We start from the raw sequence: 109,929 nt of genomic DNA, 5'->3' as shown, positions 1-109,929 counted from the left end.
TCCGAGTTCCTGAACTTCGAGCTGAAGCGAATCTGCCGCACGCTCAAGCACGCGCCGGGATTCGATCAGGCTCTTGTAGGTCACGGTTGGGCTTATCGAGGAGCTTGAATAAGGCGAGCTCGCCGAGGTCGAGGCCTGGCCGATGTCCGACAGATTGACGGAGCTGGACGAGCCGGCGCCCGGCATGATCATCGCTGCCTCGGACTGAAAGCGCAGAGGTGCGGTCGAGATGTAGAGGATGACTGGAGCCCAGATCGCGGCAAGGCCGGCGAAAACGACCAGCGCGTAGCGGGGCAGGCGTTGGAAGTCGCCGACGCGACCGCCGCGCAGCAGGCGCACCGGCGACAGCGCGGTGATGCGCGTGCGGGTCAGGCGGGGCATGAAACGAGAAATGCCGCCTGCCGCAGCGCCAAGGCGCGCAAACAGGCGCCGGCCGCCGGTGCGTGCCTTATCGGCCGCAGCCTCCTCGTCGTGAGGGACGTATGGGGCTTCCAGTAGATTGGTATGAACATTCATCACTGCACTCCTCGTCGTGACAAATGCTTAGCGGAAGGCGTTCCTCTTCGCGTGCGTGCAATGGTGCACTTCGGGTCTATTTCGGCGCGGGACCTATCCTTTGGAATAGGCCAATCCACCCGAAGGTCTTGAGAGAGAGATCCCCTCAGAACATCCCCGCATCCTTGGCGATCATGGCAGCGTGTGTGCGGTTGCGTGCCTGAAGCTTGCGACAGAGCGTTTTGACGTGAAGTTTCACCGTGACCTCCTGCAAATCGAGCTCGCGCGCGATTTCCTTATTGGATGCGCCACGGACGAGACCGCCCAGGACTTCCGTCTCACGCTTGCTCAATTTGGCGGCCAGAGGATTTTCAGTTTCTTCGCTCGGTGCTCGCATGAAATCGAGCGGAGCATATTGCTCGCCCGCCACCATGAAGCGGACGGCGTGGATAAGCGATTTGGCGGCGATCGTCTTCGGCAGGAAGCCGGCGGCGCCGGCCGCCAGCGCTTCTTCCGCCACGCTGCGGTTGGCCGTGCCGGAAATGATGCCGACGGGGTTGCCCTTATTATGCTCCTTGGCGCGGGCGAGGCCTTCGAGGCCGTCCATGCCGGGCATGTTGTAATCAAGGATGACGAGATCGAACGGGCCCTGCGCATCGATACGGTCGATCGCTTCGGTAAAATCGCTGGCGGTGACGACGCGCACATCCGGTTCGCGCTCAAGAAACGCGCAGATCGTGTCTCGGACGAGTTCATGATCGTCAGCGATCAGAATATCCATCAACATTACCTTTCAGGCGAGACCGCACGTTCCTAACGCGTGCACTTCCGTCTTCTCGGCGTTGCGTTCTCCGCAGCTTGGCAAAGGACGCCTGGCGGCTCCACCATTTCAACCACTAGTGGACCTAGCGCATAGCACCCAATGAACGGTTAATCGAGGGCGTCGCCCGCAGGCACCCGCCCGATCGCGGCGTGGTTGGAGAGGATTCGCCTATCCTAAAGGGTAGAACTTGTCTCGATCGAGACTATACATGCACTTCCGTGTATTTTTGATATTCTACGGATGCTGTAACTGTTCCCTTGCTCGAGTTATTTTTTCGTCGAGCTGAGTATTGTTTGGCCAACGGATTTCTGGAGGCCACAATGACTTCTCTCGATAAGATCTCTCTCTTCTCGCTCGACATCGTCAACGCAAAGACGGAAGAGGCTCTTGGAGCGCTTCTGAAGGGCCGTGCCCGTCGCACCGCCGCGTTCCTCAATGCCCATTGCATGAATGTTGCCGCCAAGACGCCGATCTACCAGTGGGCGTTGAAGAAGGCGGATTACCTGCTGCCCGACGGCTCGGGTTTGCAGCTTGCTGCGAAACTGCAAGGCAAGCGCTTCGTCGAGAACCTGAATGGTACCGACCTGTTCGTTCCGCTGTGCCGCAAGGCTGCCGCTCTCGGCCTGTCCATCTATTTTCTCGGAAGTGCGCAGGGCGTTGCGCGGAAAGCGTCGGAGGCTGCCCGTAAGATCGCCCCGGCCCTCAAGGTCGCCGGCACCCGCCATGGTTACTTCTATGCGGAAGAAGAAGATCGCATCATCGACGAGATCAATGCTTCTGGCGCTGATATCGTGCTGGTCGCGCTGGGTGTGCCGCGTCAGGATGTGTGGATCGCCCGTAATCGCCATCGCCTCAACGCACGGCTGGTTATGGGTGTCGGCGCGCAGTTCGATTTCTGGGCCGGCCGCGTGTCGCGGGCTCCTCGCATGCTGCGCAGCGCCGGGCTGGAATGGATTTGGCGATTTGCGATCGAGCCCCGCCGTATGTTCCGCCGCTACATCATCGGCAACCCGGAGTTCATGATGCGGGCATGGCAGGATGCCCGCGCCAAGAGGGCGGTGCCGACGGCTGACGAGCGGGCCAAGCGTGCCCTCGATCTTTTCGGATCCAGTATGGGCCTCCTTTTCTTCGCTCCGCTGATGCTGATGATCGCAACGGCCATCAAGCTTGAGTCCCGCGGCCCGGTCTTCTTCCGGCAGACGCGCATCGGGCAGGGCGGTCAGGCTTTCACCGTGTTGAAGTTCCGCTCCATGTATCGCGACGCCGAAGCCCGTCGGGCGGCGCTCCTTGAGCAAAGCGATCGTGCCGGCATCTGCTTCAAGTCGAAGAACGATCCGCGCGTCACCAAGATCGGCCGTCTCCTGCGGCGCTTCTCTCTCGACGAGCTGCCCCAGCTCTTCAACATCTGGAACGGCGATATGAGCATCGTCGGCCCGCGTCCGGCTCTGCCGCAGGAAGTCGAAGCCTATCCGCCTCAGGCTCTCGAGCGGCTGATGGGCAAGCCCGGCCTGACGGGGCTCTGGCAGGTTTCGGGTCGTGCGGAGATCGGCTTCAACAAGATGATCCACATGGACAGTGCCTATGTCCGCTCCCGCTCGGTTTTCCTCGATATTGCTCTCATCGCACTGACTTTCCGCGCCGTCTTCACCGGACGGGGCGCCTACTGAGACCACAACGAAGGGAGGGTTATAACAAAGCGAACACTTCTAAGACTGCGATTCCCCATCACAGTTCCGACCGGCCGCGGTTGCTTAGGCACCGCGGCCATTTTTTCGTTTCAGGTCGCCCGCCCCATCTGCACGAGCTGCCGATCATGTGCCTTCGAATGGCGTTATCTCTGGGCATGGGCCTGATTGATCCCGGCTGGATCAGCTCGTTTCCTTTCTCACGGACCGCCTCTGCTCCAGGCAAGTCTGGCGAAATCCGTGAAGCGGCGGTCCGCCGCTTAGTCGATTGTTCCTGTGTGATATTTGCCGGTCTGGTGCGTGGTCGATCTGGCTCTCGCGACGTCGTCGTTCGGCCCTTTTTGGACAGGCCGTGTCGAAAGCCGGAGCTTCATATTTCCCGCGGCGATCGCAGCCCCGCGCAGACCGATACTACTCTCGGTTTTAAGGTGGCAAGCGTCCCGCAAGCTTTGTGAGGCTTCCTTATGCCGAATTGACTTGCGCGGAAGATCGATCGCGAGGCTGCTGCGAAAGTCGAGAAGAGTTTAACAGGAGATTGGGCGCGCTTCGGAACTCCGAAAAGGACAATGAAGTCCATCCGCGCATGTTCTCTTGAGTTTTCTCGGTTCACCGAGATAGAGGCAACCCGAAAGGCCGAGGCGTAATGGAAACGCGGGCTCAGAACATGCAGGATCTCATGAGATTGCCAGTCTTCCTTCTGATTCTCGGCGCGGATGCATGGGCCTTGATGCTGGCCGTCATTCCGGGCGTGAATCTTGGCCATCATGGCGATATTGTGCTGCATGCCGTCGGGACGTTCGTCAACGCGGCGGGCTTCGCCTTCGTCTTCGGCAATCCGTTCGGGGCGGCCATCGCGACACTCGCCTTTTCCGGCTGGATCGAGCTTTTGCAGATGTGCATTCCGTGGCGGACCGCCTCGATGACGGATTTCTATGCGAACGTCATCGGCGCGCTCGGCGGCGCGACCGTCGCCGCGCTCTTCCAGTTCGGCAAGATGCGGGTGCGCTCGCTGTAGGCGTAACTCCCGAAGAATAGTTTCCGGCAGAAAAGTTCGCTCAGAAAGACATTCGCCGATCGAGCCGGAGGACTGGGACGTGAGCGATCGCCTTCTGGCGCCGGCCGGCTCTGACAAGAGGTTCGAGAGGAACGACAAGACCCGTGCAAGCTGAAGCTTCCGCGGGTCTTTTTGTCGGGTGCGGTGGGTGCTGGCCTGGTCAGGCCGCGCCGGCTTCCTTTTCCTCTTTGCTCAAAACCCGTTCGACGAGGCCGCCCCAGGCCTTTGCGAAACGTTCACCTGCCTCGGCCGCGTGAGTGCGGGTCTTTGCATTCGGCTCGCGCAGTTCCTCGACGTCGAGCCGTTCGATCGCGGCCGCCCAGCCGGTCACGGAATTCTCGCCAATATCGCGAGCCCCGGCCGCAATGTGGCCGACGAGGCCGTCATGACGCGGGCAGAGCACGGGCCGGTCGGCCGCCATCGCCTCGATAGCGACGAGACCATAAGGCTCCCAGCGCGAGGGGAGGGCGATGGCATCGCACGCCGCCATGGCTTCAGGAACGTCGGACGTGTAGCCCTTGAAGACGATCTTCGGGTTGTTCTTGGCGCGTGCCTTCAAGTCGTTGAGGTCCGGCCCGTCGCCGTAGAGATGCAGCTCCACGTCGGTGCGCTCGAGCACCTGGAAGGCGTCGATGAGAATGTCGAAGCCTTTTTGCAGGTCGAAGCGGCCGATCGCGCCGATGACGATATCCGGTCCTTCGCGATGTCCTTCGACCGCGAGGAAGGGCGCAAGCTCGACGCAGGGCTCAATGACTTTGAGGCCGCCTTCCGGGCAGAAGCCGCGGCGCAGCATCCAGGCGCCTTGCGTCTCGCTGACGGCGACAACTTCGTCGAAAAGCGCATAGGCGGTGCGCAGGAGCGCCGTGAAGCGGTCGCGCTTTTCGACATGCAGCGCCACGAAACGCTCCGAGTAGCTGTGTTCGACATGGATGATCGGCGTCGTCGGATAGGCGGCCCGTAGCGCCGTCAGCATGGGCAGGTTCGCCCAGTTGATCGACAGATGGGAGACGATCAGGTCGGCTCCGAGCGGCGGTGCGGTAAGCTGACCGCGGCGCACCCGCACGATCCGATGATCTGCGATTTTCGCAAGATCCGGCGACGCTTCCATGTATTCGAGCATCCGGTTGATGCCGCCGAAAGAGGCATCGTCGATGAGATGGGCGATGGCGTGGATCATGGACTTGCTCCCCCGGTTGAAAAATCAGCCTGCCTTGGACGAAAGAAGGCGCGCCTCGACGCGGTTGTAGATGCCGCGCCCGAAAAGGCTCAGAAGCTCTGCGGCGCTCCACGTCACCATCGTTTTGATCGGCTCTTCCCGCAGAGGGCGGCGAGACGCCCAGATCGAGCGGCGCATGAACCTGGCGGCACGCTTTCCGTCTCGGGAGGAGACAGCGCGACGGGCGAGGTAGCGCAGCTGGTAGGCGGTCGCCGCAGCGCCATGGCGACGCACGAGCATCGGCGAGATGGCGGCGATTTTGTCCTTCATCCGGCACCAGGTGTCGTATTGCGCTTCGACATTGGCGGAGAGGGCGCCGGTGTGGATGCGGTAGAGTGTGAGGTCGCCCGGAATGCCTTCGATCAGCCAGTCGGAGGAGAGGATGAAGCGCAGCCACCCCTCGATGTCGTCCGACTGACGGAAATTTTCGTCGAACCACCAGTCGCGCTCTTCTTCACCGGCGGGACGGAAGGCGATCGCATCGAGAGCCGTGCGGCGCATGACCGGCGTGCTGCCATTGCCGATCGGGTTGCGCTTGAAGACGTCGGCGGCGGTGATGCCGCGGAGCTTCGGCTTTTGGCTGATACCAAGGCGGCGGCCATGCTGGTCGATCATGGCGGAAGCGGAGAAGCTGATGCCGACATCCGGGTTCGTTTCCAGATGGGCGACGTGCAGCTCCAGCTTTTCCGGCAACCACAGGTCGTCGGCATCGCAGAAGCCGATGTAGCGGCCGCGCGCATGGTGGATGCCGGTGTTGTGAGCGCCGGCGAGGCCGCGGTTCTTCTGACTGATGAGCCGGATGCGTTCGTCGGTAAAGCCATTGACGATCTCGACCGTAGAGTCGGTCGAACCGTCGTCCACGACGATCAGCTCAAGATCGGAGAAGGTCTGGTTGAGGATCGAGCGCAGGGTCTCGGCGATCGTCGCCTCGCAATTATACGCGGGCACGACGACGCTGGCGATGGGGGGCGGGGTCATGTTCATGGTCGTTGCTCCTCGGAAGCCGGTGTCGTGATCTACTGAAAGCAGGCCGGCCGTCCGGCCGATTGCGGGAAGAAGGGAAGGGCGCAGGCAGCCGCGAGTGTCAGGAGGCCGCGCCGGGGATTGTTGAAGAAGGAAACCGGGCTCGTCCAAACGCCGCGCAGCGCGAAGCGCATGGGGGTGAAGCGCGATCCTTCGGAACGCAGGGCCCGGCGGGCGAGGTAGCGCAGATGCTGCGCCTCGGCGGCGCGGAGGTCCTTTTCGGCAAGCCCGATCTGCATCTTGCGAAGCGTCGCAAGACGTGACTGCCAGGCGGTGGCCATGGCCTCGATGTTGGAAGACAGGCTCCCCGGCGTGTTGCGGTAATAGACGAGCGTCTGGTCGACGCCTTCGATGACGCCGGACATGGCGACGAAGCGCACCAGCCATTCCAGGTCCTCGCCATAAACGATGGTTTCGTCGAAGCCGCCGGTCGCCGCAAAGGCCTTGCGCTCAACGACCAGGTTGGATGTCGTGCAGAAGGGGTTTTCGGCGAGCACATCCCTCAGGAAGAGCTGATCCCGCCGCACATTTGTGCGGGACTGGGCGTCTTCCGGCACGTTCGTGAAGAAGGCGACGTCGGCATAGAGGGCCTGCACCGCGATATCTTCCGCGAACCGCGCTGCCATGATTTCGAGCTTGTCGGCCGCCCAGAGATCGTCGGCGTCGAGGAAAGCAATGTAACGGCCCTTGGCGAGCTCGATGGCACCGAGATTGCGGGCGCGGCTCGGGCCGCCGTTCTCAACCGTGCGGTAGGTGATGCGCCGATCTCGGGCGGCAAAGTTGGCCAGGATCTCGGCCGAGCCGTCGGTGGAGCCGTCGTCGATGACGATCATTTCCCAGTCGGCAAGCGTCTGATCAAGGACCGAGCGGAGCGTCGCGGCGATGGTCTTTTCAGCGTTCCAGCAGGGGATGATCACGGAAAACAACGGAGCGGTCATGTCAGCACCTCTGAGCAGAAAGGGTTGGGACGAAGCCGATGCTGGCGCGCAGGGCCGCCAGGATTGCCGGGACAGATGCGACGACCTGTGAGGCCGTCATCGCCGCGAGCACGGTCCAGGCGACCGCGGTGAGGCCGAAAGAAGCGGCGACGGCGGTGGAGACGAGGACGGTTGCGCCAATCGCCAGCGAATAGGTGAACTCGGTGCCGGCACGGCCGCCGGTCCGCAGCCATTGGGCCGAGGCCGACCACAGAACGGTCGGGATCGCCGCCAGGCAGAGGATTGCAACGAGTGGCGCCATATCCGCCCATTCGGCGCCGAAGAGGACCGGGACGTAATAGGGGGCGAGGAGTGACTGGGCGATTGCAACCGGAACGATGATGGCCATGGACAGTGCGAAGGCGTGGCCGAGGGCGCGGTCGCGGTTCTCGCTGCGGCAGATATAGGGGAAGAGGACGGTCGACAGCGCCGTGCTGAACGAGGTGGTGATGCCGAGGCCGGCATTGACGGCGAAGAAGTAGATGCCAAGCGCATCGGCGCCGAGAAGGCCGCCGACGATCAGCTTGTCGCCCTGCATGCGCACGGCCTTGAGGAACTCGATGCCGATGACGGCGCTGCCGAAGCGAACGAACGGACGCAGCGGAGCCGCCGCCACGTCGGCAGGACGCCAGGGGCGCAGGCGGCGCATGGCGATCAGCCAGATCGGTGCGGTCAACAGGCGCGGCAGCACGATCGCCAGCGGATGCGGCCAGACAAGGACGAGAAGAACGGTGAGGATGTTGCCGGCGACGACCTGGCCGCCGGCTATGGCGGCCGTCTGTTTAAACTTGCCTTCGCGCATGGCGAGGGCGCACTGGGTCAGTCCGCCCGGCATGAACAGGTATTCACCGGCGATGACCGCGATGAGCGCGAAGCCGAGCCAGTTGCCGGACACCCCGCTGACGGCACCAGCGAGTGCGAGCTGCAGAGCGAAGAGCCCGAGGCACCAGACCCAGAAGATCCTGTGGGCCGTGCGGCAGGTTGATTCCAGCTCGTCTTGACGGGCGGCGATGATGCGCTGGCCGACGCCGTTCTCCGTCAGGCTCTTGAGAATATCGGAGGTGGCGATCGCGCCCGCCGCCAGACCAATGCTGAGCGGGTCCATGTAGCGGGCGAGAACAACGACCACACCGAGGCGCGAGAGCTTCGACACCACTTCGGACGCACCATAGGCCGCCAGGCCACCCGTCAGTGACGAGCCTGTGATCCGTCCCATCAATGCTTTGATCGCAAGTGCCATGATGCTTGAGTGCCTTTGTTCCGCTCGTCGAGAACGGCTGTTGTCCTGGCGCTGCTTGTACGCGAGGCGCAGCGTTTCGTATCGCGTGCGCTAGCGTAGGAGCGCGCTCAGACGATGAGGCGACCTATCCTTTTGAGTAGCTCGCGGAGCCACTGAATGGGTTCAAAAGATTCACCAAAAATGGAAGATTGACCACCATTATGCAGCCAGTCGTTGAATTATGGGATAACCGTTGATGAACTGTCCGGCAAAGATAAAGCGCCTGCATACCTTGGTTCAGGCGCTTGCCGCCTTGGGCTGGGCGTTTGTTATTGCCGGCTGCGATCAGATGCATTCCATCAGCAACCGCGAAGCGGTTGCGGAGGGGCTGAGCTATCAAGCGCAGTATCGCGCTGCTCCCACTTCTCAGCAGTTGCCGCGCTCGGCTTCCGCATATCTCAACCAGAAGAAATGTACTCTCGGGAGCGTGTCTCCTGTCAGCCATCAGGTGTCGACCGTCCTACGCGATGACGAGAGGCTTTCTCCCGGGGATCTCGTCAACGTGCATGTCGCCGAAGATGAGACCTTCACCGGTTCATATGAGGTGTCGCAGGACGGGACCCTAAAGCTTCCTTATCTAAAACCGATACCGGCGATCGGCCGAAGCGTGGAGAGCGTCGAGGCAAGCCTTGCGCGCGCCCTTGTGACGGAAGATTTCTACAAGGAAGCGCCGCGGGTTTCGGTGCGGCTGGCGGACGTGGCCTCGGCGCGCGTCTATGTGGCCGGTGCCGTTTTCGACCCGATGGCCGTGACCATCGGTGGCGTGAGTGGCGATGACGTGGACACTGCCCGCCAGGCGGCGCTCGGAGCGGTGGCACGGGGCCGCCGTCTGTCCAGCGCTTTGCAGGCGGCGGGAGGCGTGCGGCCGGATGCCGATCTTTCCAACGTCAAGATCCAACGAGCAGGCAAGACCATTTCGGCGGATGTGCGCGGCGCGGTCTTGGGGTTCGCGTATTCCGACGTGCTGCTACTTGAAGGCGACCAGATCTATGTGCCGAGCCGAGGCTGTTTCCAGGAAGAGCTCATGGTGCCGTCCTCCATCACCGCGCCCGGTGTGACGGTCTTCATGTCGAATCTCTCGCAGCCGGCGAACGCGAATGCACTCTCGGCAATTGGCAAGGATGCGCGGGAATTGCGCTACGGGACGCGCTTCATTCAGGCGGTTGCCGGCATGAACTGCATCGGCGGCGCGAGATGGACGAACGCCCACCGCACGGCGATCCTATTCACCCGCAATCCGATGACGGGCGAATCGATCGTCATCGAGCGCAGCCTGGAGGATATGCTGCAGCGTGCCGATCGCGACGAATACGATCCCTACATCATGCCGGGCGACGCGCTTGCTTGCTATGACAGCAATCTGACCAACGTGATCGAGCTCGCGAAAGGCTTCGGCACCGTCTCGACCTCTGCAGCGCTTTTGCTCAATTGATTCCGATACGAGCGACGGTGGTGATTGGCGGTGTGCCCGCTGAAGCGGCCTTGCCAGATCAGGCAGCAGTGCGGTGCGGTTTGAGCGCCGCTGCTGTCTGCCGACCGAGTACTTCGGCCTCGTCAATGAGATCTGATAGAGGCTCCGCGTTCTTCTGAAAGCCCACTTCTTCGATTTCGAGCAGCACCTCGCGCAGCTTGAGGGCACCAAAGAGCGCCGCTGAGCCCGCTAGCTGGTGAGCGACCTGGCGAATTTGCATGAAGGTTTCGTCCTGGCGCGCGCCCTCCAGGCTCGATCTGATAACGGCAAGCTCGTGGCAGAACTTGTCCATGTGATGTGCCAGCTTCTGCTGAGGCAGGACATCTTTCAGATCCTGCACGACGGTTTCGTCGAGCAGTTCCGGTTCCTCCGACATCCCGTCAGAATCCGTATTTAGGATCGCCTTCGCCCGTTCTCGGCTCGACAGCTCCCTCGCGACCGGCCGTTCCTTCAGGAGGGGGGCGAGGGCGGCGTTGAGCTGTTGCAGGCGAAGCGGTTTGATGAGCGTGTCCTGCATCCCGGCCTTGCGGAGTTTCCCCTGTTCTTCGGGAAAGACATGCGCGGTCAGGCCGATGATCGGCGTGTCGCTGGATGGCCCGTCCCCCGAGCGAATGCGGCGCGTCGCACCAAGGCCATCGAGCACTGGCATGCTGATATCCATCAATATGACGTCGAAGGCCTCTTCGTTGGCCACGGCGACACCGACTTCGCCGTTCTCCGCTTCCCGGACCCGGCAGCCGGCCTTGACGAGCATCTCGCGCGCCACGAAGCGGTTGGTGGGATTGTCTTCCACCACGAGGACATTGAGACCAGCTTTGCCGTCGAAGTCATACTCCCTCACGTCTTCCACCGGGCTCGCCTCGAGCTCTTCGCTGCTTGCCGGCAACATCGGAAGGTGAACCCAGAAACGGCTGCCCTGGCCCAGTGTGCTTTCAACGCCGATCTCACCACCCATTGCTCCGGCCATGCGTCGGCAGATCGCCAGGCCGAGACCCGTTCCGCCAGTCGTTCGCTTGAACGAGGGGTCGAGAGTTACGAAGTCTTCGAAGATCCGATCGATGTTGGCGGGGGCTATGCCGCTGCCGGTATCTGACACTGTCAGTTCGACAAGAACCTGTCCGTCGGCCTGGGAGATTTCGCGGGCTTCGAGCGTGATGATGCCATTCTTGGTGAATTTGACGGCATTTGATACGAGGTTGATGAGGATCTGGCGGATGCGGCGGCGATCGGCCTTCACGCCGAGCGTTTCGAAGGCGAGGCTGACTACGAGATGATTGCCGCGCGTTTCCGCGGCCAGTGCATGCAGATCGACGATCTCGTGCAAGAGGTGGCCAAGCTCGAAGGCAACCGGTCTCAGCTCGAAGCCGCCGGCTTCCAGGCTCGAAAGGTCGAGGACGTCGTCGATCTGGTCGCGTAAAAGCTCACCCGATGCGATCGCCGTTTCCACGTACTGGCTCTGTTTGTCGGTAAGGTCGGTCCCGTGGATGAGATCAAGCACACCGAGGATACCGTTGAGCGGCGTGCGCATTTCATGGCTCATCACGGCAAGGAATTGCGATTTTGCTTCAGCCGCCGCCAGAGCGCGGTCGCGGGCGTACAAAAGCTCCTGGCGGGTGCGGTGCCGATCGGAGATGTCGCGCATATAGGCGATAAAGGTCGGGTTTTCGCTCTCGCTCGCGATACCCAGAGATAGCTCGGCCGGAAATTTGTCGCCATTGGCGCGGATCGCCTGGATCTCGATGCGGTCCTGTCCGAGCGGTTTCTTGGCGGACGAGCGCAAATGGCGTTTGATGAAGGTGTCACCGGTGCCATAAGGCTCGCCCGGTGCGATCAGGCTCGAAATGTTGCGGCCAAGTGCGGCGTGTCGTGAATAGCCGAACGCACGCTCCGCCGCAGGATTGAAGTCGAGAATGGTCCCCGAGGCGTCGGCGACGATGATGGCGTCGAGAGAGGCGTTGATGGTGTTTGCGTAACGCTGGCTGCTGCGCGCGAGCTCGCCTGCGCGCGACATCGAGATACCGTATTGCCGCCAGAGCACCAGGAGCGTTCCCGCAAGGGCGATGATGAGAAGCCCTGCGACGACGGCCGTCTGAATAAGAAGGAGCGTAAAGGCCTGGCGGCGCTCGTCAGACAGGCGGGCGAATAGATCGACACTCTTAAGGGAGAGCGTGCGTACGGTGGAACGCAGCTGCGCCAGGGGGGCGACCAGTTCGGCGCGACGTTCGCGGAGAATTTCATCCGGCCCGTCTATGACGGGAACGAGGTCGTCCAGCGTCGTTTGTATACGGAGAAGAGCGGCATCGGCGTTTTCCGCCGTGCGCAACTCGGAGAACATGTTGCTGGTCTCGATCGTCGAGACGCGGCTGTAGAAAACGTCGAAACGCTTTCGGAGTTCATCGATGTCGCCGGCCCCGCTGCCACCCTCGATGGACCGCAGGAGCCTTAGTAGTTCGACTTCGAGCTGCGCGACCGTCCATTGCACGTTGTCGCGTGGAGCGTTGCGTAACTCTTTTAGTTCCTGCGATACCTGCAAACCCAGAAAGACGAGAAGCGCAGCGGCCGCAATCAGGACGGTCGCTGCGAGTCCGTTTCGAAGTGCTCCGCCATGCCTGGCGGGTTTTCCATTGCTTTTATTCATGGGTCACATTGGGCAACTCAGTCGATCACCTCAATGCGGTCAAGCTGCCATATGCTGCGTGAATATATTGTTTCGGATTGAAAGTGCGAATTCTGATCAAATGGGTAGATGATCCACAAGGGGCCTTTGCCACGGCGCGACATCGGCTTGCCGTTCATTTCATAGGCGACCATGGGACCAGACGACGTGGCATCCGACACCGGCAGCTGAACCGCGTAATCGTTGATAGCCGTTGCGCGAAGTGTTCCACCCTGCGCCTCGACCGCGTCTAGAAGGTCTTCAAGGCTTACGCCGGTGAAGCTGTTCACGCCTTCTGTCCAGATCGTGCTGGTTTTGAATGTCGTCGCAGGCATCTCTTTCAGCATGTCGAGGTCGAAGTGCGCCTCATCGCCGACATTGGTCGCGTTGATTTTGCCATAGATCCGCAGAATGACGTCCCCTGTGGGCGTGGTCCCCAGCCGGGCAGCCCTGGCGGGGTCCGGCTCCAGCCCAACCGACCATACGGTCGCCAATCCGGCGAGGATCGCAAGGCCGGCCATGAACAGTTTCAGCTTCGTCATAATGGTGCCGATCGACATGTCCTGTCCCTCGTCGAGTTTGCTTGGTTGTCTTTTTTTATCGAAGCCTCGCTTATTTCGCCACAAAGCAAGAGATCAGGTCCGCCTATGCGGAAGGATAGGTGACCGGATGTGACGCTTCTGATCAAACAGAAATACGCCAACTGAATATGTTCCGTTGAAGCACTGCGATAGCTTGCAGAGGCGTCGCTCAGGAAGTCTGGAGACTTCGGCCAATTTCAAAGGGGACCTTCGTGCAAGACGATCCGTTGCTGCCTCTCAAGAAGCGTTTCGCCGAGCGTTGTGGGAGTGATCTCGCGCGCCTCAGGCAGCTCAGTCCGCATGCCATCGAGGATATTCCGCAGATTATTTCGCTCGCCCATGGTTTAGCCGGGGCCGGCGGCACCTTTGGTTTTCCTGCCGTCAGCGATCGGGCATCAGCGCTCGAAGATTTGCTTGGCCTGGAAGCCGCCGAGCGACAAGACGTCTCCGACGCCTATGACGACCTGTGTGAAGAACTTGCAAAGACGAGGCATCCTGCCGATTGATGCAGGCCCAGTCTGTTGGGCGGCGTCAACTCGGCTTCCAGTGAGCGTCTCAAGGGGAGCGTGACTGAAAGCCGATGCGGGTCATTTCACCCCAGCTGTTGTCGGATCGTAGATACTGCCACAGTCCCTTCAGCCGCCAGTAATTATTGATCTGACGATAGCCGAAATTCTCAATTATGGCTGCCATCGCCAGGATGAAGAGGCTCCGGGGTGTCGGAAAGCGTTTCAGCTCGATTTCTTCCAACACCAGCGATCCGACGCTGATGAAAACCCCGAAGACGAAAACGAGGGCCGTATAGGCAAGGAGGTATTCGAGCGACAAACCCCCGAGGAAATAGAAGGTCGGCATGAGAATATAGCCGAGCACTTCGACCACAGGGCCCAAGACGTCGACGATAAACATCTGGCCGAAACCCAGAAATCCGATCCGACCATAGCGCGGATTGAAGGCCATGTGGCGATAGCGGAAGAAGCACTCCAGCGCACCGCGCTGCCAGCGCGCACGTTGCCGCCCGAGCACCGACAAGGTTTCGGGAGCTTCTGTCCAGCATACGGGCTCGGGAACGAAAGTGATGCGGTACTTCCGTTTCTTCTCGATCATGCTGCGGTGCAGCTTGATGACGAGATCGAGATCTTCCCCCATCGAGCCCGGCGTATAGCCGCCGACGTCGATCACCTCGCGGCGTCGAAAGACTCCAAAGGCGCCGGAGACCAGCATCAGCGTGTTGATACGGCTCCAGGCAACGCGTGCCATCAGGAAGGCGCGGATATACTCTACGACCTGGAAGAGCGGCAGAAGACGTTTGGGCAGACGCACGTCAGTGATCCGCCCGGCATCGACGAGGGAGTTGTTGGCGATGCGGATCGTCCCGCCGACGCCGATCGTGCGGTTCGGATCGTCGATGAAGGGTTGTGCCACCCGCATCAGCGCATCAGGTTCGACGATGGAATCGCCATCAACGACACAAAACAGCGGCGCACGGCAGAGATTGATGCCGGCATTCTGGGCATCTGCCTTCCCGCCATTCTCCTTGTCGATGACGAAAAGCCTGTCGCTGTTGCGTGAGCTGTAAATGTTGCGGATGGGTGCGTGGGGGAGGGCGTCGTCGTGTGGGCGCTCGAACTCCCTCATGTCGAAGGTCTCACGCAGACGTGACAGGGTTTCGTCCTTGGAGCCATCGTTGACGACGATGACCTCGTAGCTTGGATATTCGATCGAGAGCAGTGAATAGACGGTCGAGACGATGTTGAGCTGCTCGTTGTAGGCGGGCACGATGAGGGCGATCGGCGGGGCCACATCGCTGTATCGATGCCAGAGGAGCGAAGAGCGCGCGACGGGTGGCCGCTGGTAAAAGGTCGCGCCAGCGACGACGAGCTGGAACAGATAGACGGCGGACTGGGCGAGGCCCGAGGCGATGACGAACCAGGCGATGACGCGCGTCGCCTGCAGGAGGACATCGGCGAGGACGAAGTCGCTCATGCCCGGCTTCCCTCTTGGAGCACCATGGAGGCGGTGCGTTGGCCACGCGAGGCCGTTCCCGTGGCGAAGGCGAGAAGCCTGTCGCGCCCAGCCGCGCCGAGATTCTTCAGCCCCTTTGCTGCGGCATAGCGAACGGACCATTCCGCATCGCTGAGCAGCGCAGCCAGAGGCTCGATCATCTCCTGCGACGGGAAGGCGGCCGCCACTTCGGCCGCTTCGTAGCGCACCTGCCAGTCACCATTCTTTGTCGCTGCGAGCACTGTGGGCAGGACCGAAGGGTGGCCGAAGCGGCCAAGTCCGCGGACCGCCGCGGCGGCGACTTCCGGTTTCGCGTCGGCGGCGAGGCGCGAGAAGAAGGGCATGAATTGCGGATCGCCGATATGGGAGAGCGCCTCGATCGCCGCGGCGCGGGAGAAGGAGGAGGCGTCCTCGCGCGCCGCGAATTCGACGAGCTCTGGGGCTTTTTCCAGTGGGAAGGTGCGCAGCAATTCAACGAGACGGCGGGAGCGCTGGCCACGTTCGCCGATTGTGGCCATCAGCTCGGCAAGCGACGGTGTTCTGCCCAGGCGATTGAGAGAGATCGCCGCGGCGAGCCGCACCTCTCGTGCCCGATCTCCGAGCGACCGGTTGAGCGCTGCGATCGTCGCCTCGCTTGGAAAGGCTGCCAGAGTTTCGGCGGCAAAGATACGCTCTGCCTCGTTGGCACGCCGCAGGCGGCGGCGAATGTAATCCGGCACGCCTGCCTCGGCGAAGACCTCTTCGATGCGGGCGCGCTCATCGCCGCGGAGCATTGCGAGGAACTCGAAGCCCGCATCGACTAAGATGCGCTTCGGAGTTTCCGCTATGACCTGCCTTAGCGAGGCTTCGTCTTCGTCCGCGGAAAAGCGGATCAAGGCGCCGACGAAGCGCTTGCGTTGTGCGGCACGACGCGCGGCAAGACGCATATCGGCGATACGCAGAACGATCAGGCCCAGCAAGATTAAAATCGATGCGAGTGCAAGCGCGATGGAGAGGTTCCAGATTCCGTAAAGCATCGCCTAGAACCGGGTCGAGAAGTTAAGGGCGAGGCTGTTGCGCTCGAATGCGTCACGCCGCTCGTGTGCGATGGCGGCGTTGATCGTTACCCAATCCACCGGATCGAAGGAGACGCCGCCGAACAATGTGCGGGTGTCAAACAAACTGCCTTCCGAAATTTCAGGGGCGTCGGCATAGCCGGCGAAGAGCCGAAACCTGTCTGTGGCAGCAAGATCGGTGCGCAGGATGTAGCCGTTCGAGACGGTGCTGTCGTCGTCGCGGGCATGCACCCACGTGACCTTGAAGGTGAGACGTTCGTCGACGATAGCTGCCTTGATCGCGGGGAAGAGGGAGGTGACTTCGCTGTCGGCGAAGAATTCGTGCCGCGTCTGCATTTCCAGAAAGAGCGGGCCGCCGTTCGGGCCATTTTCGGCAATGCGCCAGGCCATGCCGGCGCCCAGCGAGACGCGCGCCAGAAAATCGGCGCACGGCGTTGCAGCGACCGAGGCATTGGCTGCGAAGGCGTCGGAAAAGGCGTAATCGATGCGCGCGCCGATCTGTAGGTCGGTCGAATTGTTGCGGGTGGCGAGCCGGGTCTCTCCTGTCACCGTCGCGGCGGGAGAGAGGCGGTAGGAGAGCGCCGCGACGCTGTCGGTCCAGTGCGGCCGGTTCTCGGTGAGGGCGCTGTATTCACTTCCCGCCGTGAAGCGCCAGCGCTTCGGTGGCTCGCGCTCAAGTCGGCCCGCCGTTACAGGATCGCCGGGTGCGATCTCGTGCGCCCGCTCATAGGCGGCCCGTGCCTCGTCGAAGCGCCATTGCCGAAATCGTGTATCGCCGAGGCCGACCATAACCTCGGCGTTGTCGTCGGTGCGCCGGGCGAGCGCCTCGTAGCGCGCATCCGCCGACATGAGATCGCCTTCCGCGATATCGATGCGGGCGAGGAGAAGCTCCGTCTCGATGCTCTCCGGCTCGCGCGCTTTTGCCTCCTCGGCAAGGCGCCGTGCTTCGGCGGTGTCGTCAGCGCGCAGGGCAAGCCGAGAGAGACCGAGCCTGGCATCTGTATAGGAGGGCGCGAGTCTGAGCGCGCGTTCGAAGAACTCACGCGCCTCCGTCAGCTTGTCCTGGTTCGCGGTCACGAGCCCGAGCGCCACCAGGATGTCGGCATCCTCGGGCGCGAGCGACAGGGCCTTGCGATAGCGTGTTTCGGCGGCAGCGAAACGGCCATCGAGTCGAAGCCGCGTGCCTTCGGCGATGAGACCGGCGAGGCGTTCGCGCTTTGCCTGTGCGATCTCTTCGGGGGGCGGTTTTGCGGGAGTGGGTTCGGGAGGCGCGGGTACTGTAGGCACAGCCTCTGGGGGCGATGTGGCGCTGGTCTTTTGCGCCTCGCGGGCGCGTGCGACGTTGTCGGCGAGCGCCTGCGCGTCGGCATTTTCCGGCTGCGCCGCCAGAACCTGGTTTGTGAGGTTTTCCGCGTCGTCGAGGTTGCCGTTTCGGAAGGCGAGCTGGGCGAGACCGTAGCGTGCGTCCTCGTAATTCGGCGACAGAACGAGCACGCGTTCGAACGTCCCCCGCGCATCCTCGTTCTTTCCCTGGGCGAGTTGAACGAATCCGAGCTGCACCAGCGCGTCGACATTTTCGGGCTGTTCGCTCAAGGCCTCCTGGAGCATGCGTTCCGCGTCGTCGAAGCGGCCTTCGAGCCGGTAGCGGACGCCTTCCTCGTAAAGCGTTTCAGGGGCTTGCGCCCTGGCCGGTGCCACGCTGCAAAAGGCCAGCAGGAGGCCAAGCAGCATGGCATGGGGCGGGGCGACGACCGGCATCAGGCCCTCGGGGGCTGCCTGGCGATCAGCTTCGACAAACGCGCCATCAATTCGTCGGGAATGAAGGGCTTCACGAGATAGTCTTCGGCGCCACGCTCCAGCGCAGAGACGATGTCGCGCTCGTTCTTGCGCGCAGTGAGCATCACGACGGGGATGTCCTTCAGCTCCGGATCCTGCTTGATGCGGTTGAGGACATCGAAGCCATCGAGCTTGGGCATCATTGCGTCGAGTACGACGATCGATGGCCGTTCGGAGGACACTTTCGCGAAGGCTTCTTCGCCATCGGTGGCGGTTGTGACGGCATAACCCTTGGCGCGAAGACGGAACTCCATGAGCTCGATGAGGAGCGGGTCGTCGTCGCAGATGAGGATGAGTGGCGGGGAGCTCATTGCTCGGGAATCCTTGCCTGTTCCGGTCCCTCGCGTCGCGCTTGTTGCAAGTCGTGGATCGCGAGACCGGCAAAGGCCGGCCAGGCAGAAAAAAGATGCTTCAGATGCGCACGTGCGGACGTAAGTTTGTTTGTGTCGTTGAGGAAGCTGATGCGCGCCATGTCCACCCGAACCTCGTGGCTGAAACGGTAGACGGGGGCATCGGACCTCTCCGGTACGGGTGCAGTAAGCAGCTCTGCCGAAGCGTGGTTCCCGTCAGACGCGAGTCGCAGCGTCCCCTCTTTCGCCCTCAGGTAGACCTTGTGGATCTCCTGCTCAAGGGGGCCGTTTTCCACGGCAATTCGGATCGGCACGCCGGAGCGGCCACCCCAGGCCAGCCAAGGCTCGCTGATCGCGACGATTTCATTGATGTCGGTGCGGTAGGCCATGACCGTGACAGCGGCGAGGGAAGCCGCGGCATGATCGAGAGCCTTCAGCCCGTCTTTCGACTCCAGCATCCAGAACGGCAGAACCACGCCCACAGGGCCATCCCAGGCCTGCGAGAGGGCAAGGACCGTCTCCGTCCACGCGGCCCAGGCCGAAGGGAGATCGCGCCCCAAAGCAGGCAGGAGGTAGGGCTCGATGTCATATTGCAGGGTGGTCAGCGGGATCTTCGGCTCGATCTCGCGGAGCGCCTGAAGGCGCGCAAGCGCATTCTGTCTGCCGGAAGGAAGGACCATCTCCGGATCGCCTTCTACGGCGATGACCGCGATGCCTTCCGCGGTCAGGGTGTCGTGCAGCCGCTCCAATGCCGCCATCTGCGACTGAGATTCGATGGGAAGCGGCAGCTGAAGATAGAGCTCGCTCAGTTGCTCGTTGCGCGCGAAAGCAAGCAGCGCATCCGGATCCTGGAGAAAGGGGTCGATGTCCCAGATCCATGTGCCGACGTGACCTGCGGCAACCGCAGTGGCCGTCTCGGCTTGTGGCACAAGGGCGAATTCCTGAAGCGTCGCGGTCGCTGCGCTTTCAGGGCAGGTGATCACGACATCGGGCTGATTGGGCTCCGCTGCGGATTGCTGCAAGGGAATGGGCAGCCGAGTCTTGCCGGTGTGCAACTTCGCCTGCGGTATTGCCGGCGCATCCTCTCCCTTGGGCACAAGCGACAATCCGAAGCCCTTCCCGCCGGAAATCTTGGCGACGGCGGCAAGGCGGAGGCCGCGCGGCAGGCGGGAATTTGGCGCAGACAGGACGAAGCCCGCTGGGCTTTGTCCTGCCTTGCAGTGCAGCTCTAGCTGAACTCCGCTCTTCCGCGACGCGGCGCGTTCCTCCTCGCCGAAAGGGCGAATATTCATTTGTCGAAGGAGGTTTCTATCAAGTGCGAGCATGCGCGGCGGGGCCGACGATGCGGGCTTCGGAGTTTCGATGAGACGCGCCAGCCGCGGCTCGAAGCCGTTTTCCTCTTCGACCCCTTCGATGACGACGCGGGCAGGCGCTTCGGCGAACGGCGTGACGTTTTCGCGCCAGAGGATCGATGCGTCCGGCCCGTCTCCGGGCCGTCCTTCATCGGCCATGGCGATGCCCGCTGTCATGCATGCGAAGGAAAATCCGCAAACTGCCGCCCTCAGCCCTAGCGCCCTCTCAGCTTTCCAGAGCCTAGGCATCCACATTCTGCAGGTATTGTTGGACAACGCCCGCAAGACTCATCGGGTCGAAGGGTTTGGCGATGACGCCTATGGCCCCGAGACTGATGAAGTGCTCGATCTCGGATGTCTGCGTACGGGCGGTGATGAACACGACCGAGATGCCGCTCGTGTCGGCTTTTTCCTTTAGGGCTGCCAACGTCTGCGGCCCGTCCATTCCCGGCATCATCGCATCAAGCAAAATGAGATCGGGCTGCCACGCGCGTGCAGCCTCGAGCGCTTCCTGGCCACAGGAACACGTGCGCACGTCCAACTGGGGGTCGAGTTCCAGGGACATGCTCGCGATTTCCCGGATGTCGGGCTCGTCGTCAACGTAGAGTATCCGCGCCGTTTTCAGCATATGCCTCTATCTGTTCAGGTCGCTCACGCTTCACAGCTAGGTCTCAATAGCCGCGATCCTCTTTAGGGCGCAGCAGATGTCCAGGATCGCCACGAATTCAAAAGGAAAGTCATCCGCACGCTCTCTTCGAATTTAATTTAATATCTCGTAAAAACGTCCGATCCGAATCGAGAAGTGTTACTCTATCTCATTTTGGGTTTCAGTCATGTATTTTCAAAGAGGGTTCGCGCGGGTGGCCATGGAAGGTGTCTTGCCGACGCGGCCCGGAAGCTCTTCTTTTCTTCTGGGCAATAGGGCCGGTGCGTTCCGTCCGATCGATCAACAGTACGGAGCCCAGGCGCTTGAATTGTGATCTCGTGCTTTCGGCGATCGGGAACCAAAAGGGGGATGCCAGCCCATCGTTAGGGATGATGAAGTCCCGTCTTACCGATGCATTCCCTATTATCGCCTTTGAGTTGTATGGTCTGCGGCGCGCAAGCTGCGCATGCTAAATCTGCGACTTATGTCTCGAACCGACTTTTATCGCGCGGCTGCTACGGCCGTCCTTTATGGGCTTTTTGGCTGGCTCGGCCTGCGTCTGGCCGTACCGCCAGGCTATGCGACGTTGATCTGGCCGGCATCGGGAATCGCGGTTTCTGCTCTTTTATTTTATGGTCACCGGCTATGGCCCGGCGTGTTTCTGGGGGCATTTGCGGTTAATGCCGTCATCGGAAACGCTTTCGGTGCCCAGGGGCCCGACTGGTCAGCTCTGGGGGTTGCTGCTTGCATCGCCACGGGGTCGACGGTGCAGTCGCTTCTCGCTGTCCAACTTCTTCGGCGGCGCTTCGGGATGCCGGTCGCCTTGGATGGGATGCGAGATTTCATTCCGTTTATCCTGCGCGCGGCACTTTTGCCGTGTCTCATTGGTGCGAGCGTCGGCGTAGCGAGCCTTATGGGGGCCGGTATCACCGAGGGATCGGCGGCCCTTTCCAATTGGATCACATGGTGGATCGGGGATGTTGCGGGCATCCTGCTTGTCCTACCCCTGGCTATGATCAGCCCTTTGCGCCCGTGGAGCGCCCGATACCGCGGACGCCCACTCGCCCGGGTCAGCAGGCTGGGCCTTGTGGCGCTGCTGGTTCCCCTCGGATTGACGTTCTACGCATGGAAGTTCACCAACGAAGCGGCGTTCGAACAGGGGCTGACCTCGTTCAAGGCGCTGGCGGGAGATAGCGAACAAGCACTTCTGCACCGGCTGGACGCTTACAAGCAGGCGCTGGACGCTGGAGCGGGTCTTTTCAGCGGCTCCAGCTACGTTTCGCAGACGGAATGGAGGGCTTTCGTCAGCGAGTTCGGTCTCGAGGCGAATCTACCCGGGATCAACGGCGTCGGGTTCATCGAGCCGGTCATGCCTGACGAGCTGCAAAGGTTTTTAATCGAGCACACAACGCCCGGCGAAACCAATCTGACGATCAAGCCCGCGCCTTCCACGGATCGCGAGATGTTCGTGATCACCTTTATCGAGCCTCTTGCGACGAACGCGAAGGCGTTCGGGCTCGATATCGCGTTTGAGCAGAACCGTCGTACCGCGGCCGTCCATGCGCGCGACACCGGGCGTGCGACGATCACGGGTCGGATCTTCCTTGTGCAAGACGAAACGAAAAGCGCCGGTTTCTTGTTGCTTCGCCCCCTTTATGAGGCCTCCGCCCCACTTGAGACCATGGCGCAGAGGCGGGATGCGTTCCGTGGCTGGGTTTATGCGCCTTTTATCGCGCCGCGTTTCATGGACAGTCTGACGGCCAGCCAGGGCACGCGGTTGAACCTCAGTGTCTATGATGGCGGGACCGCCGATCCTGACCAGTTGATCTATTCAAGCTCCGAAGGCAACGCACACAATCCCGCGTTCCAGGTCAGCAAAGTGCTGTCCGTGATGGAGAAGACATGGACCGTCGTCTGGGAGAGCACGCCCGCCTTTGAAGCGACGGCGGCATCGAAAGAGCCGGCGATCGTCCTGGCAGCGGGACTTGCCCTGTCCCTCCTCTTCGGCGTGCTCTTGTTGTCTTATGCGCGCCGCGAAGAGGCGATCCAGCAGACGGTCGAATTGAAGACGCGGGAGATTGCCGCGCGCGAGCAGCAGAACCGTTCGATCGTCGATACGGCTCTTGCCGGTGTGATCGTGCTCGACGAAGGCGGCATCATTCGTTCCGTCAATCCGGCAACGGAGCTGATCTTCGGCTATCGGGCGGACGAATTGGACGGGCAGACGATCGCCACGCTGTTTCCCGGGTCGAAAGAGGACGCGGCAAGTGCGCAGAAGCAGGGAGAAGTCAGCCGGCTTGTCGAGACGCGGAACCGCAACGGCGAGGAGCTTTTCCTGACGCTGCAAAAGAACGAGTGGCGCACAGAGGCAGGCGACCTGCGCCATACACTGATCATCAGCGATGTGACACTGCAGCAAAAGGTGGCGCGCGAACTGGCAATCAGCGAGCAGCGCCTGCAGCAGGCGATTGAGGCGGCGGCCATCGGTGTCTTTGATATCGACCTCAAAACCGGCCGCTCCGTCGTCTCGGGCAGATGGCGGGCGATGCTTGGCTTCGGCGAGGACGAAGATATCGACCCGCAGGAGGAATGGAGACGGCGGGTGCATCCCGACGATCGGGCCGCGGTGGAGAAGGCCGACGCGGCATGTATCGAGGGCCGAGCTGCCCGCTCCCTGACGGAATATCGTATTCGTCACAGAGACGGCCGTTGGATCTGGTTGCGCTCGGAGGCGATCGGCATCGAACGCGACAAGACCGGTCGAGCGATGCGCATGATCGGCACGCAAACGGACATCACGCACCTCAAAGAGACGGAGCTCGCGCTGCGCGAGAGCGAGGAACGATTCCGCCTGGCACTTGAGAATGCACCTGTCGGCATGGCGCTGATCAGTGACGACGGGCGATGGATGCAGGTCAACGAAACGCTGTGCACGCTTCTGCAATACGAGCCGGAGGAGTTCGAACATCTCGATTTCGCCAGCGTGATCCATCCCGACGACAGACCGGCGTCCGGACAGCTGCGCAAGATGCTCGACGGTGTCGCTGCCGCCCAGCAGGCCGAGCGTCGTTTCGTCGCCAAGAACGGGCGCTCGATCTGGTGTCTCTTCGGTCTATCGCGCGTGGAGGACCACCAGACCCGGCATGGCTATTTCGTCGCCCAGTTCCAGGATATCGATGCCCGAAAGGAGGCGGAGCGAGCGAAGAGCGAATTCATCGCGACCGTCAGCCACGAACTTCGCACGCCGCTGACCTCCATTCGCGGCTCTCTCGGGCTGGTTCTGGGCTCGGCGGAGGGGCAGCTCGATCCAAAGATCTCGCATCTTCTCACCATCGCACTGAAGAACTGCGAACGGCTGGTTGAACTCGTCAACGACATCCTCGACCTGGAGAAGATCGCCTCAGGCGCGATGCAATTTGATCGACGCGTGGAAGATCTGAACGAACTCGTCAGGCAGTCGGTCGAAGCGAACCAGGCGTATTTCGAGAAATTTGATGTGACGCCCGTCGTGCACGCGGACGGCCTTTATGCTGTCGAGGTCGATGCGAGGAGGCTGCAGCAGGTTTTCTCTAATCTCCTGTCGAATGCCGCAAAGTTCTCCCCTTCCGGGGGAACCGTGGAGGTTTCCATCGCCAAGAGCGGCGAGACAGTGCGCATTTCCGTCGCCGATGAAGGAGCGGGTGTGCCTCCGGAATTCGAGGGCAAGATCTTCAACCGTTTCAGCCAGGCTGATTCCTCCGCCACCAGGCAGCAGGGCGGCACCGGCCTCGGCCTGCACATCTCGCGACAGATCATCGAGCAGATGAACGGCTCGATTTCCTATCGCAATCGGCCGGATTCCGGTGCCGAATTTACAGTTGCTTTGCCGCTATCGACGGGTGCAGCAGAAAAGGCGATGGACCGGACGACGGTTGACGCGAACGGCGAGGCTGGAGCTGAGGCACCGCAGAGCGGCTCGAACCTGCCGCGCGCGCTGCATGTTGAGGAAGATGCCGACTTTTTCGCGATCCTCTCCGCTCTTTTGAAAGAGAGCCTGGAGCTCTCGCGCGCGTCCACCGTTGCAGAGGCGCGCCAGCAACTGGCTGAACAGCACTTTGACCTTCTTATCGTAGAGGAAGCCCTACCGGATGGATCTGGGTTGGACTTGCTTGATGAGGTCTCGAGACGCTGCCCCGACCTCCCGGTCGTGATGGTTGGTTCTCGCGACATGCCGGAGGTAGATGAACGCTCTGTACGCGTCATCGTTAAATCGCGGCTCAAGGAAGAGGAGCTTGCACAGATCGTCAGTGAAGCTGCAAATCGTCGTCGAGCTAGACGCGCCGCTCTATAATGAAGGCGTGAAAGCTAGCCCGGCTTAATGATCTTAGACGGGGCCGCGGATGATCTGTTCTTCCGAGAAATGACAACGTTCATAAACTGATCCTTACCGATCGGTCGGGACGACCTCCAACTTGGATCGAGCCGCGGGGGCAACGTTGCGGTGTATTCTTCTCAGGCCCGGGCGACGAAGCGTTCGCGCACCAAAGAGATGAAGTCACTTGTCTGCAGCGAGGTCCTCGAGAGTGTCTTACCGAGGAGGGGTGCTGCGCATTTCGCCGCACGTACCTGGAGGTAGTACCGACCGCCTCGGCCTAGCAAGTCGGAGGTGCGCGCCAGAGGTTACATCTCTGCGGACATGACCGGGGATAGTTCCCGGTCGCCACGTTAAGATCGGCGCATAACTGCTGGAATTCTCGTGAGAAAAAGGCTGGTAGCGGAGGAGGGACTCGAACCCCCGACACGCGGATTATGATTCCGCTGCTCTAACCGACTGAGCTACTCCGCCGCCCGCAGGCCGCCTCGCGATGCAAGGCTAACGGACCGCGTGCGATATACGGTGGGGTTTTTTCACCGTCAAGCCGCGGTGCGCCGTTATCTCTCGGTCGCGCACAGCTTATGTAATGCCGTCGGCGTTCCCGCCGCCGTTGCCGTTGCGGGCTTTGCGACTTTGCGCGAGTGCCCGCTCTCGGGCGCGTGCCTCAAAAGCTTCCACGGAGCGGGCATAGAGCTGGCGCACCACAGCTTCCTTGAATCCGCCAAGTCCCGCGCCGACGAGGGCGAAGTCGACGCGCATCGTCACTTTGGTGCGGGCCGTTTCGATCGCCTCGAACCGCCATTCATGGCGCAGCGAACGAAACGGTTTGTCGTGGGAGGTGATCAGAAGGTGGTTCGGGCGCGTCAGTTCGGCGCGGCTACGAAATGAAATCGTCAGGCCCGGCAGCCCGACGCGCTGCATGACGAGGAGCGCATCACCGTCTCGCTTCAGGATGCGCGCCTCCAGGAAGCCTGGAAGGAATTCGGGATAGCTCTCAACGTCGGCCACGAGGTCGAAGACCTCTTCCTGGGGCAGCGCGACGAAACGCGTCGTCTCAAGGTTTCGTGACATCTGGCCTCAAAAGCTGCGTGGCCGACGCCATCAGAGACGCCGGCCACGTCGCATCATTTCCCAGAACCAAGCACGTCGGTGAGCTCGCCCGCAAGATCTGCCATCTCTTTGGCCGGCCGATGCGCGGCTGCGGCTGCCTCGTCGCCGACGGGGCCGTGGCCGATCCCCTTGTGGCAGGAGATGCAGGTGAGGTTGGCGGCTTGCGCCTGCGGATGAGCGAATTGTGCCGCCGGGCTCTGTTTTTCAAGCGCCATGGCGGCTTCGTCATGACAGGAGCGACAGGTCCCCGAATCTGTGCGTTCCAGATAGGCCCAGACCTGTTCCGACATCTCTTCGCGCTTGGCGTCATACTCCTCGCGCGTCGACAGTTTGCCGGTGAAGTGTCCCCACACGTCCTTGGCGCCGGCCGTCGCCTTGCCCCACAGGTAATCGGTCCATGGGTGGCTATCGACATGACACGTGATGCAGGGCGCACGCACGCCGGATGCGTTCTTGTAGTGCGCCTGCTGGGTGTAGGTCTCCTGCGGCCACGACATTTCGTGACACGCCAGGCAAAATTCGTTGGTGCCGGTCTTCTCGACCACAGTAGTGGTCGCGCCTGCGACGGCCAGGCCGATGACGCCGCCAACCGCCACGAGGCCGAGTGCTGCCCACTTCATGAAAATCCCCCATTGACCGATCGGCACGCCCGCTTGGACACGCCTTCATTGTCGGACAAAAGAGACTTAGGCGGCGGTGGGAGGAGGAAGAAGTGCGGCGCGCGGTCGCCTGCGGCCAGCCTGTCGCCTATTTCTCCTGCACATAGCTGTGCATGGCCTCGATCTGGGGCTCGGTCAGCCCTTCCACGACCCCGCCGAGCTTGGGATGGGTGGCGATCTTTTCCTGAAATTGGTCGAGGTCGAGCTCTGCCATCGCGGCTTTATTGGGCGCCAGCGTGCCATGGCAGGTGGCGCATTTGGTCGTGAAGACGGAGGCGGCGTCAAAATCCTGGCTGTGTGCGGAACCTGTGACCGCCCCGAAAGCCACGGCAGTCAGGCTGAACAACATCGCTCTTCTCATCATCATCTCCAACGAGGTCCACATCAAAAAGGCGGCGGCCGTGAAAGACCGCCGCCTCCTCGTTCTTGATATGGAAGACTGCGCCCCGCCCATCAAGCGAGGCGATGGTGCGACCGATCTACGCCGTCTCAGACATATCCCAGTAAAAGCATGATGATGAGGATGACCAGGATGAGGCCGACGATCCCGGAGGGTCCGTAGCCCCAGCCGCGACTATAGGGCCAGGCCGGCACTGCACCGAGGAGGATCAAGATCAAGATGATAAGAAGAATTGTTCCGACCGACATGGAGAACCTTTGTTTTGTCCGGCGCCCCCGTTGGGCCGGCTCTTTTGCAGCAAGAAACGCCGTCGGGATCGTTGCGGTTCCCGGCATCTTCGGCGTGAAAACTGCGTGAAGGTCTCGGCCTGGCTTGGCGCGGGCGAAGACTTGGATGGGCTCAGTCGTCTGTTTTCTTGGTTTTGTGCAAGACGACCTTGGTGCGATGTGGCGGCGACAGAGCCTCGTGCGGCCCCTTCAAATAGTCGCGCTGCCATTTCTTGCGCGCGGCTTCGGAATCGGGCGAGGCGAGCTCTTCGTTGAAGCTTCTCCGTCCTTCCGCCCATTCATGATAGGCGGCCGCAAGCTCCGGATCGTCACCGAGTGTCCGGCGCCGTGTTTCGAAGGTTTCGATCTCGCCGCGGCGGATCGGAAAGAAGGCGCAGAACGGCTCGTCTTTCTCGAAGGTGACGCGCGCGCCGGGACGGGTGAAGCGCCAGTTCATGGTGAAGGTGGCGGTCGCCCAATCCGTCTCCACCACGCCGTTGAGGGCCTGGATGTCGGCCTTGATGAGGTTGGGTGGGCCCATGACCCAAAGATCATATCCCGGCGGTGTGCGGATCAGCGCCGGCACCGTGAACGTGAGAATGCCATGGCCGAAATGGCTCATCGCTGCATGCCGGTGCGCCTCTCGGTAGCTGATATCGATCGCCTCCAGCGCATCGGTGCCGTCCCAGCTGGCGGTGAATGTCACAGGGTTCAGGATTTCCCAGCAATGCGCGTTGGCGATGGCGAGAGGCAGACAGCGATAGGCGAAGCGATGGCTTGTCTGATCCATCCATCGGCGCTCGCGCGGGGCAGGACGGATCACGATATCGCTGCCGTCGATCATGTAGAAATCGAGATATTTCTTGCTCATCGAACCCCGCATGCGGACCGACCATAGGTTCACAACAGGTGGATTGTCATCGCCGCAGGGCAAGAGTGAGCTGCCCGGGGTTGTTTTTCTCGTCCTCTGCGGCGATCACTCGCTGAAGGCTCCGGAATGTCTGCAGCAGGATCGAAGGAGCGCGACAAGGAGAACTGAATGCGCGAAATCGGACATTTCATCGGCGGTCGCAATGTGGCGGGCAAGAGCGGGCGCACGGCCGACGTGTTCTTGCCGATGACCGGCGAGGTGCAGGCGAAAGTGGCGCTCGCATCGCGCGCGGAAATGCGCGAGGCGGTGGAGAATGCCAAGGCGGCGCAGCCGGGCTGGGCGGCGCAGAACCCGCAGAAGCGCGCACGCGTTTTGATGAAGTTTCTTGAACTCGTACATCAGGAATACGATAGCCTCGCTGAGCTTCTGGCGCGCGAGCATGGCAAGACCGTTCCAGATGCGCGCGGCGATATTCAGCGCGGCCTCGAAGTGGCGGAGTTCGCCTGCGGCATCCCCCATTTGATGAAGGGCGAATTCTCCGAGAACGCCGGGCCGGGCATCGACATGTATTCCATGCGCCAGCCTCTCGGCGTCGTCGCCGGCATCACGCCGTTCAATTTCCCGGCCATGATCCCGATGTGGAAATTCGCCCCGGCGATCGCCTGCGGCAACGCCTTCATCCTGAAGCCATCCGAGCGCGATCCCGGCGTGCCCATGCGCCTCGCCGAGCTCATGATCGAGGCGGGACTGCCGGCTGGAATTCTCAACGTCGTCAATGGTGACAAGGAGGCCGTTGATTCAATTCTTGAGGATCCGGACATCAAGGCGATCGGCTTCGTCGGCTCGTCTGCGATCGCCGAGTACATCTATGGGAAGGGCTGCGCGGCCGGAAAGCGCGTGCAGTGCTTCGGCGGCGCCAAGAACCACATGATCGTCATGCCGGACGCCGATATGGACCGTGCGGTCGATGCCCTGATCGGTGCCGGCTATGGCTCTGCCGGTGAGCGCTGCATGGCGATTTCCGTCGCCGTCCCGGTCGGCGAGGAGACCGCTGACAGGCTCATGGACAAGCTCATTCCGCGCGTGGAGAGCTTGAAGATCGGTTTGTCGACCGACCCCGACGCCGATTTTGGTCCGCTCGTCACGGCCGAGGCGGTGAAGAAGGTACGCGGCTATGTCGATCTCGGTGTCGAAGAGGGCGCCGACCTCGTCGTCGACGGCCGCGGCTTCACCATGCAGGGCTACGAGAACGGCTTCTACATGGGCGGTTGCCTGTTCGATCGCGTCACGGCGGACATGCGCATCTACAAAGAGGAAATCTTCGGGCCTGTCCTCTCCGTGGTCCGCGCCAAGGATTATCAGGAAGCGCTCGATCTGCCGACGAAGCACGAATACGGCAACGGCGTGGCGATCTTTACGCGCGACGGCGATGCCGCTCGCGACTTCGCCTCGAAGGTGGAAGTCGGCATGGTCGGCATCAACGTGCCGATTCCGGTGCCGCTGGCCTATCACACCTTCGGCGGCTGGAAGCGGTCAGGCTATGGCGATCTCAATCAGCATGGCCCCGATTCCATTCGTTTTTATACGAAGACGAAGACGGTGACCTCGCGCTGGCCCTCCGGCATCAAGGACGGAGCCGAATTCATCATGCCGACCATGCGGTAGGAAACGGATCACCGTATGATACCGCTGCCGCTTCGGCGGCGCTTGCCGATATCGCTGATGAAATCGAGCGTCTGCGGGCCGCGAAAGGGGGGCGGGGCGGTGTCTTGCGGCTCAACACTCCGCGGCTCGCCTTGCCGCTGACGCTCACCCGTATCCTGTAGGAGATGGTCGACCGGCACCCGGATGTGACGGTCGACATCACCGTCGATGAGGGGCTTGCCGATATCGTCGGCGAGGGTTTCGATGCGGGCGTTCGTCTCGGCGAGATGATCGCGCGCGATATGGTGGCCGTCCGTCTCACCCCGGCCTTCAAGGTGATCCTCGCGGCCTCGCCGCATTATCTCCCAAGCCGCGGTCAGCCGGAGATGATTGCCGATCTCGCCGCGCATCACTGCATCGGATTTCGCGGAAGCCGCTCGCGGGCTCTCTATCGCTCGGAGCTTTCGGAGAACGGCAAGGATGTCGCAGTGGCGACACGCGGCCCGCTCGTCGTGAGCGATGCGATGAGCGCGCTCGATCTGGCAGGGGAGGGGCTTGGCATCGCCTACCTCTTTGAGCCGCTCGTGCGCGTCGACATTGCGGAAGGGCGGCTCGTGCAGCTCCTCTCGCAATCCGCGATCGAGGAGCCCGGTCTTTTTCTCTATTTTCCGAAACGCGCTTCGCTTTCACCCAAGCTGCGAGCTTTCATCGACACGGCCCGACGCGTCCAGCGTCAGGCGCCAGATGATGTGTCGTCGGTTTCTGCATCGAGGCCGTAGCGTGCGAGCAGCGCCTCGACGATCGCGGTGGTGGCGCGGTCGGCGTCTTCGTTGTTGAGCGCGCAGGCGTCTTTGAGGGCAACGCTGGCCTCGATCCCCGACACGGCCGAAAGGGCGTTGACGAGCGTTCTGAAGCTCGCCTTACCAAGTCTCGTGCGCGCCGGTTCCAGGGCGACCTCCAACATCGCGACGCGGCGGCCGCCGCGGAGAGCTCTCGCCTTGGCCGCGCCTTCGTTGACCGAAGCATCGAGAGTCCGCGCGAGAAAAAGCCGGAATTGCGGCTCGGCCGTCCGGGTCAGATCGATGAGATGTCGGTGTACGCGCATGACCCTTTCTCTCACTGTCGACGCGCCCGCTATGACCTCTTCAGCGGGAAGCACCTGAAGATCGAGAACGCTTTCGAGCGTGAGGATGTCGGCGCTTGAAAAGTACCGATAGGCGGTGGCGCGCGAGATCCCGGCTTCGTCCGCGGCCGTGGGGACCGTCACCGTCTCTCCGCGATCCACCAGCCGGCGCGCCGCTTCCAACAAATCGCGCCGTGTGCGCGCCTTTTGCTTCAGCCTTCCACCTTCAATCTGCATGACACCTAAATTTCTTGAGATTGTTGTCTCATTAAGATAATGGTATCTCATTTGTGGAGCAAGGGCAGGTGGCGACAAGCCGCGGAAAGGACATGCTATGTCGACAGCGACGGATACGTATCACCTCTTCGGCAACCTCGTACGTTTCCTGGCGCGAAGCCCTGAGACGGGCGGCGCCTATTGTCTGGTGGAGACTTTGAGCGCACCTGGTGCCGGAGCTCCTCCCAACCGTCATCCCGGCGACGACGAAGCCTTTTATGTGGTCGAGGGAACGTTCGAGTTCATGCTGGACGGCAAGACCTTCACAGCCGGCCCCGGCGATTTCGTAAAGGTCCCGACAGGGGCGGCCCACGCTTTCAAGAATGTCGGAAAGGAGCCGGCCCGCCTTCTGGTGATCAACACACCGGGCCTCGTTCATGAGGGATTCTACACTCAAGCGGGTGACGCCGTGCCGTCACGGACGCGCGAGTTTCCGCCCCTTCAGGCGCCCGATATTACGGCTCTCAAGGCCATTGCCGAGCGCAACGGGATGGAGATTCTCCTGCCCGACGGCCCGCAAGGCGAGGCCGCCTAAGCTTCTTCCTTGGCGGACGGCTTCGATGGCACGAGGCTGATCGGGGGCGGGCCGCCGGCATCAAGGGCCTCGTACTCGTCGATGCGGGCAAAAGCATCGCGCAGCGCCTCAGACCAGGCATGCGAGAGTTTGCGGAAATACGGATCTTCCGCCTCGATGCGCCGCTGCTCGCCGATCGTCAGCGTGTCCTTGCGGTAGATGAGGAGGTCGATCGGCAGCCCGACGGACAGGTTCGAGCGCAAGGTGGAATCGAAGGAGATGAGCACGAGCTTCGCCGCTTCGCCCATGCGCATCGGTGCCACCGTGACGCGATCGAGGATCGGCTTGCCATATTTGTGCTCGCCGATTTGGAAGTACGGCGTGTCCTTGGTTGCCTCGATGAAGTTGCCTTCCTGGTAGATCAGAAAGAGGCGGTGAATGTCTCCCTCGATCTGGCCCCCGAAGATGAAGGACGCCGAGAAGAGGCCCGGATTCTCCTTGGCGGCTTCGTCCTGGTCGGCCAGAGCCTCGCGCACCGTCTGCCCCACGAGGCGCGCCGCCTGAAACATCGTCTCCACCGTCATGAGCGAGGGCTCGCTGACATCGGCAGCGAGATGCAGTCTTTCATTGAGGAGCGAGACGACGGATTGCGTGACCGAGAGATTGCCGGCGGACAAAAGCACGAGCAGCCGCTCGCCTTTCCGCTCCCAGATATGCATCTTCTTGAAGATGGAAACGTTGTCGACGCCCGCATTGGTGCGCGTGTCGGAGGCGAAGACGATCCCTCGGTCGAGGCGCAGGCCCACGCAATACGTCATTTTCCGCTTCTCCGGGGCAGCCCGCGCTCGCTATTGCTGCTGCTGTTCGACGACGACGTCTACGGACAGAATTTCTTCGCCCGCCTGTCGATGTAAGCCGACTATAGGCGCGGCGGCACGCGCGTCGAGGCCGCAGGCGAGACGAACATAATTTTCCGTTGGGCAGATGCCGTTGGCAACGTCGAAGCCGACCCAGCCGAGTTCCGGCATGAAAGCCTCCGCCCAGGCATGGTGTGCGACCGCGGGAGCCTCGTCGTCGAGCCTGAGATAGCCGGTCACATAGCGGGCCGGCACCTCCAGAGAGCGCGCGGCAGCGCAGAAGATGTGGGTATAATCCTGGCAGACGCCGAAGCCGGCCGCGAAAGCATCCGCTGCGCTGGTCCCCGAATGGCTCGCATCGGTATCGAAACTCATATGATCGCCGATAACCGACATCAGACTGTGCAACAGGGAGAGTCGGTCCTCTCCTCTCGCATTGCGCGCGATCTTGCGGATGCCTGAGGAGGTTTCCGTACTGGCTGTGCTGCGCAGGAAGGACGCTGGGTTGGCGGCTTCGGGCGGTCGCCCCGTCACCCCGCCGGTGTCCTTCGTGACCACCACGCCTTCGGCAATGATGGACAATGTTTCAAGCGGTTGGTCCTGGGTGACGAGATGCGTGACGTTGCCGAAGCCGTCCGTATAGCTGGCCGCTTCTTCGATGCCGGGAGCCTCGATGCGCCATTCTTCGACCGTCTGCGATGCATTCGCGCGGGCCGTGAGGCGCAGCCGTTGGATGGCGTAGCGACCGGCGGCTGCATACTGGTAGTTGGTGACGTGCCGGATCTTGAGCCGCATGATCAGGCCGCCTGCGCGAAGCAGTAATCGACCGCAAGGTTCCCGGTGACGCGGTTGTTGCGGTCGATGAAGTCGGTGAGAAATTCGTGGAGGCCCGCCTGAAAAATATCGTCCATCTGGCTGCTTTTCAGAAGCTGATGGGTGCTGCGAATGAGCGCCGCGGCACTGAGTTCTGGGTGTCGGCGTTCAATCAGTCCGTCGATCGTGACGTTGAGCCAGTCGTAGCAGAAACGCAGGGAGCGCGGCATTTCCGGCCGCAGGATCAGAAACTCTGCGACCCGCCAGGGGCGGTAATCTTCGTGAAAGATGTGCCGGTAGGAGCGCTGCGCGGAAACGGCTCTGAGGATCGTTTCCCATTGATAGGTGTCGATCGCCCCGCCAACGGCCTGGTGATCCGGCAGTAGGAGGTAGTATTTCACGTCGACGATCCGCGCCGTGTTGTCGGCTCGCTCCGTGAAGGCGCCGAGCTGGCTGAAATAGTAGCCCTCGTCGCGCAGGACCGTGCCGAGGAGAGCGCCGCGGAACTGCGCCGTGCGGTGGCGCACCCAATCCAGAAAATCCGGCAGCCGGGCATTGGTCATGGATTGGGGAGACACCGCCTGCAGGGCGATCCAGGTGTCGTTCAACGATTCCCACATGTCGCGGGTGAGCTTGGTGCGCACGATGCGGGCGTTGTTGCGCGCGGAGGTGAGGCACGATTTGACCGAAGACGCGTTGCGTTCGTCGAACAGCAGGAAGTTGATCGCGGTCTCGCCTGTGATTTCGTCGTGAATGGAGAGATAGCTTTCGAGAACGCCCGCGCTTTTCAGCGTCGAGAGCCATTCTTCCTTGTGACCGCCGCCGACTTTTGGCGTGAGAGAGATGCGAAACCCTGCCTCGCAGAGGCGCGAGATATTCTCAGCCCGCTCGATATAGCGAGACATCCAGAAGAGGCTCGAAGCGACGCGGCTCAGCATGACGACAGATTCCTGTGGCGCTGGCATCCGGTGCCATGCAGGCGAGGGGTCCTCTCATTCATCGGTCAGCACCCAAGTGTCCTTGGTGCCGCCGCCCTGGGAGGAATTGACGACGAGCGAACCCTTCTTGAGCGCCACGCGCGTAAGCCCCCCCGCGACGATGCGCACACGGTCGCTGACGAGACTGAAAGGCCTCAGGTCGACGTGGCGGGGCGCGACGCCTGATTTCGTGAAGGCCGGGCAGGCGGACAGAGCGAGCGTCGGCTGGGCGATGTAGTTCGATGGGCGTGCCTTCAGAATCCGGCGGAATTTCTCGATCTGCTTCTTCGAAGACGTCGGTCCTACGAGCATGCCGTAGCCGCCAGACCCATGAACCTCTTTCACGACGAGTTCCGGGAGATGGTCGAGGACGTAGGACAGGGCCTCCGGCTCGGCGCAGCGCCAGGTCGGGACGTTCTGCAGAATGGGCTTCTGGCCGGTATAGAACTCGACGATCTCCGGCACCCAGGAATAGATTGCCTTGTCGTCGGCGATGCCGGTGCCTGGCGCATTGACGATGGTGACGGCGCCGGCCCGGTAGAGATCCATGAGCCCCGGCACGCCCAGAATGGAATCCGGCCGGAAGGTCAGGGGATCGAGGAATTCGTCGTCGATGCGCCGGTAGACGACATGCACCTGCATCGGCCCTCGCGTCGTGCGCATGTAAAGCGCCCCGCCGGAGACGAAGAGATCCTGTCCCTCGACGAGTTCGACGCCCATCTGGTCGGCGAGGAAGGAATGCTCGAAATAGGCCGAGTTGTGAATGCCGGGCGTCAGCACCACGATCGTCGTCTCTTCGGGCGCGACCGGCGACACGGCTTCGAGCGTCTGGCGCAGAAGCTCCGGATAATGCTGCACGGGCGCGACGCAATGGCGGGCAAAAAGCTCCGGGAAGAGGTGCAGCATCGCCTCCCGGTTCTCCAACATGTAGGAGACGCCGGAAGGTGTGCGCAGATTGTCTTCCAAAACGAAGAAATCCTGCGGCCCCGTGCGGACGATATCGGTGCCGACGATGTGGCTGAAGACGCCGAGCGGCGGCCGATGCCCGATCATTTCCGGCAGAAACGCGTCGTTGCGAAGAATGATATCGGCCGGAATGCGACCGGCGCGGATAATCTCCTGACGGTTGTAGATGTCGAGGAGGAAGGCGTTGAGCGCTCGCACCCGTTGCTCGATGCCGCGTTCGAGAAGGCGCCATTCGGCGGCCGATATGATGCGGGGGATGAGGTCGAACGGGATCAGGCGTTCCAGCGTGTCGGTGGAACCATAGACCGCGAAGGTGATGCCGAGACGTCGGAAGATCGATTCCGCCTCGGTCCGCTTGCGCCTCAATTCGCGAGATGGCTGTTGTTCAAGCCATTCGGAGAGAGTCACGTAATGGCTCCGCGGCGCCCCTTCGGGCCCGATCATTTCGTTGAAGATGATCTCACGCGCTAAGCCGCGCTGGCCGACTGTCTGTTCCATGCTGTGCAATGAGGCTAGCCAATGCGTCGCGAGCCGTCACGCATAAAAAGCGCGCACACTTTGCCGAAAAGTGAGCTGTGCGACCTCAGCGTGTCACGCTCTGGCCCTGCCTGGCCTTCTTTGCGCTCGCTTAACGGTAGCAGAAATTGGCTGCGTTCAGCACTTTCTAGGCATTAGAAATTGTGTATAGACTGAGGCAAAGTGCGGCAAAGTTGTGGTGTGGCCGCCGTCTGGAGGCGTGATGCGCTTTGCCGCTCTGATGATCGTGTGTCTTCTGGCCCTTCCCGTTACGGCGGGGGCAGCGGGCGCGGGCGCGGGCGTGACCGCCGCATCGATCTCTCTGCACAAAAGATGCGCGTCTATAGCAACGGCCGGCTCGCCTATACCTGGGCCGTCTCGACCGCACGCAAGGGCTATCGCACGCCTACGGGGACATACCGGCCGCAGCGGATGCACAGGATGTGGTACTCGCGCAAATACGATATGTCGCCGATGCCGTATTCGATCTTCTTTCGCGGCGGGTACGCGATCCACGGCACCAATTCCGTGCGCAGCCTCGGGCGCCCCGCCTCGAATGGCTGTGTGCGCCTGCATCCGGCGAATGCCCGCAAGCTCTACAATCTCGTCAAGCACAGCGGCGCAAAGAACACCCGCATCATCATTGGTGAGGCTCTTCCTCGCAACGCGCCTACCGGGCTTTGCTGAAAAGCGGTAAGCCGTTTGCAAGAAAAAGGGGAGGGGCAGGAGAGATGTCGTCCTTGTTCGTGCGACGGGTGGGAAAGAATGCGGGAATCCCCGTCGTTCTCTTGCATGGTTTTGGGGGCTCGCACCGGACGTGGGATGATGTCTGCGTGGAGTTGGGGCGTGAGAGATCGATCCTTCTTTATGATCTTCCCGGCCATGCGGCATCGCTCGCCTATCCTGAGCCCGGTCATGCCGTGACTGCAGCCCGCGCCGTGCGGGCGGACCTGGCCGAACGCGCGCCCGACGGCTTCCATCTCGTCGGCCATTCGATGGGGGGCGCGGCGGCTGCGCTCATCGCGCTGAAGGAGCCGGAGAAGGCACGTTCCTTAACGCTTCTCGCCCCGGGTGGATTTGGTCCGGCGGTGAACCACCGCGCTTTGACACATTACGCGGCGGCCCGCGGCTCTGAGGAGATGCGCCGGGTGCTCGAGGAATTTGTCGGCTTTCGTGCCGAGCTGTCTGAAGATCTGATCCTCCGGCTTGCCGCCGAGCGTGAGGCTCCGGGCGCGGGCGAGGCGCTTGTGGCGATTTCCGAGACGTTGCACAGCGGTGGAGCCCAGAAGATGCTGCCGCTTGAGGCGATCGCGGCTCTCCCTTGCCCTCTGAAGCTCTTGTGGGGAGAACAAGATCGCATCCTGCCTGCGGCACAGGCGCGCGGGCTGCCGGGGATGATTGGCGTGCACGTATTCGCGGATGCCGGCCACATGCTGCCGTGGGAGATTCCGTCAGCGGTGGCGAGACTTATCTCAGAGAACAGCCGCTATTGCCGGGCCGGCGAGGCTTTTAGTTGGCGAAGCGGTTACGGCTTTCCGGAGTGAGCCGCGTCGCCATAATGACGCCCCTTAACGGTCGAAGAGCGGCCAAAATCCCGGAACGGGGCAGGACGGTGCGCGTTTGAGCCCTAGCTTAAACGACATCAATCAACTTCCGGTGTTGACTTCCCACCATGAAAAAGTTCTTCCCTGACCGACTGTCCCTATGGATTGGTCCGCTCGGCACGACCGCAGTCGCGGTCGCTCTTGTTGCCGTCGTCGTGCTCGTCTCGGGCATCATCAATCTTGCCGCATCGATCCCTCATCCCGAGGGGTGGGCGAATATCCTTCATTACGGCATGAAGCGGGCGGTCGCCTTTCATGCCGGAGATCTGAAGCAGCCCGACGATTTTGATGCCGACTGGCGAGTGGCGCAGGGTGCCGCACATTACGGACATGTTTGCGTGTCGTGCCACGGCGCTCCCGAACTCGGTCAGAATGCCGTCGTTTTGGAGATGCGGCCTCGTCCGCAATACCTGGTCGAGGCTGTAGATCAACTGAGCAACAAGGAGCTCGCCTGGATCGTTCTGCACGGGGTCAAGTACACGGCGATGCCCGCCTGGACAGATGCCGATCGCGAGGATGAAGCCTGGTCGATGGCGGCCTTTCTGCGCAAGCTGCCCAACATGGATTACGCCACCTACCGCGATCTCGCTTACGGGCAGGGACGGTCGATCACCAAAAATCTGGACGTCGAGTTCGGCGATCATTTCCCGGATACGCGATCGGATGCCGCGAAGCGGTCAGAGTATCGCTCCAGCACGCCTGCCAGTGGCTTTCTGGAATTCGCCATGCAGGACACCCTGCTTCCGATGTGCGGTCGCTGTCATGGCGAGGATGGGACCGGGCGCGGCCTCGGCGCATTTCCGAACCTCGCCATGCAGAACGAACAATATCTGAAGAAGTCCCTCGAAGCCTATGCCAGCGGGGAGCGCCACAGCGGCTTCATGCGTCCGGTCGCCACGCAATTGTCGCAGCCGCAGATCGAGGCTCTCGCAAAGTACTACGCCTCGCAGCCTGATGTCGGCGCGCCCGGGGCGGACAAGCTCGATCCGGCGCTCGTCGAAAAGGGCCGCGAGATCGCCCATGACGGCGTACCATCCCGGAAGGTTGCCGCTTGCCTCTCCTGCCATGAGCAGACGACGTTCACGTCTCGCGTCTTCCCCAATCTGAGCGGCCAATATGCGACCTATACGGAGAACCAATTGAAGCTCTTCGCGAAGAACGATCGCGGCAATGTCGGGGATTACAATCCGATGGACGAACTCTCCCATGCCTTGACGGATGAGGAGATGAAAGCTGTATCGGCTTATTTTCAGTCGGTAGAGCCGGGCGAATTGGTCCAAGAGACGGCGCGATAAGGGGTACGACGGGTGCCCAGGAGTGAGCCGCGAACACGGCTCACTTTTTATTAGCGGGAGCGCGCCTTTTCGACGTTCTCAGGCGTATCGAAGCCTTTGCTTCGTCTTTTGTTTGAAATGTCGTTTTTGTGATCGGCGCCGATAACAGAACTGTCCTGGTGCCGACTTGCTTTTTTGCTTCGCCAGCTTTGGAAAATAGCAAATATGAGGACCGCCAGCAGGGTTGTCAGTGCCAGTGGAAAGATGATTTGCGATTCCGGCATTCGGTGAATCCTCTGCATGCGCATCAACTTCGTAGAATACGACCTGATGCTCTACCTTTCTGATTTCTTTCGTCGGCTCTGCGGACGATCGAATTACAGATAATGAGAGGTTTGATCTATCGTTCCGGCCTGGATGGGCGAGTTTAATTAGCCTGCTCTTGGCTCCCGGTAAGTTTGGTTCTTCAGGAGTTCAGTCGACGCGCACGGGCTCGGCGCCCGTCGCCTCTTTGAGCTTGTGCGGCGCGACTTCGAAGACGGCGTTCGGCGCGCCCGCTGCTGCCCAGACGGACTCGAAGGCTAGAAGATCCTCATCGATATAGGTGGCGAGCGGAGAAATCGAGCCGAGCGGCGCCACGCCTCCGATCGCAAAACCCGTCAGCTCGCGCACGGCGCGCGCATCGACGCGCTCGAGCGCTTCCCCGAGCCGTTCCGCCATCATCTTCTCATTGACGCGATTCTCGCCGGAGACGAGGAGAAGCACCGGCTCGCCGCTTTCGACTTTCTTGAAGATCAAGGATTTCACGATCTGCGCAACGCTCGTGCCGCAAGCTTTTGCGGCGTCTTCGGCGGTGCGCGTCGTGTCCGGCATCCGCTGGATGGAGATATCGATCCCGGCCGTGCGTGCTGCCGCTTCGACACGATCACTGCTTCTCGTTGCTGACGCCATTCCATTTGCCTTTCTTTAACCATAGATAGCAGTGGAGACTGCGTGTCGGCGCCTCCCGCCAGGGAGGCTTTCTGGTAGCCTCCGCTCACAGTCCGCGAAAGGGAAACGAGGATGAACACGGTGCCAGCGACCGGGGCGACCGTTCGGAAGCTGCAGGAACGCATTCGTGAGGCGCGGATTCGCGAATCGGACCGGATGGACGGGATCGTCGATCTGAGAGAGACGGAACGCGCCCGCCTGGAGCTTCTCGCGGAAGAAATGGCGGGTGTCGCCGAGGAACTCCCCGAGCGCGACCGCGATCGCTTCTTGCTCTCGATTCTGCCCGGTGATCCGCCGCGCTACTGGGTCGACGCGACGAGCTTCGTGATGATGGGGCGCGACAAGCGCACCTTTCGTTTTCTCCAAGACACGCTGAACGGGCGCATTGTTCTCGCCGAGGCGAATGATGCGGGAAAGATGGCGGACCGTGTCACCACGCATCTGGCGGAGCGCATCGTCGAGCGCGAACGCGCGCTTGCAGCCGATGATGTGGAGATGGCGCGTCATCGCAAGCTTGCGGATGCGCGGCAGATCCAGAATCACGCGAGCTCCCGTCTGTCTGGATTTTGGGTTTTTCTCGCCTTCATCATCGGCATCATTTTCGGCGCGTCAGCGCTTCTCGTATATGCCTGGGTTACGGTCGCTTGATGTCGAACTGAACCCGCATGGCCTCCTTCACGCCGTCGCTTTCATCGAGACAGCGGTGAATGACCGTGAGGTGCCAGCAATCTGGGCTCTCCTCGACTTCGTGTAAGGCGTAGCCGCCCGATTTCGGTCCGTCGGAGGGGCCGCTGCTGCCGGCCGGCACGCCGATGACGGGAACCGTGCCATGCGGTCCGCGAATGGCGGTCACAGCGCGGATATGATCATGCCCGTGGAGGACGAGTTCGGCACCGAAGCGCTCGACTGCGCGGCGCAACCTGTATCCATCCGTCAGGCGCCGAAGTGCCCGGCCTGGATCGATCAGCTTGGGCGGATGGTGCACCAGGACGACGCGGAAAAGTCTTTCGTCCCGGGCCTCCTGCAGCAAGGTTTCCAGGCGTGCTGTCTGTCTGCGACCAAGGCGTCCGGTTGCCATGAAAGGCGCCGAGGCGACCGCCGAGGACAGGCCGATGATGGCGACATTGCCCTTGCGCCGCATGAACGGGAAGATCGCCCGGTCGATATGTTCTGCGTCCTCCGTTTCGTCGATGTCGCCACGCATCCACGGCGCCCACAGCGCGCGGTAGCGATGATGCGCGCGCGGCACATAGGCGTCATGATTGCCCGGAATGGCCGTCACCTTCGCTGGTGGCCCAAGTGCCTGCAGCCATAGCCGCGCGTTCTCGAATTCCTGGCGGAGCGCGAGGTTGGTGAGATCGCCCGTGACCACGATGTGGTCGGGATCGGCATCGACGATGTCGGTCGTGAGAAGTTCGAGACTGCCTTCCGTCATCGCTTGCTTGCGGTTCTGCCGCCAGTTGACGTAGCCGATGATGCGCTTGGAGGCGAGTTCGCGAAGACGAGGCTGCGGCAGGGCCGGCAGATGCACGTCGGAGATGTGCGCGAGGCGGAACATGATTTCGCCTATCGCGCTATGAGTGTCTGTGCAATGGCCTGGAACTTTGCCGCCGCCGGAAGCGGGTACGACAGTCCTGAGAGGAGCTGACGATGACGAAGCGACGCCTCCCACAGCTCAACGTAATCCAGCAGCTGGCCCAAAAAGTGTTGCTCACATATGGGCGCGTGTCGCGCGGTATGACTCTCGGCGTGCGTGCCGCTATGATTGCCGATGGACATATCTTTCTCGTCCGGCACACCTACATGCCGGGCTGGTATCTGCCGGGCGGCGGCGTCGAATCGGGTGAAACGCTCCTTCAGGCCTTGACCAGGGAAGTGCGCGAGGAGGCGGGAGCGGAGCTCGACGGGCCCGCGGAGCTTTTCGGGATGTACCGCAATGCTCGAGCGCACCCGAACGATCATGTGGCGCTTTACGTCTGCCGCAGCTGGAAAGATCTCGGTGTCGATCCAAGGGGTGCTGAGATCGCAGACATCGGCACGTTTCCATTGGACAATCTGCCGGACAACACGACGCCAGCCACCCGTGCACGCATTGCCGAAATGGCAGGCGCCGTAGCGCCTGCGCAGGATTGGTGAGCCTATAACGTCAGTCTTTGGGAAATGCGTCAGTCTTTCGGGATTCCTTCGCCGGGAAACCGGTCCCGATTATGCGGAGAATCGAGCACCAGAAGCGGTCCGAGCGGCACGATGCGCGTCGGATTGATGTTGGCGTGGCTGTAATAATAGTGCCGCTTGATATGCGTGAAGTTGACCGTCTCTTTCACGCCGTGGATCTGATAGAGATCCCGCAGATATCCCGACAGATTTGAATAGTCGGAAATGCGGCGCTTGTTGCACTTGAAGTGGCCATAATAGACGGCGTCGAAGCGCACCAGCGTCGTGAAGAGACGCCAGTCGGCTTCCGTCAGGCGATCGCCCACGAGGAAGCGCTGGTCGTCAAGGCGCTGGTCGATCTCGTCGAGCGTGTTGAAGAGGGCTTTGTAGTTCTCTTCGTAAACCGCCTGTTTGGTCGCAAAGCCCGCTTTGTAGACGCCGTTGTTGACGGTCTCGTAGACCTGAGCATTGATCTCGTCGATCGCCGCCCGCTCGTTTTTCGGATAAAAATCGAGCTCGGCGCGGGCCCCGACACCGTCGAAGGCGGAATTGAACATGCGGATGATCTCCGCGGATTCGTTGGAGACGATCGTCTCCTGTTCCTTGTCCCACAGGACCGGAACGGTGACGCGACCGCTGTAATCCGATTTCGCCTTCAGATAGACCTCATAGAGCCGCCTGAGGTCATAGAGGTGATCAGGATGCTCGTCGTCGAAGATCCAGCCTTCGGAGAGCATGAGCGGACTGACGATCGACACGCCGATCACGTCCGTCAGCCCCTTGAGGCGGCGGAAAATCAGCGTGCGGTGCGCCCACGGACAGGCGAGCGACACATAGAGATGATAGCGGCCGGGTTCGGCCTTGAAGCCGCCTTTGCCTGAGGGACCGGCTTCGCCATCGGGTGTCACCCAATTGCGGAAGATCGAAGCTTCACGCTCGAACTTTCCGCCGGTCTTCTCGGTGTCGTACCACTGGTCCTGCCAGACGCCGTCGACCAACAAACCCATGAATTTCTCCCGTTCCCCGCTATGGGGCATCTCTGCGTCTTAAAGAAGCTCAGCCGGATCGACCAGACGTGTTTGGCCGCCGCCCCGCCCACACATGTGGTCGGGAACGAGTAAGAGAAAGGGCGACGCCCCTTCGGAACTGCTCCTCCTGTCAGTTGTTCGGCAGGAAAAGCGGGTGATCCATTGATGATTTATGCAGGGAGCGGCCCGCTTCATCAATGAGAGAGGACCGAGGTCGCGCCATGACAGATAAGCCAGACATCGAGGGCTATAGCGGACCTGCAGGAGGGTGGGGCTCCGTCAAGGCGGTCGAAAATATCCTTCGCGAGGAGGAGGTGACGGTTCTTGGGAGCGAGATCCTGATGAAGCAGAATCGCCCAAACGGCTTCATGTGCGTGAGCTGCTCATGGGCGAAACCCGCCGATCCGCATACCTTCGAGTTTTGTGAGAATGGCGCCAAGGCGACCGCCTGGGAGGTGACGAGCAAGACAACGACGCCCGAGTTTTTTGCCGAGCATACGGTCGCGGAACTGCGCAGCTGGTCCGACCATGCTCTCGAAGAACATGGGCGCTTGACCGACCCGCTGCGCTACGACGCGCAAAGCGACCGCTATGTGCCGGTAAGCTGGGCCGAAGCGTTTCGTGACATCGGGGCAGAGCTTAAGACGCTCGCCCCAGAGTCCGTCGTCTTCTACACGTCTGGCCGTGCTTCGCTCGAAGCAAGCTATATGTATCAGCTCTTCGGCCGCATGTACGGCAGCAACAATTTTCCCGACAGTTCCAATATGTGCCACGAATCGACCTCGGTTGCGCTGCCCGAGGTGATCGGAGTGCCGGTCGGGACCGTTCTTCTCGACGATTTCGACAAGACGGATTGCATCTTTTTCTTCGGCCACAACACCACCACCAACGCGCCGCGCATGCTGCATCCTCTGCAGAGAGCAGCAAAGCGCGACGTGCCGATCGTTACGTTCAATCCGCTACGCGAACGCGGCCTGGAACGCTTCACCAATCCGCAGAGCCCGAAGGAAATGCTGACCCCGGGTTCGACCCGCATCTCCACTCAATATCATCAGGTGAAGACAGGCGGTGACATCGCTGCCATCGTCGGCATCTGTAAGGCCGTCATCGAAGCGGACGACGAGGCGAAGTCCTCCGGTCAGGCACGGATCCTCGATACGGCTTTTATCGACGAACACACGCATGGCTTTGAGGATTTCGCAAAATCGTGCCGGGCGCAGAACTGGGATGATCTGGAGGCCGCCTCGGGACTTGATCGTCACGCCATCATGAGCGCGGCGACGGTTTACATGAATGCGAAGTCTGTGATCGCCAATTACGGCATGGGGATCACGCAGCACCGCCATGGCGTCGAAACCGTCAAGATGATCGTCAATCTCTTGCTTCTGCGCGGCAATATCGGCCGGTCTGGAGCGGGAATCTCGCCGGTGCGGGGTCATTCCAACGTGCAAGGGCAGCGGACGGTCGGCATAACGGAGAAGGTAAAGCTTGCGCCCAATGACAAGCTCAAGGAGCTTTACGGGTTTGAGCCGCCACAGGAAGACGGCCTAACCACCGTCGATGCCTGCCAGGGCATTCTCGAGGGGAGCGTCAAAGCTTTCGTTTCGCTCGGCGGCAATTTTGCGAGGGCAGCGCCGGAGCGCTCGCTGATGGAGCCGGCATGGCAAAAGATGCGCCTTTCGGTCCAGATCGCCACTAAGCTCAATCGCACGCATCTGCTGCCGGCCGACAAGACCTATCTCTTACCGTGCCTCGGCCGCATCGACATCGATCAGCAGGCGACGGGACCGCAGGCCGTGTCGATGGAGGATTCGACCGCTTGCATCCACGGCTCGCGCGGCCAGCGCACACCCGTCAGTGACAACCTTCTGTCGGAACCGAAGATCGTGGCTGAGATGGCAAAGGCGACGCTTGCGCCTAATCCGCAGGTGGATTGGGACGGCTGGGTCGGGGATTACGGGCTGGTGCGCGACAAGATTGAGGCGACCTACCCGCAGTATTTCCGGGACTTCAACCAGCGTCTGTTCGAACCGGGAGGGTTCCCGAGGCCGCTGCCTGCACGTGAGCGGAAATGGACCACTCCGCCAGGGAAGGCGAACTTTACTGTCCCTCAGAGTCTTTCGAACCGCGTTGAGGAGGAGCCCGAGATCTTCCAGCTGATGACGCTGCGCGCAGACGGCCAGTTCAACACCACCATTTACAACGAGGATGATCGCTTTCGGGGCGTCTACAAGGGACGCACTGTCGTCTTCATGAATCCCGAGGATATGAAGGCCCGCGAATTCGATGAGGGTGAGACGGTCGTTCTGGAGACCGATGCTGACGATGGTGTCGTGCGGGAACTCGGAGGCTTGCAGGTCGTCGCCTACAATATTCCAACGAAGTGCATCGCGGCCTATTATCCAGAATGCAATGTGCTTGTGCCTCTTTGGCATTACGCGGAGGGGAGCAAGGTGCCGGCTTCGAAATCGGTGCCCGTGCGCGTGCGGCGGGAAGCGGTATCTACCTAAGACAAGCTCTTTCTCTTTGGAAGGCCGACATCGGCTCGGGCCCATGAGGGCTTACGGAACTCGTTGAAAGAGCGCGGGGCGTATGATAGACGGCCCGTCCATGTATCGGACATCGAAGATTCTGCGCCTCCGATGAGGCTCGTTCCGCCGCTCAGGGAGCGGCGGTTTCACGCTGCGCGATGAGCCGCGGCCATCTTCCTTCGAAAGCCAGCTGAGCCCATGTCCGATATTTTGATCCGGCCCGAAGCGCCGGACGACGATCCTGCCATCTCAACCCTTGTTGCAAACGCGTTCGGGCCGGGCGCCTATGCGCGGGCTGCGTTTCGCGTGCGCGAGCAGGCGCCGCACGATCCAGCCTTGTCATTCGTCGTCGATCTCGATGGAGAGCTTGCCGCCTCTGTCCGGTTGACGCCCATCGTCATCGGCTCGTGCGAAGGCAGGCTTCTCGGCCCCCTTGTGGTTGATCCGCCTTTGAAGAGCCGCGGTTATGGCAAGGGCCTCGTGCGCCACGCCTTGGCGGAGGCACGCGTTCTCGGTATCCGCTATGTGCTCCTGGTCGGCGATCCGCCCTATTACGGTCCGCTCGGTTTTGCGCCGCTGCCTCTGGGGCGGGTGAAGATGCCGGGACCGTGCGATCCGAAGCGCCTTTTGGTTGCGGAGCTGGAGGAAGGGGTCGCAGCCTCTTTATCGGGCATGGTGGTGGGGCGGCCGTGACGTGCCGCACATGGCAGTAAGCAAAAGCCCGCCCGCAAGTCTGCGGACGGGCGATCGTTGAAAACTCTCAAAAATGACTGAGAGAGATCAGTCGTCTTCTTCTTCCGCTGCGACCGAGGAGATCTGACGCGCGAGGTAAAGCTGCGTGCCGAGCATCTCCATCAGATCCTGCTGCTCTTCGACGAAGCCGACATGCTCCTCTTCGTCGCCGAGAATTGTCATGAACAGGTTGAAGCTGCCGATATCGCCAGCTTCCTGACATTCCTGCGCAGCCTTGCTGTAATAGTCGATCGCCTCTTGCTCCATCGCCGCTTGGGTCTTGAAGATATGGGCGATGTCCTTCGGCTGATCGATCTTGTCGAGCGTATGGACGTCCGGCTTGCCCTCTAGGAAGAGGAGGCGGGTAAGGAAGAGATTGGCGTGCTCGCGCTCTTCGTCGATCTCTTCACGCATACGCTTTGCAAGGCGATCGACGCCCCAATCGTCCAGCTTGCGCTCCTGCAGGATGTAGGTGTTGACGGTGGTCAACTCCATCGTGAGAGCGCGCTGAAGATGCTTGAGGGAAACGTCTGACCCTTTCATCGCAATATTCCTTTCATGTGCAAATTCGGGATGGCCGTAGGGGGTGAGGCAAGACCGAACTTAGGACGCTTCGCCGATCGGCCAACGCCGAACTGGCAGACCGCGACGATCTGAGCCAGATTTTGTCTTCAGCGCCCCTCGCGCCACCACAATGAGGCAAAGACCCCGAGGAGAAGAGCAAGGCCCATCAAGCCGCCGAAGAGGGGCAGGCGGTCGACGCTCTTCAGGATCGTTGCGTCACTGCGCTTGAGGCCGATCCAACCGGAACCTGCGGCACTCACCCGCCGAGAGACCGCGGCAATGCGGGGAATGTTGCCATTGTTGGAGGCGAGACGGACGACACCCCCGCCCGTCGCTAAGGCGATCGGGGCGAGCTTGTCCGGTGTGCTGACGACCTCCCGGAATTCCACGGGGTCTGCCACACCGATATGGGCAAGCGCACTCATCTTGCCGTCGCTGACCTTGTAGAGGCCAAGAGAAGCGTTATCGACGCGCCCTCGCCAAAGACCGGGTTCCGCCTCGGTCATGGGGACCGGATTGGTTTTGTCGTCCGGTCCCGTCGCTGTGATTTCGGGCTTCTCGGAACCGAGCGTCTGTCGCTCCACGATCAGGCTGTTGCCGTCCGCGCGCGCTGTCAGCGCTTCTTCTTCAAGCTCCGGTTCGCCCATCAGCCAGTGCACGATCCGTCTGAGGAGCGCGCCGTGCGGGCCGCCGCCTTCGAAGCCTCGCGCCCAGAGCCAGGCCTGATCGGAGAGAAGCATGGCGATACGCCCTTCGTTCTCATGCGCAAGAACCAGAAGCGGTTTGCCGTCCTGGCCTTTGAGGGCGACGTCGCCGGCCGTGACGTCCGTATCGATGAGGCGGAACCAGCGGCTCCAGCTCGGCGGGGAGGTATCCCCGCCGGGCAGGTCGCGGGTCACCGGATGCTTGCGTCCGAGCTCGGTGATCTCCGCCCGGTAAGGCGCCTCTGTCACGTTACCGGTCGGGGCCGCCGGCAAAATGCCGCCGAGGGGCGTGGAATAAAGGCTCGCCGTCGAGGCGTAATCGGGCCCCGCCGCAATCAGCACCGCCCCACCATCGCGCACATACCGGGCGATGTTGTCGAAGTAGAGGATCGGCAGGACACCGCGCCGCTGATAGCGGTCGAAGATGATGAGATCGAATTCGTCGATCTTTTCCGCAAAGAGCTCACGTGTCGGGAACGCGATCAACGACAATTCGTGGATGGGCGTCCCGTCCTGCTTTTCCGGCGGGCGTAAGATGGTGAAGTGGACGAGGTCGACGGCCGCGTCGGATTTCAGGACGTTGCGCCAGGTGCGCTCGCCGGCATGGGGCTCACCGGAGACAAGAAGCACGCGCAAATGCTCGCGCACCACGTCGATATCGGCGACGGCGACATTATTGTCCGTGGTGAGTTCGCCCTCTGCCGGTTCGACCTCGAGTTCCACGATCGTGCGTCCCGCATGCTCGATCGGAAGGTCGATGACCTGATCTTCACCGACCACCGCCATGTCGGTCGCGACCTCGCGCCCATCGATGCGGAGCGTCACGCGCACGAGACTTCCCGGAGAAAGCCGCGGATCGATGACACGGTAGGTGATGGTCTGATCTTCGCCCAGGATGGCAAAACGCGGTGCCCGTTCAAGCACGATGCGCCGATCGTATTCGTCTTCCTCGCCGGTGATGAGCGCATGGACAGGAGCGTTGAAGCCGAGGCTTTCGGGAGACGAGGGGGTGTCGTGGACGATGCCGTCGGTCACCATGATCGCACCGCCGAGGCGATCGGGCGGCACGTCGTCGACCGCCTTGGAGAGAGCGCCGAAAAGCGCCGTGCCGCTGTCGTCCGAGGCATCGCCGACGTGGACTTCGCGCACTTCGAAGCCCGAGAGCGCGCCGATGCGCTCTTTGAGCTGCGCGACGGCCTGCTCGGTCTGCGCACGCCGCTCGCCGATCCCCTGGCTGCCGCTGTCGTCGACCACGACGGCCACGACAGACGGCAGGGGCTCGCGTTCCTCTCTCTCAAGGACTGGGTTTGTGAGAGCGAAGACGAGAAGTGCGCCGGCAAGAAGCCGCAAAAAGGCGCCCGAGAGACGGCGAAACAAGACGTAGAGAGCGACGACGAGAAGAAGGCCGCCAAGCCCGCCAATGAGCCACCAGGGCAGAAGGGGCTCGAGGTGAAAGACGAAATTGTTCATTGGCCGAGGCGCTCCAAGAGCGCCGGGATGTGGACCTGATCGGCTTTGTAATTCCCGGTCAGGGTGTACATGACGATGTTAACGCCGGCGCGGAACGCCATTTCACGCTGGCGCTGATCGCCGGGAATGGTCGGATAGAGAAAACTGTTGTCGGCTGAGATCGCCCAGGCTGCGGCAAAGTCGTTGCCCGTGATCAGGATCGGCGAGACGCCGTCGCCGCCGCGGGCCGGCCGTCCCGTATCGTCCGGCTGATCGGCGATCGCCTCCACCCAGAGCTGCGACTGGTCCCAGCGGCCTGGAAACGTGCTGAGAAGATAAAAAGCCTTGGTCAGAACGTGGTCGGGCGGCACCGGCTGCAAGGCCGGCACGTCGATCTCGGACAGGATCTGCCGCAGGGCCTGCGTTTCCGGCGTGGCGCTGAGCGCCGAGTTTGGCATCGGATTGCCGGCGTCTCGCGTATCGAAGAGGACCGTGCCGCCGTTCTGCATATAGGCGTCGACCTTCGCCATCACCTCCGCCGAAGGCGGTGTCTGGCCCGCACTCATCGGCCAGTAGATGAGCGCGTAGAAGGAGAGCTCGTCGGTCGCGAGGTCGAGCCCAACCGGCTGCCCGGGTTCAAGCGCGGTCCGTCCCGCGAGGTATTCGGTCAGGCCTCTGAGCCCCGCCCGGCTGGTTTCGTCCACGAGCGTGTCGCCGGTGATGACGTAGGCGAGCCTGGTTTCGAGCGTGCCGGCAAGTGCATCTTCGGCCGAGACTTCCTGCGCGGAGACTTTGTTCGGTGCAGCGATCGCGACCAGGGCTGCAAGCGCGAGACCAGCGGTCACCGCACGCCGGGGGATGAGGCGACCGGACAGCGCCAGGACCGCGAGGCCGTCGAGCGCGGCAAGAAGGGCGGCAATGGCAAGGATCCACGGCCACAGGGGCTTCGCCCGTTCGGGCGTGAGCGAGCCGATACGCCCTGACCAGCCGATGGCGTTGGGATCGAGCGGGGTCAGATCCGTTTCGTCGGTCACCGTATTCAGGGCGCGAATATCGCCGCCGCGCTCGTAGAGGCCCGGGGGCGTGATGGCGCTGGCCGCTGCCGCGTCGATGTCCGCGACGAGAGCGGCTTTTGATCCCGGAGGGCGGAGGCGGCCGTAGCCATCCAGGACGGAGGCGGGCTTCCAGGGCGAACTGCGCGAAGGCGCGCGTGCGGGCGTCGGCGCGATCTCGCCGGAGGCCGTATTCTCCGGCGGCAGGCGAACGGCAGGCTCGGCCGTATCGACGATCGCACGCAGCATCTCCACGAAGGCGCCGGAGATCGGCAGGTTCGACCAGCGGGGATCTGCGGTCACATGGAAGAGGATGATGCGGCCCTGGCCGCGTGTGACGGCCGTGATGAGGGGTGTACCATCGGAAAGCTCCGCCCAGGTCTCTGCCTGCGGCAGCGAGCGCGGTTCGGCCAGGATCTGGCGACGGATGCGCACATCGGCCGGGATTTCGATGGCACGAAAGGGGCTCTCCGGTGAAAGCCGGCCGATTGCCTGCGGTTCTTCCCAGGACAGCGAACCGCCGAGCGCGCGCTCGCCTTCGCGAAGGTCAACGGGCAGAAGCTCAGGATCGCTTGCGCCGATATTCGGGCTCGCGAAGCGCAGCAGCGTGCCGCCGGCCGCAATCCACCGGCGCAGCTTGTCGACGGTCTCCGGCGGCAGATTGCCCGTCTGGGTGAGGACGAGCACGGAGACGCCTGTGGTCAAAAGCTTGTCGATCGCCTGTGGCGAGGTTTCTCCGCTTTGCTCTTTGATGTCCGTATAAGGCGACAGAGCCCGCTCCACATAGGTGAGGGGGGCAAGAAGCGGTTGCGCCGCATCGCCCGCTTCTCCGGCGATCAAGCCGACGGATTTGCGGCGCCAGCGTCCGTCGAGGAGCTGCACGGCTCCTGCGCTCTCTGTGCCGACGATTTCAAACCGCGCGATTTCGTTGCGCATCTCCGTCGGAAGCTGAATTTCCACGTCCGTATCGGTATTGGCTGCAAGGTTCGTCTGGGTGTCGACGAGACGGCGCCCCTCGCTGTCGAAGCCGGCGAGTGTGATCCCTGCCGCCGGCCCGATGCGGCTCACGCGCACGTCGGCGCGGTCGGCGGCGTTGCGGGGCGGACGCAGGACGGAGAGTGCGGCGGGCGCCGTAATGAGGAGCGGATCTGCATCGATGGCCTTAAGGGCCGCCGCGAAACTGCCGCCATCGCCGCCGTCGAGAACCGAGCCGATCCACACGACTTCCGCGGAGTTGGCCGGGAAGAGCTCGGCGAGTCTGTCCGCAAGCGCCTGACGGTTGGCGGGGAAGGGCTCGGGTTCGATCGCGGCAAGTCGTCTTGCCGCCTCGCTTGGGGAGGTCGGAGCGAGATTGGCGTTGGCCTCGCCGGCACTTGCCGCGATGGCAACGGGGCGGTCGCCACGTCCGGCCTCGTCGATCAGCCTGGCGGCGACGTCGCGGCGCGTCGCAAAGTCCGGAGCGCTGTCCCAGCCATTGTCGAGGACGATGAGAAGCGGCCCTTGCCGGGTTTCGGCGAGATTGGCGGAGGGTTGCAGTGCGGGCCGCGCGAGAGCCAGGATGATGAGTGCGGCAAGCAAAAGCCGAAGCGCGGTCAGCCACCACGGTGTGCGCCGCGGTGTCCGTTGCTCTTCCTGGATGCCGAAGAGAATGCGCGTCGGAGGAAAGATCTCCCGTGTCGGCCGCGGCGGCGTGAGGCGCAGGATGAACCACAAGAGCGGCAGTGCGGCAAACGCCGCAAGCATCCAGGGTGAGAGAAACGCGAAATTGGCGATCATGCGCTCAAGCGTCGTTCGCTCGGGCCGGCCAGGCTCGACTGCAGAACGAGAAGCCCTTCCGAGGCGGGACGGTCCGTATGGTGCACGCTGAACGAGAAACCGGCCTGCTGGGCGAGGCGGGCGATCTCATGGCGATGCGCAAGGAGACGGGCGCGATAGCCCTCCTTGAGAAGGTCGGCGCGCTCCGCGAGCCAGGTGCCGCCGGTCTCCGGATCTTCGAATTCGAGGCGCCCGCCATAAGGAAAGGTCTCTTCGGCCGGGTCGAGAATTTGCAGAAGCTGCAGACGGGCTGTCTTTTCGGCCGCATGACGGAAACGATCGTGGATCGTCGCAGGATCGGTGAGAAAATCGCTGACGATGACGACGTCGGAAAGCGGTTTGATCGGCGCAGTCGTCGGCCAGTCGTCGGCAAGCTCGCCACGAAGCAGCGCTTCGGCAAAGCGCTCCGGCAGATCGCGTCCGGGACGGGCCGGGACAAGGCCAGGTATGCCGACGCGTTCGCCGCCGCGCCCCAAAAGCTCCGCGAGCGCCAGGATGAGTATAAGCGCGCGCTCGGCCTTTTCCTGTGTCGCAAGCCGCGAGCGAAAGCGCATGGAGGGCGAAAGGTCGGGCCAAAGCCAGACCGTCTGCACTGCCTCCCATTCGCGTTCGCGGACAAACAGGTGATGGTCGCGCGCGGACCGTCGCCAATCGATGCGCTTCGCCGGTTCACCGGGCTGATAGGAGCGGTATTGCCAGAAGGTTTCGCCGGTGCCCGGCCTGCGCCTGCCATGCGATCCGAACATCGCATTGGCGGCCACGCGATGGGCGGCGACCAGGAGGTCGGGCAGGCGTGCGGCAAGGCTTCGCGCGTCGGCGACCGATCCGGTGTGATGAGGGGGAGCGCCGGCTGCCATCAGCGTCAGAGGGCCTGCTCGATGGCCCGACGAATGATGTCCTGGACGCTCATGCCGTCGGCACGTGCGGCGAAGGTGACGGCCATCCGGTGCTGCAGGATCGGCAGAGCGAGGGCTTCGACATCGTCGAGCGAGGGGGCAAGGCGACCGTCGAGAAGGGCGCGAGCACGAACCGTCACCATCAGCGCCTGACTGGCGCGCGGGCCCGGCCCCCAGGCGATGCGGTCGGCCATTTCGGGCTGGGCTTCGTCCGGCCGTACGGAACGCACGAGTTTCAGGATCGCATCGATGATGCCGTCGCCGACCGGCATGCGCCGCACCAGCGATTGGATCGCCATCAATTGCTCGGCGTCGAGGACGGTCTCCGTCACCGCGTTGTGGGCGCCGGTCGTCTCAAGCAGCATCCGCCTTTCCGACTGAAGATCGGGATAGAGGATGTCGATCTGCATCAAAAAACGGTCGAGCTGGGCTTCGGGAAGCGGGTAGGTGCCTTCCTGCTCCAGCGGGTTCTGTGTCGCGAGCACATGGAAAGGTTGCGGCAGGTCGTGGCGTTGCCCCGCGATCGTCACATGCTGCTCCTGCATGGCCTGCAGAAGCGCCGATTGCGTGCGCGGGCTGGCGCGGTTGATTTCATCGGCCATGAGGAGCTGAGCGAAGATCGGGCCGCGGATGAAACGAAAGGCGCGCCGTCCGTCACCACTTTCTTCCAGAACTTCCGCGCCAAGAATATCGGAGGGCATCAGATCTGGCGTGAACTGAATGCGCCGGGCATGGAGCCCAAGCACGGTGCCGAGCGTTTCCACGAGCTTGGTCTTGGCGAGGCCCGGCACGCCGACGAGAACGCCATGTCCGCCCGACAGAAGCGTGATGAGGGCCCGCTCGACCACGACGTCCTGACCATAAATCACCCGGCCGATCGCCTCGCGCACCTGACCGAGCAGGTCGACGGTCTTTTCCGCCTCGCGGACGATCTCGTCCGGATTGGTTTCTGGCTGCGTCATTGCACTCATTAGGCCTGATCCGTGGTTGCCGGTTGCCGCATCTGCCCCACACCTTCGTTTTCATGGCCGATTGTGTCATGCCGGGGGCGAAAAGATCTCAGCCTTTACAGATTAAGAGATGGACCGGAACGGGGCGATGGAAAGAGGAACAAAGAAAGGTGAACTGCCGCCGGGCCTCGCCGAGCTCATGCGCCGCGCTGGTGAAGGAGCTGCTGCGCGTCCGGTGGAAAAGTGGGATCCGCCCCATTGCGGTGTCATCGACATGCACATCGCCGCGGATGGAACCTGGTTCTATATGGGCACACCCATTACGCGGCCGGCGCTCGTCCGTCTTTTCGCCTCGGTGCTGAGACGGGAGCCGGACGGCGAATACGTGCTCGTGACACCCGTGGAGAAGGTCGGCATCCATGTCGATGATGCGCCCTTTCTGGCTGTCGAAATGGCTGTGGACGGAGAGGCGGATGAGCGAAGGCTCACCTTCCGAACCAATGTCGACGATGTCGTCACGGCCGATGCCGCGCATCCCATCCGATTCGCCATCGAGCCGCAGACGCTCGGCGTGAAGCCCTATGTGACCGTTCGGGCGGGGCTGGAGGCGCTTCTCACCCGCGCGCTCACGCACGACCTCGTCGATCTGGCGCAGGAGCGAGAAGGCGCGCTTGGCCTTATATCCGCCGGGACGTTCTTCTCACTGCCGGAACTCCCCGAAGACGGCGCAGGATGACTTTTGTGAAGGAAACGATTCCCTATACGGCGGACGAATTTCGCCGGCGTGCCGAAAACGCCTTCGCGACGGAGGCCCATGCCCCGCGCGAATATGGCGACCACAGCATCAATCCTGAGCTTGCGGCCATGTTCGCAGCGATGAAGCGGCGCGATGCGGCGGTCCTCGTCCCCGTCGTCGATTACCCGGGCGAAGCGCGTGTGATCCTGACCCAGCGCACGGAACGCTTGAGCAGCCATGCCGGGCAGGTCGCCTTTCCCGGCGGCAAGATCGATCCTGGCGAGACGGCCGAGGAAGCGGCGCTCCGCGAGGCGGAAGAGGAGATCGGCCTGCGGCCTTCGGCCGTCGAAGTGGTCCTGCGCGCGCCGGATTATCTGACAGCCTCCGGCTTTCGCATTGCTCCGGTTTTGGCGGTCGTGAAACCCGGCCAGCCGCTCAGTCTCAACCCGCATGAGGTGGCGGCGGCCTTCGAGACGCCGCTCGCCTTTCTGATGGATTCAAGCAACCACCGTAAGAAGAGCCGCATCTGGCAAGGCCGCGCGCGCTACTTTTTCGAAATGCCCTGGCACGACCGATACATCTGGGGCGTTACGGCCGGCATCATCAGGATGCTCGCCGACGAGCTTTATGGAGAGAAGATTTGAAACTGCCGAGCCTTGCCGGCCATCCCTTTCTCGACGCGCCGACGCTGAAGCGGGTGATGTATGCTTTGAAGAGCGAGGAGGGGGCGACGCGCATCGTCGGGGGTGCCGTGCGCAACGCGCTTCTGGGCGAGCCCGTCGGCGACATCGACATGGCGACGGTTCTGCTGCCCGAAGACGTCGTGACAGCGGCAGAAGACGCGGGGCTGAAAAGCGTGCCGACCGGCATCGAGCACGGCACGGTGACGGTAATCGCCGAAGGCCACCCTTTCGAAGTGACGACGCTGCGGGCCGATGTGGAGACCGACGGCCGCCATGCGGTCGTGCGCTTCACGGATGACTGGACTGAAGACGCAGGTCGACGCGATTTCACGCTGAACGCGCTTTACTGCGATGCGAGCGGCCACGTCTTCGACCCGCTCGGCGGCTATCCCGACCTTGCCGCGCGCAATATCCGCTTCGTCGGTGACCCCGAAGAGCGCATCCGCGAGGATTATCTGCGCATCCTGCGGTTTTTTCGCTTTTTTGCCTGGTATGGCGACGGGCGGCCGGATGCCGAAGGGCTGAAAGCCTCTTCGAGATTGAAGGCCGGCATTGCCGTGCTGTCGGCCGAGCGGGTCTGGTCGGAACTGAAAAGGCTGCTCGCCGCGCCCGACCCTTCGCGCGCCCTGCGCTGGATGCGCATCACCGGAACGCTCGACAAGGCGCTTCCGGAAAATTGGGGCATCGATGCGATCGAGCGGGTGGTCGCCGCCGAACGGGCCGAGGAGATCCCGCCCGATCCACTCCTGAGGCTTATGGCGATCATCCCGCCGCACCGCTCGCGCATTGATCAGCTGGCAAGCCGTCTGCGTCTGGCGCGAAAGGAAACGGAGCGCCTGGTCTCCTGGGCCGAGACGCCGGAGCCGGAGAGCGAGCTTTCTGAAGCGCTGCTGGCGCGCCGAGCGTATTCTGCGGGCCGCCGCGCGCTCACAGATCGGCTGTTTTTGGCGCTCGCCCGTGACCGGGAGAAGGGGGACGAGAGGGCAGCCGCCGCGCGCAAGCGCCAGCTCGCCTTCGTGCGCGATTATGAGCGGCCGACATTTCCGCTAACTGGCAAGGATCTGCTGGCCGCAGGCCATCAACCGGGCCCGGAGCTCGGCAAACTTCTCAACGAGTTGGAAGAGCGCTGGCTAGAGGTCGATTTCGCGATCACGCGCGAGGAGCTTTTGGCGCTGGCTCGCCGGCAATAATGCCCACAGCGGCACCGCATTCGGCCATGCGGTGCCGGGCCTCTCTAAGGTTTTGTTCGGGAAGGGTCGTCGTGCGGGACGATTATTCGTCGTGCACCTTGGCTTTGACCTTTTCCACCATCTTCGGCGTCATCTCCATGCCAGGATGGGCACTGCGCACATGCTCGGAGACCTTCTGCAGAAGCTCCGCTTCCGTTTCAGCGCGGGCCTTGTAGGTGCAGCCGGGAACGAGTTCCCCACAGGTGATCGTCTTCATGGCTTCCTCCTTGCCTTGATGACATCGGACTTGCTGCCGACGCACTCTTCAATGTGAGCGATCGTTCGGCGGATTCAATGCCGCAAGACGTGCCTATGGTCGCATCTCGTCATCAAATGGCAGATCGCTGGAGGCAGAAGACATCGCCTGAAAGCAGCGTGAGGGGTCCTTACGGCCACCGGACCTCGGGTGGCATCGAAGACAGGATGGAGGCGACGTTGCCTCCCGTCTTGAGCCCGAAAATCGTGCCACGGTCGTAGAGCAGATTGAATTCGACATAACGTCCCCGGCGAACGAGCTGCTCCTCGCGCTCGGCCTCGCTCCAGGGGGTCGCAAAATTGCGTTCCACGAGCTTGGGATAAATGTCGGCGAAGGCTTGGCCCACCGTCTGCACGAACTGAAAGTCCGTTCGCCAGCCGGGCTCGCTGCCGCTGCCGGAATTCAGGTAATCGAAGAAAATGCCGCCGATGCCGCGCGCTTCGTCGCGGTGGGGAAGGTAGAAGTAATCGTCGCACCACGTCTTGAGACGCGGATAATCGACTTCTGTGTGGCTCCGGCAGGCGACTTCCATGGCGGCGTGAAAATCGCGGCTGTCTGGATCATCCTGGCTGCGCCGTGCGGCGAGGACCGGCGTCAGATCGGCACCGCCGCCGAACCATTGGCGGCTCGTCACCACCATGCGCGTGTTCATATGCGCCGCTGGCACATGCGGGTTGCGCGGATGCACGATCAAAGAAATGCCGGACGCCCAGAAACGCGGATCTTCATCGGCGCCGGGGATCTGCCCGCGAAACTCCGGCGCGAATTCCCCGAAGACGGTCGAGCAATGGACGCCGGCCTTTTCGAAGACGCGTCCGTGCATCACCGACATGACACCGCCACCTCCGGCCGCACCGGAATGGTCGCTCCGATCCCACGGCGTGCGCACGAAGCGGCCGGCGGGTGCCTCGGCCGCGGCGTCGGCCGGCACGGCATCTTCCAGGGCTTCGAGCCGACTGCAAATCGTGTCGCGAAGGGCCTCGAACCAGGCGCGGGCTTCTGCCTTTTTGGCATCGATGTCGTCCGGCACGCTGAGAGCGTCGAGATCCGGCCGGTAAAGGTGCATGTTGCGGCTCATTGTCTCGCGCTTAAAGCATGGCTTTGATCGCGGCAACCGAACTGCGTGGCTCGAGTTCCTTCTGGCAACGAGAAGATATGGAGATTGCCATGTACGAAAGCGATCTTGGCGGGCTCGGCCCGAGAGACCGAGACATGCAGGAAACGCTGGCGGAGCGCTGGGGCTGGCTCGTGGCCTTCGGCGCGATCGCTTTGATTGGTGGCCTCTTGGGCTTCATCGCGATCGTCACGGCGACGGTCGCCAGCGTCTATCTCATCGGCATCATGATGCTTCTCTCCGGCTTTGCCGAGGTGGCCCATGGCATCCAGTCGCGCCGCTGGTCGCGCTTCTTCCTGTGGATCCTGATCGGCGCGCTCTATGTCGTTGCCGCTGCGATGATTTTCGTGGCGCCGCTGTTTGCGGCGGTGATCCTGACCTGGCTTCTCGGCGTGGTGCTGATCTTCGCGGGCGGTGTGCGCACCTTCCTAGCCTTCTCGATGCGCCCGCAGCGGCGATGGGGATACGTTCTCGCCTCCGGACTTCTCACTATCTTGATCGGCGTCGTTATTCTGATCGGCTGGCCGGCCTCCAGCCTTTGGGCCCTCGGCATCTTCCTCGCCGTCGATCTGATCGTGATCGGCTCGGCCTGGATCGCCATGGGGCTTGCTCTGCGAGATGTCGCGCATCCACGTTCGGGCAGCATATGAACGCCGCCTGCGATTCGTCTGATTCGCAGAAGACTGCGCGCTGCGCTATATTGAGATCGGGCGTGGCCGAAGATCGGCGCCCCGGAGGTTGGCGCGATGAACGGCGACTTCTCGCATAGACGCAGCGCAAGGCAATCAGCACCCGAAGGCCTCGATATCTGGCGGCGCGAGACCTTCGTTCTGCCGCGGCCGCGGGCGCGAGAACGCGCCCGCGAATTCCTGCAGCGCTTTCCGCGCGAAGCCTATCAGAGCGAAGTCGAAAGCTGGCGCGAGCTGGACAATGGCGACATCGAGTTCACCATGCGCCGGCTGCCGACCGCCGATTGACCGGATCCTTCACGTGAGAGTGGCGCGAGGGAAACCTAATTGGACGCGGGAAGGTTGCCGGTCTGCCTCAGCGCTTCAAACAGCGCGATCGAGGCGGCATTGGCGACGTTGAGCGAGCGCGTCGTAGGCCGGATCGGCAGGCGCAGGAGCCGATCGACCCGGTCGCGGACATCGCTCGGCAGTCCCGCCGATTCCCGTCCGAGAAGCAGGATGTCGTCGGCGGTGAACGCGAAATCCGGCAGGCTCTCGCGTCCATGTGTCGTGAGCGCGACGAGGCGCCGGCCGGCTTCTCGCCTCCACCTCTCGAAAGCCGCAAAATCGTCGTGCTCGCAAAGAGCCGCGAGCTCTACGTAATCCATCCCCGCACGCTTCAGATTTCTGTCGGCGAGCACGAAGCCCGCAGGATGGATGATGTGGACGGTCGTGCCGAAACACGCGCCGAGCCGAAGGATTGCCCCGGCATTTTGCGGAATGTCGGGTTGGAAGAGCGCGATATCGATCATGGCTGTGCGGCTAGGCGTTTGCGGATGGGCTCTGGGGACGGAAGGCGAAGCGTGGCAAGAAGAAGCACGTCTTCTCGCCATCGCAAAGCCGCGCCATATAGGCACCCATGTTTCGTTTCTTCGAGCGCCTGATCGATCCTCTCAGGCCTGAACCCGCCCAGCCTCCGGCAACGACGATGGCGTTCATCTGGCATTACGCCCGCCAGATGGGCTGGCCGCTGGCCGCATTGCTGGCGACGGGGCTCGGCTCCGCCGTGACCGATGCCGTGGTTTTTTCCTTTATCGGCAGGCTCGTGGATATGATCGGCAGCGCGAACCGGGAGACGTTCTGGTCCGACCATGGCCTGACCTTGCTGGGGATGGCGTTCGTGGTGCTCGTCCTGCGACCCGCCTTCGTCACCGCAAACAGCCTGCTGAGCGAGCAGAGCGTGGCGCCGAATTTCGCCAATCTCGTGCGGTGGCAGAGCTACCGACACGTTCTGCGCCAGAGCGTTTCCTTCTTCGCCAACGATTTTGCCGGGCGCATCGCCAACAAGGTCATGCAGACGGGGATCTCGCTTGCGGATTTCGTCACCGGGCTGGCGGAGACGCTTTGGACCGTATTGGTCTTCGCCATCACCGCTCTCGTCCTCCTGGGGCAGGCCGATCTTCGTCTGATGCTGCCCGTCATCGTGTGGCTCGGCGGGTACGTCGTTCTCGCTTACGTGATGATCCCGCGGCTGCGTGGGGCCGCAAAGCGCGTTTCCAACCAGCGCTCCATCGTCAATGGCCGCATCGTCGACAGCTATACGAATATCCAGACCGTCAAGCTCTTCGCCGAAGCGGAGACGGAGGAAAGCTTCGTTCGCCAGGCGATCGGCACCTTCGTGGAGCGCTTGCGGATCCTGACACGTCAGGTGACGACCATCCGCGCCGTTCTCACTGTGCTGAATGCGGGTCTTGTCGTTGCGATTGCCGTGACGTCGCTCTGGCTCTGGCAGAATAGTGCCATCACGGCGGGCGCGATCGCCACCGGGCTTGCGCTGGCGACTCGCCTGTCCACGATGGCCGGCTGGGTGATGTTCCAGCTGTCCGCATTGTTCCGGCATATCGGCATCGTCCAGGATGGGCTGGAGACGATCTCCCGACCCCACGAGGTGCTCGACAAGCCGGACGCCAGAGATCTCGCCGTCAGCGGGGGAGGCATCAGCTTCGAGCACATTCGCTTTCATTACGGTCGCGGCGGTGGCGTGATGGAGGATCTGTCGTTGCATGTGCGTCCGGGCGAGCGCTTGGGCCTCGTGGGTGTGTCGGGGGCCGGCAAATCGACTTTGGTGAGCCTTCTCCTGCGCTTTTACGACCTCGAAGGCGGGCGCATCCTCATCGACGGGCAGGACATCTCGGAGGTGACCCAGGCCTCGCTGCGGGCCGCGATAGGTGTCGTCACGCAGGATACGGCTCTTCTGCATCGTTCGGTGCGCGACAACATCGTCTACGGACGCCCGGATGCAGACGAAGATCAGTACGAAGAGGCGGCGCGCGCCGCCGAAGCGGCCGAATTCATCGACAATCTTTCCGATCATCGCGGCCGCTCCGGTTACGACGCTCTCGTCGGCGAGCGCGGCGTGAAACTGTCGGGCGGTCAGCGCCAGCGTATCGCGATCGCGCGTGTCCTGCTCAAGGATGCTCCGATCCTGGTTCTCGACGAGGCGACCTCGGCGCTCGATTCGGAAGCCGAGGCCGCGATTCAGGAAAATCTTGAGCGGTTGATGCAAGGCAAGACCGTAATCGCCATCGCCCACCGTTTGTCGACGATTGCTGCTATGGATCGTCTTGTCGTCCTTGATCGCGGGGAGATTGTCGAAGCCGGGACGCACCAGACATTGCTCCAAAAAAACGGTGTCTATGCAAAGCTATGGGAACGCCAGTCCGGTGGTTTCTTGGCGCCGCGTGAGATCAGCCTCGACGTTGCTTGACGCAAAAGTGGAGGATGAGGCGCGACATTGTGGCGTGTTCGTCTAAGCGTCACTGGACAAGCCTTGGGCAAGGGTGACAAATGAAACCAGGGGCGCTAAGAGGCCGCGCGCTTGGTCTTCGCTGGGAGCTGCGTGGAGCAAGCGGAGTCGGCTGGCTATCGCGTCTTCGCGCTCTTCCAGTCGCAAATGGCCGTCCGACCTGCGAGGGTAGAATTCGTGTCCGCTAATACATATCCGACTACCGTTCCTGATTCCGCCGCTGCGCCAGATCCGCACAGCAGTGAACCGTCGAGGCGAGACTTTTTCGTCATCGCCACGGGCGCTGCCGCGGTCGTGGCCGTAGCTGGGTTGGCATGGCCGTTCATCGACCAGATGAACCCGGATGCCTCCGCCTTGGCGCTCGCCTCGATCGATGTCGACATCTCGGCCATGGAGCCGGGGCAGTCGATCACGGTGATGTGGCGCGGCAAGCCTGTCTTCATCCGTTACCGCACTCCCGAAGAGGTGGAAGCGGCGAAGAATACGCCGCTTTCCGAGCTCAAGGATCCCATCGCGCGCAACGACAATCTCGACGGTAACGCGCCGGCGACCGATGAAAATCGCGCCGCACCGGGCCGTGAAGAGTTTCTGGTGATGGTCGGCATCTGCACCCATCTCGGCTGCGTCCCGATGGGCGAGGCGGGTGATTACAACGGCTGGTTCTGCCCCTGCCACGGCTCGGTCTACGACACGGCCGGGCGCATTCGTCATGGGCCAGCGCCGGAGAACATGTTGATCCCCACCACGGCCTTCAGCGACGACAACACAATCACGATCGGCTGAGCGGCGGAGAACGAGAATGCAGGGTACATCCGAATACCAACCGCGCACCAGCGTTGAACGCTGGATCGATTCGCGCATGCCGCTGCCGCGGCTCATGTACGATTCCTTTATCGCTTATCCGATCCCGCGGAACCTCAACTATTCCTACGCCTTCGGCGCGATCCTGAGCCTCGTGCTCGTGGTTCAGATCCTCACCGGCGTGGTGCTGGCGATGCACTATGCCGCCAATTCCGCGATCGCCTTCAATTCCGTCGAGCAGATCATGCGCGACGTGAACTACGGCTGGCTGTTGCGCTACATGCATGCCAACGGATCGTCGATGTTCTTCATCGCGGTCTACATCCACATGTTCCGCGGCCTTTATTACGGTTCCTACAAGGCGCCGCGCGAAATCCAGTGGATCCTGGGCGTCATCCTCTTCCTCCTGATGATGGCGACGGCCTTCATGGGTTACGTGCTTCCTTGGGGCCAGATGAGCTTCTGGGGCGCCACCGTCATCACCAACCTGTTCTCGGCCATTCCGCTGGTCGGCGAAGGCATCACCCATTGGCTGTGGGGCGGCTTCGCGGTCGGCAATCCGACGCTGAACCGCTTCTTCTCGCTGCATTATCTGCTGCCGTTCATGATCGTCGGCGTGGTCATTCTCCACGTCTGGGCGTTCCATGTGACCGGCCAGACGAACCCGACGGGCGTCGAGCCGAAGTCACGCAGCGACGTGGTGCCGTTCACGCCGCATGCGACCATGAAGGACGCCGTGGCGATGGTCGCCTTCGCGCTGTTCTTCGCGTGGTTCTTGTTCTACCTGCCGAACTATCTCGGACATCCGGACAATTACACGCTGGCCAACCCGCTGGTGACGCCTCCGCACATCGTGCCGGAATGGTACTTCCTGCCGTTCTACGCGATCTTGCGGGCCATCCCGTCCAAGCTCGGCGGAGTGATCGCGATGTTCGCTTCGATCATCGTGCTCTTCTTCCTGCCGTGGCTGGACAGGTCGAAGGTGCTTTCGGCAGCGTATCGTCCGCTCTATCGCATCTTCTTCTGGATCTTCGTGGCCGACGTCATCTGCCTTGGCTATTTCGGTGCGAAGCCGCCGGAAGGCTGGTACGTGATGGCTACGCAGCTCCTGACGGCCTACTACTTCGTCCATTTCCTCATCATCTTCCCGCTGCTGGGGTACATCGAGAAGCCGAGGCCTCGCCCGACTTCCATCACCGAGGCTGTGCTTTCCAAGCATAAGAGCGGGGGTGGCGGGACGCCGGCCGAAGCGGCGGCCTCCCCGGAACGACGCGGCTGATGCGAGACGGAACTGCGACAAACATCATGACGACAATGCTTAAATCCATAACGCGTCTTTCGGCAGCTGGCGTTCTCGTTCTGGCCGGACTGTCCGTGGCGACAGCCCAGCAAGACGCTCCGGCGGCTCCGGAGGCTGAACCTGAAGAATCTGCTCTGCCGCATTTTCCGCTCGAAGAGCCGGAAGAGATGGAGTGGAGCTTCGCCGGGCCCTTCGGCAAATTCGATCAGCAGCAGCTGCAGCGCGGCTTCCAGGTTTACCGGGAAGTCTGCTCGGCCTGCCACTCGATGAAGCTGGTGCCGTTCCGTGCTCTCGGCTGGGAGGGCGGCCCCCACTTCTCCGAAGAGGAGGTGGAAGCGCTCGCGGCCGAATATCAGATCCAGGACGGTCCGGACGACACGGGTGAGATGTTCGAGCGGCCGGGCCGGCCGTCGGACTATTTCCCGTCTCCGTTCCCGAACGACGAGGCGGCCCGCTACGCCAATGGCGGCGCTGTCCCGCCGGATATGTCCGTGCTGGCCAAGGCACGCGGCGTGGAACGCGGCTTTCCGCAATTCCTGATCGATATTTTCACCACGTATCAGGAGGGCGGGCCTGACTACATCCACGCACTTCTGACGGGCTATGAGGACGAAGCGCCTGAGGGCGTGACGGTACTCCCGGGGCAGTACTACAATCCGCATTACATGTACGCTGCCGCCCTGGCGATGCCGCCCCCCTTGTTCGACGATCTGATCGAGTATGCGCAGAACCAGGACGACGATCCGAACAACGACGTTCCGCAGACGGTGGACCAGTATTCTCGCGACGTCGCTGCGTTCCTGATGTGGGCGGCGGAGCCGCACATGGAGGCCCGCAAGTCGATGGGCTTCACCGTGATCGCCTTCCTGCTCGTCTTCTTGGGGCTCGTCTACTATGTGAAGCGCAAGGTCTGGTCGAACGTGGAGCACTGATCTCCGCTCACTCCGACCCGACGTTTTCGATGGCCGCGGCTCGTCCGCGGCCATTCCTTTTTGAGCGCATGCGAGACCCGTGCTTGGGTCTATGGTGTCAATTGCCGGCGCCGCGCGGCAGCCTTTGTCCGGCGGCAAGATGCCCATCTGGCCGTCGCGGCTATCCGGTGCTAAGCCACTGGCCGTTCGCGCAAAAGCGGACGAAAGCTGAGGCAGCTGGGGCGAGGGATGAACAGCCTGATCGACAAGCTCGAGAGCACCATCCGGACAATTCCGGATTATCCGAAGCCGGGAATTGCGTTTCGCGACATCACCACCCTTTTGGGGGATGCGCGCGCCTTTCGGCGGGCGGTCGATGAACTGGTTCAGCCCTGGGCCGGCTCCAAGATCGACAAGGTCGCCGGCATCGAGGCCCGCGGCTTCATCCTGGGTGGCGCCGTCGCGCACCAGCTGTCCGCCGGCTTCGTGCCGATCCGCAAAAAGGGCAAGCTGCCTTACGACACGGTGCGCATCGCCTACAGCCTCGAATACGGGCTGGACGAAATGGAGATCCACAAGGACGCGATTCGTCCGCAGGAAAAGGTGATCCTCGTCGACGATCTCATCGCGACGGGTGGCTCGGCGGATGCGGCCATCCGACTGATGCAGCAGATCGGAGCCGATGTGATCGCCGCAGTCTTCGTCATCGATCTGCCGGATCTCGGCGGGGCGGCCAAGTTGGAAAAGCTTGGGGTGCCCGTGCGCACGCTTGTGAGCTTCGCTGGCGACTGACGGTGAGTATCGGAGGGATTGGGCGCCTGAGGTCTATCGCGCGTCTGAGGGCCTCTCACGCCGTACGAAGACCTTGCCGATGAAGGTATAGGCGAGCGCTCCGTCTTGCTTGTGGGCCTCATTGCGCATGACGACGAGCCCCCATTCCGGACGCGACGCGCTTTCCTTCTTGGCGATGACCTCGGTCGTGTAGGTGAGGGTGTCGCCGGCAAAAACGGGCTGCACCCATTTGAGGGCTTCAAATCCCGGGGAAGGACCGGCATTGCGCTGATCGAAGTCATTCCCGCGCTCGGCCTCTTCCTTGGAATAGGCGATCCACAGTTTCATGAAGATCGCGGCCGTGTGCCATCCGGAGGCGGCGAGGCGGCCGAAGGGCCCGTTTTGTGCACCTTCTTCGCTGAGATGGAAATCCTGCGGATCGAAGGCTTCTGCGAAACGGACGATCTCCTCGTTCGTGAAATGATACGAGCCGAGCACGATGCGCTCGCCGATCTGGATTGCTTCGAACGTCTTCATGCCGCCGTCTCGCGGAGCCGGAAGGCGATGGGGTTGGTCATCGTCAGGACGAGCTGATCGTTCTGGTTGGCGACCCGGTGTTCGAAACGCACCACGCCGAGATGGGGGCGGCTTGCGGAGGTACGCTTTTCGAGGACGAGCGAGACGCCGGTGAGGCGATCGCCGGGGCGCACGGGCTTCAGCCAGCGCGCCTCCTCGATGCCGGACGAGCCCATCGAGGCAGCGTCTTTCAGCCAGCCATCGTACATCATGCGCATGAACATCGCCGAGCTGTGCCAGCCCGATGCGGCGAGACCCCCGAGCATGCTTGATGCCGCGGCGGCTTCGTCGAGATGGAATGGCTGGGGATCGAACTCCGCCGCAAAGGCGATGATCGCCTCGCGGCTCACGGCATAGGGCGCAAGCGGCAGCTCAAGGCCGGGATGAAAATCCTCGAAATGCAACATGCCCCATTCTTAGGGTCGGCAAAAATTCCTGTCGAGGCGTTCAGGCCCAAAGGTTCAGGCCCGCAGGTTCAGGCCCAAAAGGTTCAGGCGTTGAACTTGAAGAGGAGCACGTCGCCGTCTTCGACGACGTATTCCTTGCCTTCGTCGCGCGCCCGACCCGCCTCCTTGGCGGCCGTCTCTCCGCCGAGCTCGATGAAGTCATCGTATTTGATGGTCTGCGCACGAATGAAGCCGCGTTCGAAATCGGAGTGGATCGTGCCTGCGGCCTGCGGAGCCCGCGAGCCGCGCCGGATCGTCCAAGCGCGCGCTTCCTTCGGCCCGGCGGTGAAGAACGTGATCAGATCCAGAAGCTCGTAGCCGGCGCGGATAAGCCGGTCGAGGCCCGGCTCCTCGAGGCCAAGATCGGCGAGATAATCGGCCTGTTCTTCAGCATCGAGCTGGGCGATTTCCGCTTCGATCGAGGCGGAGATGACGACGCAGGCGGCCCCTTCGGCGGCGGCACGCTCGGCGACACGAGCGGAATGTGCGTTGCCTGTGGCGGCTTCGTCTTCCGCCACGTTGCAGACGTAGAGGACGGGCTTGGACGTCAATAGCCCGAGCGTGCGCAGGATCGCTCGATCCTCGTCGGAAAGTTCGGCGCGGATCGTGCGCACCATGCGGCCTTCCTGGAGGGCCGCGAGCGCCTTTTCCATAACCGGCAGAAAGGCGAGCGCTTCCTTGTCTTTGGCCGTTGCCTTCTTGCGCATCGCCACGACACGGCGTTCAAGGCTTTCGAGATCGGCAAGCATCAGCTCGGTTTCGACCGTCTCCGCGTCGGCTACGGGATCGATGCGGCCTTCCACATGGGTGACATCGCCGTCTTCGAAGCAACGCAAGACATGCGCGATGGCATCGACTTCGCGGATGTTGGCGAGAAACTGGTTGCCGAGGCCTTCGCCCTTGGAGGCCCCGCGCACGAGGCCGGCAATATCGACGAAGGTGAGGCGGGTCGGCACCGTTTGGGCGGATTTCGAGATCTCCGCAATGCGCTTGAGGCGCGGATCGGGGACCGCGACTTCACCGGTGTTCGGTTCGATCGTGCAGAAGGGATAATTCGCAGCCTGCGCCGCGGCCGTCTTGGTGAGCGCGTTGAACAAGGTGGACTTGCCGACATTGGGCAGCCCGACAATGCCGCATTTGAAACCCATGGCGATGCCTGTTCGAAAGTTGGTGTGAGGGGGAGGGGGCGATTAGGAATCGCGCCGGAAGAGCCTTTTGAGCCCATCGGCAAGCGGTCCTGATCGGCTTTCTCCCGAGGCGCGCGAACTGGCTGGGGCCGGAGGCAGAGGGACCTCCTCGGCGGCGCGTTGCGCCGAGCCGTTGCTCGCCAGATGCACGCGGTTCATGAAATTGGCTTCATCGCCCTCTGCCAGAAGACCGACATTTTCCGCAATCGCGCGCAAGAGCGGCTCGCGCCAGGCTTCGTCTTCCTTTGCGAAGTCGTGGAGGACATGGGCGTTGACCAGTTCCTTGGCGCCCGGATGGCCGATCCCGATGCGCATGCGGCGGTAGGATTTTCCGATATGCGCGTCGAGCGATTTGAGACCGTTGTGACCGCCATGGCCGCCGCCCGTCTTGAGACGAAGCTTGCCCGGCGCCAGATCCAAATCATCGTGGATGACGAGCACGTCTTCTGGCTTCAGCTTGTAGAAGCGCATGGCGTCTCCGGCCGAGCGGCCGGATTCGTTCATAAAGGTCGCCGGTTTGACGATAACGACCTTCTCGTCGCCGATCTGACCCTCGGCGGCTTCCCCCTGGAAACGCGCGCGCCAGTTCGAAAAACGATGATGGCGGTGGATTTCGTCCACCGCCATGAAGCCGATATTGTGCCGATGATGAGCGTACCGGCGACCAGGATTGCCGAGACCGACGATCAACAGCATCGTCCGACCTCCCTTGGTCGAGAGGGGGAGGATTACTCCTCCGTCTCCTCTTCCTCGTCACCTTCGCCTTCGACCTCGGGCTCTTCACCCTCGGCCTCTTCTTCACTCTCTTCGCTGACGAGCGACGCCGGAGCGGCGATCGTGGCGACGGTGAAGTCGCGGTCGGTGATGGTCGGCGTCACGCCCTCAGGCAGGGCGATGTTGGAGATGTGGACGCTGTCGCCGATTTCGAGGCCGGCGAGATCGGCCACCAGATTTTCCGGAATCTGATCGGCCGGCACATGCACCTCGACGGTGTGGCGCACGACATTGAGGACGCCGCCGCGGGTGAGGCCCGGAGCTTCTTCCTCGTTGATGAAGTGCACCGGCAGTTCCAGGGTCAGCGTCGTGCCGCGCGAAACGCGTAGAAAGTCCACATGCATCAGGAAGCCGCGAACGGGATCGAGCTGATAATCCTTCGGGATCACGCGCACCTTGTCGCCATCAACGTTGATGGTTGCGACGGTGGTGAGAAAGCCGCCGGCATGCAGCTTCAAATTCAGTTCTTTGTAGTTCAGCGCGATCGGTGTGGCGGGCTTCTTGTCGCCGTAAATGACGGCTGGGACTTTACCCTCGCGGCGCACGGCACGTGCGGCCCCCTTGCCGCTCCGTTCGCGCACCTCAGCTGTGAGCTCGTAAGTGTGGCTCATTGGTGCACTCCTAGGTTTAAGAAGAGAAAGAGCCGCATGGCGCGGCTCCTAGTACGCCCGGCCTCCAAGGGTGCCGGCACGTGGGCGCGCTTATAGGCGAGGCCTGTGTAAAAGGCAATGCTGGCGGGACGGTGCAGAGAGGTCAGAGAATGACGGCCCCCACGCCCGCTGCCGCGATCACAACGGTCCACGCTGGCACACGCGGCACAAGAAGGGCCAGAAATGCGCTCGTGGCGACCGCAAAGCTGTCGAGCGAGTTCACCCCCGCCGTGAAGACCGGATCGTAAAGCGCGGCGGCGAGGATGCCGACCACGGCGGCGTTGACGCCGGCCAGAGCGCGACGGGCGCCCGGCGCGTGTTGAAGTTCGCGCCAGAAGGGGAGTGCTGCGACCACGAGAAGCGCGCCCGGCAGGAAAATCGCCAACAGGGCGACGAGGCCACCGACGGCTCCGGCGAGAGGCGTTTGCGCGAGCGATCCAAGATAGGCCGAGAAGGCAAAGAGCGGTCCAGGCAGCGCCTGGGCGGCGCCATACCCGGCGAGGAACGCGTCGCGAGAGACGAGGCCCGGATCGACGACCTCGGTCTCCAGAAGAGGCAGGACGACGTGGCCGCCGCCGAAGACGAGGGCGCCGGCGTGATAAAAATGGGCCGCAAGCCCGATCCCGGTCGGGCTTCCACGCAGCATGAACGCCACGAAAAGCAGCAGGACGAAGATGCCGAAAGCCGCAACGCCGAGACGCCGCCCGACTTTTGTGTCGATGGCGGCTTCGGCTTCGCGTGTCTCCACCGCTTTGTTCGGGATGAAGAAGAGGCCGAGAAGTGCGCCAATAAGAATGGCGCCAAGCTGTGTCCACGGCGTGTGCATGCCAAGAACGAGCGCTGCGCACCCGGCCGCCATGGTGAGGCGGCGGAGATCTGGCGTCAGCTTCCTTGCCATGCCGAGGAGCGCAAGAGCCACAACGGCAACGGCCGCAGCTTTGAGGCCGGCGATCCAGCCCGATCCGATGAGTGGAGATAGAAAGCCGAAAGCTTCGGCGAAGCCGTACATGAGGAGGGCTGAGGGCAGCGTGAAGCCGACAAAGGCGGCCAGCATACCGAGATAGCCCGCGCGCATCAGGCCGATCGCCATCCCGACCTGGCTGGAGGCCGGGCCAGGGAGAAACTGGCAAAGCGCAATCAAATCGGCATAAGCTGCGTCGCTCAACCAGCCGCGCTTCTTGACGAAGGCCTCGTGATAATAGCCGAGATGCGCGACAGGTCCGCCGAACGAGGTGAGGCCGCGCACCAGAAAGACCTTGAAGACCTCAATGGCGCTGCCCTCGATCTTGACCGTTTCGTCTTGCATCGCGCCCCCCGGATTTCGTGCCAGCGGTATCTCGTCAATATGACAGCCGCTTCAAGGCGTGCCGTGTCGTCTCGAGGGGAGTCGAACCGGCTTGACAATTTGTCGAGGGAACCACGAAGTGCGTGCGGGGTCGCGGCATTTCGCCGCTACCGATGCTTCGCCGCCATAGGCTCCCGCAATGCGCAAGTTCGGGCGGCGTGGAGACTCAGAGATGCGGAAAGTTGGGATTTTTGCGTTTGCTGTCGGGGCAGTGTCTGCCGCCACGCTGGCCGGTGCTGCGAGCATGCACGGGCGGGACGGAATGCACGGTATGGAGGCCGGGCATGGTCATGGCGCAGAGACGGCTTACGGTCGTCCCGCCGATGGGGCTGCCGAAGCCCGGCAAATCGAAATCGTGCTCTCAGAAAGCGACCAGGGCATGCACTATTCGCCCGACCATCTGGCCCTCGGCCGCGGGACAGAAGTGCGCTTTGTGCTGCACAATGAGGGCGCCCTGGAGCATGAGTTCGTGATTGGCACGGCCGCGACGAATGAGGCCCACGCTCAGGCTATGGGCGAAAACCCCGATATGGCGCACGCCGATCCCAACGCGGCCAGGCTTCAGCCGGGGGAGAGCACGACGCTCTCCTGGCAATTCACCGAGCCTGGGACTTTTGAATACGCCTGTCTCATCCCCGGCCACCGCGAGGCGGGGATGTACGGGAAGATCATCGTGAAGTGATCGACAGATCCGGCAACACGTGACCTCGGACTTCGCGGATGCGAAGTCGCGGGTCTAGTCGAAGAGACTGGAGACAGATTTTTCCAGGGCGGTGCGCGAGATCGCCTCGCCGAGAAGGGCCGCGATCGAAACCACGCGAACATTGTGCGCGCTGGTGACGGCCGCCGTCGGCTCGATGGAATCGGTAATCACGAGTTCGGTCAGCCGCGAGGCCGTGATGCGGGCGACGGCTCCGCCCGAAAGCACGCCGTGGGTGATATAGGCGGTGACGGACGTGGCGCCCTTGGCGAGCAGCGCGTCGGCGGCGTTGCACAGCGTGCCGCCGGAATCGACGATGTCGTCGACGAGAAGGCAGTCACGGCCGGCCACTTCGCCGATGATGTTCATCACTTCCGATTCGCCCGGACGCTCCCGGCGTTTGTCGACGATGGCGAGCGGCGCATCGATGCGTTTGGCGATGGCGCGTGCGCGCACCACGCCGCCGACGTCGGGCGACACGACCATGACATTGCCGAGTTCGTAATGCTCTTTCACGTCGCGCGTGAACACAGGCGCCGCATAGAGATTGTCCGTCGGGATGTCGAAGAAGCCCTGGATCTGACCGGCGTGCAGGTCGAGCGTGAGGACGCGATCCGCGCCGGCTTCAGTAATGAGATTGGCGACGAGTTTGGCGGAGATCGGCGTGCGGGCCGCCGGCTTTCGGTCCTGGCGGGCATAGCCGTAATAGGGGATCACCGCCGTAATGCGCCGCGCCGAAGCCCGTCGGAGCGCGTCGATGATGATCAACAGCTCCATCAGATTGTCGTTGGCGGGAAAGCTCGTCGATTGGATCGCGAAGACGTCTTCGCCGCGCACGTTTTCCTGGATCTCTACGAAGATCTCTTGGTCGGCGAACCGTCTTACGGCACATTTCGCCAGTTCCACATCGAGATAGGAACTGATCTGCTGCGCAAGACTCCGGTTGGAATTGCCGGCGACGATTTTCATCGGCTGGAAGCCCTCTCAAACATTCAGGCGGCTCTCCGGAGTGGCGAGCTGCAAAGGAAGCGCCTTTTGGCGCGGTCGCCCTGCACGGCGGCAAGGCTGGCGTATAGCGAACTGTGTGCGCTGATCAACCGGACGCAAGCCAGGATGTCAGTTTGTCGAGTGTTTCCTGCGAGACGAGCGCCAGCGTCTTGTCGTCGACGGCGGACCACGGATCGCTCGCCTTGCGCTCAATCATGATCTTTCCGGCAATCCGATGCACGCGCTTCAAATCGGGCGACAGCACATCCCAGACATACACGACGAGTGTTCCGTCATCTTCGGCGACAGCCGAAAGATAACCCTTCATCGTGTAATTGGCGGTCGCGTCCTGAAAGTTGGCCAGCGCGACCCCGCGACTTGTCGCGCCGCGTGCCACTTCGACGGCAAGTGCGTCTGCGATTTTCTGGGGTGGTCCGGTCAATGGTGCGAAGGCAACACGTGCGTCTGTCGTCACCTTGCCTGAACTGGACACAGTAGCACCCGGCCCGCCCGTGTTGAGGGTGGGGTTGCACGCAGCCAGAGGGATGAGCGCGAAAAACGCCAGAAGCGGAGACAGTCGCATAATCGAGCCTTTTCAGAAGGGCCTCATACCGGCTGACCGCGCCGACGTCCACCAGCTAAAGCCGCCCGTCCCCTGCGTCTATGCATGGCAGACAGACGCACCTCGTGCTTTTTGCCTATGCCAGGACAATTGCTGAGAGCAGGCGTCCATAATCCGTTTCGCCGCGATGGGTCGCACGACGATAGGAAAAGAAGCGGTCTTCATCCGCATAGGTGCAAAGATCGAGGTTTTGAGCCTCGATGCCCGCCTCCTGCAGGCGCTTCAAAATATAAGCGGGAAGATCGAACTTCGAATGGCCGGCCCGCTCGGATGGCGAGAAGAATCTCTCATTCTCTCCATCCGCGGAGACAAAGCGGTCCACAAAATCCTCGCCGACCTCGTAATTCTTGCCAGAGATGGTGGGCCCCAAAACGGCGACGATCGAGGATTGCTCGGCGCCGAGTTGCGCCATTGCGTCGATGGTGGCTTCGAGAACGCCGGAAAATGCACCCTTCCATCCGGCGTGCGCCGCGCCGATCACGCCGGCCTTCGCGTCGGCGAAAAGAACGGGTCCGCAATCGGCGGTACCGATGCCGAGAAGGATCCCGCGCCGGTCCGTCACCAGCGCATCGCAACGCGGTCCTTCACCGGGTGCCCAGACCTCGTGGACCACGGTCGCATCGCTGCTGTGGATTTGATGGGGCGTGGCGAGGAGCTCCGGCGCGACCTCCAGATGGCGGCAGGCCCGCGCGCGATTTTCCAGGATATGCAGACGATCATCTGAGGAGCCGAGCCCGGTGTTGAGGCTCGCATAGATGCCCTCCGAGACGCCGCCCTCTCGCGTAAAGAAGGCGTGACGGATATTTGGGAAGGCGAGGGCATCAGACTGGATCGGTGTCGGAGACATTCTTCTCTCAAAATCGTGGAATGGCTGGGCAAGATCGGATCATGGGGGGGCATCCCCCACAACGAAATAATGAGACTGTCGAACCCGTGTCGTTGTCTCCCATTGTCTTCAGCTCGGCGGTTGCCTTGCACCCGCTGCGGCCACGGGCAACGAGAGTTCGATGCGGCCCGATTTGGCGAAAGTGAGCGTGACCGGGATTCGTCCATTTTGTGAGAGAGGCTTCGCGAGTTCGCAGAAGACGAGATGATCGGCGCCCGGCTCGAGCCTGATCGTGCGGCCGGGCGGAATGCTGATGCTTCTGATCCGGCGTGTCTCGAGGGCACCGTCTTCATTGAAGCGCGTCTGCCGCAGCTCGCCCCGATCGGCCAAAGGCGTCTCCACATAAAGAAGGCGCTCCGGCTGCAGGCCGGTGTTGGTGATGACGAGGTAGGCGGCGGTATCCAGCGTCTGTCCCACCGTCGCCCGCACGAAGCCCGAATGAATGCGCACGGTGCCGCCCGAGGCTTCACCTAGCTGTTGGACAAGCGCCGCCGCCGGCTCTGCCGAAGCGGCGATGAGCAAAGCACAGGCGCCGAAAAGGATTTGCCGGAAATGCATCGGCGCAGGTTTCTCGAGCTTACTTCGCAGCCGCAGGAGGTTGCGTGGCTCCGATCTCAGCCGTTGGCAAAAAAAGCTCGACTTTTCCCGCATGCTCGAAAGTGAGCGTGACGGGAAACGCCTCGCCCGCAGTCAAGCCGGTCTCAAGTCCCAAAAACATCAGATGATCTCCGCCCGGCTTCAGAGTCACGCTCTCGCCCGGCTGGATCTGAAGTCCCTCGCTGATCGCCCGCATTCTCATGACACCGTCCTGCATGCTCATGGCATGGACGGCGCTTTCCTCGGCGAACGGGGTAGAGACTGAGACAAGTCGGTCCGGCTCCGAACCCTCATTTGAGATCGTAAGATAGCCTCCGGCCGACGGTGCGCCCGGTGGTGTCGCCCGCGTCCATGCATGGCTGATCGTCAGATCGCCGACCTCGATCGGTCCTGCGCCCTGAGCGAAGGCGTTTCCGCCGGCGGCGATGAGCCCCGCGGCGAGCAGTGAACGAAGAGAGCGGGAGAGCGGCATCATCTGTCCTTCCTGTCGGGATGAGGCGTATCTGCACCAGCAAGGATGGCGCCACTGCAGGCGACCGCAAGGGTGCTCAGCGTGAGCCAACGACTAAATTTAGGAGTTGGCAAAGGGTGCCGGCACGAGCCCTGGCTTGACGATCGCCAGGACCTTGAAGAGCTCTCCCATTTCCTCCGGGCCCGCGAGGCGGGTCACTTCATTGCGAAGTGCCTCCTGTTCCTCTTCGCTGCGCCCGAAACCGAGACGTCCTGCGCGTTCGACGAGCCCGAGATGCAAGAGAAACTCGCCCTGGTGCATGGGGCCGTAGACATCGGCTCCAGCCGCGAACGCGGCGTCGGACAGCGCCGCAAAATCGACGTGCGCCGTCAGATCCACCTCGCCGGGCCGTTTCAACGGATCGGCGAATTCGTGCCGGGCGACGGCCTGGAGCGTATCCCCGAAGCCCGGCTCGCCGTGGCCGTAGTCGATGATGAGAGCGCCGCCGCCGTCGCTTGCAAAACGCTCCGCCAACTCGGCCACGATCGGCGCGGCTGCAGGCCGCTCTTCCCAGACATCGCCGTCCTGCGGTTCGAACGGGACATTCTCAGGGCGCCCTGGTCCGAAGCCGAAAGTAAGTTCGCCCTCGGCATCGAGGCCGAGCATGCGCTCCTCCCAGCTTCCGCGCCTGAAGACGAACTGACGGATCGGCAGCGCATCGAAGAACTCGTTGGCAACGACAAAAAGCGGACCTTGCGGCAGCGTCTGAAGGCTTTCATGCCACTCCTTGCGCCCGGCAAAGGATGCGAGCGCCGTTTCCTGTGCCTTCGCAAGGACCGGGCTCGTCTCGACGAGATGCACAGACAACTCGCTGCAGAAGTTTGGTTTGAGACGCACGACCCGCAGGATGTCGCTTATCAAGGTGCCACGGCCGGGCCCAAGCTCGACGAGATTGACGGGCTGCGGACAGCCCGCCTGTTGCCAGAGATCGATGACCCAGGCTCCGATGATCTCTCCGAACATCTGGCTCACTTCGGGGGCCGTGATGAAATCCCCGCTCGCGCCGAACGGGTCGCGGGTGACGTAGTAGCCGTGTTCGGGATGGCCGAGGCAATGGCCCATCCAGCTTGCAAGCGTCATCGGTCCGTTGGTGCGGATGATGTCTTTCAGTGCGTCTGAAAGTGTACCCGTCACACCCCGTCCTCCGTCGCCCGTCGGCCCCGGCGCCATGCGCAGACGACCGCTCCGGCACCGATCAGGATCATGGGAAGCGATAAGATCATGCCCATTGTGAGGAACGCCGCGATGAAACCGAGTTGCGGGTCAGGCTGGCGGAAAAACTCGACGAAGATGCGGAACGCTCCATAAAAGATGAGGAAAACGCCGCTCGTCAGGCCGGGATAGCGCAGGCTCCTGAAATGATGCGTCAGGAGCCTCAGAATGAGGAACAGCAGGATCCCCTCAAGAGCCGCTTCGTAAAGCTGGCTTGGATGTCTTGGGACTCCGCCGCCGCCTGGAAACACCATTGCCCAGGGAACGTCCGTCGGGCGCCCGTAGAGCTCGCCGTTGATGAAATTGGCGATGCGGCCGAAAAAGAGGCCGAAGGGGACGGCGGTCGATACGACGTCGAAAAGCGACATCAAAGGAAGGCCGCGTTTCCAGGAGAACGCCATCATGGCCACGATCGTGCCGATCAGGCCGCCGTGGAACGACATTCCACCTTCCCACAGCCGAAAGAAGGCGAGCGGCTCGTTCAAGAAGTGGTCCGGCTGGTAGAAGAGGGCATATCCGAGCCGCCCACCGAAAATGATGCCGACGGTGATCCATAAGACGAAATCGTCGAGATCTGCGACCGTGAGAGGCGATCGATCTCCCTGCCAAAGGCGGGGATTGTTCGTCTGCCGCCTTGAGTACCACCAGCCGAGAAGGATGCCGACAAAGTAGGCGAGGCCGTACCAGCGCACGGCAAGCGGGCCGATCTCCACGGCAATGGGATCGATCTTTGGATACGGCAGGGCCACGGGAGTTCACGATGCTTCTGTTTAAAGCGCGCCGGACCCTTGCCCAGAATGGCGCTGCGGGTCAACCGGGCGCGGGCTGTGGTTGCCGCGCTCACTCTCCCGCGACCCCACGCCCTTGTCTCTCCGCTTGCGGCAGGGCATTGAGCTCCTATATCTCACCCTCTGTATGCCGCAGCGCCACCGAAGGAACGCCTGGCGTCAGTGCCACACAATGCCGGAAAGGGATCCCGATGACGCAAACCTCCAATCGCCTCATGGACGAATTCGCCAAGCTGATGACGGATGCGACGGGGGTAGCCCAGGGGGTGCGGCGCGAAGCCGAAACGGCGATGCGCTCGCAGCTGGAGCGGATCATGTCGGAGCTCGATCTCATCCAGCGCGAGGAGTTCGAAACCGTTCGTGACATGGCTTTGAAGGCGCGCGCAGAGAACGAAGCCTTGCAGCAGCGCGTCGCTGCTCTCGAAGCGCGGCTTGCCGGCGATGAAGCACGGCTTGCGGCCGACGAGGAAGGGCCTCTCGCCGACTGACATTTCTCTTCCGCGCGACAACGGCCCCGGCGTCGAGTTCGGCGTCGGGCGATCGGTCGTGGAAAAGCCGTCTTCGATCGAGCTGCGGGTTTTGCGGCACGCCTTCGTTCCTATACTTGGAAACGGAAGAGATTCGTGGCGTCATCAAATCGACACGCCCACACCTAAGGCTAAAGAACTGAAGGAGCTGCTGATTCTCATCGCGTCCCATCACTTTCCGATGCCTTGCAACCTCCCAAGATGCGAGGGCCAATTATGAGCCTGCTCGATTTTCAGACCGCTGCCGCCGGAAATCTTGTCGACCTGGTGGAGCAGATCGCCACCTACCACGATTGGAGCTTTGACCGGTCCGGCGAGGACGAAATTACCGTTTCGATCGCCGGCAGCTTCTGCGACTACAATATTTCTCTGTCATGGATGGAAGAATTGGAGGCGATGCATCTTGCTGCCGCCTTCGATTTTCGTGTCAGTGAGCGCCGGAAGACCGAGATTATGCGTCTGCTGGCGCTGGTGAACGAGCAATTGTGGATCGGCCATTTCGATCTCTGGCAGGCCGAAGGCGTCATCATGTATCGGAGCGCACTGCTTCTGTCAGACGGGGCCGAGGTCAACACCGGTCAGCTCGAGGGAATTCTCTCGGCAGCGGTGGAGGCCTGCGAGCGCTACTATCAGGCCTTCCAGTTTGTCATCTGGGCTGGGAAATCTCCCGAGGAGGCTCTCGGTTCGGTTCTTTTCGAGACGCTCGGAGAGGCTTAGACGATGACCGCCGAAGCGGCGCTTTCTGAGACCGGGCCTGTTCTCCTGATTGGAGCCGGGCGAATGGGCGGCGCGATGTTGGAGGCGTGGCTTTCCGCCGGGCTTCCGCCGGAAAGGACGATCGTCCGCGATCCGGGGCTGTCTCCGGAGAGAGCGCAAGAGCTCGGCTCCCGCGGCGTGACCATTTCGAACGGCGCTGACGAGGCCGAAAGCGCACCGCGTGTCCTGGTCCTTGCCGTCAAGCCGCAGCAGATGGACAACGTCCTGCCGGAAGCGGCGCTCTACGCAGGCAAAGAGACATTGATTATCTCGGTCGCCGCCGGCATCGCTCTCGGCCGATTGGCGAAGGGGTTTGAGGCCTCCGCGCGCATCGTCCGGATTATGCCCAACACCCCGGCGCAGGTCGGGGAAGGCATGGCCGTGGCGGTCGGCAACGATGCCGTGACCGAGCAGGACCGCGCTCTGGTCGATTCCCTGATGCGTCCGACCGGGGAGATCGCCTGGGTCGACGATGAAGGGCTGATCGATGCGGTGACGGCGGTGTCGGGCTCGGGGCCCGCTTACGTCTTCCATCTCGTCGAGGCGATGGCTGCCGCCGGCGAAGCCGCCGGGCTGCCGGCAGAGCTTTCCATGCAGCTTGCGCGCCAGACAGTGGTCGGAGGCGGGGCGCTTCTCGCCGGAAGTCCCCTCGCTGCGGAGGAGTTGCGCCGGAACGTGACGTCTCCGGGCGGCACCACCCAGGCGGCGCTCGATGTGCTGATGGCCGAGCATGGTCTGGTCGATTTGATGCGCGAGGCGGTTGCTGCGGCTAAACGGCGTTCGATCGAGCTCGGCTGAGCGCGACCTGCGGCACTGTGGCGGGGTCTTGCCCCATGAGAGCGGCCTCTATCTAAAAGAGCGCCTCGCCATATTGAGGGCAGAAGGGAATTGACCACGATGGCCACTGCCAAAACCCGCGACAAGATCATCGACGCTTTGCTCGACCTCGTGGCCGAGCGCGACTGGGATGACGTGACGCTTGCCGACATCGCCGATGCGGCGGGCGTGACCTTGCAGCAATTGCGCGAAACCTACGACGGTCGGGGCGACATCGTCGGGGATTTTTGCCGGCGCACCGATCGGGCCGTTCTTTCCAATCTCGATCCGGACATGGCATTCGAAAGCCGCCGCGAAAGGCTCTTCGATGTGCTGTTCTCGCGCTTTGAAGCTTTGGGCCCGCATAAGCATGCCATTTCCGGTCTTGCCCATTCGGCGAGGCGAGACCCGCTTCTGGCCGCGGAGCTGAACCGCCACCTTGTCACGTCGATGGCGTGGATGATGACGGCGGCCGGTATTTCATCTGGCGGACCGGGCGGGCTGGTTCGGGCGCAGGGCCTGGCTTTCCTGTGGAGCCGGGTGACGCGCACGTGGCTCAGCGACGATGACCCGGGTCTTGCGCGCACGATGTCGGCGCTCGACCGTGAACTCCGCAAGGGCGAACGGGCGGTGATGCGGCTCGACCGGCTGGCGCGTTTCCTGCCGCGGCCGCCCGGAGGCCGCCGCCACACGACGCGGCGGAGCGCGCCGGCGCCCGAAGCGGCGGCACAGTCCGAGGGCGCCAAGGCCGCCGGAGCTACCGGGGCCGACGGAGTATGAGCGATGCTGTATTCGAGACGATCGCGTTCGACGATTTTTTGAAGGTCGATATCCGTGTCGGGCGTATCGTCGAGGCGGCCCCGTTTCCTGAAGCGCGCAAACCCGCCTACAAGCTTCTCATCGATTTCGGCGAGGAGATCGGGCAGAAGAAATCCTCTGCGCAGATCACCAAGCATTATGAACCGGCCGAACTCGTCGGACGGCAGGTTCTTGCCGTCGTGAATTTCCCGCCGCGCCAGATCGGTCCGATGCGTTCGGAAGTTCTGACGCTCGGCGTGCCTGATGCCGACGGAGAGGTCGTGCTGATTGAGCCTAACCTCGACGTGCCCGTCGGTGGGCGGCTTCTCTGAAGGCCGCTACGCAGGAATAGTCACCACAGCTCTCAGTCCACCGAGCCGGCTGTCTTCCAGGACAATGTCTCCGCCATGGCTACGGGCAATGTCGCGCGCGATCGCAAGCCCAAGCCCTGTTCCCCCGACATCGACATTGCGGGAATCATCCAGCCGGTAGAACGGGCGGAACACCGCTTCCTTATCCTCGTCGCGGATCCCCGGCCCATCGTCATCGATGGTGATTTCGAGGACCCCGTCGCGGTGGGTAGCGCTGATCTCGATGCGGTCGGCAAATTTTGCCGCGTTTGTGAGAAGGTTGGAGATGCAACGGGCAAGAGCGGTCGGGCGTACGTGGATCTCCGGCTCGCCTGAGAAGTTCAGCACGACCGTGTCGCCGCTGCGCCGTGCGTGCTCGGCAAGGGTTTCGAGGAGATCGGGCAGCACGACGGCTTCCGTCTCTTCGCCCGCGTCCCCCTTGGCGAAGGCCAGATAATCTTCGAGCATACGGCTCATCTCTTCGACGTCATTCTGCATCGCCTGGCTCTCTTCGCCCTCCGGCAGGAGAGCGAGTTCGAGTCGGAACCGCGTCAGGATGGTCCTGAGATCGTGGCTGACGCCTGACAGCATTGTCGTGCGTTGTTCGATCTGGCGTTCGATGCGCTCGCGCATGTCGAGAAACGCCTGGCTCGCCTGCCGAACCTCCCGCGCTCCTCGGGGTTTGAAGTTCTCGACGTTGCGCCCTTTGCCGAAGCTCTCGGCCGCATAGGCAAGGGCGACGATCGGCTTGATCTGGTTGCGCAGGAACAACAGAGCGATCGCCAGCAGGATGATGGCGCTGCCGCTCATCCAGACGAGGAAGATATGCGAATTGGAGGCATAGGCGCGGCGACGCGGCGCGAAGACGCGCAGGACGACATCGTCTAGCCGAATGCGGATCTCGACGAGATCGGAATTGCCGACCGTGTCGATCCAGAAAGGGCGGCCGATCACCTGAGTAATCTGCTCCGACAAAGTGTGGTCGAGGAGAGAGAAGAACGGCTTCGGAACCGGCGGGGGCAGGGGGTCCGGCGGCAAAATGGAGACGGTCAGCTGAAACGTGTCGGCAGCGAGCCGTGTGACGTCGAGATAGCCCGGCTCATGCGGATAGCGTTCGATGACCGCGATGAGCGCGGCGATGTCGCCGGTGAGCGATTGCGACAGGCGCTCGGTGACGAGCTGCCAGTGCCGCTCCATGAAGACATAGGCGACGATCGCCTGGAGAATGACGATCGGGGTGACGACGATAAGAATGGAACGGGCGAAGAGCCCCTTCGGCATGCGCCCCATGAGACGGTCGCCGAGCCCGCCGAACGGCCGAATGCGTTTGAGCCGCCGGCGCCAGCGTCTGAGCGAGCGACGCAGACCTTGGTGATTGAGGCGCGCAAGCGTCCCGCGATCGGGGAAAACGGCCGAGACTGCACGTGTAAGGAACGGCGCTCGCGGCATCAGAAATCAGTCGACCATCAACCGGTAGCCGATGCCGCGAACCGTCTGCAGATGCACCGGGTTTGAGGGATCGGCTTCGATCTTGCGCCGCAATCGATTGACCTGCACGTCGACGGTGCGCTCGCCGCTCGCATCGGAGCTGGACAACAGCTCGTGGCGGGGCACGGTTTCGCCCGGACGGCTGGAGAAGGCCGTCAGCAATTCGCGTTCGCGGTCGGTGAGACGGATCGGTTCCAGCCCGCGCTTCAGCTCGCCACGCTCGAGATGGAACGTGAAGGGACCAAAGCGTACGAACTCGATTTCGCGCACGGGAGGCGGGCTCCCGCGTTTCAGGATATTGCTGATGCGCAGAAGGAGCTCGCGCGGCTCGAAGGGTTTGGCGAGATAATCGTCGGCACCGAGCTCGAGGCCCCGCACGCGGCTTTCGGCTTCCGAACGCGCCGTCAGCATCAGGATTGGCACGTCGTCGGTCTTGCGCAGACTTGCCACCAGATCCATGCCGTTTTCGCCCGGCATCATCACATCGACGATGAGGAGATCAAAGGTCATGGCCGAGAGATGGCGTCGTGCCTCTTCGGCCGAGGCCGCGACGGTCGCGCGGTAACCGCCATTCCTCAAGAAGCGGGAGAGGAGGGAGCGGATACGGTTGTCGTCATCGATGACGAGGAGATGGGGAGCATCGTCCGGCAGTTCCGCCGGCACCGCCTGTTCGGCGAGGGTCATGCGCTGGTTCTTTCCTCAAACACCCGTCGCGCCACGTCGCTCTGTTCCGCTTCATTGACCATATTGAGCAGAAAGTCTGCGACCGTGTCGCGTGCATCGGGCCCGAGACGAGCCAATGCTCTCTCGATTCGGCGAGATTGTGGTTCGCGCAACCGGGCAGCCAGGGCCTCGCCTTCGGAGGTGGCGAAGAGCAGCCTTTCCCGCCGATCGGTCTCGCCCGGCTGCTGCTCGATGTATCCCCCCGTGATGAGCTGCTTCAGAACCCGGCCGAGGCTCTGCTTGGTGATCTTCAGCATGTCCAAGAGGTCCGCCACGCGCATACCAGGGTGGCACGTCACGAAATGCAGCACCCGGTGATGCGCCCGCCCGAACTCATAGCGCGCGAGGATCGCGTCCGGATCGGAAATAAAATCTCGATATGCGAAAAAGAGCAAAGACATTAGGTCGTCATAGCGCTCTTTGGGAAAAATCGGCGCGATCCGTTCGCGTGAGGGCGTAATTACGTCAGCCATGTTGACATATTTTCCGTCGTTGACTACGAAGGTCAAGCCGTTTGTGTATGGTTGCTGGGCAGGAGAGACGGTCCAAAAGAGCGCACTCTTTCCGCAAACCTTACAAGATGCGCCGCCGAAAGCAATGCAAGCTCATGGGTAGGAGAAATCAATGGCAGGCGTTCCCTTCGATAAAATGCAAGGCAAGATCTGGCTCAATGGCGAGTTGGTCGACTGGGCCGATGCAAAGATTCATGTGCTGACACATGGTCTTCACTACGGCAGCTGCGTATTCGAGGGTGAGCGCGCCTATGGAGGGGTAGTCTTTAAGAGCCTCCAGCATACGCAACGCCTTCACGCTTCTGCGAAGATCTTGGATTTCAAGCTGCCTTATTCGGTGGAGGAAATCGAGGCGGCGAAGGCCCAAGTTCTGCGGGTGAACAATTTCACCGACGCATATCTGCGGCCCTTTGCCTGGCGCGGCAGCGAAATGATGGGTGTTTCCGCTCAGAAGAACCGGATCAACGTGGCGATCGCCGCCTGGCAGTGGCCGTCTTATTTTGATCCGGAAGAGCGGCTGAAGGGCATCCGGCTCGATATCGCGAGCTATTGCCGGCCCGATCCGCGCACCGCGCCGGTCCACGCCAAGGCAGCCGGGCTTTATATGATCTGCACGATCTCCAAACATGCGGCGGAGAGCAAAGGCTACGCCGATGCCTTGATGCTTGATTGGCGCGGCCGGGTCGCTGAATGCACGGGTGCCAACGTCTTCTTCGTGAAGGACGGGGTCCTGCATACGCCGGAACCGGATTGCTTCCTCAACGGCCTCACCCGCCAGACGGTGATCGAGCTCGCTAAGGCGCGTGGTATCGACGTCCAAGTGCGGGCGATCATGCCGGAAGAGCTCGACGGTTTTTCCGAGTGCTTCATCACCGGAACGGCCGCAGAGGTGACGCCGGTCGCTGAGATCGGACCGTATCACTTCACGCCGGGCGAGATCTCGAAGACGATGTTCGAGGATTATATCGCCGCCGTGACGCCTGCTTCGGCGCCTCAGAAGGTGGCTGCCGCAGGCTGAGGCCCGCGACTATCTGACGAATTCGAAAAGGGCGCCGCGGCGCCCTTTTTGCCGTCTGCGGAAAGGTTTGAGGGCCGACGCTGAAACGCGCTCCCCGTGCTCAGGGCTTCTGCCAGCGCCCGGCCGCGGCGTCGTCCGCGGCCCTCGCCTGCACCCAATCGCCGTCCTGATCGCCAACGCGTTCTTCCTTCTTCCAGAAAGGCGCGCGGGTTTTGAGATAATCCATCAAGAAGGATGCGGCCTCGAACGCGGCCTGACGATGGCTCGAGGCCGCGGCCACGAGGACGATCGGCTCGCCCGGTAAGATGCGGCCATGACGATGGATGGCTGTAAGACCGCTCAACGGCCATCGTGCGGCGGCTTCTTCGGCGATGCGGCCGATCTCAGCCTCCGCCATGCCGGGATAATGCTCCAGCGTGAGCGCGGCGAGCGTTCCGCCTTCGTCGCGACAATAACCGGTGAAGGTAACGAGCGCGCCGACATCGCTCCGCCCTTGCGTGAGCCGCTTGCTTTCCTCTTCGATATCAAAGGATTGCGGCTGGATCCGGATTCGAATTGTGCAGGACATGAATCACTTTCTCAGCCTTCGTCGCATTCCCGCAGATCGTGCGGTGACTGCAAGAATGGCGGCGTCAGCCGCCGGTCATCGGCGGGAAGAAAGCCACTTCTTTGGCGCCTGCGAGTGCCGCGTCATGCTCCACATGCTCGTGATCGATAGCGGCGCGGATGATGTCCGGCTCGGCGAACGCGGCCGCATAGCCTTCATCCTTGTTGGCGAGCCAGCGGATCAAATCGCCGACCGTCGTGACGTCGCCCGGCACGTCGAGACTTTCTCCAGGGCTCCCGATGCGCTCACGCACCCAAGCGAAATAGCGCAGTTCGAGGCTCATTCGTCCACCAGATGCTTCAGGCCCGCGCGGAAATAATCATAGCCGGTGTAGAGCGTCACGATCGCCGCAAGCCAGAAGAAGGCGAGGCCGAGATCGATGATGATGCCGCTTTTGGCGCCCTGAATCGCCGGCGCGATCAAAAGCGCGGCGATTGCGAAGAGCTGCATCGTCGTCTTCCATTTCGCGAGCTTGGTGACAGGCACGCTCACGCGCAATTCGGCCAGGAATTCGCGCAAGCCGGAGACGAGGATTTCACGCATCAGGATGATGATTGCCGCCCAGATCGTCCAGCCGGCGAGCATCCCGTCCGCCACCAGAATGAGGATCGCCACGGCGACCAGAAGCTTGTCGGCGATCGGGTCGAGCATGCGGCCGAGGGCTGATTGCTGTTCCCAGATGCGGGCGAGATAGCCATCGAAATAGTCCGTGACGGAAGCCGCCACGAAAATGACGAAAGCGATCCAGGGGCCGAACTCGGGGATGAAGAAGGCGCCAAGCAGCGGTGCTGCCGCGATCCGACCATAGGTCAGAACGTTCGGTATCGTGAAAGCCTGGATGTGCGGGGTGCGGGCCGCGTTCTGTGCTTCCATGCTCATGCCTCAGCTTGTTCCTTGCCCGCTCGCAGTGTCAACGGTCTCAATAGCAGTGCCTGACAAAACTTTTGTAATTGTCACGCTGATTGTTAGCCAAGACCGGTGCCATTTTGTCTCAGCCGCCATGTTCGTGGAAATGGTCGTAAATGGCTTCGGCCATCTGTTCCGAGATTCCCTCGACATCCATCAGGTCTTCGATGCCGGCCCGGCTGACGGCGCGCGCCGTGCCGAAATGCCGGAGAAGCGCCCGTTTTCGCGAAGGGCCGATCCCCGAAATCTCATCGAGTGGATTGGCGGCCATTGCCTTTTTTCTGCGGGCGCGGTGCGAACCGATCGCGAAGCGGTGTGCCTCGTCACGCAGACGCTGAATGAAATAGAGGACTGGGTCGCGATGGGGGAGCATGAAGGGAGCTTTTCCCGCCATGAAAAAGGTCTCGCGCCCCGCTTCGCGGTCGCGGCCCTTGGCGATGCTGACCACCGGCTGATCCTCGATCCCGAGCTCCTTCAGAACGGCCAGAGTTGCGGAAAGCTGTCCCTTGCCGCCGTCGATGACGACGAGATCCGGCCAGGCGGGTATCGCGTCGCTCTGTGCTTCGCTGCCATCCTCGGTCGTTTGCTCTTCCGGAGTGCGCGGACCGGCCTCCTTGAGGAGCCGTGAAAAGCGCCGTGTCAGCACCTCCCGCATCATGCCGAAATCGTCGCCGGGCGTGATCTCTTCTGAGCGGATGTTGAACTTGCGATAATGCGGTTTGGAAAAGCCCTCGGGACCGGCGACGATCATGCCGCCGACGGCATTCGTGCCCTGGATATGGCTGTTGTCGTAGACTTCGACACGTCTCGGAGGAGAGGGGAGGCCAAACGCCTCTCCGAGCCCCTGCAACAGGCGCGCCTGGCTCGATGTCTCCGCCAGCCGCCGCCCCAACGCTTCGCGCGCGTTTGTGAGCGCATGCTCGACGAGCTCGCGTTTCTCTCCCCGCTGCGGAACATGGACCTGGATGCGGTGTCCGGCGCGCTCGCTGAGCGCCTCGGAAAGCAGCGCACGTTCCTCAAACTCCTCCGAGGCGAGAACGAGTTTCGGGACCGGCTTGTCGTCGTAGAACTGCGCCAGAAAAGCCTGGAGAATCTGAGGCGCATTCATCGTCTTGTCGGCCTTCGGGAAATAGGCGCGATTGCCCCAATTCTGCCCGGTGCGGAAGAAGAACACCTGAACGCAGGCCATGCCGCCCTCCTGATGGATGGCGAAGACATCGGCCTCTTCGACACTCTGCGGATTGACGCCCTGGTGGGACTGGACATGCGACAGCGCCGCCAGCCGGTCACGGTAAACTGCCGCCTGCTCGAAATCGAAGCGAGACGAGGCGGCCTCCATCTCCTGGGCGAGCTCCGTGCGCACAGCCTGGCTGCGGCCGGACAGGAAGGCGCGGGCCTCCTCGACGAGCTTCGCATAATCCTCGACCGAGATTTCCCCGGTGCAGGGGGCCGAACAGCGCTTGATTTGATAGAGGAGGCAGGGGCGGGTTCTGCTCTCGTAGACGGAATCGGAACAGGAGCGAATGAGAAACGCCTTCTGCAAGGCATTGATCGTGCGCCCGACCGCGCCGGCCGAGGCGAAAGGTCCATAATAATCGCCCGCGCGTTTGCGGGCCCCGCGATGCTTCACGATCATCGGCGCCTCATGATCGCCGGTGATCAGGATGTAAGGGAACGACTTGTCGTCCCGCAGGAGAACGTTAAAGCGCGGCCGCAAACGCTTGATGAGATTCGCTTCCAGGAGAAGCGCCTCGGTCTCCGTGCGGGTGCGCACGAAATCCATCGCTGCCGTGGCGCGGATCATGCGCGCGATGCGGTTGTTCTGGCCGCCGAGCCGTGTGTACGAGACGACGCGCTTCTTGAGGCTGCGGGCCTTGCCGACATAGAGCACCTGACCGTGCTCGTTGATCATGCGGTAGACGCCGGGTGCGTTGGGCAGGGTTTTGACGGCAGCCGCAATCACGTCCGCACCGGGCTCCGCCCGTGGCAGTTCCTCAAACGCAATACCGGAAACCGGCTCTGCCGCAGGCGCACGAGCCGCATCGGAGGCCGTGGCGGCGTCTTTGGATGAGACGGAATCGGCCGGGTCCGCTGTCTGTGCGACCTCGGGCTCCCGACCGTTGCTGATATCCTCACTCATATGTCGTCCAAGATAGGCGCTCGTCAGCGTTTGGGCACCCGCCTCACGCCCTTTCGCTCTTGCTCCCGCCCTCGATATGCCCGCCGAACTCAGCCCGGAGAGCCGAAAGCAGCTTGTCGGAAAAAGTGCTTTCGCGTCTGGAACGGTAGCGCGCGAAGAGGGCCGAGGCGATGGTGGCAGCCGACACCTCTTCCTCGACGGCGGCCTCCAATGTCCAGCGGGCCTCGCCGGAATCGGCGACATGTCCACGGAACGATTCAAGCGCCTGGTCCTTGGCGAGCGCTGAGGCCGAAAGATCGAGGAGCCATGAGCGGATCACCGAACCGCGGCGCCACACCTCGGCAATGTCCGCGCAATCGAGCTCGAAACGCTCGTCTTCCGGGCGTGCGGCTGTCCCGGCATTGCGCAGGATATCGAAACCTTCCGCGTAAGCCTGCATCAGCCCGTATTCGATGCCGTTGTGGATCATCTTGACGAAATGGCCGGAGCCGGCTGGCCCGCAATGCATGTAACCCTGGGCGGGCCGCGGATCGCGCCCGTCCCGGCCGGGTGTCTCCGGGAGATCGCCGATGCCGGGTGCGAGGGCCGCGAAGATCGGATCGAGGCGCGCAACCTCTGCCTCCGGACCGCCGATCATCATGCAGAAGCCTTCGCGCTCTCCCCAGATGCCTCCGGAAACACCGACGTCGAGATAGGCGATGCCCTTCGGCTCCAAAAAGGCGCGTCGTGCCACGTCGTCCTTATAATACGAGTTTCCGCCATCGATGATGCAGTCGCCGGGGGAGAGGATATCGGCAAGCGCGCGGATCGTGCTTTCCGTCGCCTCGCCATGCGGGAGCATGACCCAGACGGCGCGGGGTGGTGTGAGCTGGGTAACGTCCTTCAGGTCTGCAAGCGGTCGCGCGCCCTCGCTGGCGAGCGCATCGATCGCACTTTGGTTTCGGTCGAAGACGAAGGGTGTGTGGCCGGAGGCCATCAGGCGTCGGGAGAGGCCGGCGCCCATGCGGCCGAGACCAATCATCGCTATGTCCATCGAGTTCTCCTGTTGCCGCGGGGAGGGCGGCTGTTCACGTGAGGTGCTGTCCGCTGTCCAGGGCAATGAACTGGCCCGTCAAAGAGCGCGTCTGCCACAAATAGTGGATGGTGCGGCCGAAATCGGCGAGGTCGACCGAACGCCCGAGAAGCGTTTCCTGTGCGATTTCGCGCTCGAAGCCCGCCTCGCCATCATGCGGATTGGGCAATGTGGGCCCGGGGCCGATCGCGTTCACTCGAACGCGTGGAGCGAGCGCCTGGGCGAGCGTCTGCGTTGCCGTCCACAACGCGGATTTGGAAATCGTATAGGAGACGAACTCGGCGTCTGGCTTTAAAACCCGCTGGTCGACGATGTTGACGACGAGGCCTTCGACGTCCTGCGGCAAGAGCCGGGCGAAATCGCGCGTGAGGAAGGTGGGCGCTCGCAGATTGATCGCGAGCTGTTTGTCCCAGACTTCCGCGTTCAGGCTCTCTGCCGCGTCATCCCAAAAGACGGAGGCATTGTTGACGAGGAGCGTGACCGGCCCGAGGGCGCTGGTGACGCTGGGAAGGAGCCCTTCCACAGCCTCGATGTCGGCGAGATCTGCCGCGAATACGGCTGCCTCTCCACCGGCATCGCGAATGCCCTGAGCCACGGCCTCCGCTTCGTTTTTGGAGGTGTTGCAGTGAATGGCGACCCGCCATCCGCGCAGGGCCAGATCTTCCGCGATCGCGCGGCCGATGCGTCGTCCTCCGCCGGTGACGAGAGCGGTGCGCTGAGAGGGATCTGAAGAGGATCGAGCGGACATGGCTCAGGCGCCGGGAAGGGCGACGGCGCCCCAGATGAGGCCTCCGTAAAAGAGAACGAGGATGAGCCCGCCCAGGCGGCCGATCGGCCAACGCATGCCAAGGAACGGGACCAGGACGAGCGCCGCGGCAACCATCGCCCAGAATTCATAGTGCAGGAAGTCCGGAGGCACGACCAAAGGCACCGCGCTGGCGGTGACGCCGAGGATGAAAAGGATATTGAAGATATTGGAGCCGATGGCGTTGCCGAGGGTCATGTCGGAATGACCGCGCCAGGCGGACATGATTCCCGCGGCGAGTTCCGGCAGCGAGGTGCCGACGGCAACCACCGTGACGCCGATGACGGTCTCTGAAAGGCCGAGCATCTCCGCAAGCCCGATGGCTCCCTCGACAACGAAGTCCGCCGCGAAAGGCAAAGCGGCGAGACCGCCGATGGCCATCAACGCGGCGAGTGCGGGCGAAAGGTTGGTGCGGAGCTCTTCGATCTCCTCCTGCCGGCGCCGGGAATCTCGGGTCACGAGGATCTGGGCGACGAAGAAGGCGATAAAGCAGAGAAGGAGAATTCCGCCGTCGAGCCGGCTCAAAGTCCCGTCCCAGCACAATACGATGAGGAGAACGGTGGCCGCGACCATGACGGAAAAATTCCGCTTCAGGCCGGTCGCATTCACGGCCGTCGCGAAGATCAGAGAGGGAAGGCCGAGACACAGGAGGATGTTGGCAATGTTCGATCCGACCACATTGCCGATGGCGATGCCGCCGGAGCCGGCAAGCCCCGCCTGCAAGGACACCACCAATTCGGGCGCCGAGGTGCCGAGAGCGATGATCGTGAGGCCGACGACGAGGGGCGGGACGCGGAACCTTTCGGCCAAGGAGACACTGCCTCGCACCAAAATGTCGGCGGCGATCATGAGGAAGATGAGGCCGGCGATGAGGGTGAGGAGGCTCGACATGGGCGGCGGGATCCGATCCGTTGGGCTGCAGCGCCCCATATAGGCGGGTATTTCTCGCTCAACAGCCCCGTTGCGCGCGCGTCGCCGCCCTGTCAGGAGGAGGAGAGCTTCTGACGGGCCTCCAGAAAGCGGCGAATGCGGCGCTGTTTCGCCGCCGCGATTTCGTGCGCATAGCGCGCGCCCAAAACGCCGCCTGTCCAATGGCGACGGAAAATGAAGTACTTAGCAAATTGCATCGGATATTCGGTGAGAAGCCTGAGCCTCAAACCGAGGGGCGAGCGGCGCCCGGCCTTCTCGATCGTCTGCAGATCGGAATAACCGTCGAGCTTGGCGCGAATATGCGCAAACGAGCGGAACGAAAAATGCCAGACGGCCCCTGGCACGAGCCCCGAGGCCAGACCATGGTCGACGACGCGGTCGTCGGTCAGGCTCGGCGAATACCGCGCGACGCGCCTGTCGTAGAGACGAACCGGGCTGACGAAGTCGGCAAAAAGCCGCGGATGGTGATGACGCGGATAAATCGTGACGATGCGGATGCGATAGAGGCTGAGCGGAGGTTCGCCCTCGGCGAACAAGGCGCTGATGCCGCCGACGACTTCCGGCTGAGGAACCTCGTCGGCGTCGAGGTTGAGAAGCCAGTCGTAGCGGCATTGCTCTTCGGCGAAACGCTTCTGGGGGCCGAAGCCTTGCCAGTCGTGATGCACGACGCGCGCGCCGAGGCGTCGCGCCAACTCCTGCGTGCCGTCGGTGGAGCCGGAATCGACGACAACAATGTCGTCGGTCAGGCCGCGGACGGCCGCGAGCGTCTCGCCGAGGCGGTCGGCTTCGTTGCGGGTGATGATGAAAATGGAGAGAGGAACGGTCACTTGCGGCTTGTGCGAATTGTCACAGATTGAGGTGGAAGAGGCTCTATTGCAGGGAATCACCGGCGTGGGTGTGGCAGCTGAGACACGTTAACTCTTGATCACGGAATTGTTCAGGTTTCACCCTTTTTTCGGCCGGTGGGGATCACAATCTAAGGCTAGCTCCGAACGAACGCCGGCTGTAAGATTTCATCGGAACGTCTTCCGGCCTCAAGCGTTAAGGTTGTCGGAGAAGTGGAGGTTATCGTGCGCACACCACTGGTTCTCGCTGCTGCTTTCGGTCTGGTGGCATCGTCTGCGCTGGCTGCCGATCTGCCGGCGCCCGAAACCTATACCTCTGAGCCGCCGATGGTCACCTCGACCGGTCCGAACGATTGGTCCGGCTTTTATCTCGGCGCCATGCTCGGCTATTCCACGGGCGAGAGCGATACGAGCGGCGGTAACGTCGATGTCGACGGTGTCGATGGCGGGGTTTATGCCGGCTATCAGCGCCAGTTCGACCAGTTCGTGGTCGGTGTGGAAGCTGATGCGCTCGCCTCTGGCCTCGACGGCAACGACAACGGCATTTCTGTCGAGCAGAACTGGACTGGTTCGGTTCGCGGTCGCGCCGGCATCGCGCTCGATCGCTTCCTTCTCTACACGACGGGTGGTGTCGCCCTGAGCGACGTCAAGGCGAAGTCCGGTGGCGTGAGCGACAGCGATACGCGCGTCGGTTGGACACTCGGTGCAGGTGCTGAAGCCGCGATCACCAAAAATCTGACGGCGGGTGTCGAGTACCGCTATACGGATTACGAGGACAAGACTTTCAGCCTCACGGCACCGACTGCGGTCGATCTCGATACGCATTCGGTCCGCGCCCGCGTCGGCTACAAGTTCTAGGGCCTCTTGGGCGCGGGGCCTGCGTCCCAGACCAAAATATACGCGATGAATGTAAGCCCGGCCTCAGGTCGGGCTTTTTTGTGGCTGTTTGCCATGTTCGCCGCCGTGCTCGTAGATGACGGGCCAGTCGGCCGGCAAACGGCCGCGGCATTCCTCTTCGGCGGCATAGCGGTCGAGCCGGAAGGTATAATCCAGGAAGGTGAAATCGGCTTGCGTGCCGCAATCGCCGACGCCGCGTCCAAGCGCGGTCGCTGAAAGGTGGTCGCCTTTAAGCTCGACATTGAACAAGAGGTCGGTCCCGCTCCAGCCATAGGCCTCCGACCATTGCGGGAAATAGAGTGTCTGAAGGCCGCCGATCTCTCCGGTCTCGCGCAGATAGATCCGATAGGTGACATTGTAGGCGGCGACGACGCAGGGAATGGCATAGACGATGGCCGTATCGCTGACCCGCGAGATGAGCGGCGGAATATCCCGCATCAGCTCGCTGTCGAGCGCTTCGCACGCGCTGGATTGTTGGTGTCGCTCGAGAACGACCGCCGGGATGGCGGAGGCTTCGATCGACAAGGTCTCGATATCCGTCGCCGTCTGTGCGTCCACCGCGTCCTGATCGGGGGCGGACGCGAGGCGCTCTTCCCCCACGATACCCATCTGTTCCTCTGCCCACAGCAAGGAGGCGGAGAGGCCCGAAAGAGAGAAAAGCTGCCGGCGCGGTTCGCCGGTGACGTCGATATATTCCACGATGAGCTGCGTTCCGTCCTGCAGGGCGCCCATCAAAGCTGCCCGCAGACTATCGTTGCCGCGGACGAAACTCCGTCCGGCCTCGCCGGTAAAACTCCAGTCCGAACGAGCCTGCAACACAGTCTTTTCGCCGTCGATCAAAAGGGTCAGAGGGCGGTTGGGATCAGGCAGCGGGTCGGAGAAGTCGAAGCGAATGTACCAGCCGGCGGCCCCTTCGCTTCGATCAAGGGCGAATTGCGTCGAGGGCCCCTTCACCTGAGCGCTGCAACCGGCGTCAGGAGAACACGTCACCGACCAATCGCGAAAACTGTTCGTCTCCTGCGCGAGAGCGGGAGAAACGACGAACAGGGGTAGGGCAAGAAGGCTGAGGCCGCGCATACACCACCTCCAGCGGCCTCATTGGCCCCGGGTTGGACGTCAGACAAGGCAAATGCCGCCCAAATGGTCGGCCGCAGACGTGACTTACCGCATCGTCCTGCAATCGGCGTCATAAACCCGCCAGGGGTCGAGGCCGAGAACGCAGAAATCGATGCCGCGGCCGAGCGAGGCAAAGCCCATATTCTCTTGAACGATGTAATAGACCGGGCGCACGGTTCCGTCGCTCATGAGGGCACGCGCCTCGCAACGGTCGTTCATGATCCGGCCCGGAGCCGTGCCATCCGTGTAACGCAGGCGGGGCTCGACGACGCTGTCGATCAAAAGACCGCGATGCCAGGTGTTTTTCTCCGCCCAGGCGAAGCGTTCGACGATCCGATTGAGAACGCCCGGCTCATCGCAGCTCGTCGGCTGTGCGGGTGCCACGGCATAAACCCCGGCATCGTAACCACGCGCGAGATCGGCGGCGTAGGCCTGCGGCTGAGCGAGACATGCCGCGAGGACGGCTCCAAGACCCAAAACCAGCCTATTCATGCGCATTCCGTCCTCCGCTTTTGCGCGACCATGCGCGGGGGAGCCCCGCGAATCAAGCATGCCAGGAAGAATAGCTCGGACGTGTTGCAGACTTGCAAAAAGCCGCGTCCGCTGAGACGATCTGTGGCTACCGTAACCTACGCGCAACGCGCTAGAAATCGGTTGTGATGGAGTTTTCAATTTCAGGGAAAGGAGCGGCGAAATGAGCGGCAGAGACGCAGGAGGTGCGAGGCGCGAGGGGCCGCGATGCATCGCCATCGTTGGCCCCTTCGCGAGCGGTAAGACCAGCCTCTTTGAGGAGATCCTTTTCCGAACCGGCGCGATCCCCAAAGTTGGGGCGGTGGCCTCTGGGAACACCGTCGGTGATGCCTCGCCGGAAGCGCGCGAGCATGCGATGAGCGTCGAGCTCAACACGGCCATGACCACCTTCATGGATGAAACCTATTGTTTCATCGACTGCCCGGGCTCCGTTGAATTCGCTTACGAATCCGACCCGGTTCTCGCCTGCGTCGACGCGGCGATCGTGGTCGCCGAGCCGGACGACAAGAAGATTCCTGCGCTCCAGGTGGTGATGAAGCATCTGGAAGAGCGCAACGTGCCGCGGCTCTTGTTCTTCAACAAGATCGATCGCGCCTCGGGCGGCGTGCGTGACGCGCTTGAACTGTTGCAGCCGGTCTCGTCCGTGCCGCTCGTCCTGCGTCAGCTGCCGATCTGGAAGGACGGCATCGCGGTCGGTTTCGTCGACCTCGCGCTCGATCGGGCTTTCCTCTACCGCGAACACGCGCCGAGCGAAGTCGTCGACATGGCGGAGATGGAGCGCATGGAGAGCGAAGAGGCCCGCTTTTCCATGCTCGAATCGCTCGCCGATCACGACGACGCGCTGATGGAACAGCTTCTGGAAGACATTCAGCCGCCGCGCGACGACGTTTTTGCCGATCTCGTCAAAGAGATGCGCGCGAGCGAAATCGTTCCCGTCTTCCTCGGCTCGGCCGCGAATGGCAACGGCATCATGCGCCTCTTGAAGGCGCTGCGCCATGAGGCTCCCGACGTCACCGACACCCGCGCCCGTCTCGGTTTTGAAGACGCAGCCGGGCCGCTCGTGCAGGTGATGAAGACCATTCATACAAGCCATGGCGGCAAGCTTTCCTTAAGCCGGGTTCTTGCTGGATCGGTGGAAGACGCCGCCGAACTCGACAATGCGGCCGGCCCAGCAGGCAAAGTCTCAGGCATCTACGATCTCGTCGGACAGAAGACGGTAAAGCGTGGGACCGCCAAGGCCGGCGACACCGTCGCTCTCGGCAAACTCGACGGGGCTGTGACCGGCGATACGCTGTCGGCAAAAGGGGCGTCGGTTCCCACGATCGCCGTGCCGAAGCCTCCGCAGCCGGTGCTGCACAAAGTCGTGCGGCCGAGTGAGCGCAAGGATGACGTGAAGCTGTCGGCCGCTCTTGCCAAGCTCGTCGACGAAGATCCCTCTCTTGCCGTCGAGCACCGTCAGGAAACGGGCGAGACGGTCGTGAGCGGGCAGGGGGAAATGCACCTGCGCGTCGCGCTCGAACGGCTTGCGAGCAAGAACGGCCTGTCGATCGAGACCTCGGTTGCGACCGTGCCCTATCGCGAGACCATCAAGGGCTCGGTGACGCAGCGTGGCCGCCACAAGAAGCAGTCGGGCGGACATGGTCAGTTCGGCGACATCGTGGTCGACATCAAGCCGCTGCCTCGCGGTTCCGGCTTCGTCTTCAACGAGACGATCTCCGGCGGCGTGGTTCCGCGTCAGTATTTCTCCGCGGTCGAGGCCGGCGCAAGAGAAGCGCTGGAAAGCGGGCCGCTCGGCGGTTTTCCTGTCGTGGACGTCAGCGTAACTCTCACCGACGGCTCCTATCACTCCGTCGATTCGTCCGAGCAGGCTTTCAAGATGGCGGCACTCCTCGCTATGCGTGAAGGCTTGCCACAATGTCAGCCGGTTATCCTGGAGCCCGTTCTGAAGGTCGAGGTCACCGTGCCGAGTGATGCGACGCCGAAGGTGAACGCCATCGTCTCCGGTCGGCGCGGCCAGCTCCTCGGTTTCGACGGCAAGCCGGATTGGGAGGGCTGGGACGTGATCTCGGCGCTCATTCCGGAAGCCGAGATTGCCGATCTCATCATTGAGCTGCGTTCGGCCACGCAAGGCGTCGGCACGTTCACGTCAAGCTTCGATCATCTCGCCGAGGTGCATGGGCGGCTTTCCGATGACATTCTGAAAGCGGCCTCGAAAGAGGCGGCATAGCCTCTGGAAGTTCTGTTCGAACTGGCGCGGCCGGAAGGCCGCGCTTTTCATATGCAAAGAGAGTGATGCGGCAAGGCGTCACGAAGACGGCCTCATGCCACGGTCATTACGGACGGACCGTTCGGCTCAATAGTGCCAGCGGCGCGCCATGGCGATGAGGAAATCCCGAAAAACCTGGACGCGGGCGGAGTTCCTGAGCTCTTCTGCGTAAACGAAATAGGTGTCGAACGCCGGCACTTCCGCTTCCGGGAGAATGGCCACCAGCGGTGACTGCTCGTTGACGAGGTAGTCGGGAAGCATGGCGATGCCGAGCCCCTTTTCGATGGCACGCCGGATCGCCACGACATTGTTGATCGCCATGATCGGCGTGCGCGGCTCGCCGTTTTCGCGGCCGCTGCTCATCAGCAGATTCATGTCGCGGAGATAGGCCGGGGCATTCTCGCCATAGACGATGATGCGGTGTTCATCGAGCTCGGCCACGCTCTTCGGCTGCCCGAAACGCTGAAGATAATCGGGCGAAGCGTAGACGTGGAAGTGCACCGTGAAGAGCTTGCGCTGAATGAGGTCTGGCTGGGTGGGCGCCCGCAGTCGGATCGCCACATCGGCCTCGCGCATCGAGAGGTCGAGCTCGTCATCGTCGAGCACGACCTGCAGATTGATCTGCGGGTAGAGGTCGATGAATTCGTTGAGGCGCGAAGCGAGCCAGCTGGAGCCGAGCCCGACGGTGGTCGTGACCTTGAGAGCGCCCGATGGCTGCCCCTTGGAATCGGCGAGTTCTGCCCGGGTTTGTTCGAGCTTCACCAGCACTTCGCGCGCCGTGCGCACGAGGAGCTCGCCCTGTTCCGTCAGAATGAGGCCGCGGGCGTGGCGGTGGAAGAGGGGAACTCCGAGCTCCGATTCCAGTGCGCTCACCTGCCGGCTGACAGCCGACTGGCTCATGTTGAGCGAATCGCCGGCATGGGTAAACGACCCGGCTTCTGCCGCCGCGTGGAAGATCCGCAGCTTATCCCAATCCATCACACCCCCTTCAGGGTCCCTGCGTCCCCGAGGTCTTGAACATTGCGCGTCGAGACAGGTGGCCTACTCGGCCGCCTCCTGCCTTGCTTCCAGCGCGAAGAGGTATTTCTCCGCCTCCAGAGCCGCCATGCAGCCCTGGCCGGCCGCGGTCACCGCCTGCCGGAAAACGTCGTCGGTCACGTCACCCGCTGCGAAAACCCCGGGGATATCCGTCGCCGTCGAATCGGGCGCGGTCCACAGATAGCCGTTCGGCTTCAGACGAAGCTGGTCTTTGAAAAGAGACACCGCCGGTGCGTGACCAATGGCAATGAAGATGCCGTCGACCGCGACTTCCGAGATGGCGCCGCTCCGGACATTGCGAATTTTCGCCCCGGTCACCGCTGGCGGAAAGCCGCCCTGGCCGAGCACTTCCTCGATGGCGGAATCCCACATCACACTGACATTGTCTCGGGTGAGGAGACGGTCCTGGAGGATCCGCTCGGCGCGAAGCGCGTCGCGACGGTGCACGAGCGTGACGTGGCGTGCGAGGTGGGACAGATAGAGCGCTTCCTCGACGGCGGTATTGCCGCCTCCGACGACGAGAACGTCCTTATCTTTGTAGAAGAAGCCGTCGCAGGTGGCACAGGCCGACACGCCGAAACCCTTGAAGCGTTCCTCCGACGGCAGGCCGAGCCAGCGTGCCTGCGCACCCGTGGCGATGACGACGGCATCCGCCGTCCAGACATCACCGCTGTCGAGGGTCAGTCGAAATGGCCGGGTGGTAAGCTCGGCCGAGACGACGATATCGCTGACGATCCGGGTGCCGACATTCTCCGCCTGGCTGCGCATCTGCTCCATCAGCCATGGGCCTTGGATCGGCTCCGCAAAGCCCGGATAGTTCTCCACCTCAGTGGTGATTGTGAGCTGTCCGCCAGGCTCCATTCCGGCAATCAGGACCGGCTCGAGAAGAGCCCGCGCCGCGTAGACGGCTGCCGTATAGCCGGCGGGACCTGATCCGATGATCAAGAGCTTGGCATGGTTGGCCGTTGGCATGGTCGCACCCATCGCAGGTTGGTCTGTCCAGATAGGCGGCAACTTCATAAAGGGCAAGCCGAGCATGCCCCTCCGTCACCAGGTTTCGGCCGAAGGCAGGTTGTTTGGTGCGCCTCGTGCAACCCAGGCGCTGTTTTTGGCGCTTTCCGGCGCGTTGCGCACCCTTTCCGGATTGCGCGACCGTCAGCTCAAAAGACGCTCGCGCACGACGTCGGCCGCATAAGCGGTGGCATCGACCGCGCCGGCCCCCTCGAACTCCAGATCGACCCCATCGGGTCCTGTCAGAGACACGAGACCGCGAGCGTCGAGATTTGAGGCGAATTCGTCATGACGGCGCGAGTGTCCGTTGAGCGGCAGGAGATTGACAGGATGCCCACTCGCGACCGCTTCTGACACCATCGAGACGGAATCGGCGGTCACGATCAGGCGATCGGCCAGCGCGAGAAGCCCGAAATACGGATTGTCGCCGTTTCCGTCCCATTGCCAGTACCAGGGCTCGGGCTGAAATTCGCCGGCGAGAGATTGCTTCACCCGGTCTTCGGTACGCCGCGAGGGTGTCACCACGATACGCGCTCCGGTCGCCTCGTGCACACCGCGGATGATCGCCTTGAGCCGAGTGAGGAAGGCCTCGCTCATCCAGTAATGGCGTGTCGGGCCCCCCAGAACGACGCCGATGAGGCTGTTTTCCGAACCGCGGAGGCGGGGCCCCCATTGAGCTGCGGCCTCGTCGAGTTTTTCACGTGTCACACGATGCAGCGCGGTGTCGACATTGACGACGTTCTCGCCGGCAAGATGGTCGTGGCGCATCGAAACGACGAGATCGAAATGGTGCACGGGCGTCAGCGGATTCTGAATGTGCACCGTCCGCGTGGTGCCTTCTGAAGCACTGTGGATTGCGATGGAGGCGGCGGTGGAACGGCGTCCACAGCTGATGAGGAGATCCGGCCAGGGCGGCGTGAGAAGGTCGCGTGAAGGATCGAGCCCGGTCAGTGCCGCGGGACACAAATGTCCCGGCAGCCACGACCAGGGCTGGCGGAGCCTGATCGTCTTCTCCTCGAACGGCACGCCCAAACGTTCTGCCAGTCCGAGGGCCTGGCTGCGCATGCCGGCCTCGCCGGTCGTCAACACCCAACAACGGGGCTTGGGCGGATTTGCGGAATGCGGAACCATGATCTGACGAAGGCCGGCGATAAGTTGAAGCGCGGGAACCGGTAGCATGCGGGAAGCCGGCGCGCCAAGTGCGCCTTCAGGCGCGGCTAAGACGGCCTTTTCGACCCCGTTTTGCCGTGTTGGAAGGCAGTGAGTGCCTATGTTTCGGGCACATGCATGGCTGGCATGCAGACTCTTTCATTGTGATCGACCGATTGTCGGACGATAAAGCGGGAGCTGACGAGCTCTTCGGGCACTTCCCTGTGGCCGCAGAGAGCAGCTGTTCCCCTCTTGGACGGCCGGTCATTGACCGGCTCCAAACTCTCCCGACGAGTCCTGGATATCAAACACCGGGGCTCGTCTTTTTTTTTGTTTCGGGCTAGTGGCTTCCTGGGAGGGAACGGTTGCAGGCGAAGGCCACGTGACAACGCGTTCCGCTACAAGATGCAACACTCGTGCTAGGCTTTTTTGAAGGCCGGCACACAAGCAGAACACGGAACAATGGCTGTCGATCTTTCTCTCGATCCCTCGACCCTCCGGCTTTTTGCCGACAAGGCCCGGACGCTCAGTGCCGATTTGGAGGCGGGGTACGAAGACGGCCGCGAACACGAAATCGACCTCGACGCCGAGGGCATGCACGAATCGCACCATCACGACGCGCTCGCGGAAGAAGAGACCGACGACCAGACCGAGCAGGAGCTTCGCGAGCTCATCGACGATCTGAATATCGATGAAGCGGCGGATCTGGTGGCGATCGTATGGATTGGGCGCGGGGATTACGGCGCCGACGATTGGGACGAGGCGCGCTCCGAAGCGAGAAGCCGCGCCCAGGGCAAGACCTCCAAGTACCTCCTCGGCATGCCGCTTCTCGCGGACCATATCGACGCCGGTCTCGACGCGCTGGATCTCTAGGCCGTCCGTCTCGCCAAGGTGGCGCTTTCACCCTGCGGCTCTTTCTGAGCCGAAGCGAGAGCGTGGCGGCAAGCGCCGCTCTTGCAGAGCCATCGCGGAAACGGCACCGTGGCGCTATGGTGAATCAATCCTTACCGGGATCCCCGTGCCGTTCCTCTCAAATATCCGCCTGATCGTCTCACTGACCGCGTTGGGCGCTTTGGGCCTTCCATCTTCCGCTTCCGCGGCAGACGCCGCTTTGCGCCGTGATGCCGTCATCCGAGCTCTGCCCAATGATGCGTCTGAGGAGCTCGGTGATGTGGCGAAGGGCTCCGAAGTCGTCGTCAACGGCTGCGCGCAGGTGGAGGGATGGTGTCTGGTACGCCCCCGCTCGGGCGATGCGCGACATGGTTGGCTCCGGGGGGATGTGCTGACGGCGCTCGGGTTCAGTCGCCGGCGCGAAATCGGCGAGGATGCCGCCATAAACATCGAGACCGATGGGCAGGTGACGATCGTCGTCCTGCGATAGTGTGATCCGACGACGCTCAGACGAGGCCTCCATTCGGCGTCACCATCTTCGATAGAGTTGCAGGCGAAGGCTGGCGTTCTGACTGTCGAGCCCGATGTCGGAAACCGCCCCCACGAGCGACATGCCTTTGATCAGCTGCTGCTGGGCTTCAACAGAGCTGTGCCAGATGAAATCGGTATCCGAGACGTATGACTGCGCCGTGAGCGCGGTGTCGGTCGGCAGGATGTTGAGTCGCAGATAAGGGGCCGTCGCCATCGTTTGCTCGGCATCGGACCCGACGCCTGAGCCGGAGAGGGCGTAACTCAGCTGCAGCGATGCTTCGACGAGATTGCCGAAAGATTCGTGGCGCCCGATACGGGCCGCTATTCGGTAGCTGTTCTCTTCCGGGATCACATTGCCTTCGATCCAGGCCTTGTCCCAGGTCCAGTCGTAATTGGGGAAAGGGCCGGGCAGGGCGAGACTGTACCATGCCACATCCGTCGGCCGGTTCCCCCACTGCCACACGCGCGTGTCGACGCCGTGGGAGCCGCTGCCGGTCGTGCCGATGTCGACGCCGAAGCGACCGTCCAAATCACCGGCGCTCTGGGCGCCCAATGTGTAGATGGCCGCGCCGTCGGCGAGCGGCGAACGATTGACGATCAGCCAATCTCGTTGATCCGCCTCTGCCGATGAAACGAATGCGTGCAGGCCGAGGACGGACAAGATTCCGAGCGTCATGATTTGCGGTCGGACGCGGCCGACGCCGAGAGTGATCCGCAAGTCTCCAAACTCCAGGTCAGGTAAGCCGGTGCGAAGACCCCCGGACGTTCCTCCAAATTCAAATTGCTTTCGTTCCAGGATAGAAGCTCTTGTGGCGAAATGAAGAATCCCGTTATGCGGGTATGTGACACGGGCAGGTTGCGAGAGGCTGTGGCGGGTAAAGCCGTCGCCCTCGGCGGCTGGCGAAAGCTGCGGCGCAGGCCTTTTCGCGCCCGCAAGGCTGGTCCATATAGCGAACATGGCAGCAGACAGGCGCACATCCTCCGGACGACGCGGCAAGGCCGCTAAGCCGGCCTCCGAAACCACGTACGATCAGCCGGAGGGCGATGGTGAGGGGTTCGGCGAGGCGGCACAGCCTTCGCTGGAAGGTGTGCCGATCGAAAAGGCGTTTGCCGGCTCGATCACGTCGTGGGCGGAAGAGATTGCGCGCGAGGCCGAGGCGGAAGGGCGCAGCACGCGCGTCCGGCCGCCTCAGACAAAGGATCGCGGCGGCCTTGCCTATGATCGCTCTATCGCCGTTCCGGAAAAGCCGGAGGCGGATCCGGCACCGGAGAGACAATCTCGTGACGGCAAGTCGAGGCTTGGGCCGGGAAAGAATTCTGGTTGGGAGACGGACCAGTCGATCCCCCTGAAGGCCGACGAGACCGAAGCGCCGGCGAAATCCGGTCGCGGTGCCGCGGGCAAGAGCAAAAAGCCCGGCGCTGGCAAGAAGGCCGCCGATAAGCCGTTGAAGACCTCGAGGGGAACCTCGATGGGCGGGCGCAGCTCTGCCAAGGAGCGCGCGGGTGCGGGCATGAGCCCGGCCGCCGGCTTCGACGTGAATCTGGAAGATGCGGAGAATTTGCCGGGCTCTGCCGTCACGGCGACGGTCGAAGCCCTGTCGTCTCTCATCGAGACAGGCCGTCCGGAGTTTCGCGACGGCACCTGGGTTCCGCATCGGCCCCCGCGGCCGGAAAAATCCGAAGGCGGCGTTCCGCTCAAGATCACCTCCGAATTCGAGCCGCGTGGAGACCAGCCCCAGGCGATTTCGGAGCTCGTTGCTGGCATCAAAGAGGCGGGAGAGGCGACCCAGGTGCTGCTCGGCGTCACCGGCTCGGGCAAGACCTTCACCATGGCGAAGGTGATCGAGGAGACGCAGCGGCCTGCGCTCATTCTGGCGCCCAACAAGACCCTGGCGGCGCAGCTCTACGGCGAGTTCAAATCGTTCTTTCCGGAGAACGCGGTCGAGTATTTCGTATCCTACTACGACTATTATCAGCCGGAGGCCTACGTCCCGCGCACCGACACCTATATCGAGAAGGAATCTTCCATCAACGAGCAGATCGACCGCATGCGCCACTCGGCGACGCGCGCGCTGCTCGAACGTGACGACGTCGTGATCGTCGCTTCCGTGTCCTGTATCTACGGTATCGGTTCGGTGGAAACCTACACGGCCATGACCTTTGGTCTGGAGGTGGGCGATCGGCTCGATCAGCGCCAGCTCATGGCCGATCTCGTGGCCCTGCAATACAAACGCTCGGACGCCAATTTCATCCGGGGCACGTTCCGGGTGCGTGGCGACACGATCGAGATTTTCCCGGCCCACTTGGAAGATCGCGGCTGGCGGGTCTCGCTGTTCGGCGACGAGATCGAGGCAATATCGGAATTCGATCCGCTCACAGGTCAGAAATCAGGTGAGCTTCGCTCTGTAAAGGTCTATGCGAACTCGCACTATGTCACACCTAAACCGACTCTGCAGCAGGCGGTGAAGGGGATCCGGGCCGAGCTCAAATGGCGCCTCGACGAGCTGGAAAAAGCGGGCCGGCTTCTCGAAGCGCAGCGCCTCGAGCAGCGCACGCGTTTCGATCTGGAGATGATCGAGGCGACGGGCTCCTGTGCCGGCATCGAGAACTATTCGCGCTATTTGACGGGGCGCAAGCCCGGCGAGCCGCCGCCGACCCTGTTCGAGTACCTGCCCGACAACGCGCTCGTCTTTGTCGATGAGAGCCATGTCACGATTCCGCAGATCGGCGGCATGTATCGAGGCGACTTCCGGCGCAAGGCGACGCTCGCCGAATACGGCTTCAGACTGCCGTCCTGCATGGACAACCGGCCGCTTCGCTTCGAGGAGTGGGACGCGATGCGCCCGCAGAGCGTGTGCGTGTCGGCGACGCCGGGCAACTGGGAGCTCAACGAGACCGGCGGCGTCTTCACCGAGCAGGTCATTCGTCCGACCGGCCTGATCGATCCGCCGGTGGAAATCCGTCCCGCCTCGAGCCAAGTCGACGATCTTCTGGGCGCGGTGAAGGAGACCGCTGCCGGCGGTTACCGGGCGCTCGTCACGGTGCTGACCAAACGCATGGCCGAGGATCTGACGGAATATCTCCACGAACACGGCGTGCGCGTGCGCTACATGCATTCCGATATCGATACGATCGAGCGCATCGAGATCATCCGCGACCTGCGGCTTGGCGCCTTCGATGTTCTCGTCGGCATCAACCTGCTGCGCGAGGGGCTGGACATCCCCGAATGCGGTCTCGTCGCGATTCTGGATGCCGACAAGGAGGGTTTCCTGCGCTCCGAGACGTCGTTGGTGCAGACCATCGGCCGCGCTGCCCGCAATGTCGATGGGCGGGTGATCCTATACGCGGACGGTATGACGGGATCGATGGAACGGGCGATCGCGGAAACCGAGCGCCGGCGCGAAAAACAGATCGCCTACAATGTCGAGAACAATATCACGCCGGAATCGGTGAAGGCGCGCATCGCCGATATCCTCGATTCCGTTTATGAGCGCGATCACGTTCGCGTCGGTGTCTCCGGCGGCGGTCGCGGCGCCGGTCACGCCGAGGATGAAGGCGCGCTCATGGGTCACAATCTGCGCGCCCACATTGAGGACCTCGAGAAACGCATGCTGGAGGCTGCTTCGAATCTGGAATTCGAAGAGGCTGCGCGGATGCGTGACGAGATCAAGCGACTGGAAGCGACCGAGCTTGCAGTCATGGACGACCCGCTTGCCCGCAACACCGGCATCGAGAATACCCGGCAGAGCCGCAAAGACGCGGCCAAGTCGGGCGGCTCGCGCGTGCGGAAGAACACGCTCGACGAGATGACGGTCGGACGGACCGAGAAACCGCTCGGCGGTCCGGCTCCCTTGCGGGCCCCGGAGGGCGATGACGTCCAGCCGCTGCGGCGCGAAAACATCGGCAAGGGGTCGTACGAGGAGCCCGAAGACGAGCGCGCGCGCCAGCGCCGCCCGAGAAAAACCGGGCGGCCGGGTCGCTAACGACGCTCAGGCTTTGATCACGTCGGCGATCGCCTTGCCGATCTCGGCAAAGCCGGCATTGCGCTCGTCGAACGAGGCGCCGCTTTCCGTCAGATAGATGGAGGCGATGATGGGCTTGCGTCCGCTCGGCCAGATGACGGCAACGTCGTTCATGGTACCGTTGCCGCCGCCGCCCGTTTTGTCGCCGACGAGGAAGTCGCCGGGAAGACCGGCACGCAGCTTCTCGTCGCCCGTCTTGTTGGTGCACATCCATCTCTTGAGATACAGGCGGGATCGGTCTGAGAGGCTGCCTTTGACGAGAAGCGTCTGCGCATCGCGACCCATGGCGCGCGGACTGGTCGTGTCCCGTGGATCTCCGGGCGTCGCCTCGTTGAGCTCCGTTTCCCGGCGGTCGAGGCGGGTCACCTGATCACCGATGGAGCGAGCGAAAGATGTGATCGCGGGCGGTCCGCCGAGGCTGTCGAGGATCAGGTTGCCGGCCGTGTTGTCGCTTTGCGTCATTGCCGCGACGCAGAGATCCTCAAGTGTCATCCCCTCACCACCGACATGTTCCTTGGTGACGGGCGAATAGGTCACGAGGTCCTTTTCCTCGAAGGTGATGCGACGCTCGAGATCTTCCTCGCCCATATCGACCTTCGCCAGCACGGCGCCGCAGGCGAGCAGCTTGAAGGTGCTGCACATCGGGAAACGCTCGTCCGCGCGCTGGGCCCATTCGCGACCCGTCTCGATGTCGAGGACATAGGCGCCGAGACGCGCATTCAGGCGCTGTTCCACTTCGGAGAGCGTGCGTGTCAGCACGTCCTGCGGAGGATTGTCGTCAGCGGTCTGTGCGAAAAGCGGGGCGGGCAAAAACGCGCTGCCGGCCATCGCGGCCATGAGGGCCGTGAAGCTGCGGCGCGTCGGCATCGTATCCATGTCGGTTCCTTCCTGACATCTGCGGCAGGCGGGCCGCTAGCTGCGTCGGAAGACGGAATTAAGGCCAAACCGCAAACTGCGAATGTCAGCTTGTGAACGGCCGAAAGCTGCCCCACATGAATTGTCATGTGCAGGCCAGCTTCACGTCCGAGCCGGGGTTCGGGCCGGTCCCTTTCGGGATTGGCGCTCGCCGGTCTCCTCGCGCTCGCCGCGATCCCCTCTGTTGCGACGGCACAGAGCTTTGGCAACCCCGATCGGCCGCGGATCCCGCGGGTTGAAGTGCCGAAGCTGAAGGCTCCGGACCCGATCAACAACCCATATGATCAGCCACGCCTTCGCCAGCGTCAGCTGGAGAACCAGCGCATTTTCGCACCGCCGGGCTGTGCCGGAAATCTCACGGCGCAGCAGCGCGCCAGGTGCCGGGCGCAATATCAGTATCGCGAAGAGAACTGACGGCGGGGGCGGGCGACCTTCTGACGCGGACGTACCGTCAGGTTCCGCAGCGTTTTTTCGGGTTGCTTCCGCATTCGAGGCAGGGAAGGGTTTCTCTCCAGGAAGAGGAGGCGAGGAATGCCGGCGCAAAACAGGTCCGAAGAGAAGAACTCGGCTCGGACGGGACCCATCCGGGTCGGCATAGGCGGTTGGACCTTCGAACCCTGGCGCGGCACCTTTTATCCAGAAAAGCTGCCGAAGACGCGTGAGCTCGAATACGCGGCGTCCAAGCTGACGGCGATCGAAATCAATGGCACCTTCTATCGCGGCCAGAGCGCCAAGAGCTTTGCCAAATGGCACGACGAGACGCCGGAGGATTTTGTCTTCGCTCTGAAGGGCCATCGCGCCATTGCCATGAAGAAAAAGCTCGCCGAGACTGGCGACAGTCTCGATTGGTTCATCAACGGCGGCATCGCCGAGCTGAAGCAAAAGCTCGGTCCGATCCTATGGCAGTTCGCGCCGAGCCGCGCCTTTGATGCTGAGGATATTGCCGCTTTCCTGAAGCTCCTGCCGCAGGAAGTCGACGGTCTGCCGCTTCGCCATGCGCTTGAAGTGCGCCATGAGAGTTTCCTGTGCGGGGAATTCGTCGATCTCGCGCGCCGCCACAACGCGGCGATCGTCTATGCGGAGTCAGACGATTATCCGGGCCTCGCCGAGCCGACAGCCGATTTCGCCTATCTGCGGCTGATGCGTACGCGCGAGGAGGAGAAGACCGGCTATTCTCCCCCCGATCTCGAGAGCTGGGCGGAGCGTGCGCGCGTTCTGGCGCGGGGAAGCGTGCCCAACGATCTGCCTCGTCTAACGGATAAAGTCTCGAAGGGTACGGCCGATCCCCGCTCTGTCTTCGTCTTCTTCATCGCTGGCGAGAAGGTCCGCAATCCGCACGCGGCGATGGACCTTATGGCGCGGCTTGAAGCCTGATCTCGACCCTGCGACCGGCGAACCGGGAAAGCGTCTCGTCATTTGCGGACGATGTGGTTATCTAACGACGTCCGGCAGATGGAGACGAGGCACATGTCCACAGAGCCGCAGCTCTACAAAAAGGCCAAGGATCGACGAAAGAAGGCGCCGGTGAAGCGCGTTCAGCTGTCGGCCGAGGAGCGCCGCGCCTACGAAGAATTGATGCAGGAACGGCAAAAGCGCGACAAAGAGCACACGCAGTTCCTCCCCGAGGACCGTCAAACGCGGCGCTAAATGCGCCGTAACACCTGCGCTGGTATCTGAACGGGCGGCGAGGGCCTCGGCGTCTTCATGAGCCGTATCAGGCCCCAGCGGTGGTCTTGTCCGCGAAGGCGGCTCGTCCTAGCTGGGGGACATGAGCATTCGTCCGCCGCGCATTCTTGCTCCGAGCAAGCAGTCTTCGCCCTACGACGCCCTCGAGCACGAGATGATGGCGGAGAGGGCTGCAAGCCTCTCGCGCATGGCCTCGCGCTTTGAAGACGCTCTGACAGCCTGGCGTCGCCTTGAAGACGCGGCGAAAGCTGGCGACCGCGAACCTGCCATCGAAGATGCTCGCGCGCGGGCGTTGGACGAGGCGGCTCAGGCCTTGTGGGCGCTCGTCGTGCAGCGTGAGGCGCTCGGTCTCCCGGGTACGGAACGGCTGATGCGCGAATACGACGTGCCGCGGGTGCTGCGTGCAAGGCTCGGGATCGTGAGAAAACCGGCGCTGTGACGAGGCTTGAGAGGCGGCGCCTTGTTATCTTTGGCGTTTCCCGTCATAACGCGCTTGGGCGCGTAAATGTTGGATGGGCGCGCCCCGACGACCGGTTAAGTCTGCGCCGCGCGGTTTAATACCCGACCGGTAGGTGATGTCTTTCCCGACTGTTTCGAAATTCGGGTGCGGTGATGAGCCGACCTCGATGAATCCGACTACAAAGGGAAAGGGTTTCTCCCATGAGCCAGACCGGCACCGTTAAGTTCTTCGATTCCACGCGCGGCTTCGGCTTCATCGCTCCGGAAGATGGCAGCAAGGACGTTTTCGTCCACATTTCGGCCGTTGAGCGCTCTGGACTTCCGGGTCTTGTCGAAGGCAATCGCGTCAGCTTCGAGCTGCAGCAGGATCCCAGGGGCCGCGGCCCGCAGGCGGTCAATCTCCAGCTTGCCTGATTGCTTTTGCTCCGGGGTGTGACTGCTCCGAGCCAGATTTGACGATCGAACCGCCGGCATGTCCGGCGGTTTTTGTTTAGCGAACCACCAGCACCGAGCACGGGCTGTGCAGGACCACATTGGCTGCATTTGACCCCATGACATAGTCGCCAAGATTGGGGTTGTGCGACGCCATCACCACGAGATCGATCTTCTCCTGGTTGATCGCCGCACGGATGCCGCGAGCCACGGTTCCCGAGCGGTAGATGGCGCGGCTTCGGATATCTTCGGGCAGATACTCGCGCCGGAACACCTCCACGGCGGGGAGGTGATGCGTTGGGAACTGCGAAAAGTCCGCTTCCATCTGGGGAAATACGCTCAAAACCACGAGCTCGGCGTCATAGAGACGCGCGAGTTCGATCGCCGTCGTGACGGATTTCTTCCAGCTGGCGATGTGGTCGAGGTCGATCGGAAGCAAGATCCGGCTCACCATCGCCGTCCTCCCAGGTTTCTTGTATCTTGACCATGATGCGCTCAATGCATGTTGCGCGCCCATGCGCCGCCAAGCCGCGCGACACCGTTTGAGGCCATCAGGGTGTCGCTGTCGACCTCCGGTTTTGCCGAAGTCTCTCACGGCCTCGCGAGCGCGATAGCAACGAGGCGCGTTCGTTCAGCCATCGTTCAGCCTGGAAGTCCTACCAATCTCATCAAGAAGCCGGAGATGATCTTCCGGCGGGGCTTATTGGCAAGGAAACGACGATGTCTTTCTTCAGACCCACTGCTCTCAAGACGACTGCCGCGGCTCTGGCTGTGGCACTGACTGCTCTTACCCTGCCGGCTGGCGCGCAGGCCGGCTCATGGGAATCGCGCCACTGGGATGGCCACAGGGGATATTATGGTGACCGTGGCTGGGACCGTCCGCGCGGTTATTATGGGCACCGCCACCATCATCGCCGCGACCGCGATGACGCCGGTGCGGCGGTTGCTGCCGGTGTTGTCGGTCTGGCCGCGGGGACTCTTCTCGGATCGGCGCTGACCGCGCCGCGCGCCGCCCCCGTCTACGTCGAGCCGGCACCGGTCTACGCGGCTCCGCCGCCCGTCTATGTCGAGCCGGCGCCCGTCTATGCGGTTCCGGCACGCAATCCGCTGGTTGTCTACGACGCCCGGCCCGCTCCTTGGACGCCGGAATGGTATGCCTATTGCAGCTCGAAGTATCGCTCGTTCGATGCCAATAGTGGTACCTATCAGCCCTATAATGGCCCGCGTCAGCTTTGCCAGTGACGCATTGTTCTTCTTGAGCAACACATAGAAAGGCCGCTTCTCGGGGGCGGCCTTTTGCTTTTCTGCGCGATCCGAGTGACATCATGGTCACATTGGCAGCTCTTCCCGCCACGCCACAAGAAATGCCCCAGGTCTTGCCCATTTCTGGCCCCTTTTCACCGGTGAAAGCGGCAGCGGCAAAGTTGATTTCATGGGAAGAGAAGAATGCTCCACTCGGCGAAGTTCCTCGCCGCGGCGGTCCTTGCGGGCAGCTGCGTCCTCGTAACCCAGCCCCAGAGCGCCAACGCTCAGACCGGCCACGCCTCCTGGTATGCCCTGACCTCGCGCACGGCTTCCGGCGAACAGTGCAATCCGAATGCAATGACCGCGGCGCACCGCACTCTGCCTTTCGGCACCAAGGTGAAGGTCACCAATCTGCGCAACGGCCGGGCCGCCGTCGTACGCATCAATGACCGCGGTCCCTTCATCAAAGGGCGCATCATCGACGTCACGCGCGCTGCCGCCCACAAGCTCGGCTTCAAAGGGCGCGGCACCGCAAAGGTTCAAGTCGAAGTCCTGAAGTGAAACGCGGATTTGGGGCCGGAGATAGGTTCGGCCCATTAGGGACTTGCAGATTTGCCCGCATAACGGCATGATCATACGCGGGGGTTTGCATGAGGCGCCCCCTTTATGGTCGAGGGCCAGCGGACCGATCCCGGCTTTCCATGTATTCCCAAGTAAAGACCGCGCGCTTGCCCGCGTCGGCTGGTGACGCTCCAGCCGGCGACTTTTTTCTATCGAAGGACGAGATGAGATGATGAACAATGGCGGTCGCGGCGGGCACGACGACGACGACTTTGGTGAGCGCCCGGACCGTGATCGGTCCCGCCGGCCCCGTCGTGGTGGTGCGCGCGAATTCGGCAGCGATTTCGGTAGCGATGCTCCCACCCCCGGTTATGGCGATCGGGGAGACGGGGGCTTCGGCAGAGACAATGAAGGTGGCTATCGCGGTGGCGGCGGCGGTGGCGGAGGCTATCGCGGCGGTCCCAACCGCGGTGGCGGTTATCGCGGTGGCGGCGAAGGCGGCGGCTACCGTGGCGGCGGTGAAGGCGGCGGCTACCGCGGTGGCGGTGAAGGTGGCGGCTATCGCGGTGGTGGCGAAGGCGGCGGCTATCGCGGCGGCGGTGGTGGCGGCGGCTTCCGCAGTGGCGGAGGCGGTGGCGGCTTCCGTAGCGGCAGTGGTGGCGGCGGCTTCCAGGATCGTCAGCCAGCAGAAGTCGGCCCGCGTCAGAACGGCACGCTGAAGTTCTTCAACGCGGATCG

Annotated in this window: 113 protein-coding genes and 1 tRNA gene (2 of these 114 only partly in view); 45 read left to right on the top strand and 69 right to left on the bottom strand. The window is 62.4% G+C overall.

Annotated elements, in window-relative coordinates:
* On the bottom strand, positions 1-516 hold the 5' end (the start) of the coding sequence (locus NYQ83_RS03215) for a GumC family protein (RefSeq protein WP_261212368.1). 1,065 nt of this gene lie to the left of the window's left edge; only the first 516 of its 1,581 coding nucleotides appear in the window; its start codon is at positions 514-516; its stop codon lies off the left edge, out of view.
* Between the two features lie 145 nt (positions 517-661).
* Positions 662-1,276 (bottom strand): response regulator transcription factor, encoded by a 615-nt coding sequence (locus tag NYQ83_RS03210; protein WP_205649939.1) that lies wholly within the window; start codon positions 1,274-1,276, stop codon positions 662-664.
* Between the two features lie 362 nt (positions 1,277-1,638).
* Between NYQ83_RS03210 and NYQ83_RS17760 the strand changes: the two genes are divergently transcribed.
* Entirely contained in the window at positions 1,639-2,985 is a 1,347-nt protein-coding gene (locus NYQ83_RS17760) for a WecB/TagA/CpsF family glycosyltransferase (RefSeq protein WP_314733278.1), read from the top strand.
* A gap of 694 nt (positions 2,986-3,679) precedes the next feature.
* Entirely contained in the window at positions 3,680-4,018 is a 339-nt protein-coding gene (locus tag NYQ83_RS03195) for a hypothetical protein (protein ID WP_128293753.1), read from the top strand.
* Between the two features lie 199 nt (positions 4,019-4,217).
* On the opposite strand, the gene NYQ83_RS03190 is transcribed toward NYQ83_RS03195, so the two are convergent.
* Genes NYQ83_RS03190 through NYQ83_RS03175 form a run of 4 tightly spaced genes read right to left on the bottom strand, consistent with a single transcriptional unit; the run spans position 4,218 to position 8,513 of the window.
* The gene (locus NYQ83_RS03190; RefSeq protein WP_128293754.1) at positions 4,218-5,234 is read right to left on the bottom strand and encodes a glycosyltransferase family 4 protein; all 1,017 of its coding nucleotides are present in this window, start codon (positions 5,232-5,234) and stop codon (positions 4,218-4,220) included.
* A gap of 24 nt (positions 5,235-5,258) precedes the next feature.
* Positions 5,259-6,257 (bottom strand): glycosyltransferase family 2 protein, encoded by a 999-nt coding sequence (locus NYQ83_RS03185; RefSeq protein WP_261212356.1) that lies wholly within the window; start codon positions 6,255-6,257, stop codon positions 5,259-5,261.
* Positions 6,258-6,289: 32 nt separating this feature from the next.
* Positions 6,290-7,234 carry a glycosyltransferase family 2 protein gene (locus tag NYQ83_RS03180; RefSeq protein ID WP_261212354.1) on the bottom strand — a complete coding sequence of 315 codons (945 nt, stop codon included), beginning with the start codon at positions 7,232-7,234 and terminating at the stop codon, positions 6,290-6,292.
* A 1-nt stretch (position 7,235) separates the two neighbouring features.
* Positions 7,236-8,513, bottom strand: a complete 1,278-nt coding sequence (locus NYQ83_RS03175) for an oligosaccharide flippase family protein (RefSeq protein WP_261212352.1) — start codon at positions 8,511-8,513, stop codon at positions 7,236-7,238.
* A 235-nt stretch (positions 8,514-8,748) separates the two neighbouring features.
* On the opposite strand from NYQ83_RS03175, the gene NYQ83_RS03170 reads away from it, so the two are divergent.
* Positions 8,749-9,984 carry a polysaccharide biosynthesis/export family protein gene (locus NYQ83_RS03170; protein ID WP_261212350.1) on the top strand — a complete coding sequence of 412 codons (1,236 nt, stop codon included), beginning with the start codon at positions 8,749-8,751 and terminating at the stop codon, positions 9,982-9,984.
* 58 nt (positions 9,985-10,042) lie between these two features.
* On the opposite strand, the gene NYQ83_RS03165 is transcribed toward NYQ83_RS03170, so the two are convergent.
* Positions 10,043-12,661 carry an ATP-binding protein gene (locus NYQ83_RS03165; protein WP_261212349.1) on the bottom strand — a complete coding sequence of 873 codons (2,619 nt, stop codon included), beginning with the start codon at positions 12,659-12,661 and terminating at the stop codon, positions 10,043-10,045.
* A 17-nt stretch (positions 12,662-12,678) separates the two neighbouring features.
* Positions 12,679-13,239 carry a molybdopterin-dependent oxidoreductase gene (locus NYQ83_RS03160; protein WP_261212347.1) on the bottom strand — a complete coding sequence of 187 codons (561 nt, stop codon included), beginning with the start codon at positions 13,237-13,239 and terminating at the stop codon, positions 12,679-12,681.
* Positions 13,240-13,472: 233 nt separating this feature from the next.
* Here NYQ83_RS03160 and NYQ83_RS03155 point away from each other — a divergent pair, with 233 nt between their 5' ends.
* Positions 13,473-13,766, top strand: a complete 294-nt coding sequence (locus NYQ83_RS03155; RefSeq protein ID WP_261212345.1) for an Hpt domain-containing protein — start codon at positions 13,473-13,475, stop codon at positions 13,764-13,766.
* A gap of 49 nt (positions 13,767-13,815) precedes the next feature.
* Here NYQ83_RS03155 and NYQ83_RS03150 read toward each other — a convergent pair whose 3' ends face one another.
* From NYQ83_RS03150 to NYQ83_RS03125, 6 genes are all read right to left on the bottom strand, one after another.
* Entirely contained in the window at positions 13,816-15,246 is a 1,431-nt protein-coding gene (locus tag NYQ83_RS03150; RefSeq protein WP_128293758.1) for a glycosyltransferase family 2 protein, read from the bottom strand.
* Positions 15,243-16,280, bottom strand: coding sequence for a HEAT repeat domain-containing protein (locus tag NYQ83_RS03145; protein WP_128293759.1), 1,038 nt, complete (start codon positions 16,278-16,280; stop codon positions 15,243-15,245). The genes NYQ83_RS03150 and NYQ83_RS03145 overlap by 4 nt, the downstream gene beginning before the upstream one ends.
* A 3-nt stretch (positions 16,281-16,283) precedes the next feature.
* A complete protein-coding gene (locus tag NYQ83_RS03140; protein WP_261212340.1) occupies positions 16,284-18,077 on the bottom strand; it encodes a tetratricopeptide repeat protein in 1,794 nt (597 codons plus the stop codon).
* Positions 18,077-18,466, bottom strand: a complete 390-nt coding sequence (locus NYQ83_RS03135; protein WP_092813831.1) for a response regulator transcription factor — start codon at positions 18,464-18,466, stop codon at positions 18,077-18,079. The genes NYQ83_RS03140 and NYQ83_RS03135 overlap by 1 nt, the downstream gene beginning before the upstream one ends.
* Positions 18,463-20,034 (bottom strand): hypothetical protein, encoded by a 1,572-nt coding sequence (locus tag NYQ83_RS03130; RefSeq protein WP_261212336.1) that lies wholly within the window; start codon positions 20,032-20,034, stop codon positions 18,463-18,465. Before NYQ83_RS03130 ends, NYQ83_RS03135 begins: the two co-directional genes overlap by 4 nt.
* Positions 20,035-20,098: 64 nt before the next feature.
* Positions 20,099-20,485 (bottom strand): response regulator, encoded by a 387-nt coding sequence (locus tag NYQ83_RS03125; RefSeq protein ID WP_261212333.1) that lies wholly within the window; start codon positions 20,483-20,485, stop codon positions 20,099-20,101.
* 484 nt (positions 20,486-20,969) lie between these two features.
* Between NYQ83_RS03125 and NYQ83_RS03120 the strand changes: the two genes are divergently transcribed.
* Positions 20,970-24,833, top strand: coding sequence for a PAS domain S-box protein (locus tag NYQ83_RS03120; protein ID WP_314733277.1), 3,864 nt, complete (start codon positions 20,970-20,972; stop codon positions 24,831-24,833).
* A gap of 418 nt (positions 24,834-25,251) precedes the next feature.
* Here NYQ83_RS03120 and NYQ83_RS03115 read toward each other — a convergent pair.
* The 6 genes from NYQ83_RS03115 to NYQ83_RS03090 form a co-directional block, all read right to left on the bottom strand.
* A tRNA-Met gene (locus NYQ83_RS03115) sits at positions 25,252-25,328 on the bottom strand.
* 108 nt (positions 25,329-25,436) lie between these two features.
* A complete protein-coding gene (locus NYQ83_RS03110; RefSeq protein WP_261212328.1) occupies positions 25,437-25,928 on the bottom strand; it encodes a type II toxin-antitoxin system RatA family toxin in 492 nt (163 codons plus the stop codon).
* A gap of 53 nt (positions 25,929-25,981) precedes the next feature.
* A complete protein-coding gene (locus tag NYQ83_RS03105; RefSeq protein WP_261212327.1) occupies positions 25,982-26,587 on the bottom strand; it encodes a NapC/NirT family cytochrome c in 606 nt (201 codons plus the stop codon).
* Between the two features lie 127 nt (positions 26,588-26,714).
* On the bottom strand, positions 26,715-26,987 hold the full coding sequence (locus NYQ83_RS03100) for a c-type cytochrome (RefSeq protein ID WP_261212325.1): 273 nt from the start codon (positions 26,985-26,987) through the stop codon (positions 26,715-26,717).
* Between the two features lie 128 nt (positions 26,988-27,115).
* Positions 27,116-27,274 carry a DUF3309 family protein gene (locus tag NYQ83_RS03095; RefSeq protein ID WP_128293767.1) on the bottom strand — a complete coding sequence of 53 codons (159 nt, stop codon included), beginning with the start codon at positions 27,272-27,274 and terminating at the stop codon, positions 27,116-27,118.
* 151 nt (positions 27,275-27,425) lie between these two features.
* A complete protein-coding gene (locus NYQ83_RS03090) occupies positions 27,426-28,163 on the bottom strand; it encodes a DUF6065 family protein (RefSeq protein ID WP_261212321.1) in 738 nt (245 codons plus the stop codon).
* Between the two features lie 168 nt (positions 28,164-28,331).
* Here NYQ83_RS03090 and NYQ83_RS03085 point away from each other — a divergent pair, with 168 nt between their 5' ends.
* Complete coding sequence (locus NYQ83_RS03085; protein ID WP_261212320.1) at positions 28,332-29,828, top strand: CoA-acylating methylmalonate-semialdehyde dehydrogenase; 1,497 nt, start codon at positions 28,332-28,334, stop codon at positions 29,826-29,828.
* A gap of 164 nt (positions 29,829-29,992) precedes the next feature.
* The gene (locus tag NYQ83_RS03080; protein ID WP_261212318.1) at positions 29,993-30,586 is read left to right on the top strand and encodes a LysR substrate-binding domain-containing protein; all 594 of its coding nucleotides are present in this window, start codon (positions 29,993-29,995) and stop codon (positions 30,584-30,586) included.
* Here the strand turns inward: NYQ83_RS03080 and NYQ83_RS03075 are convergent.
* Positions 30,541-31,167, bottom strand: a complete 627-nt coding sequence (locus tag NYQ83_RS03075) for a TetR/AcrR family transcriptional regulator (RefSeq protein WP_261212316.1) — start codon at positions 31,165-31,167, stop codon at positions 30,541-30,543. The two genes, NYQ83_RS03080 and NYQ83_RS03075, sit on opposite strands and share 46 nt — an antisense overlap.
* A 97-nt stretch (positions 31,168-31,264) precedes the next feature.
* Here NYQ83_RS03075 and NYQ83_RS03070 point away from each other — a divergent pair, with 97 nt between their 5' ends.
* Entirely contained in the window at positions 31,265-31,741 is a 477-nt protein-coding gene (locus NYQ83_RS03070; protein ID WP_261212314.1) for a cupin domain-containing protein, read from the top strand.
* On the opposite strand, the gene NYQ83_RS03065 is transcribed toward NYQ83_RS03070, so the two are convergent.
* Genes NYQ83_RS03065 through NYQ83_RS03050 form a run of 4 tightly spaced genes read right to left on the bottom strand, consistent with a single transcriptional unit; the run spans position 31,738 to position 35,831 of the window.
* Positions 31,738-32,538 carry a proteasome-type protease gene (locus NYQ83_RS03065; RefSeq protein ID WP_261212312.1) on the bottom strand — a complete coding sequence of 267 codons (801 nt, stop codon included), beginning with the start codon at positions 32,536-32,538 and terminating at the stop codon, positions 31,738-31,740. The two genes, NYQ83_RS03070 and NYQ83_RS03065, sit on opposite strands and share 4 nt — an antisense overlap.
* A gap of 30 nt (positions 32,539-32,568) precedes the next feature.
* Positions 32,569-33,372: a transglutaminase family protein gene (locus NYQ83_RS03060; protein ID WP_261212309.1), complete on the bottom strand. Its 804-nt coding sequence runs from the start codon at positions 33,370-33,372 to the stop codon at positions 32,569-32,571.
* 2 nt (positions 33,373-33,374) lie between these two features.
* Positions 33,375-34,328: an alpha-E domain-containing protein gene (locus NYQ83_RS03055; protein WP_261212307.1), complete on the bottom strand. Its 954-nt coding sequence runs from the start codon at positions 34,326-34,328 to the stop codon at positions 33,375-33,377.
* A gap of 54 nt (positions 34,329-34,382) precedes the next feature.
* On the bottom strand, positions 34,383-35,831 hold the full coding sequence (locus tag NYQ83_RS03050; RefSeq protein ID WP_409976947.1) for a circularly permuted type 2 ATP-grasp protein: 1,449 nt from the start codon (positions 35,829-35,831) through the stop codon (positions 34,383-34,385).
* A gap of 351 nt (positions 35,832-36,182) precedes the next feature.
* On the opposite strand from NYQ83_RS03050, the gene NYQ83_RS03045 reads away from it, so the two are divergent.
* The 3 genes from NYQ83_RS03045 (at position 36,183) to NYQ83_RS03035 (ending at position 38,748) form a co-directional block, all read left to right on the top strand.
* The gene (locus NYQ83_RS03045) at positions 36,183-36,536 is read left to right on the top strand and encodes a L,D-transpeptidase (protein WP_261212302.1); all 354 of its coding nucleotides are present in this window, start codon (positions 36,183-36,185) and stop codon (positions 36,534-36,536) included.
* 44 nt (positions 36,537-36,580) lie between these two features.
* Positions 36,581-37,393 (top strand): alpha/beta fold hydrolase, encoded by an 813-nt coding sequence (locus tag NYQ83_RS03040; protein ID WP_261212300.1) that lies wholly within the window; start codon positions 36,581-36,583, stop codon positions 37,391-37,393.
* Between the two features lie 128 nt (positions 37,394-37,521).
* Complete coding sequence (locus tag NYQ83_RS03035; RefSeq protein WP_261212298.1) at positions 37,522-38,748, top strand: c-type cytochrome; 1,227 nt, start codon at positions 37,522-37,524, stop codon at positions 38,746-38,748.
* Positions 38,749-38,798: 50 nt separating this feature from the next.
* On the opposite strand, the gene NYQ83_RS03030 is transcribed toward NYQ83_RS03035, so the two are convergent.
* Both NYQ83_RS03030 and NYQ83_RS03025 read right to left on the bottom strand, forming a co-directional pair.
* On the bottom strand, positions 38,799-39,011 hold the full coding sequence (locus NYQ83_RS03030; protein ID WP_261212296.1) for a hypothetical protein: 213 nt from the start codon (positions 39,009-39,011) through the stop codon (positions 38,799-38,801).
* Between the two features lie 190 nt (positions 39,012-39,201).
* On the bottom strand, positions 39,202-39,678 hold the full coding sequence (locus NYQ83_RS03025) for a YbaK/EbsC family protein (RefSeq protein ID WP_261212294.1): 477 nt from the start codon (positions 39,676-39,678) through the stop codon (positions 39,202-39,204).
* Between the two features lie 111 nt (positions 39,679-39,789).
* Here NYQ83_RS03025 and NYQ83_RS03020 point away from each other — a divergent pair, with 111 nt between their 5' ends.
* Entirely contained in the window at positions 39,790-40,365 is a 576-nt protein-coding gene (locus NYQ83_RS03020; RefSeq protein ID WP_261212292.1) for a hypothetical protein, read from the top strand.
* Here NYQ83_RS03020 and NYQ83_RS03015 read toward each other — a convergent pair.
* A complete protein-coding gene (locus NYQ83_RS03015) occupies positions 40,352-41,275 on the bottom strand; it encodes a metallophosphoesterase family protein (protein WP_261212291.1) in 924 nt (307 codons plus the stop codon). The genes NYQ83_RS03020 and NYQ83_RS03015 overlap by 14 nt on opposite strands.
* Before the next feature lie 179 nt (positions 41,276-41,454).
* Here NYQ83_RS03015 and NYQ83_RS03010 point away from each other — a divergent pair, with 179 nt between their 5' ends.
* On the top strand, positions 41,455-41,853 hold the full coding sequence (locus NYQ83_RS03010; RefSeq protein ID WP_261213910.1) for an NUDIX domain-containing protein: 399 nt from the start codon (positions 41,455-41,457) through the stop codon (positions 41,851-41,853).
* A 29-nt stretch (positions 41,854-41,882) separates the two neighbouring features.
* On the opposite strand, the gene NYQ83_RS03005 is transcribed toward NYQ83_RS03010, so the two are convergent.
* The gene (locus tag NYQ83_RS03005; RefSeq protein WP_261212284.1) at positions 41,883-42,878 is read right to left on the bottom strand and encodes a glutathione S-transferase family protein; all 996 of its coding nucleotides are present in this window, start codon (positions 42,876-42,878) and stop codon (positions 41,883-41,885) included.
* Positions 42,879-43,120: 242 nt separating this feature from the next.
* On the opposite strand from NYQ83_RS03005, the gene NYQ83_RS03000 reads away from it, so the two are divergent.
* Both NYQ83_RS03000 and NYQ83_RS02995 read left to right on the top strand, forming a co-directional pair.
* Complete coding sequence (locus NYQ83_RS03000) at positions 43,121-45,409, top strand: FdhF/YdeP family oxidoreductase (RefSeq protein WP_261212281.1); 2,289 nt, start codon at positions 43,121-43,123, stop codon at positions 45,407-45,409.
* 219 nt (positions 45,410-45,628) lie between these two features.
* Positions 45,629-46,123 (top strand): GNAT family N-acetyltransferase, encoded by a 495-nt coding sequence (locus tag NYQ83_RS02995; protein WP_261212279.1) that lies wholly within the window; start codon positions 45,629-45,631, stop codon positions 46,121-46,123.
* An 87-nt stretch (positions 46,124-46,210) separates the two neighbouring features.
* Here the strand turns inward: NYQ83_RS02995 and NYQ83_RS02990 are convergent, their stop codons facing one another.
* The 5 genes from NYQ83_RS02990 to NYQ83_RS02970 form a co-directional block, all read right to left on the bottom strand.
* Positions 46,211-46,705, bottom strand: a complete 495-nt coding sequence (locus NYQ83_RS02990; protein WP_092815293.1) for a bacterioferritin — start codon at positions 46,703-46,705, stop codon at positions 46,211-46,213.
* 128 nt (positions 46,706-46,833) lie between these two features.
* Positions 46,834-48,900 (bottom strand): hypothetical protein, encoded by a 2,067-nt coding sequence (locus NYQ83_RS02985; RefSeq protein ID WP_261212276.1) that lies wholly within the window; start codon positions 48,898-48,900, stop codon positions 46,834-46,836.
* A complete protein-coding gene (locus NYQ83_RS02980; RefSeq protein ID WP_261212274.1) occupies positions 48,897-51,707 on the bottom strand; it encodes a DUF4159 domain-containing protein in 2,811 nt (936 codons plus the stop codon). The genes NYQ83_RS02985 and NYQ83_RS02980 overlap by 4 nt, the downstream gene beginning before the upstream one ends.
* The gene (locus tag NYQ83_RS02975) at positions 51,704-52,603 is read right to left on the bottom strand and encodes a DUF58 domain-containing protein (protein ID WP_261212267.1); all 900 of its coding nucleotides are present in this window, start codon (positions 52,601-52,603) and stop codon (positions 51,704-51,706) included. Before NYQ83_RS02975 ends, NYQ83_RS02980 begins: the two co-directional genes overlap by 4 nt.
* Positions 52,604-52,608: 5 nt before the next feature.
* Positions 52,609-53,613 (bottom strand): AAA family ATPase, encoded by a 1,005-nt coding sequence (locus NYQ83_RS02970; protein ID WP_128293784.1) that lies wholly within the window; start codon positions 53,611-53,613, stop codon positions 52,609-52,611.
* 127 nt (positions 53,614-53,740) lie between these two features.
* Here NYQ83_RS02970 and NYQ83_RS02965 point away from each other — a divergent pair, with 127 nt between their 5' ends.
* Genes NYQ83_RS02965 through NYQ83_RS02955 form a run of 3 tightly spaced genes read left to right on the top strand, consistent with a single transcriptional unit; the run spans position 53,741 to position 56,201 of the window.
* On the top strand, positions 53,741-54,328 hold the full coding sequence (locus NYQ83_RS02965; protein WP_409976946.1) for a DUF1285 domain-containing protein: 588 nt from the start codon (positions 53,741-53,743) through the stop codon (positions 54,326-54,328).
* Positions 54,329-54,333: 5 nt separating this feature from the next.
* Positions 54,334-54,972 carry an NUDIX hydrolase gene (locus NYQ83_RS02960; RefSeq protein ID WP_261212265.1) on the top strand — a complete coding sequence of 213 codons (639 nt, stop codon included), beginning with the start codon at positions 54,334-54,336 and terminating at the stop codon, positions 54,970-54,972.
* Positions 54,969-56,201 carry a CCA tRNA nucleotidyltransferase gene (locus NYQ83_RS02955; RefSeq protein ID WP_261212264.1) on the top strand — a complete coding sequence of 411 codons (1,233 nt, stop codon included), beginning with the start codon at positions 54,969-54,971 and terminating at the stop codon, positions 56,199-56,201. The genes NYQ83_RS02960 and NYQ83_RS02955 overlap by 4 nt, the downstream gene beginning before the upstream one ends.
* A gap of 82 nt (positions 56,202-56,283) precedes the next feature.
* Here NYQ83_RS02955 and NYQ83_RS02950 read toward each other — a convergent pair whose 3' ends face one another.
* Positions 56,284-56,457, bottom strand: a complete 174-nt coding sequence (locus NYQ83_RS02950; RefSeq protein ID WP_164879688.1) for a DUF1059 domain-containing protein — start codon at positions 56,455-56,457, stop codon at positions 56,284-56,286.
* Between the two features lie 169 nt (positions 56,458-56,626).
* On the bottom strand, positions 56,627-57,562 hold the full coding sequence (gene hemF / locus NYQ83_RS02945) for an oxygen-dependent coproporphyrinogen oxidase (protein WP_409976975.1): 936 nt from the start codon (positions 57,560-57,562) through the stop codon (positions 56,627-56,629).
* Between the two features lie 101 nt (positions 57,563-57,663).
* Here hemF and NYQ83_RS02940 point away from each other — a divergent pair, with 101 nt between their 5' ends.
* Positions 57,664-58,260, top strand: a complete 597-nt coding sequence (locus tag NYQ83_RS02940) for an HdeD family acid-resistance protein (protein ID WP_261212260.1) — start codon at positions 57,664-57,666, stop codon at positions 58,258-58,260.
* Positions 58,261-58,356: 96 nt separating this feature from the next.
* A complete protein-coding gene (locus NYQ83_RS02935) occupies positions 58,357-58,587 on the top strand; it encodes a hypothetical protein (protein WP_128293788.1) in 231 nt (76 codons plus the stop codon).
* A gap of 35 nt (positions 58,588-58,622) precedes the next feature.
* On the opposite strand, the gene NYQ83_RS02930 is transcribed toward NYQ83_RS02935, so the two are convergent.
* Entirely contained in the window at positions 58,623-59,087 is a 465-nt protein-coding gene (locus NYQ83_RS02930; RefSeq protein WP_261213906.1) for a tRNA (cytidine(34)-2'-O)-methyltransferase, read from the bottom strand.
* Between the two features lie 110 nt (positions 59,088-59,197).
* Between NYQ83_RS02930 and NYQ83_RS02925 the strand changes: the two genes are divergently transcribed.
* The 5 genes from NYQ83_RS02925 (at position 59,198) to NYQ83_RS02905 (ending at position 64,888) form a co-directional block, all read left to right on the top strand.
* On the top strand, positions 59,198-61,045 hold the full coding sequence (locus NYQ83_RS02925) for an ABC transporter ATP-binding protein (RefSeq protein ID WP_261212250.1): 1,848 nt from the start codon (positions 59,198-59,200) through the stop codon (positions 61,043-61,045).
* 216 nt (positions 61,046-61,261) lie between these two features.
* Complete coding sequence (gene petA, locus NYQ83_RS02920; RefSeq protein ID WP_261212248.1) at positions 61,262-61,867, top strand: ubiquinol-cytochrome c reductase iron-sulfur subunit; 606 nt, start codon at positions 61,262-61,264, stop codon at positions 61,865-61,867.
* A gap of 16 nt (positions 61,868-61,883) precedes the next feature.
* On the top strand, positions 61,884-63,164 hold the full coding sequence (locus NYQ83_RS02915; RefSeq protein WP_261212247.1) for a cytochrome b: 1,281 nt from the start codon (positions 61,884-61,886) through the stop codon (positions 63,162-63,164).
* A 35-nt stretch (positions 63,165-63,199) separates the two neighbouring features.
* On the top strand, positions 63,200-64,117 hold the full coding sequence (locus NYQ83_RS02910; RefSeq protein WP_261213904.1) for a cytochrome c1: 918 nt from the start codon (positions 63,200-63,202) through the stop codon (positions 64,115-64,117).
* A gap of 228 nt (positions 64,118-64,345) precedes the next feature.
* Positions 64,346-64,888 (top strand): adenine phosphoribosyltransferase, encoded by a 543-nt coding sequence (locus tag NYQ83_RS02905; RefSeq protein WP_261212245.1) that lies wholly within the window; start codon positions 64,346-64,348, stop codon positions 64,886-64,888.
* Between the two features lie 33 nt (positions 64,889-64,921).
* Here the strand turns inward: NYQ83_RS02905 and NYQ83_RS02900 are convergent, their stop codons facing one another.
* The 6 genes from NYQ83_RS02900 to chrA all read right to left on the bottom strand — a co-directional run bounded on the left by NYQ83_RS02900 (position 64,922) and on the right by chrA (position 69,806).
* Complete coding sequence (locus tag NYQ83_RS02900; RefSeq protein ID WP_261212243.1) at positions 64,922-65,404, bottom strand: MaoC family dehydratase; 483 nt, start codon at positions 65,402-65,404, stop codon at positions 64,922-64,924.
* Positions 65,401-65,850: a MaoC family dehydratase gene (locus NYQ83_RS02895; protein ID WP_261212240.1), complete on the bottom strand. Its 450-nt coding sequence runs from the start codon at positions 65,848-65,850 to the stop codon at positions 65,401-65,403. The genes NYQ83_RS02900 and NYQ83_RS02895 overlap by 4 nt, the downstream gene beginning before the upstream one ends.
* A gap of 83 nt (positions 65,851-65,933) precedes the next feature.
* Entirely contained in the window at positions 65,934-67,037 is a 1,104-nt protein-coding gene (gene ychF, locus NYQ83_RS02890; protein ID WP_261212239.1) for a redox-regulated ATPase YchF, read from the bottom strand.
* Positions 67,038-67,079: 42 nt separating this feature from the next.
* Complete coding sequence (gene pth / locus NYQ83_RS02885; protein WP_261212237.1) at positions 67,080-67,772, bottom strand: aminoacyl-tRNA hydrolase; 693 nt, start codon at positions 67,770-67,772, stop codon at positions 67,080-67,082.
* 32 nt (positions 67,773-67,804) lie between these two features.
* Positions 67,805-68,461, bottom strand: coding sequence for a 50S ribosomal protein L25/general stress protein Ctc (locus tag NYQ83_RS02880; protein WP_092815241.1), 657 nt, complete (start codon positions 68,459-68,461; stop codon positions 67,805-67,807).
* A 142-nt stretch (positions 68,462-68,603) separates the two neighbouring features.
* Entirely contained in the window at positions 68,604-69,806 is a 1,203-nt protein-coding gene (chrA, locus tag NYQ83_RS02875; RefSeq protein ID WP_261212231.1) for a chromate efflux transporter, read from the bottom strand.
* A 211-nt stretch (positions 69,807-70,017) separates the two neighbouring features.
* Between chrA and NYQ83_RS02870 the strand changes: the two genes are divergently transcribed.
* Entirely contained in the window at positions 70,018-70,527 is a 510-nt protein-coding gene (locus NYQ83_RS02870; RefSeq protein WP_261212229.1) for a plastocyanin/azurin family copper-binding protein, read from the top strand.
* A gap of 54 nt (positions 70,528-70,581) precedes the next feature.
* Here NYQ83_RS02870 and NYQ83_RS02865 read toward each other — a convergent pair whose 3' ends face one another.
* From NYQ83_RS02865 to lgt, 7 genes are all read right to left on the bottom strand, one after another.
* Positions 70,582-71,514 (bottom strand): ribose-phosphate pyrophosphokinase, encoded by a 933-nt coding sequence (locus NYQ83_RS02865; RefSeq protein WP_234627704.1) that lies wholly within the window; start codon positions 71,512-71,514, stop codon positions 70,582-70,584.
* A gap of 124 nt (positions 71,515-71,638) precedes the next feature.
* Positions 71,639-72,115, bottom strand: coding sequence for a hypothetical protein (locus tag NYQ83_RS02860; RefSeq protein ID WP_261212226.1), 477 nt, complete (start codon positions 72,113-72,115; stop codon positions 71,639-71,641).
* A 115-nt stretch (positions 72,116-72,230) separates the two neighbouring features.
* Positions 72,231-73,001 (bottom strand): peptidoglycan editing factor PgeF, encoded by a 771-nt coding sequence (pgeF, locus tag NYQ83_RS02855; RefSeq protein WP_261212224.1) that lies wholly within the window; start codon positions 72,999-73,001, stop codon positions 72,231-72,233.
* Between the two features lie 108 nt (positions 73,002-73,109).
* Positions 73,110-73,598 (bottom strand): copper chaperone PCu(A)C, encoded by a 489-nt coding sequence (locus NYQ83_RS02850; protein WP_261212223.1) that lies wholly within the window; start codon positions 73,596-73,598, stop codon positions 73,110-73,112.
* A gap of 19 nt (positions 73,599-73,617) precedes the next feature.
* The gene (locus NYQ83_RS02845) at positions 73,618-74,112 is read right to left on the bottom strand and encodes a copper chaperone PCu(A)C (protein ID WP_261212221.1); all 495 of its coding nucleotides are present in this window, start codon (positions 74,110-74,112) and stop codon (positions 73,618-73,620) included.
* A 96-nt stretch (positions 74,113-74,208) separates the two neighbouring features.
* Positions 74,209-75,282 (bottom strand): class I SAM-dependent methyltransferase, encoded by a 1,074-nt coding sequence (locus NYQ83_RS02840; RefSeq protein WP_261212219.1) that lies wholly within the window; start codon positions 75,280-75,282, stop codon positions 74,209-74,211.
* A complete protein-coding gene (gene lgt, locus NYQ83_RS02835; protein ID WP_261212218.1) occupies positions 75,279-76,109 on the bottom strand; it encodes a prolipoprotein diacylglyceryl transferase in 831 nt (276 codons plus the stop codon). Before lgt ends, NYQ83_RS02840 begins: the two co-directional genes overlap by 4 nt.
* A gap of 230 nt (positions 76,110-76,339) precedes the next feature.
* Between lgt and NYQ83_RS02830 the strand changes: the two genes are divergently transcribed.
* The 5 genes from NYQ83_RS02830 to NYQ83_RS02810 all read left to right on the top strand — a co-directional run bounded on the left by NYQ83_RS02830 (position 76,340) and on the right by NYQ83_RS02810 (position 79,377).
* A complete protein-coding gene (locus NYQ83_RS02830; RefSeq protein WP_092815223.1) occupies positions 76,340-76,636 on the top strand; it encodes an accessory factor UbiK family protein in 297 nt (98 codons plus the stop codon).
* Positions 76,637-76,891: 255 nt separating this feature from the next.
* Entirely contained in the window at positions 76,892-77,392 is a 501-nt protein-coding gene (locus tag NYQ83_RS02825) for a YbjN domain-containing protein (RefSeq protein WP_092815220.1), read from the top strand.
* Positions 77,393-77,395: 3 nt separating this feature from the next.
* Positions 77,396-78,229 carry a pyrroline-5-carboxylate reductase gene (proC, locus tag NYQ83_RS02820; RefSeq protein WP_261212214.1) on the top strand — a complete coding sequence of 278 codons (834 nt, stop codon included), beginning with the start codon at positions 77,396-77,398 and terminating at the stop codon, positions 78,227-78,229.
* 99 nt (positions 78,230-78,328) lie between these two features.
* Positions 78,329-79,027, top strand: a complete 699-nt coding sequence (locus NYQ83_RS02815) for a TetR family transcriptional regulator (RefSeq protein ID WP_261212213.1) — start codon at positions 78,329-78,331, stop codon at positions 79,025-79,027.
* Positions 79,024-79,377 (top strand): tRNA-binding protein, encoded by a 354-nt coding sequence (locus NYQ83_RS02810; RefSeq protein ID WP_261212212.1) that lies wholly within the window; start codon positions 79,024-79,026, stop codon positions 79,375-79,377. The genes NYQ83_RS02815 and NYQ83_RS02810 overlap by 4 nt, the downstream gene beginning before the upstream one ends.
* Positions 79,378-79,383: 6 nt before the next feature.
* Here NYQ83_RS02810 and NYQ83_RS02805 read toward each other — a convergent pair whose 3' ends face one another.
* From NYQ83_RS02805 to NYQ83_RS02795, 3 genes are all read right to left on the bottom strand, one after another.
* Positions 79,384-80,760 carry an ATP-binding protein gene (locus NYQ83_RS02805; protein ID WP_409976974.1) on the bottom strand — a complete coding sequence of 459 codons (1,377 nt, stop codon included), beginning with the start codon at positions 80,758-80,760 and terminating at the stop codon, positions 79,384-79,386.
* 90 nt (positions 80,761-80,850) lie between these two features.
* Positions 80,851-81,567 carry a response regulator gene (locus NYQ83_RS02800; protein ID WP_128293807.1) on the bottom strand — a complete coding sequence of 239 codons (717 nt, stop codon included), beginning with the start codon at positions 81,565-81,567 and terminating at the stop codon, positions 80,851-80,853.
* Positions 81,564-82,115 (bottom strand): MarR family winged helix-turn-helix transcriptional regulator, encoded by a 552-nt coding sequence (locus NYQ83_RS02795; RefSeq protein WP_234627714.1) that lies wholly within the window; start codon positions 82,113-82,115, stop codon positions 81,564-81,566. Before NYQ83_RS02795 ends, NYQ83_RS02800 begins: the two co-directional genes overlap by 4 nt.
* Positions 82,116-82,230: 115 nt before the next feature.
* Here NYQ83_RS02795 and NYQ83_RS02790 point away from each other — a divergent pair, with 115 nt between their 5' ends.
* Positions 82,231-83,136, top strand: coding sequence for a branched-chain amino acid aminotransferase (locus tag NYQ83_RS02790; RefSeq protein ID WP_261212209.1), 906 nt, complete (start codon positions 82,231-82,233; stop codon positions 83,134-83,136).
* 100 nt (positions 83,137-83,236) lie between these two features.
* Here the strand turns inward: NYQ83_RS02790 and NYQ83_RS02785 are convergent, their stop codons facing one another.
* The 8 genes from NYQ83_RS02785 to NYQ83_RS02750 all read right to left on the bottom strand — a co-directional run bounded on the left by NYQ83_RS02785 (position 83,237) and on the right by NYQ83_RS02750 (position 90,423).
* A complete protein-coding gene (locus NYQ83_RS02785) occupies positions 83,237-83,704 on the bottom strand; it encodes a molybdenum cofactor biosynthesis protein MoaE (RefSeq protein WP_261212207.1) in 468 nt (155 codons plus the stop codon).
* 64 nt (positions 83,705-83,768) lie between these two features.
* The gene (moaD, locus tag NYQ83_RS02780) at positions 83,769-84,026 is read right to left on the bottom strand and encodes a molybdopterin converting factor subunit 1 (protein ID WP_261212205.1); all 258 of its coding nucleotides are present in this window, start codon (positions 84,024-84,026) and stop codon (positions 83,769-83,771) included.
* Positions 84,023-84,622 carry a CDP-diacylglycerol--glycerol-3-phosphate 3-phosphatidyltransferase gene (gene pgsA / locus NYQ83_RS02775; protein ID WP_234627718.1) on the bottom strand — a complete coding sequence of 200 codons (600 nt, stop codon included), beginning with the start codon at positions 84,620-84,622 and terminating at the stop codon, positions 84,023-84,025. The genes moaD and pgsA overlap by 4 nt, the downstream gene beginning before the upstream one ends.
* A gap of 112 nt (positions 84,623-84,734) precedes the next feature.
* Entirely contained in the window at positions 84,735-86,789 is a 2,055-nt protein-coding gene (uvrC, locus tag NYQ83_RS02770) for an excinuclease ABC subunit UvrC (protein ID WP_261212202.1), read from the bottom strand.
* A 43-nt stretch (positions 86,790-86,832) separates the two neighbouring features.
* Positions 86,833-87,822 carry a phosphogluconate dehydrogenase (NAD(+)-dependent, decarboxylating) gene (gnd, locus tag NYQ83_RS02765; protein WP_261212199.1) on the bottom strand — a complete coding sequence of 330 codons (990 nt, stop codon included), beginning with the start codon at positions 87,820-87,822 and terminating at the stop codon, positions 86,833-86,835.
* Positions 87,823-87,856: 34 nt separating this feature from the next.
* Positions 87,857-88,609 (bottom strand): SDR family oxidoreductase, encoded by a 753-nt coding sequence (locus NYQ83_RS02760; protein WP_261212197.1) that lies wholly within the window; start codon positions 88,607-88,609, stop codon positions 87,857-87,859.
* Positions 88,610-88,612: 3 nt separating this feature from the next.
* Complete coding sequence (locus NYQ83_RS02755) at positions 88,613-89,557, bottom strand: calcium/sodium antiporter (protein ID WP_261212193.1); 945 nt, start codon at positions 89,555-89,557, stop codon at positions 88,613-88,615.
* A 92-nt stretch (positions 89,558-89,649) separates the two neighbouring features.
* Positions 89,650-90,423 (bottom strand): glycosyltransferase family 2 protein, encoded by a 774-nt coding sequence (locus NYQ83_RS02750; RefSeq protein WP_261212191.1) that lies wholly within the window; start codon positions 90,421-90,423, stop codon positions 89,650-89,652.
* Positions 90,424-90,666: 243 nt separating this feature from the next.
* Between NYQ83_RS02750 and NYQ83_RS02745 the strand changes: the two genes are divergently transcribed.
* Positions 90,667-91,299, top strand: a complete 633-nt coding sequence (locus NYQ83_RS02745) for an outer membrane protein (RefSeq protein ID WP_128293815.1) — start codon at positions 90,667-90,669, stop codon at positions 91,297-91,299.
* A gap of 63 nt (positions 91,300-91,362) precedes the next feature.
* Here the strand turns inward: NYQ83_RS02745 and NYQ83_RS02740 are convergent, their stop codons facing one another.
* Positions 91,363-92,415, bottom strand: a complete 1,053-nt coding sequence (locus NYQ83_RS02740; RefSeq protein WP_261212189.1) for a DUF1176 domain-containing protein — start codon at positions 92,413-92,415, stop codon at positions 91,363-91,365.
* Positions 92,416-92,499: 84 nt separating this feature from the next.
* The gene (locus tag NYQ83_RS02735; RefSeq protein WP_128293817.1) at positions 92,500-92,952 is read right to left on the bottom strand and encodes a hypothetical protein; all 453 of its coding nucleotides are present in this window, start codon (positions 92,950-92,952) and stop codon (positions 92,500-92,502) included.
* 196 nt (positions 92,953-93,148) lie between these two features.
* Here NYQ83_RS02735 and NYQ83_RS02730 point away from each other — a divergent pair, with 196 nt between their 5' ends.
* Positions 93,149-95,212, top strand: coding sequence for an elongation factor G (locus tag NYQ83_RS02730; RefSeq protein WP_261212188.1), 2,064 nt, complete (start codon positions 93,149-93,151; stop codon positions 95,210-95,212).
* A gap of 126 nt (positions 95,213-95,338) precedes the next feature.
* Here NYQ83_RS02730 and NYQ83_RS02725 read toward each other — a convergent pair whose 3' ends face one another.
* The 3 genes from NYQ83_RS02725 to NYQ83_RS02715 form a co-directional block, all read right to left on the bottom strand.
* A complete protein-coding gene (locus tag NYQ83_RS02725; protein ID WP_092815169.1) occupies positions 95,339-96,229 on the bottom strand; it encodes a LysR family transcriptional regulator in 891 nt (296 codons plus the stop codon).
* A 63-nt stretch (positions 96,230-96,292) separates the two neighbouring features.
* Positions 96,293-97,261, bottom strand: a complete 969-nt coding sequence (gene trxB, locus NYQ83_RS02720; protein ID WP_128293819.1) for a thioredoxin-disulfide reductase — start codon at positions 97,259-97,261, stop codon at positions 96,293-96,295.
* Between the two features lie 183 nt (positions 97,262-97,444).
* Complete coding sequence (locus tag NYQ83_RS02715) at positions 97,445-98,365, bottom strand: mitochondrial fission ELM1 family protein (protein WP_261212185.1); 921 nt, start codon at positions 98,363-98,365, stop codon at positions 97,445-97,447.
* Between the two features lie 546 nt (positions 98,366-98,911).
* Here NYQ83_RS02715 and NYQ83_RS02710 point away from each other — a divergent pair.
* Both NYQ83_RS02710 and NYQ83_RS02705 read left to right on the top strand, forming a co-directional pair.
* The gene (locus NYQ83_RS02710) at positions 98,912-99,322 is read left to right on the top strand and encodes a DUF3775 domain-containing protein (RefSeq protein WP_128293821.1); all 411 of its coding nucleotides are present in this window, start codon (positions 98,912-98,914) and stop codon (positions 99,320-99,322) included.
* Between the two features lie 145 nt (positions 99,323-99,467).
* Positions 99,468-99,830, top strand: coding sequence for a hypothetical protein (locus tag NYQ83_RS02705; RefSeq protein WP_261212176.1), 363 nt, complete (start codon positions 99,468-99,470; stop codon positions 99,828-99,830).
* 39 nt (positions 99,831-99,869) lie between these two features.
* Here the strand turns inward: NYQ83_RS02705 and NYQ83_RS02700 are convergent, their stop codons facing one another.
* On the bottom strand, positions 99,870-100,547 hold the full coding sequence (locus tag NYQ83_RS02700; RefSeq protein WP_261212174.1) for a hypothetical protein: 678 nt from the start codon (positions 100,545-100,547) through the stop codon (positions 99,870-99,872).
* A 280-nt stretch (positions 100,548-100,827) separates the two neighbouring features.
* Between NYQ83_RS02700 and uvrB the strand changes: the two genes are divergently transcribed.
* Positions 100,828-103,854 carry an excinuclease ABC subunit UvrB gene (uvrB, locus tag NYQ83_RS02695; RefSeq protein ID WP_409976945.1) on the top strand — a complete coding sequence of 1,009 codons (3,027 nt, stop codon included), beginning with the start codon at positions 100,828-100,830 and terminating at the stop codon, positions 103,852-103,854.
* A 6-nt stretch (positions 103,855-103,860) separates the two neighbouring features.
* Here the strand turns inward: uvrB and bla are convergent, their stop codons facing one another.
* The gene (gene bla, locus NYQ83_RS02690; RefSeq protein ID WP_261212172.1) at positions 103,861-104,769 is read right to left on the bottom strand and encodes a class A beta-lactamase; all 909 of its coding nucleotides are present in this window, start codon (positions 104,767-104,769) and stop codon (positions 103,861-103,863) included.
* Between the two features lie 126 nt (positions 104,770-104,895).
* On the opposite strand from bla, the gene NYQ83_RS02685 reads away from it, so the two are divergent.
* The 5 genes from NYQ83_RS02685 (at position 104,896) to NYQ83_RS02665 (ending at position 107,367) form a co-directional block, all read left to right on the top strand.
* Positions 104,896-105,222 carry a hypothetical protein gene (locus NYQ83_RS02685; protein WP_261212170.1) on the top strand — a complete coding sequence of 109 codons (327 nt, stop codon included), beginning with the start codon at positions 104,896-104,898 and terminating at the stop codon, positions 105,220-105,222.
* Between the two features lie 117 nt (positions 105,223-105,339).
* Entirely contained in the window at positions 105,340-106,182 is an 843-nt protein-coding gene (locus NYQ83_RS02680) for a DUF72 domain-containing protein (protein ID WP_261212168.1), read from the top strand.
* 93 nt (positions 106,183-106,275) lie between these two features.
* Complete coding sequence (locus NYQ83_RS02675) at positions 106,276-106,455, top strand: hypothetical protein (RefSeq protein ID WP_092815147.1); 180 nt, start codon at positions 106,276-106,278, stop codon at positions 106,453-106,455.
* Between the two features lie 121 nt (positions 106,456-106,576).
* On the top strand, positions 106,577-106,933 hold the full coding sequence (locus NYQ83_RS02670; protein WP_261212166.1) for a DUF6665 family protein: 357 nt from the start codon (positions 106,577-106,579) through the stop codon (positions 106,931-106,933).
* 221 nt (positions 106,934-107,154) lie between these two features.
* Entirely contained in the window at positions 107,155-107,367 is a 213-nt protein-coding gene (locus NYQ83_RS02665; RefSeq protein ID WP_092815141.1) for a cold-shock protein, read from the top strand.
* A 76-nt stretch (positions 107,368-107,443) separates the two neighbouring features.
* On the opposite strand, the gene NYQ83_RS02660 is transcribed toward NYQ83_RS02665, so the two are convergent.
* Entirely contained in the window at positions 107,444-107,839 is a 396-nt protein-coding gene (locus NYQ83_RS02660; protein ID WP_164879692.1) for a universal stress protein, read from the bottom strand.
* A gap of 266 nt (positions 107,840-108,105) precedes the next feature.
* Here NYQ83_RS02660 and NYQ83_RS02655 point away from each other — a divergent pair, with 266 nt between their 5' ends.
* The 3 genes from NYQ83_RS02655 to NYQ83_RS17755 form a co-directional block, all read left to right on the top strand.
* The gene (locus NYQ83_RS02655; RefSeq protein ID WP_261212162.1) at positions 108,106-108,627 is read left to right on the top strand and encodes a BA14K family protein; all 522 of its coding nucleotides are present in this window, start codon (positions 108,106-108,108) and stop codon (positions 108,625-108,627) included.
* Between the two features lie 204 nt (positions 108,628-108,831).
* On the top strand, positions 108,832-109,191 hold the full coding sequence (locus NYQ83_RS02650) for a septal ring lytic transglycosylase RlpA family protein (RefSeq protein ID WP_261212160.1): 360 nt from the start codon (positions 108,832-108,834) through the stop codon (positions 109,189-109,191).
* Positions 109,192-109,420: 229 nt separating this feature from the next.
* Positions 109,421-109,929 carry the 5' portion of a cold-shock protein gene (locus NYQ83_RS17755; protein ID WP_314733276.1) on the top strand. Its footprint extends 184 nt past the window's final position, so the window shows 509 of its 693 coding nt (coding positions 1-509); the start codon lies at positions 109,421-109,423; the stop codon falls past the right edge of the window.

The sequence above is a fragment of the Afifella sp. JA880 genome, from assembly GCF_025379905.1.
GTDB classification, from domain to species: domain Bacteria; phylum Pseudomonadota; class Alphaproteobacteria; order Rhizobiales; family Afifellaceae; genus Afifella; species Afifella aestuarii.
This window is presented reverse-complemented; position numbering and strand designations above follow the sequence as displayed.

Coding starts and splice junctions, on each gene's coding strand:
- NYQ83_RS02735 (WP_128293817.1), bottom strand. CDS start 92,952: ATGCGCATGAATAGGCTGGTTTTGGGTCTTGGAGCCGTCCTCGCGGCA.
- NYQ83_RS02865 (WP_234627704.1), bottom strand. CDS start 71,514: ATGAAAATCGTCGCCGGCAATTCCAACCGGAGTCTTGCGCAGCAGATC.
- NYQ83_RS03070 (WP_261212314.1), top strand. CDS start 31,265: ATGTCGACAGCGACGGATACGTATCACCTCTTCGGCAACCTCGTACGT.
- NYQ83_RS03005 (WP_261212284.1), bottom strand. CDS start 42,878: ATGGGTTTGTTGGTCGACGGCGTCTGGCAGGACCAGTGGTACGACACC.
- NYQ83_RS03010 (WP_261213910.1), top strand. CDS start 41,455: ATGACTCTCGGCGTGCGTGCCGCTATGATTGCCGATGGACATATCTTT.
- NYQ83_RS02650 (WP_261212160.1), top strand. CDS start 108,832: ATGCTCCACTCGGCGAAGTTCCTCGCCGCGGCGGTCCTTGCGGGCAGC.
- NYQ83_RS02660 (WP_164879692.1), bottom strand. CDS start 107,839: ATGGTGAGCCGGATCTTGCTTCCGATCGACCTCGACCACATCGCCAGC.
- NYQ83_RS03125 (WP_261212333.1), bottom strand. CDS start 20,485: ATGCTGAAAACGGCGCGGATACTCTACGTTGACGACGAGCCCGACATC.
- NYQ83_RS02785 (WP_261212207.1), bottom strand. CDS start 83,704: ATGTCCTGCACAATTCGAATCCGGATCCAGCCGCAATCCTTTGATATC.
- NYQ83_RS02800 (WP_128293807.1), bottom strand. CDS start 81,567: ATGACCCTCGCCGAACAGGCGGTGCCGGCGGAACTGCCGGACGATGCT.
- NYQ83_RS02905 (WP_261212245.1), top strand. CDS start 64,346: ATGAACAGCCTGATCGACAAGCTCGAGAGCACCATCCGGACAATTCCG.
- ychF (WP_261212239.1), bottom strand. CDS start 67,037: ATGGGTTTCAAATGCGGCATTGTCGGGCTGCCCAATGTCGGCAAGTCC.
- NYQ83_RS03190 (WP_128293754.1), bottom strand. CDS start 5,234: ATGATCCACGCCATCGCCCATCTCATCGACGATGCCTCTTTCGGCGGC.
- pth (WP_261212237.1), bottom strand. CDS start 67,772: ATGCTGTTGATCGTCGGTCTCGGCAATCCTGGTCGCCGGTACGCTCAT.
- uvrC (WP_261212202.1), bottom strand. CDS start 86,789: ATGAGTGAGGATATCAGCAACGGTCGGGAGCCCGAGGTCGCACAGACA.
- NYQ83_RS02980 (WP_261212274.1), bottom strand. CDS start 51,707: ATGATCGCCAATTTCGCGTTTCTCTCACCCTGGATGCTTGCGGCGTTT.
- NYQ83_RS03030 (WP_261212296.1), bottom strand. CDS start 39,011: ATGCCGGAATCGCAAATCATCTTTCCACTGGCACTGACAACCCTGCTG.
- NYQ83_RS03175 (WP_261212352.1), bottom strand. CDS start 8,513: ATGGCACTTGCGATCAAAGCATTGATGGGACGGATCACAGGCTCGTCA.
- NYQ83_RS03035 (WP_261212298.1), top strand. CDS start 37,522: ATGAAAAAGTTCTTCCCTGACCGACTGTCCCTATGGATTGGTCCGCTC.
- NYQ83_RS02900 (WP_261212243.1), bottom strand. CDS start 65,404: ATGAAGACGTTCGAAGCAATCCAGATCGGCGAGCGCATCGTGCTCGGC.
- NYQ83_RS03140 (WP_261212340.1), bottom strand. CDS start 18,077: ATGCCGGTCGTCGCCCCGCCCCATGCCATGCTGCTTGGCCTCCTGCTG.
- NYQ83_RS02730 (WP_261212188.1), top strand. CDS start 93,149: ATGAGCGGCAGAGACGCAGGAGGTGCGAGGCGCGAGGGGCCGCGATGC.
- NYQ83_RS03185 (WP_261212356.1), bottom strand. CDS start 6,257: ATGAACATGACCCCGCCCCCCATCGCCAGCGTCGTCGTGCCCGCGTAT.
- NYQ83_RS02825 (WP_092815220.1), top strand. CDS start 76,892: ATGAGCCTGCTCGATTTTCAGACCGCTGCCGCCGGAAATCTTGTCGAC.
- NYQ83_RS02760 (WP_261212197.1), bottom strand. CDS start 88,609: ATGTCCGCTCGATCCTCTTCAGATCCCTCTCAGCGCACCGCTCTCGTC.
- NYQ83_RS03095 (WP_128293767.1), bottom strand. CDS start 27,274: ATGTCGGTCGGAACAATTCTTCTTATCATCTTGATCTTGATCCTCCTC.
- NYQ83_RS02790 (WP_261212209.1), top strand. CDS start 82,231: ATGGCAGGCGTTCCCTTCGATAAAATGCAAGGCAAGATCTGGCTCAAT.
- NYQ83_RS02915 (WP_261212247.1), top strand. CDS start 61,884: ATGCAGGGTACATCCGAATACCAACCGCGCACCAGCGTTGAACGCTGG.
- bla (WP_261212172.1), bottom strand. CDS start 104,769: ATGGATACGATGCCGACGCGCCGCAGCTTCACGGCCCTCATGGCCGCG.
- NYQ83_RS03080 (WP_261212318.1), top strand. CDS start 29,993: ATGGTCGACCGGCACCCGGATGTGACGGTCGACATCACCGTCGATGAG.
- NYQ83_RS02680 (WP_261212168.1), top strand. CDS start 105,340: ATGCCGGCGCAAAACAGGTCCGAAGAGAAGAACTCGGCTCGGACGGGA.
- NYQ83_RS02850 (WP_261212223.1), bottom strand. CDS start 73,598: ATGCATTTCCGGCAAATCCTTTTCGGCGCCTGTGCTTTGCTCATCGCC.
- NYQ83_RS03105 (WP_261212327.1), bottom strand. CDS start 26,587: ATGAAGTGGGCAGCACTCGGCCTCGTGGCGGTTGGCGGCGTCATCGGC.
- NYQ83_RS02710 (WP_128293821.1), top strand. CDS start 98,912: ATGGCTGTCGATCTTTCTCTCGATCCCTCGACCCTCCGGCTTTTTGCC.
- NYQ83_RS03020 (WP_261212292.1), top strand. CDS start 39,790: ATGAACACGGTGCCAGCGACCGGGGCGACCGTTCGGAAGCTGCAGGAA.
- NYQ83_RS03045 (WP_261212302.1), top strand. CDS start 36,183: ATGCGCGTCTATAGCAACGGCCGGCTCGCCTATACCTGGGCCGTCTCG.
- NYQ83_RS02910 (WP_261213904.1), top strand. CDS start 63,200: ATGCTTAAATCCATAACGCGTCTTTCGGCAGCTGGCGTTCTCGTTCTG.
- NYQ83_RS02925 (WP_261212250.1), top strand. CDS start 59,198: ATGTTTCGTTTCTTCGAGCGCCTGATCGATCCTCTCAGGCCTGAACCC.
- NYQ83_RS02670 (WP_261212166.1), top strand. CDS start 106,577: ATGAGCATTCGTCCGCCGCGCATTCTTGCTCCGAGCAAGCAGTCTTCG.
- NYQ83_RS03025 (WP_261212294.1), bottom strand. CDS start 39,678: ATGGCGTCAGCAACGAGAAGCAGTGATCGTGTCGAAGCGGCAGCACGC.
- NYQ83_RS03090 (WP_261212321.1), bottom strand. CDS start 28,163: ATGAGCAAGAAATATCTCGATTTCTACATGATCGACGGCAGCGATATC.
- NYQ83_RS02685 (WP_261212170.1), top strand. CDS start 104,896: ATGTGCAGGCCAGCTTCACGTCCGAGCCGGGGTTCGGGCCGGTCCCTT.
- chrA (WP_261212231.1), bottom strand. CDS start 69,806: ATGCAAGACGAAACGGTCAAGATCGAGGGCAGCGCCATTGAGGTCTTC.
- NYQ83_RS03060 (WP_261212309.1), bottom strand. CDS start 33,372: ATGCGGCTCAAGATCCGGCACGTCACCAACTACCAGTATGCAGCCGCC.
- NYQ83_RS03150 (WP_128293758.1), bottom strand. CDS start 15,246: ATGAGCGACTTCGTCCTCGCCGATGTCCTCCTGCAGGCGACGCGCGTC.
- NYQ83_RS03100 (WP_261212325.1), bottom strand. CDS start 26,987: ATGAGAAGAGCGATGTTGTTCAGCCTGACTGCCGTGGCTTTCGGGGCG.
- NYQ83_RS02940 (WP_261212260.1), top strand. CDS start 57,664: ATGTACGAAAGCGATCTTGGCGGGCTCGGCCCGAGAGACCGAGACATG.
- NYQ83_RS03110 (WP_261212328.1), bottom strand. CDS start 25,928: ATGTCACGAAACCTTGAGACGACGCGTTTCGTCGCGCTGCCCCAGGAA.
- NYQ83_RS02725 (WP_092815169.1), bottom strand. CDS start 96,229: ATGGATTGGGATAAGCTGCGGATCTTCCACGCGGCGGCAGAAGCCGGG.
- gnd (WP_261212199.1), bottom strand. CDS start 87,822: ATGGACATAGCGATGATTGGTCTCGGCCGCATGGGCGCCGGCCTCTCC.
- NYQ83_RS02810 (WP_261212212.1), top strand. CDS start 79,024: ATGAGCGATGCTGTATTCGAGACGATCGCGTTCGACGATTTTTTGAAG.
- pgsA (WP_234627718.1), bottom strand. CDS start 84,622: ATGAGCATGGAAGCACAGAACGCGGCCCGCACCCCGCACATCCAGGCT.
- NYQ83_RS02950 (WP_164879688.1), bottom strand. CDS start 56,457: ATGAAGACGATCACCTGTGGGGAACTCGTTCCCGGCTGCACCTACAAG.
- NYQ83_RS03160 (WP_261212347.1), bottom strand. CDS start 13,239: ATGTCGATCGGCACCATTATGACGAAGCTGAAACTGTTCATGGCCGGC.
- NYQ83_RS03130 (WP_261212336.1), bottom strand. CDS start 20,034: ATGACAGCGGGCATCGCCATGGCCGATGAAGGACGGCCCGGAGACGGG.
- NYQ83_RS03145 (WP_128293759.1), bottom strand. CDS start 16,280: ATGCTTTACGGAATCTGGAACCTCTCCATCGCGCTTGCACTCGCATCG.
- NYQ83_RS02985 (WP_261212276.1), bottom strand. CDS start 48,900: ATGAACAATTTCGTCTTTCACCTCGAGCCCCTTCTGCCCTGGTGGCTC.
- pgeF (WP_261212224.1), bottom strand. CDS start 73,001: ATGTCTCCGACACCGATCCAGTCTGATGCCCTCGCCTTCCCAAATATC.
- NYQ83_RS02935 (WP_128293788.1), top strand. CDS start 58,357: ATGAACGGCGACTTCTCGCATAGACGCAGCGCAAGGCAATCAGCACCC.
- NYQ83_RS02715 (WP_261212185.1), bottom strand. CDS start 98,365: ATGCGCAGCCAGGCCCTCGGACTGGCAGAACGTTTGGGCGTGCCGTTC.
- NYQ83_RS03040 (WP_261212300.1), top strand. CDS start 36,581: ATGTCGTCCTTGTTCGTGCGACGGGTGGGAAAGAATGCGGGAATCCCC.
- NYQ83_RS03055 (WP_261212307.1), bottom strand. CDS start 34,328: ATGCTGAGCCGCGTCGCTTCGAGCCTCTTCTGGATGTCTCGCTATATC.
- NYQ83_RS02655 (WP_261212162.1), top strand. CDS start 108,106: ATGTCTTTCTTCAGACCCACTGCTCTCAAGACGACTGCCGCGGCTCTG.
- NYQ83_RS02895 (WP_261212240.1), bottom strand. CDS start 65,850: ATGTTGCATTTCGAGGATTTTCATCCCGGCCTTGAGCTGCCGCTTGCG.
- NYQ83_RS02870 (WP_261212229.1), top strand. CDS start 70,018: ATGCGGAAAGTTGGGATTTTTGCGTTTGCTGTCGGGGCAGTGTCTGCC.
- NYQ83_RS03210 (WP_205649939.1), bottom strand. CDS start 1,276: ATGGATATTCTGATCGCTGACGATCATGAACTCGTCCGAGACACGATC.
- moaD (WP_261212205.1), bottom strand. CDS start 84,026: ATGAGCCTCGAACTGCGCTATTTCGCTTGGGTGCGTGAGCGCATCGGG.
- NYQ83_RS02815 (WP_261212213.1), top strand. CDS start 78,329: ATGGCCACTGCCAAAACCCGCGACAAGATCATCGACGCTTTGCTCGAC.
- NYQ83_RS03075 (WP_261212316.1), bottom strand. CDS start 31,167: ATGCAGATTGAAGGTGGAAGGCTGAAGCAAAAGGCGCGCACACGGCGC.
- NYQ83_RS03165 (WP_261212349.1), bottom strand. CDS start 12,661: ATGAATAAAAGCAATGGAAAACCCGCCAGGCATGGCGGAGCACTTCGA.
- NYQ83_RS02975 (WP_261212267.1), bottom strand. CDS start 52,603: ATGGCAGCCGGCGCTCCCCCTCATCACACCGGATCGGTCGCCGACGCG.
- NYQ83_RS17760 (WP_314733278.1), top strand. CDS start 1,639: ATGACTTCTCTCGATAAGATCTCTCTCTTCTCGCTCGACATCGTCAAC.
- NYQ83_RS03180 (WP_261212354.1), bottom strand. CDS start 7,234: ATGACCGCTCCGTTGTTTTCCGTGATCATCCCCTGCTGGAACGCTGAA.
- hemF (WP_409976975.1), bottom strand. CDS start 57,562: ATGCACCTTTACCGGCCGGATCTCGACGCTCTCAGCGTGCCGGACGAC.
- NYQ83_RS02965 (WP_409976946.1), top strand. CDS start 53,741: ATGGAAAGAGGAACAAAGAAAGGTGAACTGCCGCCGGGCCTCGCCGAG.
- NYQ83_RS03120 (WP_314733277.1), top strand. CDS start 20,970: ATGCTAAATCTGCGACTTATGTCTCGAACCGACTTTTATCGCGCGGCT.
- NYQ83_RS03170 (WP_261212350.1), top strand. CDS start 8,749: ATGAACTGTCCGGCAAAGATAAAGCGCCTGCATACCTTGGTTCAGGCG.
- NYQ83_RS02700 (WP_261212174.1), bottom strand. CDS start 100,547: ATGACGCTCGGAATCTTGTCCGTCCTCGGCCTGCACGCATTCGTTTCA.
- NYQ83_RS02665 (WP_092815141.1), top strand. CDS start 107,155: ATGAGCCAGACCGGCACCGTTAAGTTCTTCGATTCCACGCGCGGCTTC.
- NYQ83_RS03015 (WP_261212291.1), bottom strand. CDS start 41,275: ATGTTCCGCCTCGCGCACATCTCCGACGTGCATCTGCCGGCCCTGCCG.
- NYQ83_RS02995 (WP_261212279.1), top strand. CDS start 45,629: ATGTCCGATATTTTGATCCGGCCCGAAGCGCCGGACGACGATCCTGCC.
- proC (WP_261212214.1), top strand. CDS start 77,396: ATGACCGCCGAAGCGGCGCTTTCTGAGACCGGGCCTGTTCTCCTGATT.
- NYQ83_RS03195 (WP_128293753.1), top strand. CDS start 3,680: ATGAGATTGCCAGTCTTCCTTCTGATTCTCGGCGCGGATGCATGGGCC.
- NYQ83_RS02845 (WP_261212221.1), bottom strand. CDS start 74,112: ATGATGCCGCTCTCCCGCTCTCTTCGTTCACTGCTCGCCGCGGGGCTC.
- NYQ83_RS02675 (WP_092815147.1), top strand. CDS start 106,276: ATGTCCACAGAGCCGCAGCTCTACAAAAAGGCCAAGGATCGACGAAAG.
- NYQ83_RS03050 (WP_409976947.1), bottom strand. CDS start 35,831: ATGGAACAGACAGTCGGCCAGCGCGGCTTAGCGCGTGAGATCATCTTC.
- NYQ83_RS02755 (WP_261212193.1), bottom strand. CDS start 89,557: ATGTCGAGCCTCCTCACCCTCATCGCCGGCCTCATCTTCCTCATGATC.
- NYQ83_RS03000 (WP_261212281.1), top strand. CDS start 43,121: ATGACAGATAAGCCAGACATCGAGGGCTATAGCGGACCTGCAGGAGGG.
- NYQ83_RS02740 (WP_261212189.1), bottom strand. CDS start 92,415: ATGCGCGGCCTCAGCCTTCTTGCCCTACCCCTGTTCGTCGTTTCTCCC.
- NYQ83_RS02880 (WP_092815241.1), bottom strand. CDS start 68,461: ATGAGCCACACTTACGAGCTCACAGCTGAGGTGCGCGAACGGAGCGGC.
- NYQ83_RS02970 (WP_128293784.1), bottom strand. CDS start 53,613: ATGAGTGCAATGACGCAGCCAGAAACCAATCCGGACGAGATCGTCCGC.
- NYQ83_RS03065 (WP_261212312.1), bottom strand. CDS start 32,538: ATGACGTATTGCGTGGGCCTGCGCCTCGACCGAGGGATCGTCTTCGCC.
- NYQ83_RS02860 (WP_261212226.1), bottom strand. CDS start 72,115: ATGCGACTGTCTCCGCTTCTGGCGTTTTTCGCGCTCATCCCTCTGGCT.
- NYQ83_RS02990 (WP_092815293.1), bottom strand. CDS start 46,705: ATGAAAGGGTCAGACGTTTCCCTCAAGCATCTTCAGCGCGCTCTCACG.
- NYQ83_RS02830 (WP_092815223.1), top strand. CDS start 76,340: ATGACGCAAACCTCCAATCGCCTCATGGACGAATTCGCCAAGCTGATG.
- NYQ83_RS03135 (WP_092813831.1), bottom strand. CDS start 18,466: ATGAGCTCCCCGCCACTCATCCTCATCTGCGACGACGACCCGCTCCTC.
- uvrB (WP_409976945.1), top strand. CDS start 100,828: ATGGCAGCAGACAGGCGCACATCCTCCGGACGACGCGGCAAGGCCGCT.
- NYQ83_RS03085 (WP_261212320.1), top strand. CDS start 28,332: ATGCGCGAAATCGGACATTTCATCGGCGGTCGCAATGTGGCGGGCAAG.
- trxB (WP_128293819.1), bottom strand. CDS start 97,261: ATGCCAACGGCCAACCATGCCAAGCTCTTGATCATCGGATCAGGTCCC.